Source organism: Caballeronia sp. ATUFL_F2_KS9A (genome assembly GCF_023630765.1).
GTDB classification, from domain to species: Bacteria; Pseudomonadota; Gammaproteobacteria; order Burkholderiales; family Burkholderiaceae; genus Caballeronia; species Caballeronia zhejiangensis.
Window position 1 is genome coordinate 114549 of the sequence record NZ_JALQEK010000002.1, and the last position, 113462, is coordinate 228010.

General features: G+C 64.2%; 105 protein-coding genes, 6 tRNA genes and 3 pseudogenes (2 of these 114 cut by a window edge). 46 read left to right on the plus strand and 68 right to left on the minus strand.

Features of this window, described 5'->3' with window-relative positions; all coding sequences use genetic code 11:
* Positions 1-1338, minus strand: partial view of a methionine--tRNA ligase gene (metG, locus tag NCS67_RS02780; RefSeq protein WP_250434056.1) — the 5' portion only. The gene continues 810 nt to the left of window position 1, outside the view; 1338 of the gene's 2148 nt are visible here — the first part of the coding sequence; the start codon lies at positions 1336-1338; the stop codon falls past the left edge of the window.
* A 313-nt stretch (positions 1339-1651) separates the two neighbouring features.
* Positions 1652-2308: a YiaD family glycine zipper/OmpA-like lipoprotein gene (locus tag NCS67_RS02785; RefSeq protein ID WP_008351059.1), complete on the minus strand. Its 657-nt coding sequence runs from the start codon at positions 2306-2308 to the stop codon at positions 1652-1654.
* Positions 2309-2569: 261 nt separating this feature from the next.
* On the opposite strand from NCS67_RS02785, the gene apbC reads away from it, so the two are divergent.
* The 4 genes from apbC to NCS67_RS02805 all read left to right on the plus strand — a co-directional run bounded on the left by apbC (position 2570) and on the right by NCS67_RS02805 (position 7419).
* Positions 2570-3658, plus strand: a complete 1089-nt coding sequence (gene apbC, locus NCS67_RS02790) for an iron-sulfur cluster carrier protein ApbC (protein WP_034472904.1) — start codon at positions 2570-2572, stop codon at positions 3656-3658.
* Between the two features lie 119 nt (positions 3659-3777).
* On the plus strand, positions 3778-4311 hold the full coding sequence (locus tag NCS67_RS02795; protein ID WP_008351054.1) for a superoxide dismutase family protein: 534 nt from the start codon (positions 3778-3780) through the stop codon (positions 4309-4311).
* 161 nt (positions 4312-4472) lie between these two features.
* The gene (gene dcd, locus NCS67_RS02800; protein ID WP_008351052.1) at positions 4473-5042 is read left to right on the plus strand and encodes a dCTP deaminase; all 570 of its coding nucleotides are present in this window, start codon (positions 4473-4475) and stop codon (positions 5040-5042) included.
* 91 nt (positions 5043-5133) lie between these two features.
* Positions 5134-7419 carry an arginine/lysine/ornithine decarboxylase gene (locus tag NCS67_RS02805; RefSeq protein WP_008351050.1) on the plus strand — a complete coding sequence of 762 codons (2286 nt, stop codon included), beginning with the start codon at positions 5134-5136 and terminating at the stop codon, positions 7417-7419.
* Positions 7420-7447: 28 nt separating this feature from the next.
* Here the strand turns inward: NCS67_RS02805 and NCS67_RS02810 are convergent, their stop codons facing one another.
* The 4 genes and pseudogenes from NCS67_RS02810 to NCS67_RS02825 form a co-directional block, all read right to left on the minus strand.
* Entirely contained in the window at positions 7448-8410 is a 963-nt protein-coding gene (locus NCS67_RS02810; protein ID WP_008351048.1) for a Csu type fimbrial protein, read from the minus strand.
* Positions 8411-8413: 3 nt separating this feature from the next.
* A complete protein-coding gene (locus tag NCS67_RS02815) occupies positions 8414-10828 on the minus strand; it encodes a fimbria/pilus outer membrane usher protein (RefSeq protein ID WP_250434066.1) in 2415 nt (804 codons plus the stop codon).
* Between the two features lie 22 nt (positions 10829-10850).
* Positions 10851-11576, minus strand: coding sequence for a fimbrial biogenesis chaperone (locus NCS67_RS02820; protein WP_250434076.1), 726 nt, complete (start codon positions 11574-11576; stop codon positions 10851-10853).
* Between the two features lie 107 nt (positions 11577-11683).
* Positions 11684-12199 (minus strand): annotated as a pseudogene (locus NCS67_RS02825) (Csu type fimbrial protein); the annotation flags it as partial.
* A gap of 319 nt (positions 12200-12518) precedes the next feature.
* On the opposite strand from NCS67_RS02825, the gene NCS67_RS02830 reads away from it, so the two are divergent.
* Positions 12519-13961, plus strand: coding sequence for a lytic polysaccharide monooxygenase (locus NCS67_RS02830; RefSeq protein WP_250434081.1), 1443 nt, complete (start codon positions 12519-12521; stop codon positions 13959-13961).
* Between the two features lie 43 nt (positions 13962-14004).
* On the opposite strand, the gene NCS67_RS02835 is transcribed toward NCS67_RS02830, so the two are convergent.
* Positions 14005-14865, minus strand: coding sequence for a 2OG-Fe(II) oxygenase (locus NCS67_RS02835; protein ID WP_008351040.1), 861 nt, complete (start codon positions 14863-14865; stop codon positions 14005-14007).
* A gap of 151 nt (positions 14866-15016) precedes the next feature.
* Here NCS67_RS02835 and NCS67_RS02840 point away from each other — a divergent pair, with 151 nt between their 5' ends.
* Positions 15017-15856 carry a lytic transglycosylase domain-containing protein gene (locus NCS67_RS02840; protein WP_250434083.1) on the plus strand — a complete coding sequence of 280 codons (840 nt, stop codon included), beginning with the start codon at positions 15017-15019 and terminating at the stop codon, positions 15854-15856.
* Between the two features lie 53 nt (positions 15857-15909).
* Here the strand turns inward: NCS67_RS02840 and NCS67_RS02845 are convergent, their stop codons facing one another.
* The 22 genes and pseudogenes from NCS67_RS02845 to NCS67_RS02940 all read right to left on the minus strand — a co-directional run bounded on the left by NCS67_RS02845 (position 15910) and on the right by NCS67_RS02940 (position 35218).
* A complete protein-coding gene (locus tag NCS67_RS02845) occupies positions 15910-17970 on the minus strand; it encodes a glycoside hydrolase family 19 protein (RefSeq protein WP_250434085.1) in 2061 nt (686 codons plus the stop codon).
* 52 nt (positions 17971-18022) lie between these two features.
* Positions 18023-18535 (minus strand): type II secretion system protein, encoded by a 513-nt coding sequence (locus NCS67_RS02850; protein ID WP_008351032.1) that lies wholly within the window; start codon positions 18533-18535, stop codon positions 18023-18025.
* Positions 18510-18887, minus strand: coding sequence for a type II secretion system protein (locus NCS67_RS02855; RefSeq protein WP_008351031.1), 378 nt, complete (start codon positions 18885-18887; stop codon positions 18510-18512). The genes NCS67_RS02850 and NCS67_RS02855 overlap by 26 nt, the downstream gene beginning before the upstream one ends.
* Before the next feature lie 5 nt (positions 18888-18892).
* Complete coding sequence (locus NCS67_RS02860; RefSeq protein ID WP_008351029.1) at positions 18893-19360, minus strand: type II secretion system protein; 468 nt, start codon at positions 19358-19360, stop codon at positions 18893-18895.
* 22 nt (positions 19361-19382) lie between these two features.
* Positions 19383-21389, minus strand: coding sequence for a secretin GspD/PilQ domain-containing protein (locus NCS67_RS02865; protein WP_250434087.1), 2007 nt, complete (start codon positions 21387-21389; stop codon positions 19383-19385).
* Positions 21386-21946, minus strand: coding sequence for a hypothetical protein (locus NCS67_RS02870; RefSeq protein ID WP_250434089.1), 561 nt, complete (start codon positions 21944-21946; stop codon positions 21386-21388). The genes NCS67_RS02865 and NCS67_RS02870 overlap by 4 nt, the downstream gene beginning before the upstream one ends.
* Positions 21943-22467 carry a hypothetical protein gene (locus NCS67_RS02875; protein WP_175981731.1) on the minus strand — a complete coding sequence of 175 codons (525 nt, stop codon included), beginning with the start codon at positions 22465-22467 and terminating at the stop codon, positions 21943-21945. The genes NCS67_RS02870 and NCS67_RS02875 overlap by 4 nt, the downstream gene beginning before the upstream one ends.
* Complete coding sequence (locus NCS67_RS02880; protein WP_250434091.1) at positions 22464-23165, minus strand: hypothetical protein; 702 nt, start codon at positions 23163-23165, stop codon at positions 22464-22466. Before NCS67_RS02880 ends, NCS67_RS02875 begins: the two co-directional genes overlap by 4 nt.
* A complete protein-coding gene (locus NCS67_RS02885; RefSeq protein WP_250434093.1) occupies positions 23162-24004 on the minus strand; it encodes a hypothetical protein in 843 nt (280 codons plus the stop codon). The genes NCS67_RS02880 and NCS67_RS02885 overlap by 4 nt, the downstream gene beginning before the upstream one ends.
* Before the next feature lie 12 nt (positions 24005-24016).
* A complete protein-coding gene (locus NCS67_RS02890; RefSeq protein WP_008351022.1) occupies positions 24017-25660 on the minus strand; it encodes a GspE/PulE family protein in 1644 nt (547 codons plus the stop codon).
* Between the two features lie 3 nt (positions 25661-25663).
* Positions 25664-26848 carry a type II secretion system F family protein gene (locus tag NCS67_RS02895; protein ID WP_034474466.1) on the minus strand — a complete coding sequence of 395 codons (1185 nt, stop codon included), beginning with the start codon at positions 26846-26848 and terminating at the stop codon, positions 25664-25666.
* Between the two features lie 17 nt (positions 26849-26865).
* The gene (gene gspG, locus NCS67_RS02900) at positions 26866-27336 is read right to left on the minus strand and encodes a type II secretion system major pseudopilin GspG (protein WP_008351020.1); all 471 of its coding nucleotides are present in this window, start codon (positions 27334-27336) and stop codon (positions 26866-26868) included.
* 78 nt (positions 27337-27414) lie between these two features.
* Positions 27415-28812 (minus strand): glycoside hydrolase family 18 protein, encoded by a 1398-nt coding sequence (locus NCS67_RS02905; RefSeq protein WP_081851932.1) that lies wholly within the window; start codon positions 28810-28812, stop codon positions 27415-27417.
* A gap of 216 nt (positions 28813-29028) precedes the next feature.
* Positions 29029-29130: pseudogene (locus NCS67_RS31985) on the minus strand (carbohydrate-binding protein); the annotation flags it as partial.
* Between the two features lie 13 nt (positions 29131-29143).
* A complete protein-coding gene (locus NCS67_RS02910; protein WP_250434105.1) occupies positions 29144-29368 on the minus strand; it encodes a hypothetical protein in 225 nt (74 codons plus the stop codon).
* 26 nt (positions 29369-29394) lie between these two features.
* A pseudogene (locus NCS67_RS31990) lies at positions 29395-29553 on the minus strand (carbohydrate-binding protein); the annotation flags it as partial.
* 391 nt (positions 29554-29944) lie between these two features.
* Positions 29945-30352 carry a hypothetical protein gene (locus NCS67_RS02915; RefSeq protein ID WP_152563197.1) on the minus strand — a complete coding sequence of 136 codons (408 nt, stop codon included), beginning with the start codon at positions 30350-30352 and terminating at the stop codon, positions 29945-29947.
* Between the two features lie 68 nt (positions 30353-30420).
* Positions 30421-30936, minus strand: a complete 516-nt coding sequence (locus tag NCS67_RS02920; protein ID WP_008351013.1) for a Csu type fimbrial protein — start codon at positions 30934-30936, stop codon at positions 30421-30423.
* Between the two features lie 231 nt (positions 30937-31167).
* Positions 31168-31773 (minus strand): glutathione transferase GstA, encoded by a 606-nt coding sequence (gstA, locus tag NCS67_RS02925; RefSeq protein WP_008351011.1) that lies wholly within the window; start codon positions 31771-31773, stop codon positions 31168-31170.
* A gap of 106 nt (positions 31774-31879) precedes the next feature.
* The gene (locus NCS67_RS02930) at positions 31880-32809 is read right to left on the minus strand and encodes a bestrophin family protein (protein WP_008351010.1); all 930 of its coding nucleotides are present in this window, start codon (positions 32807-32809) and stop codon (positions 31880-31882) included.
* Between the two features lie 143 nt (positions 32810-32952).
* Complete coding sequence (argH, locus tag NCS67_RS02935) at positions 32953-34356, minus strand: argininosuccinate lyase (RefSeq protein WP_008351007.1); 1404 nt, start codon at positions 34354-34356, stop codon at positions 32953-32955.
* 55 nt (positions 34357-34411) lie between these two features.
* Positions 34412-35218, minus strand: coding sequence for a helix-turn-helix transcriptional regulator (locus NCS67_RS02940; RefSeq protein WP_175981740.1), 807 nt, complete (start codon positions 35216-35218; stop codon positions 34412-34414).
* Between the two features lie 103 nt (positions 35219-35321).
* Here NCS67_RS02940 and NCS67_RS02945 point away from each other — a divergent pair, with 103 nt between their 5' ends.
* Positions 35322-36086: a class I SAM-dependent methyltransferase gene (locus NCS67_RS02945; RefSeq protein ID WP_250434107.1), complete on the plus strand. Its 765-nt coding sequence runs from the start codon at positions 35322-35324 to the stop codon at positions 36084-36086.
* A 206-nt stretch (positions 36087-36292) separates the two neighbouring features.
* Here the strand turns inward: NCS67_RS02945 and ppc are convergent, their stop codons facing one another.
* On the minus strand, positions 36293-39370 hold the full coding sequence (gene ppc / locus NCS67_RS02950) for a phosphoenolpyruvate carboxylase (RefSeq protein ID WP_250434109.1): 3078 nt from the start codon (positions 39368-39370) through the stop codon (positions 36293-36295).
* Between the two features lie 335 nt (positions 39371-39705).
* Here ppc and hemC point away from each other — a divergent pair, with 335 nt between their 5' ends.
* The 4 genes from hemC (at position 39706) to NCS67_RS02970 (ending at position 45741) form a co-directional block, all read left to right on the plus strand.
* Positions 39706-40713: a hydroxymethylbilane synthase gene (gene hemC / locus NCS67_RS02955; RefSeq protein WP_008351000.1), complete on the plus strand. Its 1008-nt coding sequence runs from the start codon at positions 39706-39708 to the stop codon at positions 40711-40713.
* Positions 40713-42782: a fused uroporphyrinogen-III synthase HemD/membrane protein HemX gene (gene hemDX, locus NCS67_RS02960; RefSeq protein WP_250434119.1), complete on the plus strand. Its 2070-nt coding sequence runs from the start codon at positions 40713-40715 to the stop codon at positions 42780-42782. The genes hemC and hemDX overlap by 1 nt, the downstream gene beginning before the upstream one ends.
* Positions 42782-43975 carry a heme biosynthesis protein HemY gene (locus NCS67_RS02965; protein ID WP_008350996.1) on the plus strand — a complete coding sequence of 398 codons (1194 nt, stop codon included), beginning with the start codon at positions 42782-42784 and terminating at the stop codon, positions 43973-43975. Before hemDX ends, NCS67_RS02965 begins: the two co-directional genes overlap by 1 nt.
* 188 nt (positions 43976-44163) lie before the next feature.
* Entirely contained in the window at positions 44164-45741 is a 1578-nt protein-coding gene (locus tag NCS67_RS02970) for a GDSL-type esterase/lipase family protein (protein WP_244807788.1), read from the plus strand.
* A gap of 19 nt (positions 45742-45760) precedes the next feature.
* Here NCS67_RS02970 and NCS67_RS02975 read toward each other — a convergent pair whose 3' ends face one another.
* The 5 genes from NCS67_RS02975 to trxB form a co-directional block, all read right to left on the minus strand.
* Entirely contained in the window at positions 45761-46084 is a 324-nt protein-coding gene (locus NCS67_RS02975) for a rhodanese-like domain-containing protein (protein ID WP_008350991.1), read from the minus strand.
* Between the two features lie 54 nt (positions 46085-46138).
* Positions 46139-46792: a protein-L-isoaspartate O-methyltransferase family protein gene (locus NCS67_RS02980; RefSeq protein ID WP_008350990.1), complete on the minus strand. Its 654-nt coding sequence runs from the start codon at positions 46790-46792 to the stop codon at positions 46139-46141.
* 143 nt (positions 46793-46935) lie between these two features.
* Positions 46936-47556: a trimeric intracellular cation channel family protein gene (locus NCS67_RS02985; protein WP_008350988.1), complete on the minus strand. Its 621-nt coding sequence runs from the start codon at positions 47554-47556 to the stop codon at positions 46936-46938.
* On the minus strand, positions 47546-48382 hold the full coding sequence (locus NCS67_RS02990; protein WP_008350985.1) for a Smr/MutS family protein: 837 nt from the start codon (positions 48380-48382) through the stop codon (positions 47546-47548). Before NCS67_RS02990 ends, NCS67_RS02985 begins: the two co-directional genes overlap by 11 nt.
* Before the next feature lie 156 nt (positions 48383-48538).
* Positions 48539-49534: a thioredoxin-disulfide reductase gene (gene trxB / locus NCS67_RS02995; RefSeq protein WP_284504039.1), complete on the minus strand. Its 996-nt coding sequence runs from the start codon at positions 49532-49534 to the stop codon at positions 48539-48541.
* A gap of 354 nt (positions 49535-49888) precedes the next feature.
* On the opposite strand from trxB, the gene NCS67_RS03000 reads away from it, so the two are divergent.
* Both NCS67_RS03000 and lolA read left to right on the plus strand, forming a co-directional pair.
* Positions 49889-52204 carry a DNA translocase FtsK gene (locus NCS67_RS03000; protein ID WP_008350980.1) on the plus strand — a complete coding sequence of 772 codons (2316 nt, stop codon included), beginning with the start codon at positions 49889-49891 and terminating at the stop codon, positions 52202-52204.
* Between the two features lie 26 nt (positions 52205-52230).
* The gene (gene lolA / locus NCS67_RS03005) at positions 52231-52911 is read left to right on the plus strand and encodes an outer membrane lipoprotein chaperone LolA (RefSeq protein ID WP_081851844.1); all 681 of its coding nucleotides are present in this window, start codon (positions 52231-52233) and stop codon (positions 52909-52911) included.
* A gap of 23 nt (positions 52912-52934) precedes the next feature.
* Here lolA and NCS67_RS03010 read toward each other — a convergent pair whose 3' ends face one another.
* Positions 52935-53837, minus strand: a complete 903-nt coding sequence (locus tag NCS67_RS03010) for a LysR family transcriptional regulator (protein ID WP_175981749.1) — start codon at positions 53835-53837, stop codon at positions 52935-52937.
* 115 nt (positions 53838-53952) lie between these two features.
* Here NCS67_RS03010 and speB point away from each other — a divergent pair, with 115 nt between their 5' ends.
* Positions 53953-54978 (plus strand): agmatinase, encoded by a 1026-nt coding sequence (gene speB / locus NCS67_RS03015; protein WP_175981751.1) that lies wholly within the window; start codon positions 53953-53955, stop codon positions 54976-54978.
* Positions 54979-54981: 3 nt separating this feature from the next.
* On the opposite strand, the gene cytX is transcribed toward speB, so the two are convergent.
* Complete coding sequence (cytX, locus tag NCS67_RS03020; RefSeq protein ID WP_250434128.1) at positions 54982-56310, minus strand: putative hydroxymethylpyrimidine transporter CytX; 1329 nt, start codon at positions 56308-56310, stop codon at positions 54982-54984.
* Positions 56311-56470: 160 nt separating this feature from the next.
* Here cytX and NCS67_RS03025 point away from each other — a divergent pair, with 160 nt between their 5' ends.
* The 3 genes from NCS67_RS03025 (at position 56471) to NCS67_RS03035 (ending at position 59393) form a co-directional block, all read left to right on the plus strand.
* Entirely contained in the window at positions 56471-57787 is a 1317-nt protein-coding gene (locus NCS67_RS03025) for a replication-associated recombination protein A (protein WP_034471382.1), read from the plus strand.
* 115 nt (positions 57788-57902) lie between these two features.
* On the plus strand, positions 57903-59201 hold the full coding sequence (serS, locus tag NCS67_RS03030; protein WP_250434130.1) for a serine--tRNA ligase: 1299 nt from the start codon (positions 57903-57905) through the stop codon (positions 59199-59201).
* A gap of 101 nt (positions 59202-59302) precedes the next feature.
* Positions 59303-59393: transfer RNA gene (locus NCS67_RS03035), tRNA-Ser, on the plus strand.
* A 79-nt stretch (positions 59394-59472) separates the two neighbouring features.
* Here the strand turns inward: NCS67_RS03035 and NCS67_RS03040 are convergent.
* The gene (locus tag NCS67_RS03040; RefSeq protein WP_034471379.1) at positions 59473-59823 is read right to left on the minus strand and encodes a hypothetical protein; all 351 of its coding nucleotides are present in this window, start codon (positions 59821-59823) and stop codon (positions 59473-59475) included.
* Positions 59824-60072: 249 nt separating this feature from the next.
* Here NCS67_RS03040 and map point away from each other — a divergent pair, with 249 nt between their 5' ends.
* From map to minE, 5 genes are all read left to right on the plus strand, one after another.
* Entirely contained in the window at positions 60073-60855 is a 783-nt protein-coding gene (map, locus tag NCS67_RS03045) for a type I methionyl aminopeptidase (RefSeq protein WP_008350964.1), read from the plus strand.
* 173 nt (positions 60856-61028) lie between these two features.
* Positions 61029-61553: a GNAT family N-acetyltransferase gene (locus tag NCS67_RS03050; RefSeq protein ID WP_008350962.1), complete on the plus strand. Its 525-nt coding sequence runs from the start codon at positions 61029-61031 to the stop codon at positions 61551-61553.
* A 154-nt stretch (positions 61554-61707) separates the two neighbouring features.
* A complete protein-coding gene (gene minC, locus NCS67_RS03055) occupies positions 61708-62475 on the plus strand; it encodes a septum site-determining protein MinC (RefSeq protein WP_008350959.1) in 768 nt (255 codons plus the stop codon).
* An 88-nt stretch (positions 62476-62563) separates the two neighbouring features.
* Positions 62564-63379 (plus strand): septum site-determining protein MinD, encoded by an 816-nt coding sequence (gene minD / locus NCS67_RS03060; protein WP_008350957.1) that lies wholly within the window; start codon positions 62564-62566, stop codon positions 63377-63379.
* Between the two features lie 9 nt (positions 63380-63388).
* On the plus strand, positions 63389-63643 hold the full coding sequence (minE, locus tag NCS67_RS03065; RefSeq protein WP_008350955.1) for a cell division topological specificity factor MinE: 255 nt from the start codon (positions 63389-63391) through the stop codon (positions 63641-63643).
* Positions 63644-63995: 352 nt separating this feature from the next.
* On the opposite strand, the gene NCS67_RS03070 is transcribed toward minE, so the two are convergent.
* Positions 63996-64175, minus strand: coding sequence for a hypothetical protein (locus NCS67_RS03070; protein WP_008350954.1), 180 nt, complete (start codon positions 64173-64175; stop codon positions 63996-63998).
* 260 nt (positions 64176-64435) lie between these two features.
* On the opposite strand from NCS67_RS03070, the gene NCS67_RS03075 reads away from it, so the two are divergent.
* On the plus strand, positions 64436-65620 hold the full coding sequence (locus NCS67_RS03075; protein WP_175981756.1) for an OpgC domain-containing protein: 1185 nt from the start codon (positions 64436-64438) through the stop codon (positions 65618-65620).
* Between the two features lie 21 nt (positions 65621-65641).
* Here NCS67_RS03075 and NCS67_RS03080 read toward each other — a convergent pair whose 3' ends face one another.
* Together NCS67_RS03080 and NCS67_RS03085 are read right to left on the minus strand one after the other, a co-directional pair.
* The gene (locus NCS67_RS03080; RefSeq protein ID WP_034471371.1) at positions 65642-66946 is read right to left on the minus strand and encodes an MFS transporter; all 1305 of its coding nucleotides are present in this window, start codon (positions 66944-66946) and stop codon (positions 65642-65644) included.
* A gap of 303 nt (positions 66947-67249) precedes the next feature.
* The gene (locus tag NCS67_RS03085) at positions 67250-67729 is read right to left on the minus strand and encodes a TonB family protein (RefSeq protein WP_250434132.1); all 480 of its coding nucleotides are present in this window, start codon (positions 67727-67729) and stop codon (positions 67250-67252) included.
* A 140-nt stretch (positions 67730-67869) separates the two neighbouring features.
* Here NCS67_RS03085 and NCS67_RS03090 point away from each other — a divergent pair, with 140 nt between their 5' ends.
* Together NCS67_RS03090 and NCS67_RS03095 are read left to right on the plus strand one after the other, a co-directional pair.
* Complete coding sequence (locus tag NCS67_RS03090) at positions 67870-68028, plus strand: hypothetical protein (RefSeq protein WP_008350949.1); 159 nt, start codon at positions 67870-67872, stop codon at positions 68026-68028.
* 78 nt (positions 68029-68106) lie between these two features.
* Positions 68107-68277, plus strand: a complete 171-nt coding sequence (locus NCS67_RS03095; RefSeq protein WP_160172884.1) for a hypothetical protein — start codon at positions 68107-68109, stop codon at positions 68275-68277.
* Positions 68278-68291: 14 nt separating this feature from the next.
* On the opposite strand, the gene NCS67_RS03100 is transcribed toward NCS67_RS03095, so the two are convergent.
* From NCS67_RS03100 to rph, 6 genes are all read right to left on the minus strand, one after another.
* Complete coding sequence (locus NCS67_RS03100; RefSeq protein ID WP_034471367.1) at positions 68292-68609, minus strand: hypothetical protein; 318 nt, start codon at positions 68607-68609, stop codon at positions 68292-68294.
* Between the two features lie 355 nt (positions 68610-68964).
* Positions 68965-69054: transfer RNA gene (locus NCS67_RS03105), tRNA-Ser, on the minus strand.
* A gap of 45 nt (positions 69055-69099) precedes the next feature.
* On the minus strand, positions 69100-70308 hold the full coding sequence (locus NCS67_RS03110) for an MFS transporter (RefSeq protein WP_175981895.1): 1209 nt from the start codon (positions 70306-70308) through the stop codon (positions 69100-69102).
* 11 nt (positions 70309-70319) lie between these two features.
* Positions 70320-71543 carry a radical SAM family heme chaperone HemW gene (gene hemW / locus NCS67_RS03115; protein ID WP_250434143.1) on the minus strand — a complete coding sequence of 408 codons (1224 nt, stop codon included), beginning with the start codon at positions 71541-71543 and terminating at the stop codon, positions 70320-70322.
* Positions 71540-72157, minus strand: coding sequence for an RdgB/HAM1 family non-canonical purine NTP pyrophosphatase (rdgB, locus tag NCS67_RS03120; protein ID WP_250434145.1), 618 nt, complete (start codon positions 72155-72157; stop codon positions 71540-71542). Before rdgB ends, hemW begins: the two co-directional genes overlap by 4 nt.
* Positions 72150-72908: a ribonuclease PH gene (gene rph, locus NCS67_RS03125; RefSeq protein ID WP_008350941.1), complete on the minus strand. Its 759-nt coding sequence runs from the start codon at positions 72906-72908 to the stop codon at positions 72150-72152. The genes rdgB and rph overlap by 8 nt, the downstream gene beginning before the upstream one ends.
* A gap of 244 nt (positions 72909-73152) precedes the next feature.
* Here rph and NCS67_RS03130 point away from each other — a divergent pair, with 244 nt between their 5' ends.
* The 5 genes from NCS67_RS03130 (at position 73153) to NCS67_RS03150 (ending at position 78083) form a co-directional block, all read left to right on the plus strand.
* The gene (locus NCS67_RS03130; RefSeq protein WP_250434147.1) at positions 73153-74103 is read left to right on the plus strand and encodes a YicC/YloC family endoribonuclease; all 951 of its coding nucleotides are present in this window, start codon (positions 73153-73155) and stop codon (positions 74101-74103) included.
* A 9-nt stretch (positions 74104-74112) separates the two neighbouring features.
* Positions 74113-74787 carry a guanylate kinase gene (gene gmk, locus NCS67_RS03135; protein WP_008350937.1) on the plus strand — a complete coding sequence of 225 codons (675 nt, stop codon included), beginning with the start codon at positions 74113-74115 and terminating at the stop codon, positions 74785-74787.
* 69 nt (positions 74788-74856) lie between these two features.
* Positions 74857-75060 carry a DNA-directed RNA polymerase subunit omega gene (gene rpoZ / locus NCS67_RS03140; RefSeq protein WP_006999799.1) on the plus strand — a complete coding sequence of 68 codons (204 nt, stop codon included), beginning with the start codon at positions 74857-74859 and terminating at the stop codon, positions 75058-75060.
* A gap of 72 nt (positions 75061-75132) precedes the next feature.
* The gene (locus NCS67_RS03145; protein ID WP_008350928.1) at positions 75133-77529 is read left to right on the plus strand and encodes a RelA/SpoT family protein; all 2397 of its coding nucleotides are present in this window, start codon (positions 75133-75135) and stop codon (positions 77527-77529) included.
* Between the two features lie 62 nt (positions 77530-77591).
* A complete protein-coding gene (locus NCS67_RS03150) occupies positions 77592-78083 on the plus strand; it encodes a phage protein NinX family protein (RefSeq protein WP_250434149.1) in 492 nt (163 codons plus the stop codon).
* A gap of 61 nt (positions 78084-78144) precedes the next feature.
* Here the strand turns inward: NCS67_RS03150 and NCS67_RS03155 are convergent.
* A tRNA-Arg gene (locus NCS67_RS03155) sits at positions 78145-78221 on the minus strand.
* Between the two features lie 87 nt (positions 78222-78308).
* Positions 78309-78385 (minus strand) — tRNA-Arg (locus NCS67_RS03160).
* Between the two features lie 172 nt (positions 78386-78557).
* Here NCS67_RS03160 and greB point away from each other — a divergent pair.
* On the plus strand, positions 78558-79109 hold the full coding sequence (gene greB / locus NCS67_RS03165; protein WP_008350924.1) for a transcription elongation factor GreB: 552 nt from the start codon (positions 78558-78560) through the stop codon (positions 79107-79109).
* 71 nt (positions 79110-79180) lie between these two features.
* On the opposite strand, the gene NCS67_RS03170 is transcribed toward greB, so the two are convergent.
* Entirely contained in the window at positions 79181-80323 is a 1143-nt protein-coding gene (locus NCS67_RS03170; protein WP_008350922.1) for a porin, read from the minus strand.
* A 1241-nt stretch (positions 80324-81564) separates the two neighbouring features.
* On the opposite strand from NCS67_RS03170, the gene NCS67_RS03175 reads away from it, so the two are divergent.
* Positions 81565-82710: an exonuclease domain-containing protein gene (locus NCS67_RS03175; RefSeq protein WP_008350920.1), complete on the plus strand. Its 1146-nt coding sequence runs from the start codon at positions 81565-81567 to the stop codon at positions 82708-82710.
* A gap of 7 nt (positions 82711-82717) precedes the next feature.
* Here NCS67_RS03175 and NCS67_RS03180 read toward each other — a convergent pair whose 3' ends face one another.
* Both NCS67_RS03180 and NCS67_RS03185 read right to left on the minus strand, forming a co-directional pair.
* Entirely contained in the window at positions 82718-83320 is a 603-nt protein-coding gene (locus NCS67_RS03180; protein WP_008350918.1) for a chorismate mutase, read from the minus strand.
* Between the two features lie 234 nt (positions 83321-83554).
* Positions 83555-83704: a hypothetical protein gene (locus NCS67_RS03185; RefSeq protein WP_008350916.1), complete on the minus strand. Its 150-nt coding sequence runs from the start codon at positions 83702-83704 to the stop codon at positions 83555-83557.
* On the opposite strand from NCS67_RS03185, the gene NCS67_RS03190 reads away from it, so the two are divergent.
* Complete coding sequence (locus tag NCS67_RS03190) at positions 83703-83957, plus strand: hypothetical protein (RefSeq protein WP_250434151.1); 255 nt, start codon at positions 83703-83705, stop codon at positions 83955-83957. The genes NCS67_RS03185 and NCS67_RS03190 overlap by 2 nt on opposite strands.
* A gap of 370 nt (positions 83958-84327) precedes the next feature.
* Here the strand turns inward: NCS67_RS03190 and NCS67_RS03195 are convergent.
* The 3 genes from NCS67_RS03195 to pepN all read right to left on the minus strand — a co-directional run bounded on the left by NCS67_RS03195 (position 84328) and on the right by pepN (position 88402).
* Positions 84328-84403: transfer RNA gene (locus NCS67_RS03195), tRNA-Thr, on the minus strand.
* A gap of 96 nt (positions 84404-84499) precedes the next feature.
* Positions 84500-85519: a class 1 fructose-bisphosphatase gene (locus tag NCS67_RS03200; RefSeq protein WP_008350914.1), complete on the minus strand. Its 1020-nt coding sequence runs from the start codon at positions 85517-85519 to the stop codon at positions 84500-84502.
* Positions 85520-85684: 165 nt separating this feature from the next.
* Positions 85685-88402, minus strand: coding sequence for an aminopeptidase N (gene pepN, locus NCS67_RS03205; protein ID WP_250434161.1), 2718 nt, complete (start codon positions 88400-88402; stop codon positions 85685-85687).
* Between the two features lie 223 nt (positions 88403-88625).
* On the opposite strand from pepN, the gene NCS67_RS03210 reads away from it, so the two are divergent.
* From NCS67_RS03210 to NCS67_RS03245, 8 genes are all read left to right on the plus strand, one after another.
* Complete coding sequence (locus tag NCS67_RS03210; RefSeq protein ID WP_250434163.1) at positions 88626-89345, plus strand: DUF4136 domain-containing protein; 720 nt, start codon at positions 88626-88628, stop codon at positions 89343-89345.
* A gap of 187 nt (positions 89346-89532) precedes the next feature.
* Positions 89533-90231 (plus strand): CDP-alcohol phosphatidyltransferase family protein, encoded by a 699-nt coding sequence (locus NCS67_RS03215; RefSeq protein WP_008350908.1) that lies wholly within the window; start codon positions 89533-89535, stop codon positions 90229-90231.
* Positions 90228-91040 carry a HalD/BesD family halogenase gene (locus NCS67_RS03220; RefSeq protein WP_008350907.1) on the plus strand — a complete coding sequence of 271 codons (813 nt, stop codon included), beginning with the start codon at positions 90228-90230 and terminating at the stop codon, positions 91038-91040. Before NCS67_RS03215 ends, NCS67_RS03220 begins: the two co-directional genes overlap by 4 nt.
* Positions 91037-92053 (plus strand): flippase-like domain-containing protein, encoded by a 1017-nt coding sequence (locus tag NCS67_RS03225; protein WP_008350904.1) that lies wholly within the window; start codon positions 91037-91039, stop codon positions 92051-92053. The genes NCS67_RS03220 and NCS67_RS03225 overlap by 4 nt, the downstream gene beginning before the upstream one ends.
* 24 nt (positions 92054-92077) lie before the next feature.
* The gene (locus NCS67_RS03230) at positions 92078-92854 is read left to right on the plus strand and encodes a phosphocholine cytidylyltransferase family protein (RefSeq protein ID WP_008350902.1); all 777 of its coding nucleotides are present in this window, start codon (positions 92078-92080) and stop codon (positions 92852-92854) included.
* A complete protein-coding gene (gene aepX / locus NCS67_RS03235; protein ID WP_034471350.1) occupies positions 92851-94548 on the plus strand; it encodes a phosphoenolpyruvate mutase in 1698 nt (565 codons plus the stop codon). Before NCS67_RS03230 ends, aepX begins: the two co-directional genes overlap by 4 nt.
* Positions 94541-95698 carry a phosphonopyruvate decarboxylase gene (gene aepY / locus NCS67_RS03240; protein ID WP_250434191.1) on the plus strand — a complete coding sequence of 386 codons (1158 nt, stop codon included), beginning with the start codon at positions 94541-94543 and terminating at the stop codon, positions 95696-95698. Before aepX ends, aepY begins: the two co-directional genes overlap by 8 nt.
* The gene (locus tag NCS67_RS03245; RefSeq protein ID WP_244807804.1) at positions 95698-96762 is read left to right on the plus strand and encodes a 2-aminoethylphosphonate aminotransferase; all 1065 of its coding nucleotides are present in this window, start codon (positions 95698-95700) and stop codon (positions 96760-96762) included. Before aepY ends, NCS67_RS03245 begins: the two co-directional genes overlap by 1 nt.
* On the opposite strand, the gene NCS67_RS03250 is transcribed toward NCS67_RS03245, so the two are convergent.
* The 8 genes from NCS67_RS03250 to hemN form a co-directional block, all read right to left on the minus strand.
* Positions 96763-97197: a hypothetical protein gene (locus NCS67_RS03250; protein ID WP_008350894.1), complete on the minus strand. Its 435-nt coding sequence runs from the start codon at positions 97195-97197 to the stop codon at positions 96763-96765.
* A 149-nt stretch (positions 97198-97346) separates the two neighbouring features.
* A complete protein-coding gene (gene guaD / locus NCS67_RS03255) occupies positions 97347-98675 on the minus strand; it encodes a guanine deaminase (RefSeq protein WP_008350892.1) in 1329 nt (442 codons plus the stop codon).
* Positions 98676-98700: 25 nt separating this feature from the next.
* The gene (locus NCS67_RS03260; protein WP_175981778.1) at positions 98701-100071 is read right to left on the minus strand and encodes an NCS2 family permease; all 1371 of its coding nucleotides are present in this window, start codon (positions 100069-100071) and stop codon (positions 98701-98703) included.
* Positions 100072-100080: 9 nt separating this feature from the next.
* Positions 100081-101103: an adenosine deaminase gene (locus tag NCS67_RS03265; RefSeq protein ID WP_008350888.1), complete on the minus strand. Its 1023-nt coding sequence runs from the start codon at positions 101101-101103 to the stop codon at positions 100081-100083.
* Between the two features lie 40 nt (positions 101104-101143).
* Positions 101144-102169: a xanthine dehydrogenase accessory protein XdhC gene (gene xdhC / locus NCS67_RS03270; protein ID WP_008350887.1), complete on the minus strand. Its 1026-nt coding sequence runs from the start codon at positions 102167-102169 to the stop codon at positions 101144-101146.
* Positions 102170-102634: 465 nt separating this feature from the next.
* The gene (locus tag NCS67_RS03275) at positions 102635-103153 is read right to left on the minus strand and encodes a disulfide bond formation protein B (RefSeq protein WP_033536679.1); all 519 of its coding nucleotides are present in this window, start codon (positions 103151-103153) and stop codon (positions 102635-102637) included.
* Positions 103154-103298: 145 nt separating this feature from the next.
* Positions 103299-104678 carry an amidase gene (locus NCS67_RS03280; RefSeq protein ID WP_008350885.1) on the minus strand — a complete coding sequence of 460 codons (1380 nt, stop codon included), beginning with the start codon at positions 104676-104678 and terminating at the stop codon, positions 103299-103301.
* 146 nt (positions 104679-104824) lie between these two features.
* Positions 104825-106207 carry an oxygen-independent coproporphyrinogen III oxidase gene (gene hemN / locus NCS67_RS03285; RefSeq protein ID WP_008350884.1) on the minus strand — a complete coding sequence of 461 codons (1383 nt, stop codon included), beginning with the start codon at positions 106205-106207 and terminating at the stop codon, positions 104825-104827.
* Positions 106208-106355: 148 nt separating this feature from the next.
* Between hemN and NCS67_RS03290 the strand changes: the two genes are divergently transcribed.
* The 3 genes from NCS67_RS03290 (at position 106356) to NCS67_RS03300 (ending at position 108205) form a co-directional block, all read left to right on the plus strand.
* A complete protein-coding gene (locus NCS67_RS03290; protein ID WP_033536695.1) occupies positions 106356-106643 on the plus strand; it encodes a YkgJ family cysteine cluster protein in 288 nt (95 codons plus the stop codon).
* A gap of 72 nt (positions 106644-106715) precedes the next feature.
* Positions 106716-107309: a DUF1439 domain-containing protein gene (locus NCS67_RS03295; RefSeq protein ID WP_244807807.1), complete on the plus strand. Its 594-nt coding sequence runs from the start codon at positions 106716-106718 to the stop codon at positions 107307-107309.
* Positions 107310-107371: 62 nt separating this feature from the next.
* Entirely contained in the window at positions 107372-108205 is an 834-nt protein-coding gene (locus NCS67_RS03300) for an undecaprenyl-diphosphate phosphatase (RefSeq protein WP_034471340.1), read from the plus strand.
* A gap of 69 nt (positions 108206-108274) precedes the next feature.
* On the opposite strand, the gene trmB is transcribed toward NCS67_RS03300, so the two are convergent.
* From trmB to NCS67_RS03315, 3 genes are all read right to left on the minus strand, one after another.
* Positions 108275-109015, minus strand: coding sequence for a tRNA (guanosine(46)-N7)-methyltransferase TrmB (gene trmB / locus NCS67_RS03305; protein ID WP_008350880.1), 741 nt, complete (start codon positions 109013-109015; stop codon positions 108275-108277).
* A 75-nt stretch (positions 109016-109090) separates the two neighbouring features.
* A tRNA-Gly gene (locus NCS67_RS03310) sits at positions 109091-109165 on the minus strand.
* Positions 109166-109219: 54 nt separating this feature from the next.
* A complete protein-coding gene (locus tag NCS67_RS03315; protein ID WP_008350879.1) occupies positions 109220-109780 on the minus strand; it encodes a YggT family protein in 561 nt (186 codons plus the stop codon).
* Between the two features lie 1338 nt (positions 109781-111118).
* Between NCS67_RS03315 and NCS67_RS03320 the strand changes: the two genes are divergently transcribed.
* Together NCS67_RS03320 and NCS67_RS03325 are read left to right on the plus strand one after the other, a co-directional pair.
* Entirely contained in the window at positions 111119-111421 is a 303-nt protein-coding gene (locus NCS67_RS03320) for a hypothetical protein (RefSeq protein ID WP_034471336.1), read from the plus strand.
* 129 nt (positions 111422-111550) lie between these two features.
* Entirely contained in the window at positions 111551-112516 is a 966-nt protein-coding gene (locus NCS67_RS03325; RefSeq protein WP_250434193.1) for a threo-3-hydroxy-L-aspartate ammonia-lyase, read from the plus strand.
* Between the two features lie 10 nt (positions 112517-112526).
* Here the strand turns inward: NCS67_RS03325 and NCS67_RS03330 are convergent, their stop codons facing one another.
* Positions 112527-113195 carry a LysE family translocator gene (locus NCS67_RS03330; protein ID WP_008350875.1) on the minus strand — a complete coding sequence of 223 codons (669 nt, stop codon included), beginning with the start codon at positions 113193-113195 and terminating at the stop codon, positions 112527-112529.
* Positions 113196-113199: 4 nt separating this feature from the next.
* Positions 113200-113462, minus strand: the 3' end of a protein-coding gene (locus tag NCS67_RS03335) for an asparaginase (protein WP_175981791.1). It continues 736 nt past the right edge of the window; 263 of the gene's 999 nt are visible here — the last part of the coding sequence; its start codon lies off the right edge, out of view; its stop codon occupies positions 113200-113202.

Here is a 113462-nt window from a genome sequence, read left to right on the forward strand (position 1 = left end):
CGCCGAACGCAGTTGCGCGACGAGCGGATGATGCATCGCGCTGTCCTGCACGCGGCCGTCGAAACGCTTGATGAGAAAGCCCGCCGCGCGGCTCGCGATGTTCACGTACTTGCCGACGAGATCGCTGTTCACGCGCGCCTGGAAATCTTCGAGATTCAGGTCGATGTCTTCCATCGTGCTGTTCAGCTTCGCCGCGAAGTAGTAGCGCAGCCACTCGGGATTCAGCCCCGTGTCGATGACGCTCTGCGCGGTGATGAACGTGCCGCGCGACTTCGACATCTTCGCGCCGTCGACGGTCAGGAAGCCGTGCGCGAACACGTTCGTCGGCGTGCGATGGCCGGAGAATTCGAGCATCGCCGGCCAGAACAGCGTGTGGAAGTACAGAATGTCCTTGCCGATGAAGTGATATTGCTCGGCCTTCGAGCCGGGCTTCACCCATTCGCCGAAATTCACGCCGATGCGGTCCGCGAGATTCTTGAAGCTCGCGTAATAGCCGACGGGCGCATCGACCCAGACGTAGAAATACTTGCCCGGCGCGCCGGGAATTTCGAAGCCGAAGTAGGGCGCGTCGCGCGAAATGTCCCAGTCGGCGAGTTTGGCTTCGCCCTTGTCGCCGAGCCATTCGCGCATCTTGTTGGTGGCTTCGGGCTGAGCGAGACCGCTGACCCAGCCGCGCAGGAATTCCTCACAGCGCGGATCGGACAGCTTGAAGAAATAATGCGTCGACGTCTTGCGGATCGGCGTCGCGCCCGACACGACCGAATACGGATTGATCAGTTCGGTCGGCTGATAGGTCGAGCCGCAGACTTCGCAGTTGTCGCCGTATTGGTCCTTCGCGCCGCATTTCGGGCATTGGCCCTTGATGAAACGGTCCGGCAGGAACATTTCCTTGACCGGATCGTAGGCTTGTTCGATGTCGCGCGCCTCGATCAGGCCCGCCTGCTGCAGCGCGCCGTAGATCGTGTTGCACAGTTCGCGGTTTTCCTCGGCATCGGTCGAGTAGTAGTTGTCGAACGAGATGCCGAAGCTGTCGAAGTCGCGCTTGTGCTCTTTCCACACGCGCTCGATCAACGCTTTCGGCGTGATGCCTTCCTTCTCGGCGCGCAGCATGATTGGCGTGCCGTGGGTGTCGTCCGCGCCGACGTAGTAGACCTCGTGGCCATGCATTCGCAGCGTCCGAACCCAGATGTCCGTCTGAATGTATTCGACCATATGGCCGATATGAATCTGACCGTTCGCGTACGGCAACGCGGACGTGACGAGGATCTGGCGGCGGCCGCCTTCAAAGGCTTGAGCGGCAGGCGCGGCGGTGGCAGTGGCTGAAATCGGTGCTGACATAAAGGCGCGGCCCGGTGGGAGTGCTTGAGGTTGTGAAAAAACGCGGAGTTCGATTTTAGCAGGGCGGGGAGAGGCGGGCGGAGTCGGCGGTGGATGGGGCGGAGTGCGTTTCGAGCGCCCAAAAAAAACCGGGGTCCAATCGGGCCCCGGAGCAACAACGACAAGAGGAGAATGGCAGGTGATGGCATCGCCATCCGCCTACCGTAAGGACAGACAGCAGCACCGCGTCCAAGTTTCAAATTTTTTTCAGACGACTAATTGCCGCTCGTGCCATCGCCCTCGCGGCGGCATATTCTCCTTTATAATCAGACGCTTACTGCACTTGTCCGGGCTGCGCGGTCGCACGCAGATAGATCTCCACGCGACGATTCTGCGCGCGGCCGGCTTCCGTCGAGTTGTCCGCGATCGGCTGAGTCTGGCCCATGCCCGATGCCGCGAGACGCTGCGCCGCGACGCCGTGCGTCGAAATGTACGACGCGACGCTCTGCGCGCGATTCTGCGACAGCGTCTGGTTGTAAGCCGCCTGACCCGTGTTATCCGTATGGCCGACCACGCTCGCGATCAGCTCCGGATGCTGCTGCATCGTCTGCGTGACGGAGTTCAGCACCGGATCGAACGACGGCTTGATCGCGTAGCTGTTCGTGTCGAAGGAAATCGAGTTCGGAATGTTCACCTTCAGCGAGCCGTCCTGCTGCTCGGTCACTTGCGTGCCCGTGCCCTTCGAGTCGCCCGAGATCTTGTTCTTGATCGACTGCCAGTTGTAGCCGACGATACCGCCCGTCGCCGCGCCGGCTGCCGCGCCGATCGCCGCGCCCTTGCCGCCGCCGAAGATCGCGCCGATCGCCGCGCCGGTCGCGGCGCCCGCGCCGGTGCCGACTGCGGTGTTGGTGCCCTGCTGCGTTTGACAGCCGGCGAGAAGCGCGCCCACCAGGGCAACGACGGACAGGCGGGTCATCAACTTAGTATTCATCTACGATCTCCTTTGATTCAACAAGCGTTCGGCGCATGCGCCGACAGTGCGAAAGGGTCTTCGGACGAGCCTCCGGGCGAGCCTCTACAATAATGAGAAAAGCGCCCGACTGCCCGGTGGGATGCGTCCCCGGAAAGATTTGCAGCGGGATAGTGCAATGCGTAAGCGTTACAACGCAACGGCGCTAACAATTACTTTCAATTTCCTCAGAGTGTTCCGTGCGCCGCTGGGCGCCAGCAACAATCGTTCCATGGAGTCTCGATGAGTATTGACCGCGCGAAGATCGACGCCGCACTCGCCACACTGACCGATCCGAACACCAACCGCAAGCTGGTTGATCTGAAAAGCATTCGCAACGTATCCGTCGACGGCGCGAACGTCGTGGTGAGTGTCGTGCTCGGCTATCCGGCGAAATCGCAGTTCGGTGCGATCCGCGAAATGGTGGAAGGCGCGCTGCGTCAGATCGCGGGCGTCGCGAACGTGACCGTGGATGTTTCGTCGCAGGTCGTCGCGCATGCCGTGCAGCGCGGCGTGAAGCTGCTGCCGAACGTCAAGAACATCATCGCGGTGGCGTCCGGCAAGGGCGGCGTCGGCAAGAGCACGACGGCTACGAATCTCGCGCTCGCGCTCGCGGCCGAAGGCGCGTCGGTCGGCATGCTGGACGCGGACATCTACGGTCCCTCGCTGCCGATGATGCTCGGCATCACCGGCCGTCCGGAATCGCCTGACAACCAGACGATGAATCCGCTCGAAGGCCACGGCATTCAGGCGAACTCCATCGGCTTTCTGATCGAGCAGGACAATCCGATGGTCTGGCGCGGCCCGATGGTCACGTCCGCGCTCGAACAATTGCTGCGTCAGACGAACTGGAAGGATCTCGATTACCTCGTCGTCGACATGCCGCCGGGCACCGGCGACATCCAGCTCACGCTATCGCAGAAAGTGCCGGTGACGGGCGCGGTGATCGTCACGACGCCGCAGGACATCGCGCTGCTCGACGCGAAGAAGGGCTTGAAGATGTTCGAGAAGGTCGGGATTCCGATTCTCGGCATCGTCGAGAACATGAGCACGCATATCTGCTCGAACTGCGGTCACGAAGAGCACATCTTCGGCGCGGGCGGCGGCGAGCGCATGGCGAAGGAATACGGCGTCGAAGTGCTCGGTTCCCTGCCGCTCGATATCGCCATTCGCGAGCGCACCGACGCGGGCCAGCCGACCGTCGTGTCGCAGCCGGACAGCCGCATCGCGGAGACGTATCGCGCCATCGCGCGCCGCGTCGCCATTTCGATTGCGGAGCGCCAGCGCGACATGACCTCGAAGTTTCCGAGCATCGTCGTGCAGAACACCTGATTTCGAATAAGCGATCGAATCGGCGCGAGCCTTGTGCGATGCGGCTCGCGGTATCATGTCGCCTTCGATGCGCGGCAGCGCGGACGCACGGGGCGTCGGCGGGCCGCCGAGAGGATCGCATGAGACACAGATTCGACGGAAGGGCGCTTTACGCCTCGATCGCGATGGCCGCTTGCAGCGTCATGCTGAGCGGTTGCGGCCTCATCTTCCAGAATCACGAAAAGCGCGCGGACGCCGTTTTGAATCCGACGCCCGGCAACGCCACGCGCGGCACCGTCACGCTGATCGAGCGCGCGGACGGCGTGCAGGTTTCCTACAGCCTCACCGACATGCCGCCGAACAGCGATCACGCGCTGACCGTCCACGAGCGCGGCGACTGCATCGCGGTCAACGGGCCGGACGCGAGTCCGGTGTTCGCGCTGCCTTCCGATCGCAGACGAACGTCATCGCGTCTCGAAGGCGAGCTCGGCAACATCCACGCGGACGCAACCGGCGCGGCGACGGGCTTCATCGTCGCGACAGATGTCTCGCTCGACGGCGTGCGCTCGATCATTTCGCGCGCGATCATGCTGCACCGCGAAGCGCTCGACCCGTACGCGAGCGCGCCGCACAACGTCGGACCCGCGCTCGCTTGCGGCGTGATCCGGCGGTAGCTGCTGCGGCGGCATGCGAAGCGCCCGGCGCGGCGGCGCGCTTCGCGTAAAATACCCGCTTTCGTTTGGCCCGCGCGGCGAGAACCGCCGCCGGCCATGCCCCGTTTCACCGCAGGCGGCGGTCGCGAGACCGAGCCGTTCACCGTTGAGTAGCGTCCCCTATGAGCATCAAATCCGATAAGTGGATTCGCCGCATGGCCGAAGAGCACAAGATGATCGAGCCGTTCGTGCGCGATCAGGTGCGCGTGGCCGAGGACGGCCGCAAGATCGTGAGCTACGGCACGTCGAGCTACGGCTACGACATTCGCGTCGCCGACGAATTCAAGATCTTCACGAACATCAATTCCACCATCGTCGATCCGAAAGCCTTCGACGAGAAATCGTTCGTCGACTTCAAGGGCGATGTCTGCATCATTCCGCCGAATTCTTTCGCGCTCGCGCGCACGGTCGAGTATTTCCGCATTCCGCGTTCGTGCCTCACGGTGTGCCTCGGCAAGTCGACGTATGCACGCTGCGGGATCATCGTGAACGTGACGCCGTTCGAGCCGGAATGGGAAGGTTACGTCACGCTCGAATTCTCGAATACGACACCTTTGCCTGCCAAAATCTACGCGAACGAGGGCGTCGCCCAAGTCCTGTTCTTCGAAAGCGATGAAATGTGCGAGACGTCGTATGCCGATCGCGGCGGGAAGTACCAAGGTCAGCACGGCGTGACGCTGCCGAAAACCTGATCGAACCACGCACGTTACAAGCTTGTCGAAAGACCGCTGGCCCCGAGATTGCGACTCGGGCAGCGGTCGTTTCCATTTGGAGATTCGCCCCATGAAGTTCCGCTTCCCCGTCGTCATCATCGACGAAGACTTTCGCTCCGAAAACATTTCGGGTTCCGGCATCCGGGCGCTCGCAGAAGCGATCGAAAAGGAAGGCGCCGAAGTCCTCGGCCTGACGAGTTACGGCGATCTCGCCGCGTTCGCGCAGCAGTCGAGCCGCGCATCGTGTTTCATTTTGTCGATCGACGACGAGGAATTGCTGCCTTACGCGGACAACGTCGTCGTAGAAGGCGATACGCCGGAACTGGCGACGGCCATCGTCGCCTTGCGCGCGTTCATCACCGCGGTGCGCAAGCGCAACGCCGATATCCCCATCTTCCTGTACGGCGAAACGCGCACGTCGCGCCATCTGCCGAACGACATCCTGCGCGAACTGCACGGCTTCATCCACATGTTCGAGGACACGCCGGAGTTCGTGGCGCGTCACATCATTCGCGAGGCGAAGGTGTATCTCGATGCGCTCGCGCCGCCGTTCTTCAAGGAGCTCGTGCAGTACGCGGACGAAGGCTCGTATTCGTGGCACTGTCCGGGGCACTCGGGCGGCGTGGCATTCCTGAAGAATCCGCTCGGGCAGATGTTCCATCAGTTCTTCGGCGAAAACATGCTGCGCGCGGACGTCTGCAACGCGGTCGAGGAACTGGGTCAGCTGCTGGATCACACCGGCCCGGTCGCGGCGTCGGAGCGTAACGCGGCGCGCATCTTCGGCGCGGATCATCTCTTCTTCGTGACCAACGGCACGTCGACGTCGAACAAGATCGTGTGGCATGCGACCGTCGCGCCGGGCGATATCGTGCTGGTCGATCGCAACTGCCACAAGTCGATCCTGCACGCGATCACGATGACGGGCGCGATCCCCGTGTTCCTCACGCCGACGCGCAATCACTTCGGCATCATCGGACCGATTCCGCGCGACGAGTTCAAGCCGGAGAATATCCGCAGGAAGATCGAGGCGAATCCGTTCGCGCGCGAGGCGCTGGCGAAGAACCCGAAGATCAAGCCGCGCATTCTGACGATCACGCAGAGCACGTACGACGGCGTGATCTACAACGTCGAGATGATCAAGGATCTGCTCGGCGACATGCTCGACACGCTGCACTTCGACGAAGCCTGGCTGCCGCACGCCGAGTTCCACTCGTTCTATCAGGACATGCACGCGATCGGCGCGGGCCGTCCGCGCACGGGCGCGCTCGTGTTCGCGACGCACTCCACGCACAAACTGCTCGCGGGCATTTCGCAGGCGTCGCAGATTCTCGTGCAGGACAGCGAGAACAGCACGTTCGACCGTCATCGTTTCAACGAGGCGTATCTGATGCACACGTCCACGTCGCCGCAATACGCGATCATCGCGTCGTGCGACGTCGCGGCCGCGATGATGGAAGCGCCGGGCGGCGAGGCGCTCGTCGAGGAGTCGATTGCGGAAGCGGTCGATTTCCGCCGCGCGATGCGCAAGGTCGATGCCGAATACGGCGACGACTGGTTCTTCAAGGTCTGGGGCCCGGACGCGCTGGCGGAAGAGGGCATCGGCGATCGCGAGGACTGGGTGCTGAAGCCCAACGACCGCTGGCACGGTTTCGGCGCGCTCGCGGAAGGCTTCAACATGCTCGATCCGATCAAGGCGACGATCATCACGCCGGGACTCGACGTCGACGGCGAATTCGGCGAGACCGGCATTCCGGCCGCGATCGTGACGAAGTATCTGGCGGAGCACGGCATCATCGTGGAGAAGACGGGGCTTTACTCGTTCTTCATCATGTTCACGATCGGCATCACGAAGGGCCGCTGGAACTCGATGGTCACGGAGCTTCAGCAGTTCAAGGACGACTACGACAACAATCAGCCGCTGTGGCGCGTGCTGCCGGAGTTCGTCGCGCAGCATCCGTCTTACGAGCGCATCGGTCTGCGCGATCTATGCGAGCAGATTCACAGCGTCTATCGCGCGAACAACATCGCGCGCCTGACGACGGAGATGTATCTGTCGAGCATGGAGCCGGCGATGAAGCCGTCCGAGGCGTTCGCGAAGCTCGCGCACCGCGAGATCGATCGCGTGCCTATCGACGAACTGGAAGGACGCGTGACGTCGATTCTTTTGACGCCGTATCCGCCGGGCATTCCGTTGCTGATTCCGGGCGAGCGTTTCAATCGCACGATCGTGGATTACCTGCGTTTCGCGCGCGAGTTCAACGAGCGCTTCCCGGGATTCCATACGGATATTCACGGGCTGGTCGGCGAGATGATCAACGGACGGATCGAGTATTTCGTGGATTGCGTGCGGGATTGAGTGCACGCCGTGGCGATCACGAGCCGCATCAAAAAATAATGAATGCGGTGATCGTGTCGCGATAGGGGCCGGGCCGTGGGGCCGATTGCGCAGGCACTTGCCCATAGACGGTGAAGGTGTAGGCGACGCCCGTACCGACGCCGTTGCCCATCACAGTCCCGGACGTGCCGTCGCCCCACGGGACGGTATGCGAAGGGTCGATGTACAGCTGATAGTCGATTGTCTCGGTCCCACCCACCCGTGTGAGCTTGCGCCCAGTGATCGCGCCGCCGTCCGACGTGCCTCCGTTCAGCGCAATGTTGTACGACGCGCCCGACGTGCAGGTCGCGGTGATGCGGCTCGTCGCCTCGAGCGGCTCCTGAAAAGAACTCTGCGTGCCGAACGCCATCGGCGTCGCGGAGATGTTGCAGTTGTTCGCCACGTTGACCGATACGTTGAACGCCGCCGACTTGTACGGCGCGGTCGCCGTGCTGCAACTCGGCGGCGTGCCGCTGTAGCCCACATAGACGAAATACGTGTCGGCGGCGGTGAACGTCTGCGTGTACGTCCCCAATCCGACCTGCTGATTCGGCGGAATCCGCCCGTAGAACGGCTCCTGTGCCCACACCTTGCCGCTCGGATGCACAGGCAGGTCGATGATGTACGGCGTCGTCGACGGGTTGAGAATCGAGCCCCACACGCTCACATGATCCGGATCGACGTATAGGTTGTAGTCGAGCGTCGCGCCGTTCGGGCCGGTCAGCACGCGCGGCGACGTCGTGCTGATGTTCAGGCACATGCGCACCATCGGCGTCGTGTAGCCGGTGCAATACATGATGACCGCGCCGACGACCTCCGTCGGCTCCGAATAGGTCGTGTCGTATTCGCCGAAATCCGTGTAGCCGACGGAAAACGAACACATCTGCGCCCGCGACGCTTTCGGCAGCGCGAGCAGCGCAAACATCGCGACGACGATGACCGCGCCTCTTCGTATCCACGATCGCGTTCGCATGATTCATCCTCCGTTGCCGCGACAGACGAACGGCCCGATCTGCGGCAACTCGTGTGACGACGCGGCGTCGAACGGCACCTGCGCGGAACAGCTCGCGCCGTGTCCGCGAATCGTCACCGTGTTAGCGGCGTCGAGCTTGTTGAAGAACGCGAGGCCGTCGAAGCCGACGATCGCCGTTTCGCCCGTGCTCTCGTTGGTCGCGGCAGCGCCTTCCTTGATCGGCGCGCCGCCCGCATCGACGAAACTCACCGACGCGCCCTGATACCGCGACATCCCGAAGCGCGCGAGCACGCCCGAGCGCCGTTCGGGCGCGACGTTGAGCTTCGTCGTTTCGATACGCGCATCGGCGGGCAAGGCGAGCGGATCGATCGCGATCTGATTGCGCTGATACGACTGCAGATCCGGCACCAGCAGATGGCCGCCCGAATTCGTGACGCCGACCTTGCGGTTCTCCTGGCTCACCGGCACGCCCGCGACGCCGTCGGTGGAGACGAGCGCGAAGCCATCCGTGATCGTGCGCGCGGGCAGCACCGCGCCGTCCATGATGGCGATCGCGCCGGTCATCTCGGCGGTGCCCGTCGTCGTGCCGTTGAAGCGCTGCGCCGTCGCCTGGAATTCCCCGAAGCTCGCACGATAGTTCGCGCCCGCGAACCCATGCCGATAATCCGCGCCCGCGCCCGCCTGCACCGTCCAGCCCCATCCGCCGCTGAAATCGGCCGGACGCGACGCGGTGACGTCCGCCGTCGAGTGGCCGCCCGATTGCGCGAGCGTCGTGCTGACCGCCATGTTGCCGCCGAGCGCGACCGTCACGCCGATCGATCCGCCCCACACGTTCTTCTGCAGGAAGTCGCGGTACGCCGTCGCGAAGAGCGACCAGCGCCGCCCGAACTGCGCGTTGTACGCGAGCGTAAGGACGCGCGCGTGCCCGGAAAAGCTGTCCTCGGAATCGACGTAGCTCATCGTCGCCGATTGCGTGCGCAGGAACGAAACCGACGCCGTCGCCTGATAGACATGCTGAAACGTCGACGTGCCCGTAAGCGACGCGACATCGCGATAGCCGCTCGACGCCTGCGTGCCCTGCAGACTGACGGAAAACTTCGGCCCGATGTACTGATAGCCGAGGCTGTAGAGCGAACCGGTCATACCGTCGACCTTGCTCGCGGCCGCCGCCGTGCTGAACACGCCGAAGCCGCCGGTGCCGATCACCGCGCCCGCGCCGCCGTTGACGAGTCCCTGGCCGCCTTCGGCGTGCGCCTGCAAGGTCAGCCAGTCGCTGACGCCATAGCTGAACACGCCGCTATAGATGGGCGAACGCTCGTAGTCGAAAGACTCGACCGTGTAGTTGTCGCGCAGGAAGCCGAGTTCGAACGAATAGTTGAACAATCCCTTCGACAAGAGCCGCGCATCGATATAGAGCGGCACGCTCGTCGTGACGCGGCGACCGAGCGCATCGGTGACGACGATTTGTGCGACGCCCGCGCCGTTCAGGCTCGGCGCCTGCGCGATCTGGAACGGCCCGGGCGCGACTTCGCCGCTGTACTGGCGCAGGCCGTTGACGTAGAGATCGACGGCGGAAGGCACGGCGGCCGAGGCGGAGAACATCGGCAGGGGAAACGTGATGAGGTCGGGCCTCAGCGTGAAGTCGCGCTGGATCTGGAATCCGCCGAAGCGCACGGAGCGCGACCACGGCAGCGATCCCGATACCGAATCGCCGACCGTCATCGTGAAAAGTTTCGCGGGATTCGAGTAGCTCCAGTTCGTGTCGAGCCGCGTGTATCGGTTCGAGCCGCCGTCCGCGTTGATCCAGGTGCCGGTGTTGTCGAACACGCCGAAGGGCGTGAAGAGGCGCTGCTCGCTCCACACGCCGATGCTGTTTTCGCTGTCCTCGCCGTATTCGCGCGTGTAACTCACGTCGTAGTTCATCAGGAAGCCGGTGCCTGACGTCGCCTTCGGCGTGACCGGCAGCCTGTAGCCGATCTTGCGTGTGGTCTGGCGCGCTTCGTCGACGTCGAGAATCGCCTGCTGGCGCGCGGGCGCATACGTCGCGCGCAAGCCGGGAATCGACGACAGCGCGAGCCAGCCATCGGCGTCCGGTTTCAAATCGCTCACGCGGATGCCCGCGGCTCCGAGCGTGTGCGGCTCGGCATAAAGTTGGCCGTGACGCAGTTCGAACTCCGACGGCTCGCCGAGATTCGTTCCGTTGATGACGATCTCGAGCACGAGTTGCTGATTCGTTTCGGCGAACGCGCCGAAGGGCTCCCCGCGCGCTGCGCCCGAGAGGCTCGGCAGTTCGGCGGGCGAGCCGCCGCCGGTGATGTCGACCTGCGCGATCGCCGCTTCCGACACGAGAACGAGCGTCAGCGCGACGCGAGCTTTCCGGCCCGGCGTTTTCCTGGCGGTGTCGGCGGACGAGGACATGCTCGCGGCGATGCGCAAGCGATCAAGGTCCGCCGCTCTCGCCGAGCCGCTCCGTGACGGCCGAGCCGTTGACCGTCGCCGCGACGTCCGCCGGCTTGCCGCGCAAGGCGCTCGCGGCGGCGGGCAGCGCCCACGCGCGCACGCGGCCCGGCAGGACGTAGCCGAGCAGGCCCGCGGAAATCGGAATGTCCGCGCCGCCGTTTTTCAGCGATACCGCGCTCAACTGCGCATGGATCGCCCCGCTGTTCGAGACGAGCAGAAACGGCTTGCCGTTTCTCTCGACGATGCTCCATTGCAGCTTCGGCTTGCCCGCTTCACCGGCTGGCGAAATAAATAGTGGTACAGAATATCGAAAGCGAAACTGAACGTTCGCACCGGCGGTAGCGCCTTCGGGCGGCAATTCATCGATGAGCAGACGATACGCGCGCTCCTGCTGCAACGGCTCCATGCTCGAGCGAATCACGCGGATGACCTGCTGTCCGCCCGCGGCCACTTCGGCGATAGGCGGGCTCGCGACGATCTCGCGCGTCGGCGTCAGCTTGTCCTGTTCATCGGCCTGATCCCAGACGAACGCGCGCACTTGAGCGTGGATCGGTTCGTCGCCGCCGTTGCTCAGGTTGATGACTTTGCCGTTCTCCGCGGCAGTGAGCTGGATCGTTACCGGGGAGATTTGCAATGAAGCGGCGAGCGTCGCGGAGCATTGCAGAAAGAGAAAAACCGCGCAGACGCGCGGTAGCAAGGTGGGCATCGTCGGTCTCCTTATGTCATCCCGACTATCCCATTGATATAGATTTATCTGCGAACAAGCAAGCGTCGCGCTGAGTGCGAGATGCTTGCGGCGCGATGCGAGGTTGAGAACACGACCGTCGCGGTGATGGTCGACGAATACGCGCCAGCCGCGGGCGTGTTCTGCGTCGGCACGCGGCCATAGACCGGGATGGTTTGCGCGCCGCCGTCGCCGGTGCCCGCGACCGTGTCGGTGTCCGCCGTGTTGCCCCAGACCTGCGTGCGGGCGATATCGCGATACAGGTTGAACGAGACGAATGCGTCGCCTGCTGCGTTGCCCATCTTGCGATCCGATATGGCCGAACCGGTGGCCGTGCCCGCGTCGAGGGCGACGGTGTAGGGCGTGCCCTTGGTGCAGGTGACCGACAGGCTGGCGTTCTGATCGATGTTCTGCGTGAGGACGCCGGTGCTGCCGAAATCGAGCGGATTGGCGGCGATCGAGCAATCGTCCTGAACCGTCAGCGTGACGTCGAAAGTCGCGGTCTTGCTCGTGGCGGCGAATGCATTCTGCGAACCGACGGCGCCGAGCGTGGCGGCGCTTGCAACGATGGCAATGACGGCGGCTTTCTTGAACAGGTTACGCATGAGGAACACTCCTGAGATCGAAAAGATGACTGATGCTGAATCGCGCTGGCGTCGCGAGGACATGGATGAATCATAGGGAATACGCGATTAAGACTGAATGAGACGACTCTTAATTGAGATAGGCAGGCGCGGTGTTTCGCTTGTTGTGGTCATGTCGCGGGCGTTATTGAGATTGATGCGTGCCGCGAATCACTGGCTGCCGGCACGGAGCATCTTCGTGCTAACTCATCCCGATTGCGCCTTCTAGAATGAAGAGCGATCGGGCGCGGTTCGACCATTTGAATTAGATATGCGAAGCAAATCAAAAAAGGGGATTGTCATGTTCGCTGAGAAGTGGAAATTGAGGTTCGTGCTGCTTCCGTTGGCCGTGCCGTGTGCGGTGTCGGCGCACGGTACGATCGAGACGCCGATCAGCCGCGTCTATTCGTGCTACCTCGAGGGCCCGGAAAGCCCGACGTCGGCGCCGTGCAAGGCTGCGGTCGCGGTGGCGGGGCCGTCGTTTCTGTACGACTGGGCTGGCGTGAATCAACTGCCCAATGGCGATCACAAGGCTTTCGTGCCCGACGGGCATCTGTGCAGCGGCGGCAAGACCAACTACTACGGTCTGGATCTCGGCCGAAGCGACTGGCCGGCCACGACGATCTCGGCCGATCTGAGCGGAAACTACACATTCGTCTGGTACGCGACCGCGCCGCACGTCACGCGCTACTTCCAGATGTACATGACCTCGGACGGCTACGATTTCAATCAGCCGTTGAAATGGTCCGATCTCGACAGCAAGCCGTTCTGCGAACTCAACAGCGCGACGCTCGACAACGGGCGCTACAAGCTGCAATGCAAGCTGCCCGCGGGCAAAACGGGCAGGCGGATCATTTACACGATCTGGCAGCGCAACGACAGCGCCGAAGCGTTCTATGCGTGCAGCGACGTGGTCATCAACGGCGCGCGCACGACCTGGCGCGAGATGCGTCCGATCCCGACGACGGCGCTGGATCAACCGGCGGGCATGAAGATCACGCTGCGGGTCTTCGATGCGGACGGGCACGATCTGGAATCGATCAGCTATACGGTGACGGCGCAGACGACGGCCGCTGCGGACTGGGTGTATGCGATGGCGCAGAAGGTCAACTCGGATGCGAAGCATGTGCGGCTGGGGCTGATCGACAACAACGGCAACATCGTGCCGCAGAAGACGATGTCGGCGAACCGCATCTACGTCGACAGTCCGCAGGACTACAACTTCGCGGTCGATTACACCGGCGCGCCGGCACCCGCGCCTTCACCGACGCCGACGCCTTCACCTGCGCCCACGCCAACGCCCACGCCAACGCCAACGCCAACGCCTACGCCAACGCCAACGCCAACACCTACGCCCGCACCGGCGCCAACGCCGACACCAACCCCCGCCCCCTCACCCAGCGCAGGAGGCGCGACATGCGCCATCGCGTGGCAGTCGGGCACGATCTACAAGGCGAAGGAAAACGTATCGGTGAGTGGCCGCAACTACAGCGCGCGCTGGGAGAACTCCGACGATCCCTCGCGCAATTCGGGCAGCGGCAAATCGTGGCAGGACCTGGGCGCGTGTTCGGGACAGACGTTGCTCGCGTGCGCCGCGCCGTGGAGCGCGAGCAAGACCTACGCGACCGCGGGCACGACGGTCAGCTACAACGGCATGAACTATCGCAACAAGTGGTGGAGCGCCAACGCCGATCCGGCGACGAACTCGGACGGCGCCTGGGAAAAAGTCGGAGCCTGCAAATGAGGGAGGGGGAGCGCGGCGCCCGCATCGAGGCGTCGCGCAAGTCTCATGCTTCAGCGCGAAAACGCCCGCGCCGGATCCACTTCGTCGCGATCCACTTCTCGCCTTTTTCGACGGGCGTGCCCGCGTGCAGCGTTTTCGGATCGCTTTGTCCGAGTTCGTTGACGTATTCGAAATAGAGCGCGCTGCCGCGCCGCGGATGAATCGCGAGTCCGATGTCCGGAAACGTCGTGTCGCCGCCTTGCTCGACTTCGTTGAGATAGAGGATGACCGTCGCGATACGCTGCCCGCCGCGCTGCATGTGATGTTTGCTGCCGGCCTGCTCTTCGGGGAAGTAGTCGTAATGCGGGCGATATTCGCCGCCCATGCCGTATCGAAGGATATGCAGATCCTCGCCGTTCTCTACCGGCTGGCGAAACAGTTCGGCGATCCTTCGGTCGATCGTTTCGACGAGCGCATCCGTCGATGCATTGACGAACGCGCCTTCGCTCCTGCGTTCTTCGATGGTGATCTCCTTGCCCGAATCGGGATCGACGACGGACGAGCGCTGCACATGCTCGCGGCCGATCTCGATCAGCCGGTCGCATTCGGTGTCGTCGAGCACGTCGGCGACGAGCGCGATCACCGGCTGTTCGCTGCTGAAGACCTTGGGCGCGGATCGATCGCTCGCGGTCAGCACGCGCGCCTGCGGCAGCATCGGCGTGCCGTAGAGATAGTCGGGCGATGTTTCATCGTCGGCTTGAGGCGCGTCGCCGGCAAGATGGCGCGCGAGCAGCAGGCGCGCGGTGTTCGGATGGAACGCCGCGGCGATCATCGCGTCGATCAGCGACTGATGCGTGCAGCCGCGGCGGATGTTGTCGTCGAGCCAGTTCTTCCATGTCGAATCGAAGCGGGGAATCGTGCTCATGGCGGCTTTCCGAGTATCACTAAACGATCGGTCCTTTCATGGAAGCACAAAAGCATCTGAATAACAACGGCGCGATTGAAACAGCCGCGCGGCTCGCGCAAAGCGAACTATGCTTTCTCAAGGCGCGGCATCGGGCCGTGTCGGATGAGGGATGAATCGCGCCATGCGAAGCGCATCGTTAAGGATCGAAGGGCGCCGTGCGATCGCCGTGTTGCTGGCGATCGGATGCCTCGCGCTTGGCGAGCGCGCGCGCGCCGCGTCGATGCTGCGCTGCGAGTCCGATGACAACACGGTCACGTATGTCAGCACGCGCATCGAAAACGCAAGGTGCATCCGCGTGAACATGAACTGGCAGTGGACGCCGCCTGCAGCGTCATCCGCATCGATGGCGTCGGCCGCGCCGCCCGCCGCGCCGCTCACGCGACGTCAGACCACGGCGCGCATCTACAGCTATGTCGAAGACGGCGTGCGCCACTTCGTGTCCAGGAAACCGGCCGGCGTTGCGGCGAACGTAACGGTCATCGAGTTGCGTTTCATGGAGACGTGCAATCTGTGCTCGCCCGCCGATGACGTCAACGTTGCGGGGCTCGCGCTCGACACGCGTTCCTACGGACGCGAAATCGATGCCGCCGCCGCGTCGTTCAACGTCGACAGCGCGCTCGTGCGCGCGGTGATTCACGCGGAATCGGCGTATCGCGCGAACGCGATCTCCCGCGCGGGCGCGCAGGGCCTCATGCAACTGATGCCGGCGACGGCGACGCGCTTCAACGTCGGCGATCCGTTCGACGCGGCGCAAAACATTCGCGGCGGCGTGCAGTATCTGTCGTGGCTGCTCAGGCGCTTCAACAACAATCTCGATCTCGCGCTGGCCGCGTACAACAGCGGCGAGGCGGCCGTCGATCGCTACAACGGCGTGCCGCCATACAACGAGACGCGCACGTATGTGTCGCGCGTGAAGACGCTCGCCGCGCGTTATCGCGACGGGCGCTGAACGCTTCACGCGTTCCCTCGCGCGGATGTTGCCGCGATGGAGCGCGCCGGCGCTTACTTCGTGTTGTCGACTTCGACCTTGCCGTTGTATGTCACCTTGCCGCGGAAGAAGTAGTCCGTGCACGCCTTGTAATCGCCCGGATTGATGAGCGAGAAGGGCATCTGATAGTCGACCAGCTTGCATCCCGTCGCCGGCTTGCCGTTGATCCACGAATAGTCCTTGTCGAGATACGCCTTGATCGCGGCGGCCGAGCCTTCGTTGAAGCCTTTCATGTTGGCGCAGCCGAGCGGTTCGTCGGCGGGAATGGTCACGCCCAGCTCGCGCGTGAACTCCTTGTACGCGTTGATGCGGTTCGTCACCTGCGATTTTTCCGCGCCGCCGCCGCCGCACTCGATCCCGCCGTTGATGATGAACACCGTCGCGCCGAAGCCCGGCTTCATGTTGTTGCCAATATCGACGGCGTTCGGCTTCCAGGTTCCGTCGACGGCCCAGGTCATCGGCGGCTTGGGCGTTTGCGGCGTCACGGCGAACCAGATCGCGGATGCGAAGTTGAGCCACGTATCCGCGACGCGTCCGGGATTGTCGAGCAGGATGTTGACGTCGCCATACAGCGCCTGCGAGAACGGGCCGAAGTTGTAGTTCCACGAGAGCTGCTTCGCGCCGCGCCCGAAGTAGTCGAGATACTTGCCCGAGGCATTCTTCGCGCACGGATAGAAGATCCAGTTCGTCGCGTGCGAGCCGGGGATGCACTGCTGATACGCGCCGACCGCCGAGCCTTCCGTGTATCCCGATTCGCGCAGGAACCACAGCCCTTGCTGCCAGAAGGGAATCGGCGTGTTTTGCGGCATCGTCGCGAGTACCGGGTTGTTGTGCTCGGCGTCGTTCGAGCGCGCTTGCGCCGGCGTCAGCGAATTCCAGTTCGCGCCGGTTTCCTGCACGAAGTGCGCGAACGATGTGGCGAGCAGCTTGCGACAGATGGCGTCGGCGTCGCGTCCGTCCGTGTAGTCGCCGCAGTAGGCCGGGAATTTAGCGATGCCGCGCAGGAAGTTCACGTACGAATAAGCGATGTTGCGTACAGGGAAGAGCGCGTCGAACTTCGCTTCGGGGATGATCGCTTCGACGCGCTTCACGTTCGACGGATTGGCGGCGCGTTTCGGCACGACGGCGTTGACTTCGTCGTCGGGCAGCACGCGCAGGGCGTCGCGCAGCGTCGCGATCTGGCCGCCGGATTGGTCGATCAGCGCTTTCTCGGACGCGTTGAACTGGGCCTGCGTCGGGTAATCGGCGGGCGCGGGGATGTAGGTGATTTGAGGTTTGTAGGACGCGGGGGTTGGCGTTGGCGTTGGCGTTGGCGTTGGGGTTGGCGTCGGAACCGGAGTGGGCACAGGTACGGGCGTCGGCGTCGGCGTGGGCACCGGCACCGGAGTCGGCGTGGGCGTTGGAGTCGGAACAGGCGTCGGCGCAGGAACAGGCGTCGGCGCAGGAACAGGCGTCGGCGCAGGAACAGGCGCAGGAACAGGCGTAGGCGTAGGAACGGGCGTCGGGCTCGGCGTTGCGCCGCTGCACGCGCCGAGGTCTTCCCACACGCCATACGCGCCCGATTGCGCGGGATTGTCGCCCTGCGTCCACCACTTGTTTCGATAGTTCCGCCCGTTGTACGTCACGCGCGTGTTCGCCTGCGCATAAACCTGACTCGCGGACCACGCCGTGTAGCAGCCGGACGGTGTTGGTGTCGGCGTTGGCGTTGGCGTTGGCGTTGGTGTCGGCGTTGGTGTCGGAACCGGCGTCGGCGTCGGCGCGGGCGTCGGAACAGGCGTCGGAGTCGGAACCGGAACCGGAGCAGGAACCGGCACAGGCGTCGGAGCCGGAGCCGGCGCAGGCGTCCCCGCCGCGCCGACATCCTTCCACAACGTCGGCGACGCAGCCGGATTCCATCCCGCGCCGGGATAAGCCGTATGCGTCTGCAAAGCCTGATAGACGCGTCCGTTGTACGTGACTGTCGTGCCCGCCGAATAGGTCGTGCCCTCGGTCCAGGCCTGCTGCGCGAACGTCAGACCCGCCTGAAGCATCAGCGCGGCCGGCAGCAATGCCAGCTTTCTTCGAATCGATGTCATCTCAGTCTCTCCAGCGTGAAGGTCCGGATGCGCGCCGGACGATTGAAGTCGGCTACCGTCGGCTCATGTTCTTTTCCGGGTAGTACGTGAACTTCCATTCCGAAATGCTCGTCTGCAGCCCGAAGCTCGCATCGCTGTCGGAAAATCCGTCCTTCTTGAGCGGCGCTTCGTTCGATGCGCTGTACACGCCGTATAACTCGCCGTCCGGCCCGCGAATCTCCTGCCACGGGCCGTCGTTGGTCATCGGATCGGCATAGGCCTCGCGCAGATAGCGCTGCACGTATGACGCGCGCGGATCGCGCAGCAGATCGTCGAAGCGCTTCGGGAACGCGCCGCTCTTGTCGGCCTTGACGTAAGCCTCGATCGCCCGGCGGATCGCGTCGCCGCGGCGCAGCAGCTCGTCTTCCTTCACGCGCTGGATTTGCGTGGTCCATACGGTGCCGACCGCCATCAGATAGATGGAGATCAGCGCGACGCACATCAGCGCCCACAACATGCCGAAGCCGCGCTCGCGCTTTCGACGTGCGCCGCCGCGCCGCTCACCACGCGCTGTAATCGCTGCCATCCTTGCCCTTGCCTTTCGCGCCGCTGCGCACGTTGTAGACGCCGGGTGTGCCGTCGGCGGGCGGCTCGGTCGTCCATGCGGTGCGATTGCCCGCGACCGGGTCCATCGGTATCTCGCGCAGATAGCGCTTCTGCACGAGCTCATCGAGCGATTGCGGATAGCGCCCCTGATCCGCGCGAAAGCGGTCGATGGAATCGCGCATCGCGGCGAGGTTCTGATGCAGCACGGTTTCCTTCGCCTTGTCCGCCTGGCCGAAGTAGCGCGGCACGACGAGCGTGAGCAAGGTCGCGATGATCGCCAGCACGACCAGCAACTCGATCAGCGTGAATGCGCGCAGCGCCTTCTTCCACATGGCTCTCACCACTTTCGATAGGGAACGCCGTTGAGACCGGTGCCTTCGGAGAGCGAATAGACGTCGTAGACGTCGTCGCCTTCGCTCGGCGAATCGGGCGGGCTCGCGTAGCTGCGCTTGCCCCAGGTCGCGTCGTCGGAGCGGCTCGGGCAGTCGCACATCGGGTCGCGCGGCACGCGGCGCAGAAAGTAGATGCGCGCGTGCGTCGGACTCGTCTTGTCGACGACGCCTTCGACGAGCGTTGCAAGCTTCGCCGGATAGCCCGTCTCGCCGACGGGACGGTCGATCTTGCCGTCGTCGCCGGCTTTCTTGTAGGCGTCGATCGCGTCGCGGATGCTCCACAGCGCGCGCCTGAACTCGTCCTCCCGGTTGCGCTGCGCGGCGATCTGCACGAGGGGCGCGGCGACCATCGCGAGCGCGGCGAGGATCGCGAGCGTGACCAGCAGTTCGATGATCGTGAAGCCCTTTTCCATCGTCGTCGGCCGGCTGCGCGGTTCAGGGCTGCTCGCGCGGCAGCCGCTGCGCTTCGCCGGTTGACTGAAGCGTCGGCGCGGGCGGCGGCAGGATCGCGATGGGCGGCGCGCTCGGCGGCTCGTTCGGCACGGATGGAGCCGATGGAGCCGATGGAGCCGACGGAGCGGGCGGCGCGGGCGGCGCGGGCAGCGGGGCTGCGGCGACCGCACCGGCCGCGACCGCCGGCGCGGCGGCGACCGGCGGCGGCAGACGCAAGCTCTCGTTGCCGGTCACGACATCGCGCTCGGTGCTGATGCGCGTTTCCGTGCCCGAATCGAACTGCATCGCGTTGCCGGTCGGCACGGCCTGATTGCGCACGATGCGCGGCGTGAGCAGCAAGACGAGTTCGGTTTCCTTCGAGTCGTCGGCGCGCGAGCCGAAGATGCGGTCGAAAATCGGCAGGCGGCTCAGTCCCGGCAAGCCCGATCCCGAGCTGCGATCGTTGCGCTGGAGCAGGCCCGCGAGCATCTGCGTTTCGTTGTTGCGCACGCTCATCACGGTTTCGGCGGTGCGGGTGCCGATCTGGTACGCGACGAGCCCGGTCGACGTCGTGATCGTGTCGGTGACATTCGACACTTCCATGCGCAGCTTCACCTGCACTTCGTCGGGACTGGCGATCACCGGCGCGACTTCCAGCGTGAGGCCGACGTCCTGATAGTTGACGCTCTCGGAGCTGAAGTTGCTGGAGAGCGTCGTCGTGACGACGGGCAGCCGGTCGCCGATCAGCACCTTCGCCTTCTCGCGATTGCGCACGCGGATGCTCGGATTGGCGAGCGTGCGCGTCTTGCCGTGCGTCTGCAAAAAGTTGATGCCGACCGGCCCGATCCGCACCAGCACGTCGCTGCTGTTGAGGTTATGCAGTTGTTCGAGCGTGACGGTGTTGTCGGGCAGCGTGGTGCCGTCGTCGATCGTGCCGGACTTGAGCCCGAACGTGATGCGGTCCGGATACTGGATACCCATGTTCAGCAGATCGGACGACGACACTTCGAGCACCTGCGCGTCGATGACCACTTCGGCGGGCGTCACGTCGAGCGCGCGGATGATGCGCTCCGCCACTTTGATCGTGTCCGGCGCGTCGCGCATGATGATCGCGTTGGTGCGCTCGTCGAGCACGGCGTCGCGCGTCTTGACCATCTGCTTGAGCACGCCGAGCACCTGCGCCGCCGTCGAGTTCTGCAGATAGAACGTCCGCACGACGAGATCCTTGTACTCGGTTTCCTTGTCGGGCCGCTTCGGGTAGATGAGGATCGAATTGCCGCTCACGATCTTGCTCGAAAGCTGATTGGCCTGGAGCACCATCGACAGCACCTGCTTGACGGGCGTGTTGCTCGCGAAGATCGTGGTCGGCGCGGTCGCTTGCACTTCGCGGTCGAACGTGAAGTTCAGCCCGGTGATGTTCGACACCAGCTCGAAGATGCTGATGATCGGCTGATCGCGGAACTGCACCGTGATCGGTTGATCGAGGTCCTTGTTGAGCTTCGGCTCGATCGATTGGCCCTTCGGCGCGAGCAGTTCTTCGCGCAGCCGGATCGCGCGCGCGTTGTCGGGCTGCTTCGCGAGCACGTCGATAACGGCCGAGAGCGCCGCCTGCGGCTGATCCAGACGCACCGATTCGGCGTAGCGCACTTCCGCGTCGATCGGCGCCTGTCGCTCGATCCACTCGATCATCTCGCGCGGGTTGTCGTCGCCGGGCGCGGCCTGCTGCGCCTTGTGCGCCCAGCCGAGCGCCTGCGCCGCGTCGCCCGCGCGGTACGCGACGGTCGCGCGTTGCAGGTATTCCATCGACAGCCTGCGCCGCAACGCGAGATACCAGCTTCTGATTTCCAGATCGTCGGGATACTGCGCGCTTTGCTGCGCGAGCAGTTCGAGCTGGGCGTCGGGCGGCATGCCCGCGAGCCGGTTTTGCAGATCCTGCCGATGCAGATCCCCCGCGCATGCCGCGATGAGCGGAATCAACAGGCAGACCGTCACGTCTTTGAGCCGGCTCATTTGAGTTCTCCAAGCGACAGCGTCTGCCGGCGCTTCAGCGGCAGGTACGTGAACTGGACTTCGCGGCGGCTGATGTCGTCGATGCGATAAGCGTTCAGCATCACGTCGCCCTTGTGCAGGAAGCCCTTCTTCTGGCAGTTCATGCAGAGCGGGAACTCGCGGTTCGCGCCGGAAATGACCACATAGAAAACGCCTTGCTGATCGAGCCAGAGCGAGCGAACCGCGAACGGCAGCGGCGGCGGCTCGGGCGGCGGCGGCTTCGACGGCTTGGGCGGTTCGGGCGGCGGAGGCGGCGGCGGTGGCTGCCAGTTCTGCGTCGGAAAGAGATCGATGGGCGCGGGTCCGGCCGCCGCGACGATATCGGCTGCGCTCGCCGCCGGCGGCGCGGAAGCGGGCGCGGCGGGCTTCGCCGTCGATGTCGCCGCTGACTGTTGCGGTTCGGGCGCCGTATCGTCGCCGCCGCGAAAATACGTGAATACGACGAGCGCGAGCGCCGCCACCATCAGCCCCAGCACCGGACGCGAGATCTTCAGGGTGCGCAGGTCGAGCCGGCTCATTTCGTTGCTTCCACGAGAAACGCGCATTGCAGGCGCACCTCCAGTTGCGTCACGCCGATATTCGGCCGCGACAGGCTGAGCCGTTCGCAGCGCAGGCCCGGCAGCGTCCGCAGTTCGTGCATGAAGCCGCGGAACTGCAGATAAGTGGCGCTGAACGTCGTCTCGACGACATAGCGCCGCAGCGACGGATCGTCCTTCTCCTGCGCGGCGAGCTGATACGTGATCTGCGGAATCGCGATGCCGTTCTTCGCCGCGATCGCATGCAGACTGTGCAGGAACACGAAATAACGCTCCTCGGGGCTGACCGGCGCGACGGCTTCGTCGGGCGAGGGTGGCGGCGGTTGCGTCAGATGGACGGCGCGCGCGTTCAGATCGGCCTCACGCTGCGCGATGTCGCGATGCAAGGGCAGGATGTCGGTCAGCGCGACGATCGCCGCGCCCGCGATGAGCAGTACCGCGAGCAGCCCGAAGGTGCCGAGCCGCCACTGCGCGCGCCGCAGTTCCCAGACGAGGCGGTTCATCGGCGCGCTCCGCTCGGATGGGCGGCGTGGCTCGCCTGGGGCCGCGCTTGCGATGCGGCCGGAGCGGCGGAAGCCGGCGATGCCGCCGATGCCGCCGATGCCGCCGAAGCCGCCGAAGCCGCCGTCGATGCCGCCGATGCCGAAGCAGCGGCCGCAACCGCCGAAGCCGCCACCGGGCGCGCGACGAACGCCTTCCACGTGACCTGCAACGACGTCTCCACCGATGGCGCCGGCGGTCCCGGCTTCTGAATCTGCCGCTTGATCGCGACGCTTTCCGCGCCGGGCTGCGCCTGAAGCCAGTCGGCGTAAGAGATCGCTTCCTGGACCGAGCGCGTCTCGAACTGCATGTTGATCTGCCGCGACGCGGTGACGAAATCCAGCGACAGCAGCGCGATATTCGGATGCCATCCGCCTTCGATCAGATCGCGCGCCGGTTCCGTCGCGTAGCGCTGCTGCGCCATCAACTGCGCCATGCGCGCGTCGCCGGACTCGCGATGTGCGTTGCTGATCACATGAAACTTCGCTTCCTGCTTCGCGATCGTCGCCTCGCGTTCGTCGAGCGCCTCGCCTTGTTCCTTGAGCGCGTCGCGATACTGCATCGCCGCGATCAGCGCGACGATCCCGACGACGAGCGCGAGCAGCCCCACGGCCGCGCCGGGCCGGTTCGGACGATGCAGGTCGATGACGGGCGCTTTCATGTCGCGGCATCCCAGGGCGCGGGCAGCCATTCGACGAGCGCGGCGTCGGCCGACCAGCGCTCGCGCGCGTCCGGTCCGCCCGGTCCGCCCGGTCCAATCACGTAGCGGCGTTCGGGCGGTGTATCGGCGCAGAGCGCGAACGCGTCGCGCAGCACGCCATCGAGCGCGCCCTCGCGCGTGCGCGTCACCGGCAATGCGATGAAGGCCGTCCATCCGCCGCCGCGCCGCAGCCCGATATGCGCGATGGCCGCGTCACGCTCCGTTTCCTCCAGCGCGACGATCGCGATCGCGCCGTCGCGGATGCGCGCCGCATGCTTCTGCATCGCGAAGGTATACGCCGGCTCGATGCCGAGCAGTTGCAGCTTGCGCGTCTTGCACAGACGCTCGATGCCCGCGCACAGCGCCTCCGATATGGCGGCGGCGAGGCGTCCCTGTTCCCACGCGCCATCGGTGACGGCGTAGCGCCACGCCTCGGTGCCCGCGCCCATCTGCACGGCCTGCACGCGTGCGGCGGCGACCCAGTCCTGCGGCTTCGGCAGCGGCTGCCACGGCAGCGCGTGATAGCGCGCGAACGGTGCGCCGACCACCACGCGCAGCCCATGCAGACCGAGGTTCGCGGGCTTCGGCGCGAGCGTTTCGATGGCCTTGAGCGCCGCGGCGACATCGTTCGCCGATGACAGCGGCATCGGCGCGCCGCCGAACGTGCGGGCGTGCCGTCCGTCGATCCAGATCGTCGTGCGGCTCATGAATGCGGGCGTTTCGATCGACGGCGCATTCAGCTTCGGCCGCTTCTTCGCGACGCTGCGCAACGCTTCGAGATGGTCCGACCAACGCGACATGATTCGCCTCCGTCAGCCTTCGACCATCGTGACGCGATTGACTTCGGCGAGCGTCGTGCGTCCGTCGGCGACCGCGCGCAACGCGATGCCGCGCAGCGGCACGAAGCCGCTCTGATACGCGAGTTGCTTCAGCTCGACGATCGGCCGCCGCTCGACGAAGCATTGCTTGATCGCATCGTTCAGGCGCAGCACTTCCGCGATCGGCTGACGTCCGAGATAGCCCGTGCGCCTGCACGCCTCGCAGCCCGCGCCTTTGCGGAAACGCCAGCCGGCGATCTCTTCGCGCGTGAGCGCCGAAGCGCGCAGCAGCGCGTCGTCGGGCGGATCGTCGTCGCGCACGCAATGCGGGCAGTTCTTGCGCATCAGCCGTTGCGCGACCGCGCCGAGCAGCGCGTCGACGAAACTGTGCATGTCGACGCCCATGTGCAGGAAGCGGTCGAGCACGGAGAAGACGTTGTTCGCGTGGACGGACGTCAGCACGAGGTGGCCGGTCAGCGCTGCCTGCACGGCGATGCCCGCCGTTTCGCCATCGCGGATTTCGCCGACGAGAATCTTGTCCGGATCGTGCCGCAGGATCGAGCGCAGGCCGCGCGCGAACGTGAGCCCTTTCTTGTCGTTGATGGGAATTTGCAGCACGCCCGGCAACTCGTATTCCACCGGATCTTCGATCGTGATGATCTTCTCGTCGCCGGTATTGATTTCGGTGAGCGTCGCGTAGAGCGTCGTCGACTTGCCCGAGCCGGTCGGCCCGGTCACGAGCAGGAGACCGTACGGCTCGTGCGCGATCGTGCGGATCGCCTCGACGATCTCCGGCTCGTGGCCGATCGAATCGAGCCGCAGCGCGGTGGCGCCGGCCTCGCCGCGTTGCTTGTCGAGCACGCGCAGCACGGCGTCTTCGCCGTGGATCGACGGCATGATCGAGACGCGAAAATCGATCTCGCGCTGATTGATGATCGCCTTGAAGCGCCCGTCCTGCGGAATGCGCCGCTCGCCGATATCGAGATCGGCCATGACCTTCAGGCGCGACAGCACTTGCTCGGCCGTGTCGATGCCCGGCGCGCTCGCCGTTTCCTGCAGCACGCCGTCGATGCGGTATTTGATGACGAGTCCCGCCGCCGTGCTTTCGATATGGATATCCGATGCGCGGGCCCGCAGCGCGTCGTACAGCGACGAATTGACGAGCCGGATCACGGGATGCACGTCGGCGGCGAGCGTGGCGAGCGTGATCTCGACGCCCGCATCGGCGCTCGCCGACGACTTGCCCTCGACGCTGATCTGCGTGAGCGCCTGATGCGCCGATTCATGCAGCGCGAGGTACGCCATCAGTTCGGCGGGCACGCAGAACGCGAACGCGAAGGGCTTCTTCACGCGGTTCATCGCCCAGGCGCGCATGTTGGCGTCGAAAGGGTCGGCGAGCACGAGCCACAAGTGCGCGCCGGGGTCGTCGGCGAGCAGGCACTTGCGCGACATCGCGTCGCCGAAAGAGAGCAGGTCGAAGCGCGGCGTGAGCGTTTCGAGCGCTTGCGCGTCGAAGCCGCGCAGGCCGAGCGTCGCCGTCACGTTATGCAGATAGTCGGCGGGATCGTGATCGGCATCGTCCCAGAATCGCTGCTGGCGCGTGCGCGTATCGGGCGCGATGTGCGCGGCTTGTTCCATGATTCACCCCACGGCTCCGGCCAGTTGGAAGATCGGCATGTAGAGCAGGAAGATGATCGTCCCGATGATGCTGCCCACCACCAGCATCAGGACGGGCTCGACCACGCGCATCAGCGTGTCGATCGCGCGGTCCAGCTCTTCGTCGCAAAACTCGGCCGAGCGCGTCACCATGCCGGCCAGCTCGCCGCTTTGCTCGCCCACGCGGATGAGCCGTTCGGCCACCGGCGTCGTCAGATTCGCGGCGGGCAGCGCGCCGGAGAGCGGCTTGCCCGCGCGAATTTCGTCGAGCGCCTGCGCGAGCGCCGTCTGCAATTGCGCGGGCAAGACCTGCGCGGCGAGTTCCATCGACGTAACCATCGACATGCCGCCCGCGAGCAAGAGGCCGAGCGTGCGGTAGAAGCGCGTCAGCGCGAAGAGGCGCTGATAGTCCGCGAGCTTCGGCAGCCGCATGAACGCTTCGAAGAGCCGCGCGCGCACCTTCTCGCTGCGCAACGACAAGCCCGCGCCGACGATCGCGCCGACGACGCCCGCGAGCAGCAGCCCGCCGTGCGCCTCGACGAGATTTCCCCACGCGAGCATCACGCGCGCGGAGAACGGAATCTCCTTCATCGACGCGAACACCTGGCTGAACTTCGGGATCACGTAGAACGCGAGAAACAGGACGATGAGCGCGCCCGTCGCGATGACGATCGACGGATACACCATCGACGACACGACTTTCTTGCGCACCACGGAGAGCCGCGCGTCGTAGTGGTGATAGCGCTTGAGCGCCTCGGCGAGATGGCCGGTCTGTTCGGCGGAGGCCACGGTCGCGACGTAGAGCGGCGGAAAATGCGCGGGCTGCCGCTCGAGCGCGCGCGACAGCGGCTCGCCTTCGTAGAGCGCGGAGACGATCTGCGCGAGCACTGTGCGATTGAGCCCGTCGCGGCTCTTGTCGCGCAATGTCTCGACGGTCTCGACGAGGCTCAGGCCCGCTTCGAGCAGCGCGATCAGCTCTTGCGTGAAGAGCGCGCGCTCGAACACGGGCTTGCGGAACGTGAAGCCCGCCTTGCGCTTTTCGAGCGGCGTCGCTTCGATGAGCGACAGACCCATGTCGGCGACGCTCTGGCGCAACTGGGCGTCATCGGCGGCGTCGAGTTCCAGCTCCTGCTGGCCGCCGTCGCTTTCGACCCGTACGCGATATCGCATGGCGCTCACCGCGCGGATCATTTGGCGACGATGTCCGCGTCCTCGCCCGATCCGCCCGGCTTGCCGTCGGCGCCGTAGGTCATCAGGTCGTAGTCCTTGCCGCCTTCGCCCGGCGATCGATAGATATACGGCTTGCCCCACGGATCGTTCGGAATCGCGCTGCTCATGTACGGACCTTCCCAGCCCGACGTGTTGCCGACGTTGGTCATCAGCGCGGCGAGGCCGGCGTCGGTGCCCGGATAGTGCCCGGTGTCCAGCCGATAACGGTCGAGCGCGCTTTCGATGCCCTTCATCTGCGATGCCGCCGTCTTGCTGCGCGCCTTGCCCACTTCGCCGAAGAGCTTCGGTCCGACATAGCCCGCCAATAGCGCGATGATGAGCAGCACCACCAGCAGTTCGAGCAAGGTGAAGCCGCGCCGGCGCAAGCCGATGCCGGTCTGCGTCAGCTTTCCCCTCAGTGCGGCAGCCTTCGTCAAATGGTTATACATGGCAGCCCCCGGCAGGTTCGGATCTCGGCGCCGCGCGCGTCTGCCCGGTCGGGCGATACGCGCGCGGCCCGTCGAGCATCACTTCAGTCCGTCGCTCATCACTTTCAGCAACTCGGCGTTGGGTCCGTCGCCGTCGAGTTCCCAGGCGAACGAGCCGCGCAGGTTCTGCGCCTTCACGTAGTCCATCTTGAGTTTCATGGTTCCGGGCGTGTCGTAGGACCACCAGGTGGTGCCGTCGAACTTGTACGCGGTTTTCGCGACCGGATGCTCGTACACCGTGCCGGCCGCGCTCTTCAGGAGGCGGTAGTCCTGGATGCCTTCCTCGTACTTGCCCGGCGCGGGCTTGGTGGCTTTCTGATACAGGCCGTCGCCTTGCGGACCCTTGGTGACGCCGGTCCAGCCGCGTCCGTAGAACGGCACGCCGACCACGATCTTCGATGTCGGCACGCCGCCTGCGAGCAGCGCCTTCACCGCTCCGTCGACGTTATAGGTCGGCGCATACTGGCCCGCCTTGTAGTTCGGGCTGTCGGGGTCGCCGTAGAGCGGCGCCTGGAAGTCGGTCGGCCCGTTGGTTTCCCATCCGCCGTGGAAGTCGTACGACATGATGTTGATCCAGTCGAGCGACTTGCTGTATTCGCCCGGCTCGGTCATCGCGATCTTGTCGCCGCCCGCGCCGATCGCGACCGTCAGCAGATAGCGCTTGCCGTTCTGGGCGCCGATGGCGTCGAGTTGCTTGCGGAACTCGGCGAGCAGCAGCGTGTAGTTCTTCTTGTCGTTCGGATCGACGGCGTTGTATGGCTGGCCGCCGCCGCCGGGGAATTCCCAGTCGATGTCGATGCCGTCGAACACGTCCGCGCCGATGCCGTCTCCGCCCGCGTTCGAGCCGGCGTCATAGGGCAGATTGCCCTTGATGTAGACGTCGATGCACGAGCTCACGAGCTGCTTGCGCAGCGCGTCGGTTGCCGCCGCTTTGCCGAACCATCGCGACCAGGTCCAGCCGCCGAGCGAAATGATCACCTTCAGGTTCGGATGCTTGGCCTTCAACTGCTTGAGCTGATTGAAGTTCCCTTTCAGCGGGCCGGCTCCGGCTTTGCCGTAGCGCGGATCGTTCGTCGGGAAGTCCCAGGTGTCGCCCTTGCCGCTGACGGCTTCGTTGGCGCCGAAGTTCTTTTGATAGTCGGCCCAGGCGTCGCCGCCGGTGCCTGCGTCCGCGGCGTTCGGATTGGTCGCGCCCGGCTCGGCCTTGTTGATGATGCCGCACTCGTAGCCGCCGTTCTTCTGGTAGAGGTTGCCGAACGCGTAGTTGATGAACGTGAGCATCGAGGCAGAGCCGGTCGTGTCGACGTCCTTGAGCTTGTAGTTGCGGTCGTAGATGCCCCACTGCGCGAAGTAGCCGCCGATTTCACGCGCCCCTGAGGGGGAGGGTGCGGGTGTGGGTGTGGGTGTCGGCGTCGGTGTTGGGGCCGGCGTTGGCACCGGCGTTGGCGTTGGCGTCGGTGTTGGAACCGGCGTGGGCGTCGGCGTTGGTGTTGGAACCGGCGTCGGCGTCGGCGTCGGCGTGGGCGTCGGCGCGGGCGTCGGCGTGGGCGTCGGAACGGGTGTTGGCGTCGGTGTCGGAACCGGCGTCGGCGCAGGAGCAGGAGCAGGCGACGGCCCGCCCGAGCACGCGCCGAGATCTTCCCATACGCCGTATTGCCCGGATTGCGCCGGATTTTCGCCCTGCGTCCACCACTTGTTTCGATAATTGCGGCCGTTGTACGTCACGCGCGTGCCCGCCGTCGCATAAGCCTGCGTCGACGACCACGCGTCATAACACGCGGAGCCCGACGGTGTCGGCGTGGGCGTCGGAGTCGGAGTCGGAGTCGGAGTCGGCGTTGGCGTTGGCGTTGGCGTGGGTGTTGGAGTCGGTGTTGGAGTCGGCGTTGGAGTCGGTGTCGGCGTGGGACTCGGGGTTGGAGTCGGTGTCGGCGTCGGCGTGCCGCCCGTTGCGCCGAGATCCTTCCACAACGTCGGCGTGGTGGAAGGCGTCCATCCCGCGCCGGGGTAGGCGGTATGCGATTGCAGCGCCTGATACGTGTGGCCGTTGTAAGTGACGGTGGCGCCTGCCGAATATGTGGTCCCTTCCTGCCACTCGGCGCCATTGGCGCTGACTGAATAGGCAACCAGCAATGCCAGCGTCAATGCGCTAATTTTGGAATGCTTAACAAGGCGATTCATGAGAATGGCCTCCTTTGTTTCGATTATGGTTGGTTTCGATTCTCTACATTGTCAAGCTGTTTGCCTCAAACGCCGCGCATTTCAAGCGCCTATACGCGGATATATTGATAATCCAAGCTTCTCCACTAAGCAAGTTGGAAATTGATGATTAGTTTTCCTTCTGGTTTTCTTATAGGCGTGCTTTTTACGCGACGCAAAGAATACTGCTTCGAAATATGGCACCGTCGATTTGAATATGCACGTCGTGAGTTCGACATCGGGCCGTTATTTTCAATCGGCATTCCGGCGATATGGATCGTTGATGCATGCAGCGATGCGAATATGAAACGCGCCGCGGGTCCGTATGCGGGATCGCTTTAATCGCCTGCCGGTATATCGGCGTATCGGTGCGTCAGAACTGAACCGTGACGGCAACGATCGGTGGATAGTTTTCGCTGCCGGACACACTGGTCGATGCCGCCGCGCCCTTGACGTGAGATGCGTGCTCGATCGATTGCAACGATAGCGCCTCACCCGAAGCCGATCTCGCTTCGACGCCGACGCGATACGGCGTTTTAGTCCCGCCGCAATTCACCGCGACGCGGCTTGCCTGATCGATTTCGACAGGTGCGCCGGGCGTGACGATCGAGCAGGCATTTTCGATTGTCAGCGCGATGTCCATTTTGGCCGTGCCGCTTTTCGCGAAACCTTCGGGAGACACAGCAAGCGTTTCCGCCGCAATCAAGGCGGCGAATGCGGCATGGTAGAGCGAGTGACTTTTCATGAATGGACCCGAGGGGATATTGATTTTTCGCGCCATGCAACAGTGCATATGCGCGGGTGCTTTCTAAAAAGCCCCGCGCCTTTGAAAAAAGGAAACCGAAATGCTTAGAAAACCAGCGTCGCGGTGATGGTCGACGAATACGTGCCCGCAGCCGGCGTGTCTTGCGACGGCACGCGGCCATAAACCGTGATGCTCTGGCTCGAGCCGTCGCCCGTGCCTGCGACCGTGTCGCTGTCCACCGTATTGCCCCAGACCTGCGTGCGCGCCGTATCCCGATACAGATTGAATTCGACCGATGCATCGCCGGCCGCGTTGCTCATCTTGCGGTCCGCGACAGTGGAGCCGTTCGCGGTGCCCGCGTCGAGCGCGACGCTGTAGGCCGTGCCCTTGGTGCATGTGACCGAGAGCGTCGTCGTCTGATCGAGGTTGTTGCTGATCACGCCGGTGCTGCCGAAATTCAGCGGGTTCGCGGCGATGGAGCAGTCGTCCTGCACGGTCAGCGTGACATCGAAGGTCGCGCTCTTGCTGGCGGCCATTGCATTGGGCGAAGCGACGACGCCGAGCGTGGCGGCGCCGGCAACGATGGCGATGACGGCGGCTTTGCTGAACAGATTGCGCATGAGAATCTCCGGTATCAGATTGACGACGCCGATTGCGTTTGGCGTCGCGAGAACATGAGCAAATGATAGGGAGCGCGCGTCTAAGACTGAATGAGACGACTCTTATTTGAGATGGTGAAACGAGCGGTTTCGCCGGATGGCATTGTGCTGACGCGTTTATCGAGATGCCGACGCTACATGTGAAAACGGCCTCCCGAAGGAGGCCGCCTGGCTACCGGAGACGACGTGGATTCAGATCAGTCCTTCGGCCTTGAGCGCGGCCTGCACGCCCGGGCGCGCGCCGACACGCGCCTGATACGCGACGAGCGCGGGCCACTTGCCGAGGTCGAGATCGATATGCTTCGCCCAGCTCAAAACCGTGAACAGATACGCATCGCCGATGCTGAATTCGTTGCCGAGCAGGAACTGCTTGTCATCGACTTGCTGCGCGACGTAGGCGAGACGGCGTTCGAGATTGGCCATCGCCGCGGCCTTCCAGTCGCTGCTTGCGGCCGGGTTGAAGAACGGCGAGAAGTTCTTGTGCAGTTCCGTGCCGATGAACGTGAGCCAGCTTTGCAGACGGTACCGCGCCATCGCATCGTTGAGCGGCGCGAGATGCTTCGCCGGAACCTGATCGGCGATGTATTGCATGATCGCCGGGCCTTCGGTCAGCAGTTCCCCGTTGTCGAGCAGGAGCGCGGGCACGTAACCCTTCGCGTTGATCTTGGTGAAATCCGCGCCGCTCGCGGTGAGCTTGGTCTTGAGATCGACGGCTTCGGTTTCGTAGGCGAGCCCGGATTCTTCGAGCGCGATGTGCGACGCGAGGGAACAGGCGCCTGCCTTGTAGAACAGTTTCAAAACAATTCCTCCAGGATGAGTCGCACGATTATGAACGATGTCGTGCTTGCGCAGCATCCGCTATCGCGAAACGAATTGTGTCGTTTGATGAAAGATCGAACCGCGATCAATCGAGGATGAAATCGCGCGAGGATGCGACGGTCTTCGGCGGCATCGGGAAGTCGGGGTCGGCGGCCATGTCGTGCAGCGCGGCTTCGATCGCGTCGCAGATGGCGTTCAACGCGAGATCGTTTTCCTCGAGGCCGAACGGATCTTCGATCTGCGCGGCGATCGCCTCCAGCGCCATGAACGCATACGCGACGAGCAACGCGAAAAGCGGCGTGAGCAGGCCGGCGCCATCGACGAGGCCGAACGGCAGCATCACGCAGAAGAGGTAGATCGTGCGGTGAATCATCACCGAGTAGGAGAAGGGCAGCGGCGTGGAGGCGATGCGCTCGCATCCGCCGATCACATCCGAAAGCGCGTTCAGATTGTGCTGAATCGCGAGGACGGCATAGCCGTCGAGCGCGTCTTCCCGCTTGCGTTCGGCGACCCATTCGCCGAGCCAGAGCAGAATCAGCGCGGGCCGGAACTTCGCGGCGGCCACGCGTGCGTGCAGTTCAGGCGAGAGGCGGGGCGCGAGATCGGCGAGCGCGTCGGTGTTGCGCAGTTGATGTCTCAACGCGTGAGGCAGCGCGCCGAGCGCGGACAGAAAACGTCGCTCCTCAGCGCGGTCGCGATTGTCCGGCAGCGACAGCGCCTGCTGCGCCAGCGCGCGCGATGTGTTGAGCAGCGTGCCCCACAGCTTGCGGCCTTCCCACCATCGCTCGTAACTCGCGCTATTGCGGAAACCGAGAAACACCGCGAGCGCGATGCCGACGAGCGCGAACGGCGGCGTGCCGAGCCCGAGCGGATAGTGCCGCATGTGGTCGTGCATGAAGATCGCCGCGAGCGACAGCGCGAAGATCAGCCCGAGGCGCGGCAGCAGTTGCGGCAGCACGGAGCCGCGCCACACGAACAGCAGCCGGAACCAGTTGAGCTTGGGGCGAATGATCATGGACGAGCTTGCCGGTGAAACCGCAATGAATTTCCGATTATCTCGAAAATAAGGTGCATCGCGCGCGAGACATGACGTCGCGTGCGGAAACGAAAAGGCCGTCCTTGCGAACGGCCTTCGAGATCAGCAACGCGACAATGCGATCAGAGCGCCGCGCGCGCCGCTTTCGCCGCCGCGCGCACCTGATCCGGCGCGGTGCCGCCCGGATGATTGCGGCTCGCGACCGAGCCTTCGAGCGTCAGATAGTCGAACACGTCTTCGCCGATCAGATGCGCGACGTTCGGCAGTTCGATACGCATCGCGTCGAGCGACAGGTCCGCGATATCGCAGCCGCGATCGTCGCAGATACGCACCGCGTGCGCGACGGCTTCGTGCGCGTCGCGAAACGGCAGGCCGCGCTTCACGAGATAGTCGGCGAGATCGGTGGCGGTCGAGAAGCCTTGCAGCGCGGCCGCGCGCATCGCCTGCGGCTTCACCGTGATGCCTGCGGCCATTTCCGCGAAGATGCGCAGCGTATCCGCGACCGTATCGACGGTATCGAACAGCGGCTCCTTGTCTTCCTGATTGTCCTTGTTGTACGCGAGCGGCTGGCCTTTCATCAGCGTGAGCAGCGCCATCAGATGGCCGTTCACGCGGCCCGTCTTGCCGCGCGCGAGTTCGGGCACGTCGGGATTCTTCTTCTGCGGCATGATCGACGAACCCGTGCAGAAACGGTCCGCCAGGTCGATGAAGCCGACGCGCGGGCTCATCCACAGCACGAGTTCTTCGGAGAAGCGCGACACGTGCGTCATGACGAGCGCGGCCGCCGCCGTGAATTCGATCGCGAAGTCGCGGTCGGACACGGCGTCGAGCGAATTCGCGCAGATGCCGTCGAAGCCGAGCGCCGCCGCGACCGCGTGACGGTCGATCGGATAGCTCGTGCCCGCGAGCGCCGCCGCGCCCAGCGGCAGACGGTTCACGCGACGGCGCAGATCGCGCATGCGCTCGGCATCGCGCGAGAACATTTCGACATAGGCCAAAAGGTGATGCCCGAACGTGACCGGCTGCGCGACCTGCAGGTGCGTGAAGCCCGGCATGATGGTGTCGGCATGCTTTTCGGCCATGTCGATGAGCGCGACGCGCAACTCCTTCAGCAGCTCGCCGATGCGGTCGATTTCGCCGCGCAGCCACAGGCGGATGTCGGTCGCGACCTGATCGTTGCGCGAGCGGCCGGTGTGCAGGCGCTTGCCCGCATCGCCGATCAGCGCCGTCAGGCGCGCCTCGATGTTCAGATGCACGTCTTCCAGATCCAGCTTCCACTCGAACTCGCCGCGCTCGATTTCGCCCTTGATCTGCGCCATGCCGCGCTCGATGGCGGCGAGGTCGTCGGCGCTGATGATCTTCTGCGCCGCAAGCATGGACGCGTGCGCGAGCGAGCCTTGAATGTCGACGAGCGCGAGCCGGTTGTCGAAGAACACCGACGACGTGTAGCGCTTGACGAGCTCCGACATCGGCTCGGAGAAGCGAGCCGACCAGGCTTCGCCTTTTTTGTGGAGTTGGGACGTCATGGTGATGTTTTCAGCGGTTCGGGCTTCGGGAAGTCGACAATTTTAACATTCGGCACTATTCCGATCCGACCAGAATCACGAGCTTCAAATCCTCGCGATGCGCGGGCTTGAACGTGATCTGATTGAACACGACGCGCCCGCGCGACGGATGATTGAACGCGCGCTCGCCGCCTTCGCGCTCGAACACGTCCTGCGACGCCCAGTAGCGCGCGAAGGCATCGCTCGCGGCGGAGAGATCGTCGATGAGCGCGCGCGTCGGCGCATCGTTCAGATGGCGGATCGAATCGGCGCGGAATTCGGCCGCGAGACGCCGCGCGCGCGTTTCCCAGTCGACGATCAGCGCGCGCGCCGCCGGCGACGTGAACGTGTACGTGAGCAGATTGCGGTCGTGCTCGCCGTCGAGCCAGCCGACGAACAGCGCCGACGCATGCTCGTTCCAGCGCAGCGCGTTCCACTGACGATCGAGCACGTAGGCGGGCGCGGCGATCAGCCCGACGGTCTGGAGCAGCGCGGCGGGCGCGTCCTGCGAAGCCGGATCGGGCTCGGCGGGATCGCGCTGGGCGGCGAGCTCGAAAAGATACGCACGTTCGGCGCGCGACAATTGCAGCGCGACGGCGATGCGCGCGAGGGCATCGGCGGAAGCGGACACGGGCCGGCCTTGCTCGATCCAGGTGTACCAGGTCGGGCTCACGCCGCACAGTTGCGCGACTTCTTCGCGGCGCAAGCCGGGCGTGCGGCGGCGCGGGCCGGGCGCGAGTCCGACCGCTTGCGGCGACAGCCTTTCGCGATGCGCGCGGATGAACTCGCCGAGCGCGTGCGCGGACGTTTCGGCGAGGGTTTCGTTCTTGTCGATGTGATTCATGCGTGGCAGGTGGTGTACATACCAGAATAACTGCACAACTTGTACTGGTACAAAGCGGGTTCTATTGTAGCGACACAAGACCACGACGAAACCGGAGCCCACGATGAAACACCACGATCAGGTCGCAGACGCATTCGGCAGCACCGCTGCCGCGTATCTCACGAGCGCCGTCCATGCGAGCGGCGCGGATCTGCAGAATCTCTCCGCGACGTTCGCGGCCACTTGCGGCAACGCGCGCGTGTTGGACATGGGATGCGGCGCGGGACACGCGAGCTTTGCGATCGCGCCGCACGTGCGCGAAGTGGTGGCGTACGACATCGCCCCGCAGATGCTCGCGACCGTGGAAGCCGCCGCGAAGGAACGCGGCCTGACGACGATTCGCACGCAGCAGGGCGCGGCCGAAACGCTGCCGTTCGCGGATGCGTCGTTCGACTGGGCCGTGAGCCGGATGAGCGCGCATCATTGGCGCGACGTTTCGTCAGCGCTTGCCGAAGTGCATCGCGTGTTGAAGCCTGGCGGGCGGCTGAAGTTCATCGATATCGCGGGCATCGACGATCCGCTCTACGACACGCACATTCAGGCGATCGAAATCCTGCGCGATGCGTCGCATATCCGTGACTATCGCGCCGACGAATGGATCGCGATGCTCGATGCCGCCGGTTTCGATGCGCAAATCGCCGAGCGCTGGCGCATCCCGCTGGAATTCGAGTCGTGGGTGACGCGGATGCGTACGCCGGCCGAGCGCGTGACGGCCATCAGATCGATGTGGGCGAGCGCGCCGGATGAGGTGCGGCAGTATTTCAACGTGGAGGATGATTGCTCGTTCGAGCTCGATGCGGTGATGGTGGAGGGGAAGCGGCGTGGTTGAAGATTGTTGGATGTCGCTCGATCCTCGGGTTCGTGTCGGTGACGGTTGTTGATTTCGCCGGATCCCGTTTTCTTAGTGGTCTATAAGCACTGCCCCGCACAGGGGCAACGCCAATAGACCGACACGAAATCGGGATCCGCCGAAACCCACGCATACATCGAGGCAACGTTGCATCCCGAACCAAAACGCCCCGCCAAGGGAAGGCATCAGCCGGTATTACGCAACCCCGCGGCAATCCCGTTGATCGTCAAATGAATCCCGCGCCGCAGCCGCACGTTCTGATCGCCCGCGCGGTGACGCTTCAACAGCTCCACTTGCAAGTGATTGAGCGGATCGAGATAAGGGAAGCGGTTCTTGATCGAACGCGCGAGCAGCGGGTTATCCGAAAGACGATCGATCTTGCCGGTAATTTCGCCGAGCACGTCGCACGTGCGCTGATGCTCCGCGACGATCTTGTCGAACACGGTCTTGCGCAGCTTCTTGTCGGTGACGAGCTGCGCATAGCGCGACGCGACGGCGAGATCGGTCTTCGCGAGCACCATGTCCATGTTCGACAGCAGGTTCTTGAAGAACGGCCACGTCTTGTGCATCTTGCGCAGCGTCGCGAGACGTTTCGCGCGTTCATCGTCGGAACCGGCGCGGTCGAGATACGCCGTGACCGCGCTGCCGAAGCCGTACCAGCCCGTCAGCAAGAGACGGCACTGGCCCCACGAGAAGCCCCACGGAATCGCGCGCAGATCCTCGATCTTGCGCTGCTTCGGATCCTGCAGCTTGCGCGACGCCGGCCGGCTGCCGATGTTCAGCTCCGCGATCTCCGAAATCGGCGTCGACAGGAAGAAGTAGTCGGTGAAGCCCGGCGTCTCGTAGACGAGCGCGCGATACGCGGCCATCGCGGAATCGGAGAGCGTCTGCATCGCCGCTTCGAATTGCGGCAACTGCGCGGGCGCGTTCTCGTGCGGCAACAGCGATGCTTCCAGCGTCGCGGCGACGACCGTCTCCAGATTGCGCCGCCCGATTTCCGCGTTCGCGAACTTGCTCGCAATCACTTCGCCTTGCTCGGTCAGGCGGATTTGCCCGTCGACGGTGCCGGGCGGCTGCGACAGAATCGCCTGATACGTCGGGCCGCCGCCGCGTCCGACCGTGCCGCCGCGTCCGTGGAAGAGGCGCAGCGTCGTGCCACGCTCCTTGAACAGCGTGACGAGCGCCAGTTCCGCGCGATACAGCTCCCAGTTCGACGTGAGGAAACCGCCGTCCTTGTTGCTGTCCGAATAGCCGAGCATCACTTCCTGCTCGTTGCCCTGATTTTCGATGAGCTTGTCGATGCCCGGCAGCGCGAAGAATTCGCCCATGATGACCGGCGCGTTGCGCAAGTCGGCGATGGTCTCGAAGAGCGGAATGACCATCAGGCCGTCGCGCGGGGAATCGTCCTTCGCGCCGAGATAGCCTTGCAGCACGCCCGTTTCCTTCTGCAGCAACATCACTTCCAGCAAGTCGCTGACGGTCTCCGTATGCGAAATGATGTAGTTGCGCACCGCGCGCGCGCCGAACTTCGCGCGCGTCTCGCGGGCCGCTTCGAGCACGCCGAGCTCGCTTTTCGCGAGATCGGAATAGTGCGCGTAGGGAAGGCGCAGCGGGCGCGGCTGCGCGAGCTCCTTCAGCAGCACTTCGCGCTTCTGCTCTTCGGTGAGCGACGCGTAATCCTCGACGACGCCCGCACGCGCGAGCAGCTCGCTCACGACGGCCTCGTGAATGTCCGAGCTTTGCCGCAGGTCGATGCTCGCGAGATGGAAGCCGAACACTTCGGCGGCGCGCGCGAGCGGCGACAGACGCAGGCTCGACATCGACGCGCCGTGATGCTCCGCGAGCGAATCGATCAGCACGTGCAGGTCGCGCACGAATTCGGAGGCATCGGCGTAGGGCGTCGCGCGAATCTGCGGTGCGCCCGGACCCGCGCTACGCACGGTCACGACGCCTTCGCCGAGCCGCACGCGCGCGCTCGCCGCAAGCCGCGTGTAGATGCCGATGAGCGCGCGCCGATACGGCTCGTCCTTGCGATGCGGCGACTGGTCGGGCGAGGCATCGGCGAGTGCTTTCAGGGCATCGCTCGAACCGGCGAGCAGGTCCGACACGGACAATTCCGCGCCGAGCTTGTGCGTCTCTTCCAGATAGTGTTCGAAGATGACGATCGCCTGACGCGTGATCGCGTTTTCGAGCGTTTCGCCGGTGACGAACGGATTGCCGTCGCGGTCGCCGCCGATCCAGCTTCCCATCTGAAAGAACGGCGGCAGGCGCACGGGCAGGCCGTGTTCCGCGAGCGCGGCTTCGATATCGGCGTAGAGCGCGGGAATTTCGGCGAGAAAGGTCGCGCGATAGTAAGACAGCGCGTTGTCGATTTCATCGGCGACGGAAAGGCGCGCGTCGCGCAACATGCGCGTCTGCCACAGCGACGTCACGCGTGCGCGCAGCACCGCTTCGTTCTGTGCGCGTTCGCGCGCGGTCAGTTCCTGATCGCGCTCGGCGAGCAGACGCGCGATATCGTGTTGCGCGTCGAGAATGCTCTTGCGCGAGACTTCGGTCGGATGCGCGGTGAGGACGGGCACGATCAGCGCATCGCCGAAAAATCTCTCGAGCAGCTTGCGCGTCGCGCTGATGTTCTTGTGCTCGCGCATGCGCTCGATCGCATACGCGATGGTGCCCGGCTGCGCACCCGAGCCCGCGAGCGCGTGAATGCGCCGCCGGCGATTGTGATGGCGGTCTTCGGCGATGTTCGCGAGATGCGAGAAGTAGCTGAACGCACGCACGACCGACACCGTCTGTTCCGGCGACAGCGCGCGCAGCTTCTTTTCGAGCGTCTGGGAGGCTTCGACGTCGTCCTCGCGGCGGAACTTCACGGCCGTCTGACGAATGGCCTCGACGACCTCGAACACGGCGTCGCCTTCCTGCTCGCGCAGCACTTCGCCGAGCACACGCCCGAGAAAGCGGATGTCTTCGAAGAGCGGGCGGTCCTTGTCGTCGCGCGTGCGGCTCGCGGGCTTCGGGGGCTTCGCGGCTTTCGCGACGGCCGCGCCGTTGGGGCGCGGCGTTTTGAGCTTCGTCGGCGCGGTCTTGGTCGCGATGGCTTTCTTCGCGAGCTTCGGCGCGATGGCCGCTTTCGAAGCCTTCGCGGCCGTCGCGGCCTTCGTCGTGACGATAGGCGACGACGCCGCGCGCGGCGCGTCGGAGGAGGAAGACTTGGGCAATGCGGCGTTGCGGCGCGCCGGGCGAGCCGATCCGGATGACGTCACGTTGGGTTCCTCTCGAAAGCTGCGAAGCCAGGGTACATCGACATGATCCGGCGACCTCGACGGGCGCCGCATCGGCAGAAAATCGCGGGCCGCGCGAACGGCCGTGCGTCAAACCGGCGACAGCATGCCGCGGCATTCTTCGCGCCCCGAAGCGTTCATCGCGCGCGACGCGGCCGGGGCCGTCGTTCACGCCGCTACGAACACACCACGGACGCCCCGAAAGGCGCATCGGACAAGGCTCTCGCGCGCTGCCCGGGTGTCGGTGGACCTTGGCGTGCGTGCTACCATTGTTCGCTAATGTCTATTCATCCATCCCGTCATTCGATCGAGCATCAATGAATTCCGAGACGCATTCAACGACACCGCCCGCGAGCATCATCATCGCTTCGCGGGAAAGCCGGCTTGCGATGTGGCAAGCCGAGCACGTGCGGTGTGCGCTGCACAAATTATATCCATCTTGCGACGTGAAAATCCTCGGAATGACGACGCGCGGCGATCAGATTCTGGATCGCACGTTGTCGAAGGTCGGCGGCAAGGGTTTGTTCGTGAAGGAGCTCGAAGCCGCGCTCGCCGAGGGCCGCGCCGATCTCGCCGTGCATTCGCTCAAGGACGTGCCGATGGAACTGCCCGAAGGCTTCACGCTCGGCGCCATCATGGAGCGCGAAGATCCGCGCGACGCTTTCGTGTCGCCGCATTACGCATCGCTCGATGCGCTGCCTGCGGGGAGCATCGTCGGTACGTCGAGCCTGCGCCGCGAGTCGATGATTCGCGCGCGCTTTCCTCATCTCGAAGTGCGGCCGTTGCGCGGCAATCTCGATACGCGTCTCGCCAAGCTCGACCGCGGCGAGTACGCGGCGATCATCCTCGCGGCGGCGGGTTTGAAGCGTCTCGGTCTGGAAGCGCGCATCCGTGCGCTGCTCGATCCGTCCGAGAGCTTGCCGGCAGCGGGGCAGGGCGCGCTCGGCATCGAGATTCGCGCGGACCGCGCCGATCTCGCCGCGTGGCTCGCACCTTTGCACGATGAAAACACCGCGCTCGCGGTCGAGGCGGAACGCGCGGTGTCGCGCGCGCTCGGCGGCAGTTGCGAAGTGCCGCTCGCCGCGTACGCCGTATGGCGCGACGGCGCGCTGCATCTGCGCGGGGCGGTGTCGATGCCCGACGGCAAGCGCGTGCTGCGCGCGGAGGAAAGCGTGCAGGCGCCCGATCTCGCCGCCGCGCTCGCGCTCGGCCAGCGCGTGTCGTCGGATCTCGAAGCGCAAGGCGCGATGGATATCGTCGCCGCGCTCAGCACCATGTCGCGCGCCGACGGCCCGAACACCGCGCCCTCGGGGCCGAAGTCCTGATGGCGAGCGAGCGCCGCGCCACCGTCGTCGTCACGCGTCCCGCCGGACAGTCGTCCGCGCTGCTCGCGCTCCTTGCGAGCGCCGGCTTCGACGCGCTGGAATTTCCGCTCATCGATATCGCGCCCGTCGCCGACGATGCGCCGCTGCGCGCCGCGCTCGACGAGCTTTTTCTGCCGCCGGAAGCGCCGGGGCGCTATGCGCTCGTCGTGTTCGTGTCGCCGAATGCGATCGATCATGCGTTCTCGCGGCTCGCCGCGCCGTGGCCCGTCGATTTGCCCGTCGCGGTCGTCGGTCCGGGCTCGGTCGCGGCGCTCGCGCGTCAGGGCGTGCACGCGCCGTCGCATCGCGTGATCAGTCCGTCGGCGCAAGCGCTCGATCCGCGCTTCGATTCCGAGGCGCTCTTCACCGCGATCGAAGCGCATTTCGGCACGAACGGTCTCGAAGGCAAGCGCGTGCTGATCGTGCGCGGCGACGGCGGCCGCGAATGGCTCGCCGAGCGGCTCGCGCAAGCAGGCGCGCGGGTCGAAAAGGCCGCCGCCTATCGCCGCGTGTTGCCGGAACCGTCGATGCAAAAGTGGGAGCGCATCCACGAATTGCTGGCCGGAGAACCGCACGCGTGGCTGCTGACAAGCTCGGAAGGCGTGCGCAATCTCGACGAGCTCGCCCACGAACATCTCACCGCCGACGAAATCGTGCTGCTCAAGCGCGCGCCGCTCGTCTGCCCGCACCCGCGCATCGCCGAGGCCGCGCGGGGAGCGGGTTTTGATAGGATTACGGTGTCCGGCGCGGGCGATGAGCGCATCGCGCACGCGCTGGAAGCGCTGTTCCCGCTCCAACGCGATCCGGAGGCTCACGCGCACGCGAGCGCATCGGCTTCGATAAATTCCTCATCCGCGCCGACGGACGCCAATCCGGCCACCGCGCCGGCCCAACAAACGGCTCAATCACGCATGACTGATTCGAACGATTCCAAAAAAGCTTCACCTCAGCCGAACGTGACACCGCCCTTGCCGCCGAACACGCCTTTCACGCCTTATGAGCAGCAGAAGAAGAACGGCGGCGCGGGCATCGTGGTGTTGTGGTTCGTCGTCGTCATTCTGGCGGTGGCGGCGGGCGCGGGCGCCTTCGTCCTGAACCGGAAGTTCGAGCGCACCGACGCGCAACTGTCGCAGCGCCTCGCCCAGTCCGACGAGCAGAACGCCGATCTGCGCGCGAAGGCCGATCAGGCCGCGAGCGCGACCACCGCGTTGAACACGCAGATCATCCAGTTGCAGGGCAAGCTCGCCGATGCCGAAGCGCACAGTCAGGCGCTGCAGCAGCAATATCAGGATCTCGCGAGCAATCGCGACGACTGGACCGTCGCCGAAGTCGAGCAGATTCTGTCGAGCGCGAGCCAGCAGTTGCAACTCACCGGCAACGTTCAACTCGCGCTTTTCGCGCTGCAAAGCGCCGACACGCGTCTTGCCGCGACCACCGGTCCGCAGGTCGTCGCGATCCGCAAGGCGATCGCGCAGGACATCGACAAGCTGAAAGCCACGCCGACGACCGATCTCACCGGTCTCGCGATCAAGCTCGACACGGCCATCGACCAGATCGACCAGTTGCCGCTTTCGGGCGAGGCGCCGATCGCCCGCGCCCGCGCGCAGGCCGCCGAGCCGGCCAACAGCGCGTCGATCGCGGCGGCGACCGGCGAGCCGCGCTGGAAGGTGCTATGGCATCAGATCACGAACGGCATCGGCCAGCAGTTGTCGAGCCTCGTCTCGGTGCGCCGCATCGATAACGCCGATGCGATGCTCACATCGCCCGATCAAGGTTATTTCGTGCGCGAAAACGTGAAGCTGCGGCTGCTGTCCGCGCGTCTTTCGCTGCTGTCGCGCAGCGAGCCGACGCTCAAGTCGGACCTGCACGCCGCCGACGCCGCGCTCGGCCGCTACTTCGATGCCTCGTCGAAGAAAGTGCAGGCCGTGCGCGAGCTCGTGAAGCAGGTCGATCAGGCGTCGCTCGCCGTCGCCGTACCGAACCTGAACGCGAGCCTCGCCGCCGTCCATCAGTTCAAGCGAGGCGGATGATGACGATTCGTGGACTCATCTGGCTCGCGCTGCTGTTCGCCGTCGCGGTGATCGTCGCGACCGTCGGCGGCTTCAACAACGGACAAATCCTGCTCGTGATACCGCCGTATCGCGTGGACATGTCGCTCAATCTGTTCGCGGTCGCGCTCGTCGTGCTGTTCATCGTGCTGTACGCGATCATCCGCGCGGTGCGTGGCGTCTGGAAGATGCCGTCGCGCGTCGCCGCGTATCGCACGCGCAGCAAGATCGCGAAGGCGAATGCGTCGCTGCGCGATGCGGTCGGGCATCTGTACGCCGGACGTTTCTCGAAAGCCGAGAAGGCCGCGCGCGATGCGTTGTCCGTCGAAGACAACAAGGGTGCGGCCGGGCTGATCGGCGCGAACGCGGCGCATCGTCTGCACGAATATGCGCGCCGCGACGAGTGGCTCGCGCAGGTTTCCGGCGCCGACTGGCAGGACGCGCGCCTGATGGCCACCGCCGACATGCGCGCCGATGGCCGCGACGCCGACGGCGCGCTCGTCGCGCTCACCGAAATGCAGGCGCAGGGCGGCCGGCGCATCCACGCGCAGCAAATCGCGCTGCGCGCGCAGCAGCAATTGAAGAACTGGGGCGAAGTGCTGAAGCTCGTGCGGATGCTGGAGAAGCGCGAGGCGCTGCATCCGGCGGTCGCGGTGCGGCTGCGCCAGGTCGCGGCGGAAAATCTGCTGCGCGATCGCCGGCATAACCCGGACGCGCTGCTCGAACTGTGGCAATCGCTGTCGGCGACCGAGCGCCAGTCGCCGCGTCTCGCCGATCTCGCCGCGGAACTGCTGATCGCGCTCGATCGTCGCGCGGAGGCGAAGAAGATCGTCGAAGACGCGCTCGCGCACAACTGGGACGCGCGGCTGTTGCGGCGTTATCCGGACTGCATCGTCGGCGGCGACGCTTTCCCGCTGATCCAGCGCGCCGAAGCGTGGCAGAAGGAACGCACCGAAGACGCCGACCTGCTTTTCACGCTCGGACGTCTCTGCCTGCATCAGCAGTTGTGGGGCAAGGCGCAGGCGTTCCTCGAATCGGCGCTGAAGCTCGCCGACAACGAACCGCTGAAGATTCGCACGCATCGCGCGCTCGCCCGTCTGCACGAACAGCTCGGCGACGCGGACAAGGCCGCGGAACATTACCGCGCAAGCGCGCTGGCGATGAACGTCGTCTGATTGCGCTCGCCTGACGCGTTCAGGAACGGGCTGCACGGGCGCGATGCTCATGCAGCCCATTTTTTTTTCGCACGCGCTTTCCGGACCGGCGTTTTCGCGTTGTCTGTACGCCACCGCACGGCCGATGCGCGGGCAAGATGGTCTAGTTTCCTTCCACCGATACGAGGATCGAAAGAAAAGGAGGCGGCGTGAAACGGGCGCTACACACGTTGATCGGGCTTGCGCTCGTCGTTTTTCTGTCCTGGCCCGATACGTCGCATTACTTCGCGCAGGGCGTTATCACGTCCGCGCCGTGGACCGGAACCTGGGCCGCCGCGCCCGATGTCACCGCCGACCGGGGCTTCAACAATCAGACGATTCGCCACGTCGTGCGGACGAGCATCGGCGGGACGGCGGCGCGCCTGACGTTCTCCAATCTGTTCGGCACGCAGCCCGTTACGCTCGGCGACGTGCATGTCGCCCGTCGCGCGAGCGGCGCGCGGACGATCGCCGGCAGCGACAAGGCCGCGACCTTCAACGGGCAGACTTATGTGACGATTCCCGTCGGCGGCACCGTCCAGACCGACCCCGTTCCGTTTCAGGTGCCGGCGCTCGCGGACATCTCCGTGAGCTTCCATATTCCGTCGCAGACGCCGCCGGGATCGACCGGGCACGTCGAGGGCTTGCAGGACAACTGGATCGCACCGGGCGACGTCAGCGCGGACCCGGCGTTCACGGGCGGCGTCGTGAACGCGGCGGGCGAGCAGTCGTACTATTTCCTCACCAATGTCGATGTGATGAACGCCGCGGCGACGGGCGCGGTGGTCACCTTCGGCGCGTCGATCACGGACGGAATCGCGTCGACGCCCAATACGAACCGGCGCTGGCCGAACCGCCTCGCGGAGCGGCTGATCCGCTCAGGCATGACGGTCGGCGTGCTGAATCAGGGCATCAGCGGCAACGATTTCTTCACGAACGGTTCGGGCCAAGCCGGGCTGACGCGCTTCGCCCGCGACGTGCTCGCGCAGTCCAACGTCAAATGGGTGATCGTCTCCGACGACGCGGTGAACAATCTCATCAGCGGCAATCCGCCGAGCGCGCAGCAGCTCATCGGCGCGTATCAGCAACTCGTTCACCAGGCGGCTGCGGCGAAAGTGGGCCTGATCTGCTCGACGCTTACGCCGTTCGAAGGCCTCGACGAATGGACGCCCGAGATCGAGAACACGCGCCAGACGGTGAACGCTTATCTGCGCAGCAAGAGCAGCGGTTGCGATGCCGTGCTGGATCAGGCCGCGGCGCTGGGCCACCCGGCCGGCGCGCACGACTCGACGGCGTTCGCGCGCGCCTACAACAGCGGCGACGACCTTCATCCGGACGATGCCGGCATGCTGGCGATCGCCAATGCGGTCGATCTGGGCTGGTTAGCCGCGCTGCCGCCGATCAACGCGCCGACGGCGTGCGGGCGCATCGCGATGGGCGAAGGCCTTGCGGAAGGGCAATCGATCGCGGCGTGCAGTGGAAACGTGCAGGTGAACTTGCGCGGCGACGGCTATCTCGTCGCGGTGAAGGATGGCGCGACGATTTGGTCATCGCAGGTGAGCGGCACGCCGGGCGTCGAACTGCGCATGCAGGAGGACGGCAATCTGGCGATGTACGACAACAATGGCGCGACGGTCTGGCAGACGCACACGTCGGGGCATCCGGGCGCCTACGCGACTATCTTGCCGAACGGCTATCTCGTCATCTTTTCGGCGCGCGGCACCGCACTCTGGTCGAGCGAGGGATGAAGCGCCGCGCCGAGCGCTTTCAGTACGTCGGAACCGACGGATCGACCTGACGCGACCATGCGTCGATGCCGCCGTAGAGATTGAACGTCTTCGTGAAGCCGCGCGATTCGAGGAACATCGCGACCTGTGCGCTGCGCGCGCCGTGATGGCAGATGCAGACGATCTGCGCTTCGTCGTCGAGTTCTTCGCTGCGTGCGGGGATGTCGCGCATCGGAATCGACACGATGTTGTCCATCTTCGCCGTCTGGATTTCCCAGGGCTCGCGCACGTCGAGCAGAACGGGAGCGGGGCGCGACGAATCGGCGAGCCACGCGGCGAGTTCGGGTGCGGTCAGGTTTTGCATGGAGATTCCGGCAAGATGCGCGCTACCGGATAAGGCCGGCAGCGCGCTTTCGGCTTAGAACTTGAACTGCGACGGATGCACCGCGTTCTTGAGCGGCGCGACGAGCGTTTCGAAGACATCCGACACGCGGAACTGCTTTTCGTCCACGCGCGTGATGATCTGCGCCTTCATGACCGGCGCCGAGCCGACGAACGCCGCGATGCGCCCGCCGATCTTCAGCTGTTCCAGAAATTCCTGCGGCATGACCGGCAGCCCGCCCGACACGCAGATCACGTCGTAAGGCGCGCCCTGATTCCAGCCGAGCGCGCCGTCGCCGGTGATCACGTCGACGTTCGTCACGCCGTTCGCCGCGAGGTTCTGCTGCGCGAAAGCGGCGAGCTCCGGCGAGATCTCGACCGTCGTCACGCTGCGGCCGCGGTGCGCGAGCAGCGCCGCCATGTAGCCCGAGCCGGTGCCGATTTCCAGCACGGTTTCGCCCTTGTGGATCGCGAGTTCCTGCAGGACGCGCGCTTCGACCTTGGGCGACAACATGCGCTCGCCGCCAGGCAGCGGAATTTCGAGATCGGCGAAAGCGATGTTGCGGTACGCGGCGGGAACGAAGTTCTCGCGCTTGACGATCGCGAGCAGGTTCAGGACGTCCTGGTCCAGCACTTCCCACGGACGAATCTGTTGCTCGATCATGTTGAAACGCGCTTGCTCGATGTTCATGTTCTGTGTGCGTGATGGCGACCGGAGCGGCTTGCATCGCGGCCGGATGCGGGGCTAGAAAACTACGCGATTGTAGCAAATCGAAGGGTTTTCCCGCCTGCTTTGCGCCCGACCTGCGCCCGACGCGCTGGCCTCTCGTGCGGCTAATGCGGCAGGCGGATATCGAACTTGAAGGTGATGAGCCGCGCGATCAGGATGAACGCCGTCGAAAATAGCACGTTGTAGATCGTGTCGACGTCGAGCCGTTCGAGCCCGAGATACATCCAGCATCCGGCGAACGCGCAGACCGCGTACGGGCGCGAGTCGCGCAGGATCAGCGGAATCTCGTTGCAGAGCACGTCGCGCAGCACGCCGCCGAACACGCCGGTGATGACGCCCATCATCGTCGCGGTGAAGGCGGGCATCTGGGCGTCGAGTGCGATCGACGTGCCCGACACGCTGAAGAGTCCGAGCCCGATCGCATCGGTGACGAGCAGCGCGCGCTGGTCGAAGAGGCGTGACGTGACGCGCAAAAAAAGCGGCGCGAAGATCGCCATCGCGAAGATGAACAGCACGTAGTCCTGATGCTCGACCCAGTAGAAGGGCCGGCGCGAGAGCAGCACGTCGCGCACCGTGCCGCCGCCGAACGCGGTCACGAGCGCGACGAGAAACGCGCCTACCGCGTCGAGCCGGCGCTTGCGCGCCTCGATGAGTCCGGAGAAAGCGTACGCGAAAATCGCGAGCGCCTCCATGATGGTGATGGCGAGGGTGAGTCTAGGATGCACTGTCCGGCCCCGGATTGCTGTTCTTGCCGAGGCTCCGGTCCTGCGACTTGTCCTGCGGATGATTGTGATGACGCGGCGTGCCGCCCGGCTGCAGCAGCACGAGCACCGCGCCCGCGCCGCCGTCGTGCGGCCGCGCCTGACAGAACGCAATCACCTCCGACTTCTGCACGAGCCACGCGCGCACCTTGCCCTTCAGCACCGGCTCCTTGCCGATGGACCCGAGCCCTTTCCCGTGAATGACGCGCAGGCAGCGCAGCCCGCGCTTCACCGATTCGCGGATGAACTCCGCGAGCGCCTCGCGCGCTTCCTCGCGGCGCATGCCGTGCAGATCGAGCTGCGCCTGCACGATCCACGCCCCGCGCCGCAGCTTTCTGACGACTTCCTGGCTGACGCCCGGACGATAGAACGACAGCGTTTCGTCGATGTCGAGCAGGCTTTCGGGATCGTATTCGTCGGAGAGCGCTTCCTGCAGCACCGCTTCTTCGTCGCGGCGGCTCTGCAGCGGCACGGGCGGCGGCGGTACGCGCGTGACGGTCGTGCGCGGCGGCGTCTTGAGCGGCTCGATTTCGCCGATCGCGCGACGAAACTCGTCGGCATCCGCGACGGCTTCCCGCTCGGCGCGCGCCGCCGCGACCCGCTGGACTTCGCGCTTTTCGGCGTCGGCCTTCAGCGCGCCCTTCAGCGACGACAGACCCGACAGGCCTTCGCGTTTCACGGCGGCGGCGACATCGCGCGCATCCACCGGTTTTTGCGCGGGCGCGGCCGGGCGCGGCGCTTCCTTGCGACGGACTTTCGGTTCGTTCGGATGAGGGAGATTCTTCGGCATCGTTCGGCCAGCGGAATGGGTCGGGGATCGGACTCGGCGCGCCGCGCGCCGGCGCCGCCGCGTGAAACGACGGCATGCGCGCGCCGAAACGAAAACGGGCCGGCGGAGTGAACCGTGGCCCGTCGTTGCTGCATTCTAGCGGCTCGCGCCGCCCGATCAGCGGTCGGCTTCGTGGCTCATCGAATGCGGCGTCGGCGTTTCGTCGATGGTTTCGAGATAACGCTGCGCATCGAGCGCGGCCATGCAGCCCGTGCCCGCGCTCGTGATCGCCTGGCGATAGACGTGATCCTGCACGTCGCCCGCCGCGAACACGCCGGGGATGCTCGTCGCGGTCGCGTCGCCGCTCGTGCCGCCCTTCGTGATGATGTAGCCGTTCTTCATCTCGAGCTGGTTGACGAAGAGATCGGTGTTCGGCTTGTGGCCGATCGCGACGAACACGCCTTGCAGCGCGATGTCGGTCGTCTTGCCCGATTGCGTGTCCTTGATGCGCAGGCCGGTGACGCCGGACTGATCGCCGGTGACTTCGTCGAGCACGTGATTCCACTTGATGTCGACGATGCCTTCCTTCTCCTTCGCGAGCAGGCGGTCGATGAGAATCGGCTCGGCGCGGAACTTGTCGCGGCGATGCACGACCGTGACCTTCTTCGCGATGCCCGCGAGATAGATCGCTTCCTCGACGGCCGTATTGCCGCCGCCGATCACCGCGACTTCACCGTTGCGATAGAAGAAGCCGTCGCACGTTGCGCACGCCGACACGCCCTTGCCCATGAACGCTTCTTCCGACGGCACGCCGAGATATTGCGCCGATGCGCCCGTCGCGATGATGAGCGAATCGCAGGTGTACTCGCCGGAATCGCCGATCAGACGGAAAGGGCGCTCGTTGAGCTTCGCGGCGTGGATGTGATCGAAGACGATCTCGGTGTTGAAGCGGCGCGCGTGTTCCTCGAAACGCTGCATCAGTTCGGGGCCTTGCACGCCCGACGGATCCGCCGGCCAGTTCTCGACGTCCGTGGTGGTCATCAGCTGGCCGCCCTGCGCGAGGCCGGTGATGAGCAGCGGCGACAGGTTCGCGCGCGCGGCGTAGACGGCGGCGGAGTAGCCGGCGGGGCCGGAACCGAGAATCAGCACTTTGGCGTGTTTGGGCGAAGACATGATGATGGTCCGTTATTGATGGTTTCGGATGCGCGCCTCGAGGCGCGCGAGCGATTGCCTGCGACGCAGCAATCTCGACGCCCGGTACATCCGATGAACCGTATTTGAGTGCAAAACAACGATTATAAAGGCGTCGGAAAAAGCCTTCCGAATGAACCTTTCAATCGGATTGATAGCCGCGCCGGGCCGAAACCGCGACATGACGCGCGCGTGACGAGTGTTACAGGTTGCAAGAACGCGCCGGTTTTTGCGCCTTTCACCGCAATGCAGCGTTTACAATAGTTCACCGTTCCATGCCGCTCTTGCGCAACAGGCGCGAGCCGCAAAAAAGCGATACAAAGCGACACCGAATCAATGGCCAAAGCTACCTATTCCGCGAGCCCGCAGGCATTGCCGCACCGCATGTCGCGGCTCTTCACCGAGATTCGCTGGATTCTCCAGGTCGCACTCGGACTGTTTCTCGTCATGGCGCTCCTCTCGTACAGCCGCAAGGATCCGAGCTGGACCCACGCGGTGAGCGTCGATCACATCGCGAACTGGGCGGGGCGCGTCGGCGCGTACACGTCGGACATCCTCCTGCTCGTCTTCGGGCTATCGTCCTACTGGCTGATCGTGCTGCTCGCGCGGCGCATCATCGCGAATTATCGAAAGATCACGCATCCGCCGGTCGTCGACGAAGACGCGCCGAAAGACCGCACCTGGCTCGCCGAAGCGTTCGCGTTCGTGCTCGTGCTGCTTGCCTCCGACGGCATCGAGGCACTGCGCATGTGGTCGCTCAAGGTGCAGTTGCCGCGCGCGCCGGGCGGCGTCGTCGGCGATGTGGTCGCGCGCCATGTATCGCACGCGCTCGGCTTCACGGGCGCGACGCTGTTTCTGCTGATCGCGCTCGCGATCGGCCTCTCGCTGTATTTCCGCTTCTCGTGGCTGTCCGTGTGCGAGAAGGTCGGCGACGGCATTCTCGATGCGATCACCGGCGCGCAACTGCGCCGCGAAGCCGGACGCGATCGCAAGCTGGGCGAAGCGGCCGCGGTCAAGCGCGAAGGCAAGGTCGTGCGTTCGCGCGAGAAGAGCGAGGATCACGAGCCGGTGATGATCGTGCCCGCCGCGCCCGCGCCCGCGCGTTCCGAACGCGCCGAGAAGGAAAAGCAGGTGCCGCTCTTCAAGGACCTGCCGGGCGATTCCACCTTGCCGCCGCTCGCGCTGCTCGATCCGCCGCCGAAGACGCAGGAAACCATCGCCGCCGATACGCTCGAATACACGTCGCGTCTCATCGAGAAGAAGCTGAAGGACTTCGGCGTCGAAGTGAGCGTGGTCGCGGCGTATCCTGGGCCGGTCGTCACACGCTATGAAATCGAGCCGGCGACGGGCGTGAAGGGCAGCCAGATCGTCGGTCTTGCGAAGGATCTGGCGCGCTCGCTGTCGCTCGTGTCGATTCGCGTCGTCGAGACGATTCCGGGCAAGAACTTCATGGCGCTCGAATTGCCGAATCAGCGCCGTCAGACGGTCAAGCTCTCCGAAATTCTCGGCTCCGAAGTCTATGCGAACGGCGCATCGCCGCTGACGATGGGCCTCGGCAAGGACATCGGCGGCAATCCGGTCTGCGCCGATCTCGCGAAGATGCCGCACTTGCTCGTCGCGGGCACGACGGGCTCGGGCAAGTCCGTCGGCATCAACGCGATGATTCTCTCGCTCTTGTACAAGGCGAGCGCGGATCAGGTCCGTCTCATCCTCATCGATCCGAAGATGCTCGAAATGAGCGTCTACGAAGGCATTCCGCATTTGCTGTGTCCGGTCGTCACCGACATGCGGCAGGCCGGCCACGCGCTCAACTGGGCGGTCGCCGAAATGGAACGCCGCTACAAGCTGATGAGCAAGATGGGCGTGCGCAATCTCGCGAGCTTCAACACGAAGATCGACGAAGCGAAGAAGCGCGGCGAAAACATTCCGAATCCGTTCAGCCTCACGCCCGACGAGCCGGAGCCGCTCACGCGTCTGCCGAACATCGTCGTCGTGATCGACGAACTCGCCGATCTGATGATGGTCGTCGGCAAGAAGGTCGAAGAGCTGATCGCGCGCATTGCGCAGAAGGCGCGCGCGGCGGGCATCCATCTGATTCTCGCGACGCAGCGTCCTTCGGTCGATGTGATCACCGGCCTCATCAAGGCGAACGTGCCGACGCGCATGGCGTTCCAGGTGTCGTCGAAGATCGATTCGCGCACGATTCTCGATCAGCAGGGCGCGGAGTCGCTGCTCGGCATGGGCGACATGCTCTATCTGCCGCCCGGTTCGGGCCTGCCTGTACGCGTGCACGGCGCGTTCGTGTCGGATGAAGAAGTGCATCGCGTCGTCGACAAGCTGAAGGAGCAGGGCGAGCCGAACTATATCGAGGGCATTCTGGAAGGCGGCCTCGCGGGCGATGGCGACGAAGGCTCGGCGGGCGCAAGCGGAACCGGCGGCGCCGATGGCGAGTCGGACCCTTTGTACGATCAGGCGGTCGAGGTCGTCATCAAGAACCGTCGCGCGTCGATATCGCTCGTGCAGCGGCATTTGCGCATCGGATACAACCGGGCGGCGCGTTTGCTCGAACAGATGGAGAACTCGGGGCTCGTGTCGGCGATGTCGTCGAACGGCAACCGCGAAATCCTCACGCCGGCGCGCGACGCGGAATGACCGCGCGTTATATGGAGAACATAAGCATGAAGCAGTTTACGGGGCGCAGTTTCGTCAAGGCATTCGGCACGGCGCTGGTTTCGGCGTCGATGCTGGTCGCATCGCACGCATTCGCGAGCGGCACGGAGCAATTGAAGGCGTTCGTGTCGCAAGTCCACGCGGCGCGCGGCGACTTCACGCAGCAGGAAATCAAGGCGCCCGGCAAGACCAACAACGGCGCGACGTCCACGCAAGTGCCGACCAAGGGCGCAGCCTCCAGCGGCACGTTCATGTTCGCGCGGCCGGGCAAGTTCATCTGGTCGTATCAGAAGCCGTATTCGCAAATTCTCCAGGCCGACGGCGACAAGCTCTACGTGTACGACAAGGATCTGAACCAGGTCACGGTACGCACGCTCGGCGGCGCGCTCGGGGCGAGCCCGGCGGCGATTCTCTTCGGCAGTAACGATCTGGAAAAGAACTTCAACCTGCGCGACGCGGGGGAGAAGGGCGGCATCGACTGGCTCGAACTCACGCCCAAGGCGAAGGACACGCAATTCGAGACGGTCGGCATCGGCTTCAAGGACGGCAACCTGCAGGCGATGGAACTGCACGACGTTTTCGGCAACGTGACGCTGCTGACGTTCTCGAACATCCAGAAGAACCCGCCCATCAAGAGCGATACGTTCAAATTCACCGTGCCGAAGGGCGCGGATGTCATCAACGGTTGACGTTTCAGGTCCGGCCGCGCGCGTCAGGCGTGCGCGGCTTGCATGTCCTCGACGAACGCTTCCACGATTTCCCGTTTCGCGCTGCCCGAGCGTTCAGCGCGCGTGACCATCTGAAACGCGACGCGATAGCGCATCGCTTTCGGGTTCAACGGCGCGAGCAACCCTTCCTTCACGTAGGGCGCGGCGAAATGCTCGGGCAGATAGCCGAGATGTCGGCCCGACAGCACGAGCATCGCGACGGCCTCCATGTTGTCCGCGACCGCCCCGATATTGCGCGGCGTCAGCTCGCCCGCTTCCGGCAGCGGATAGCTGCGCCACGCCCAGTCGTGCTCGAACGCTTCTGGTACGGCGACGCGTCCCGCGCGCGCGAACAGCGGATGCTCGCGTCCGCAATACGCGAGTTGATCCTCCGCGAAAATTTCGGTGTATTCGAGCGACGGCACGCGATGCCAGAAGTATCCGATCGCCATCTGGATGCGTTCGGCGAGCAGCATCTCTTCGAGTTCACCGGGCGAGCGCACGAGCACCGCGAAGCGCACGGATTCGTCGCGCTGCCGGAAACGCGCGATCGCCTCGCTGACGCGCGCGTTCGCGCTGACAGGCGTGTTGCCGATCATCCCGAGCGTCAGCGTGCCGACGAGTTTCTTGCCGACATTGCGCGCGGTCGAATCGAAGGTGTCGATGGCCGCGAGCAGCGTCCGGCACGCCTCGACGAACGGCTCGCCGCGCGAGGTCAGCGCGAAGCCGCCGCGTCCGCGCTCGCAAAGCCGGTAGCCGAGCCGCGTTTCCAGCGTCGCGAGCTGCGTGCTGATGGTCGACTGCCCGACGTTGAGCGTCGCTTGCGCGGACGAGACGCCGCCCGCATCGACGATGGCGAGAAACACGCGGATCAGGCGCAGATCCAGATCGGAAAGGTGAGTGAACATGGCCGCCGTCGATACATCGATAAATATCGATGTTAAGTTGATTTCTTCGCCATTTTATCTCCGCGGGAAAGCGGCTATTAATTGTCGGATCGACCACCCGCCGCCATTCGACGCCATGAATCCTTCCTCGCCTTCGTCGCTTTTCGCTCCAGCCGAACACTTCGATTCGCATTTTCTCGAACAGCGCGCCGAGCGTCCGCAGCCGCTTTCCGGCAATCAGATGCCGCGCTGCGGCGGCATCACGACGATGATGCGTCTGCCGCACGTTCAATCGGCGGAAGGGCTGGATGCGTGTTTCGTCGGCGTGCCGTTCGATCTCGGCACGTCGAATCGCACGGGCGCGCGCTTTGGCCCGCGTCAGGTGCGCAGCGAGTCGGTGCTGCTGCGTCCGTACAACATGGCGACGCGCGCCGCGCCGTTCGATTCGCTGCGCGTGGCTGATATCGGCGATGTCGCGATCAATCCGTACAACCTGCTCGATTCGATCGACCGCATCGAGCGCGCGTATCGCGAAATCCTGAAGCACGGCTGCAAGCCGCTGACGCTCGGCGGCGATCACACCATCGCGCTGCCGATCCTGCGCGCGATTCACGCGAAGCACGGCAAGGTCGGGCTGATTCATATCGACGCGCACGCGGACGTCAACGACACGATGTTCGGCGAGAAGATCGCGCACGGCACGCCGTTTCGCCGCGCGGTGGAAGAGGGCTTGCTCGATTGCTCGCGCGTCGTGCAGATCGGGCTGCGCGGCACGGGCTACGAAGCGGGCGATTTCGACTGGTGCCGCGAGCAGGGCTTTCGCGTCGTGCAGACGGAGGAATGCTGGAACAAGTCGCTCGTTCCGTTGATGGACGAAGTGCGCGCGCAGATGGGCGATGGGCCGGTGTACATCACCTTCGATATCGACGGCATCGATCCCGCGTTCGCGCCCGGCACCGGCACGCCGGAAATCGCCGGGCTGACGGTGCCGCAAGCGCTGGAGATCGTACGCGGCGCGCGCGGGCTGAACATCGTCGGCGCGGATCTCGTCGAAGTCGCGCCGCCTTACGATCCGTTCGGCACGACCGCGCTGCTCGGCGCGAACCTCGCGTTCGAGTTGCTGTGCGTGCTGCCGGGCGTGGAGTATCGCGCGGCGAAATAACGCTTACGCGTAGGCGCGACGTCTGCCCGACACGAGCAGCAGATAGCACACCGCGCCGAGTGCGAGCGCGGGCAGCGTCGCGCCGAGATTCGGCAGCCATTGATTGATCGCGTGATACGCCGCGATCCCGATGCCCCACGCGATGAACGCGCTGACGTGCCACCCGCCGGAGAAGCCATAGCGGCCGTTGACATCGGCGAGCATGGCCGCTTCGATGCGGCGCTTGCGCACGATGAAGTGATCCGCCAGCACGACGCCGAAGAGCGGCGCGAACACCGAGCCGATCAGCAGCAGGAAGTTCTGATACTTGCCCATCTCGACGACGAGCGCGACGAGCGTGCACAGCGCGCCGAACGCGCACGAGAGCAGCGGCACGCTCGCGCGCGCCCAGAACGTGCCCGTCGATACGGCGGCGGAGTGGATATCGGCGAAGGCGTTGTCGGTTTCGTCGATCAGGATCAGGAAGAGCGCGAGCCCGCCGCCCGCCTGCGCGAACGCGGTCGTGAGAAGCGCATCGCCGCCGCCCGCCGCGAGCCCGTAGATCGCGCCGAGCGCATAGAACCACAGATTCGCGATGCCGTAGCCGAGAAGCGTGCCGCGGAACGCGCCGCCCGCGCTCTTGCCGAAACGCGTGTAATCGGCGATCAGCGGCAGCCACGACAGCGGCATCGCGACGACCAGATCGATGCCCGCGCCGAACGCCATTTCGCCGGTGCCGGGACGCGCCATCAGCGTGGCGAGATCGTGCTTCGCGAGCAGATTCCAGGTGAGCCAGCCCGCGCCGCCGAGCAGGAGCCAGATTCCCCACGTTCGCAGAAAGCGGCGCACGAAGGAGAGCGGGCCGCTCACCGCGAGCAAGGTAGCGAGCGCGCCGAAGACGAGCGTCCAGACGAGCGGCATCGAGAGATTGAAGGATTGCTTCGCGAGCGCGTCGGCGGAATCGCGCATCACGATGATCTCGAACGAACCCCAGCCGACGAGCTGAATTGCGTTGAGCACCGCCGGCACCGATGCGCCGCGCACGCCGAGCGTCGGGCGCAGCGAGGACATCGCCGCAAGCCCCGTATCCGTGCCGACGACGCCCGCGAGCGCGAGCAGCACGACGCCGATCACCGTGCCGATGACGATCGCCGCGAGGGCGTGCGGCAGCGACAATCCCGGCACCAGCAGCGCGCCCGCCTGCGCGACCAGCAGGCCGATGCCGAGCGAGAACCAGAGCGCGAAGGCGTCGCCCGTGCCGAATGCGCGCCGCTCCGGCGGCACCGGCGTGAGCGGCGCGTAAGTCGAAGTTTCGCCGTGCGCTGCGGCGTTCGTGGTGTGCTCTTGCCCCATCGGATTGCGTCCTTATATGGATTGTTCAGGCGTGGCCCGCGTTGGTCGCGGCCCTCAGGCTGTCATAATGACCCGATTCTGCGGCCGCGCCGCGCCTTTGCCGAAGCGCGAAATTATCGCCGCGATCCACCCAACTGCGTCAATCTGCATCGCACAGCACATGTTCGAAGAAAACCGTGGCACCGTTCCGCTCGCGGAGCGCCTGCGCCCCCGCACCATCGACGACGTGATCGGCCAGAAGCATCTGCTCGGGCCGAGCAAACCGCTGCGCGTCGCCTTCGAATCGGGCGAGGCGCATTCGATGATTCTCTGGGGCCCGCCCGGCGTCGGCAAGACCACGCTCGCGCGTCTCATGGCCGATGCGTTTCACGCGCAGTTCATCTCGCTGTCGGCGGTGCTGTCCGGTGTCAAGGACATTCGCGAGGCGGTGGAAACGGCGCAGATTCATCGCGCGAACGGGCATCAGACGCTCGTGTTCGTCGACGAGGTGCATCGCTTCAACAAGAGCCAGCAGGATGCGTTCTTGCCGCACGTCGAATCGGGATTGTTCGTGTTCGTCGGCGCGACGACGGAGAATCCGTCGTTCGAGGTGAACAGCGCATTGTTGTCGCGCGCGGCGGTGTACGTGCTGAAGAGTCTGGACGCCGATGAACTCAAGGAACTGCTGGAACGCGCAACGAAGGAACTCGGCGGCCTCACGTTCACCGACGAAGCCCGCGACGCGCTGATCGGTTCCGCCGATGGCGACGGCCGCAAGCTCCTGAACAATCTGGAAATCGTCGCGCGCGCGGCGGCGCAGCAAAAGCAGACGGAGGTCGACGGCGCACTGCTCGGCAGCGCGCTCGCCGAAAACCTGCGCCGCTTCGACAAGGGCGGCGACGCGTTCTATGACCAGATCAGCGCGCTGCACAAATCGGTTCGCGGCAGCAATCCGGACGCGGCGCTCTACTGGTTCTGCCGCATGCTCGACGGCGGCGCGGACCCGCGCTACATGGCGCGGCGCATTGTCCGGATGGCGTGGGAGGACATCGGCCTCGCCGATCCACGCGGCGCGCGCATCGCGCTCGACGCCGCCGAAACCTACGAGCGGCTCGGCTCGCCCGAAGGCGAACTGGCGCTCGCGCAGGCGCTCATCTATCTCGCCGTCGCGCCGAAATCGAACGCCGGCTACAACGCGTACAACGAAGCGCGGCGCTTCGTCGGCAAGGATCAGTCGCGCGGCGTGCCGGTGCATCTGCGCAACGCGCCGACCAAGCTGATGAAGGAACTCGGCTACGGCCACGAATATCGCTACGCGCACGACGAGCCCGACGCCTACGCGGCCGGCGAAACTTATCTGCCCGACGGCATGCGCGATCCGTACTGGTACAAGCCGACGCCGCGCGGACTCGAAGGGAAGATCGGCGAAAAGCTCTCGCGTCTCGCCGAACTCGACGATGCGTGGCGGCGCGAGCATCGCGACGAGAAGAAGCGCTGAAACCGGCGCGGTCCGTTTCGCGCGCGCGCTCGCCGCGTTTCGCCGATCCCGCCCGGCGCGCGATGACCGTGCGCTAAAATCGGCGTTTCCGATTACTTAACAAAGCAGCCCCGCCATGCTCGACATCCAAACCCTCCGCAAAGACCTGGACGGCGTCGCGAAGCGTCTCGCCACTCGAGGCTACACGCTCGACGTCGCCGCGTTCGCCGCGCTCGAAGCCGAGCGTCGCGAGATCCAGACCCGCACCGAAGAACTCCAGGCACGCCGCAACAGCCTGTCGAAGCAGATCGGCGCGATGAAAGGCCGCGGCGAGGACACGTCGGCGGTAATGGCGGAAGTGAGCGGCATCGGCGACACGATGAAGGAATCGGCGGCGAAGCTGGATGAGATCCAGAAGCGTCTGTCGGACCTGATGCTGACCGTGCCGAACCTGCCGCACGAAAGCGTGCCGGTCGGCAACGACGAGACGCAGAACGTCGAAGTGCGGCGCTGGGGCGCGCCGCGTTCGTTCGACTTCGAAGTCAAGGATCACGTCGATGTCGGCGCGCCGCTCGGTCTCGATTTCGAAACGGGCGCGAAGCTCTCCGGCGCGCGCTTCACGCTGTTGCGCGGGCCGATCGCCCGGCTGCATCGCGCGCTCGCGCAATTCATGATCGACACGCATACGGAGCAGCACGACTACACCGAGGCGTACACGCCGTACATCGTGAATCCGGAGATTCTCTACGGCACGGGCCAGCTGCCCAAGTTCGCCGACGACATGTTCCGCGTCGAGAAAGGCGGCGACGAGAACACGGTCACGCAGTACCTCATCTCGACGTCGGAGATCTCGCTCACCAACACGGTGCGCGACAGCATCCTCGAAGCCGACGCGCTGCCGGTGAAGCTGACCGCGCATTCCCCGTGCTTCCGCTCCGAAGCGGGCTCGTACGGGCGCGATACGCGCGGCCTGATCCGCCAGCATCAGTTCGACAAGGTCGAGATGGTGCAGATCGTGGCGCCCGAGCATTCGTACGCCGCGCTCGACGAGATGGTCGGCCAGGCGGAGACGATCTTGCAGAAGCTCGAACTGCCGTATCGCGTGATTACGCTGTGCACCGGCGACATGGGCTTTTCGGCGGCGAAGACGTTCGATCTGGAAGTGTGGCTGCCGGCGCAAAACACGTATCGCGAGATTTCGAGCTGCTCGAATACCGAGGCGTTCCAGGCGCGTCGCATGCAGGCGCGCTTCCGCAATGCGCAGGGCAAGCCGGAGTTCGTGCATACGTTGAACGGCTCGGGCCTGGCGGTCGGCCGCACGCTCGTCGCGGTGCTGGAGAACTTCCAGAATGCGGACGGCTCGGTGACGATTCCCACAGTGCTGCGTCCGTACATGCGCGGCGCGGAAAGAATCGAAGTTTCCGCGTCGGCCTGACGTTTATTTTCAAAAAGGGGCTTGGAAAGCGCGAAAGGGTTCGATATACTTTCGTTCTTCGTTGAGCAACGACCAGTTCACGAAGACCCGCAAGGGTAGACGGAGAGGTGGCAGAGTGGTCGAATGTACCTGACTCGAAATCAGGCGTACGGTTTTCCCGTACCGTGGGTTCGAATCCCACCCTCTCCGCCAAGACACAAAAACCCCGCAAGTCGAAAGGCTTGCGGGGTTTTGCTTTGGTGGCTCCGCTTCGTCGAGGCAGAGCGCGTCTTCAGGTCGTGCACCTCGCGATATCGAAGCGCAATTCGGGTTCGGGCACGCCGCCATCGTCGCTCGATGACTGCTGCACCTTCACGATCGATCCATAAGCCGAAGGCGTGAGCGTCACGAGCCACGCATTGGAGCCGACCAGCAACTCCGTCGAGCCCTGATCGCGTCGCGTCTGCGCGGACGGAATCATGCGTTGCAGACAACTCGATATATCCGACGCAGGCCGCGCCGACGAAACATGAATCACGGGTTTCGACGCACGCAGTTCGGGATCGCTCGTCGAACTGCAGGCGGCGAGGGTGGCGACGCCCGACAGCACGGCGCAAAGAGAAGCAGATCGATGCAGGTTCATAACACTCCGGCAGGTCAGAAGTCGCGCCACTAAAACACAAACGGTCGCTCATCACAAGATCGAACGACGACGGCGACGCACGCACAAACAACGCGCCCGAAGGCTCGAAATGCAGCGCCGATGCGCCTCCGCGAGCGGAGAGGCTGCGCGGGAGTGCTATCATCGGGCCCATTGTCCTCGCGCGCCGCCTGCGTCGAACATCGGCGAAAAGGCGCGCGCGAGGCGGCACGAACCCATTCGCATTGCTCAATGGCCATCACGCTCAAGACACCCGCCGACATCGAAAAGTTGCGCATCTCCGGCCGCATGGCCGCCGAAGTCCTCGCGATGATCGGCGAATACGTCCGCCCGGGCGTCACCACCGACGAACTCGACGCCATCTGCAATCGCTTCATCGTCAACGAACTGAAGGCCGTGCCCGCGAACGTCGGCTACATGGGCTTTCCGAAAACGATCTGCACGTCGGTGAATCACGTCGTATGCCACGGCATTCCGGGGGCGAAGGAACTGAAGGAAGGCGACATCATCAACATCGATGTCGCGATCATCAAGGACGGCTACTACGGCGACACGAGCCGCATGTACTACGCCGGCACACCGAGCGAGCAGGCGCGCCGCCTCACCGAAACCACCTACGAAGCGATGGTCGCCGGCATGCGCGAAGTGCGTCCCGGCGCGACGCTCGGCGACGTCGGCGCGGCGATTCAAAGCGTCGCGCATCGGGAAGGCTTCTCGGTGGTGCGCGAGTATTGCGGACACGGCATCGGCCGCGTGTATCACGAAGATCCGCAAGTGTTGCATTACGGTCAGCGTGGCGCGGGCCTGCGTCTGAAGCCGGGCCTCGTCTTCACGATCGAGCCGATGATCAACGCGGGCCGCGCCGGCACGCAGCAGTCGCGCGACGGCTGGACCGTGACGACGAAGGACCGCTCGTTGTCCGCGCAGTGGGAGCACATGGTCGCCGTGACCGACGACGGCTTCGAAGTGCTCACGCCGTGGCCGGATGGCACGGGCAGCTATGCAGCGCCATGAGCGCGCGTTCGCCATGCCGTGTGCGTTGTAAAGCACTTTCCCGGATTTAGGAATTGACGGGTTCGCCCGTTCGGTTGAAGCTATGCCGATGGCCCGAGCGCCGGACCGGCCGACAGAGCCGCACGCGTATCCCGCCTGAAAGCCAGAGAGAAATTGTCCGCATGAGCGCCCGCATGAGTCCCTCACTGACCGTCAGCCGCATCGCCGCGCAACAAGGTTCGGTCTTGCGCGAGCTTCGCACGGCATCGCTGCGCGAAGCGCCATACGCATTCGGCGAAACGCTGGAAGATGCGCTGCTCGTCGATCCGTCGTCGTTCGACGACACCGCGTCGCTGCATGCGAGTTCGCCCCGGCTCGCGACGTTTCTGCTCTACACCGAAGGCCATCCTTGCGGTCTCGTGCACGCGTACATCGAAGAGGCGCCGAACGAGCGCGCATTCGTGAGCGCGCTGTGGGTCGCGCCGGCCGTGCGGCATCTGCGTGGCGGCGAACTGCTCGTGAACGTCGCGTCGCGATGGCTCGCGCAGCAAGGCGTCGCAGAGGTGCATGCGTGGATATCCGAGGAGAACCGCACTGCGGTGCGCTTCTACGAGCGCCTCGGCTTCGGTCCCACCGGCGATCGTCGCGCGATGCCGTCTCACGAGCAAGAAGCCGAGTCGCTCTTCGTGCGCCACATGCATCCCGAAGAGGACGACTGAGGCGCCTCCGCTTCGGCTTCGTCTTCGCTTCACGCATGTTCGTCGTGCGCGTTCGTCGCACGCACTTCTCGTTTCCGATAGCTGAAATCGGTCCTAAAAATTATGGCCGTGTGCGACAACGCCTGTAAAATACGCAAAATTTTTGGCCGTTCTTATGTCGCTCAACAAAACGCCCTTCTTCGAACTGCGCAGCGGCTCCGTCGACACGCTTCTCTTCGTCGTCAAGACTCCCGACCTCGATGCCCTGCGCACTGAACTCACGCGGCGCTTCGAAGCGACTCCCGAATTTTTCGCAGGCGATGTCGTCGCCATCGACGTGCGCCGTCTCGCCGAAGGCGAACGTGTCGCGCTTGCCGATCTGGAAAAGGTGCTGAGAGACGTCCGCATGCGTCCGATCGGCATCGTCGCGCTGCCCGAGCAGACGTGGGCGATTCAATGGGCGAACGCGGGCGGCCTGCCTGTTCTCGAAGCACGTGACCGGCGCGGCGCGCCCAAGCCCTCCGTCGACGAAGCGAAGCCCAACACCGAAGCTGCCGCGGTGATCGAAGCCGCGGTCGCGAACACGCCGCCGCCGCCCGCGCTGCCGGCGCCGGCGACCATCATCGATCGTCCGCTGCGCTCGGGGCAGCAGGTCTATGCGAAGGGCGATCTCATCGTCCTCGGGCTCGTGTCGTACGGTGCCGAAGTGATCGCCGAAGGCAATATCCATATCTATGCGCCGTTGCGAGGCCGCGCGCTCGCGGGCGTGCACGGCAATCTCGACGCGCGCATCTTCTGCACCTGTCTCGAGCCGGAACTCATCTCCATCGCGGGCATCTATCGAACGACCGAGAACCCGCTGCCGGCCGACGTGCTCAGCAAGCCGGTGCAGATCTGGCTGAACGAAGAAAAACTGATGATCGAACCGCTGCGTCTGACCTGACGGGTTGCATCGATTCGCGCGCCCGATGCCCTTGGCGCGCGCTCGCAGGCAACGCAAGCGGACTTATTGACGAACACAAGGTACTTGTATGGCAAAAATCATTGTGGTGACCTCGGGAAAGGGCGGCGTCGGCAAGACGACCACCAGCGCGAGCTTCGCATCGGCGCTCGCATTGCGCGGCCACAAGACGGCCGTGATCGACTTCGACGTCGGTCTGCGCAATCTCGACCTCATCATGGGTTGCGAACGCCGCGTCGTGTACGACCTGATCAACGTCATCCAGGGCGAAGCGAATCTGCATCAGGCGCTCATCAAGGACAAGAAGTGCGAGAACCTCTACATCCTGCCGGCATCGCAAACGCGCGATAAAGACGCGCTGACTCTCGAAGGCGTCGAGAAGGTCATCAACGAGCTGATCAAGATGGACTTCGAGTACATCGTCTGCGATTCGCCGGCGGGCATCGAATCCGGCGCGCTGATGGCAATGCACTTCGCCGACGAAGCGCTCATCGTGACGAATCCGGAAGTGTCGTCCGTGCGCGATTCGGACCGCATTCTGGGCATTCTGTCGTCGAAGACCAAGCGCGCGATCGAAGGCAAGGAACCGGTCAAGGAACATCTGCTCATCACGCGCTACAACCCGAAGCGCGTAAGCGAGGGCGAAATGCTGTCGCTCTCCGACATCCAGGAAATCCTGCGCATCGATCTGATCGGCGTGATTCCGGAATCGGAAGCGGTGCTGCACGCATCGAACCAGGGTTTGCCGGCCGTGCATCTCGATGGCACGGATGTCGCGGAATCGTACAAGGACGTGGTGTCGCGATTCCTCGGCGAGGAAAAGGCGCTGCGCTTCACCGATTATCAGAAGCCCGGTTTGCTGCAACGCATCTTCGGCACCAAGTAAGGGGACGCAATGTCGATTCTTTCGTTTTTGCTGGGCGAGAAGAAGAAGTCCGCTACGGTCGCGAAGGAACGCTTGCAGTTGATCATTGCGCACGAGCGCGCGGGTGGCAAAGCCGCCGCCGATTATCTGCCGGCGTTGCAACGGGAACTGGTTGCCGTGATTTCGAAGTACGTGAAGATTTCCGATGACGATATTCGAGTCAGCCTCGAACGTCAGGACGATCTCGAAGTGCTGGAAGTGAAGATCGAAATTCCGCAGGCGTGATGCCGCGTGCGGCGCGTGCTTGCGCGCCGCGTTTATCGAAAGAGCCGGAATCTCGGGATTCTGGCTCTTTTGCTTGGCGCGTTATCGTTTGCGCGTGTCATTTCGACGCCGCCGATGCGCGGTCGATCAGCGTTTTCCGGGGCCAGAAAAAAGAACAGGCGCGAGGCTTTCGCCGGGCGCCCAAGAAACGCTCCCGCCATAAGCAGGAGCGGAGAGGAGATGAGAGCCGTGCGTTAGGTTCGACGAGCGATCCGACGAACGGCATTACCTGCTCAGAGTGCCCGCGCGGGGGAAAGTTCAACCGATTTGAAATTTTTCTGTAGGTCCGGCGTCTGATGCCGGCGCGCGCGGCTCAGGCGGTCAGCACTTCGAAGGCGAGCACGGCCAGGATCGCGCCGACATTCGCGATGACGGCTTCGACGAGCACGCCTCGCCATGTCGCCGGTCGGAACCTGATCGCGAGCAGCAACGCGGTCGAAAGCGCGATGGCGATCATCGCGACGAGATGAGCGCTCTCAACATGAATACGCATGCCCGGCCTCCTTCCGGTTCGCGGCACAAGTTTTCCGCGCATCGTTTTTGTCGAACTTCTTTCGAGTATAGGCAGCGGCATATTTACTGGAAAGCGGACAAAAAAGTCATTTTGCCGCCAGCTTGCCGACTGGCACCGAGTGCTAATTTAAATACTCGTTGATTAAGGGAATTTTCCTTTCGGAGCAGGTACAAACCGCGTATGTGCGCCAGCCCGTCCGGCGGCGCGCCGAAACCGCAGGTCCGTGGAGCATTCGCCAGATGACTTCCCCGACGACACGTTCTCTCGAAGTCGATTTCTTTCGAGGAATCGTGCTGCTCATTATCGCGGTCGACCATATAACGGGAAGCGTGCTATCGCGCTTTACGCTGCACCAGTATGCGTTTTGCGATTCCGCCGAAGTTTTCGTGTTTCTCGGAGGTTATGCGTCGGCGGCGGCTTATACGGCGCTTGCGACTCGCCGTAGCGATTCAGCCGCCCGCCGACGCTTTTTCAAACGCAGTTGGGAAATTTATCGCGCGTATCTGTTCACGGCGTTTCTGATGCTGGTCGGCGGCGCGATCCTGATGGCGCTTCAAGTCGACACGCCGATGGTCCAGTACACCGAGTGGCCGAACTTTCTCACGCGGCCGTTCGGCCTTGCGGTCGATATCGTGCTGTTGCGTCAGCAGCCGTATCTGTCGGCGGTTTTGCCGATGTATTCGGTGTTCGCGCTCGCAGTCCCGGCGATCGTGCCGCTCGCGCAGAAGAAACCCGTCATCGCCATTTTCGGCAGCCTGCTTGTGTGGCTCGCGGCCATGCCGCTGCTGCGCTTCCTGCCGGGCACATACGGCGAAGCGTGGTCGTTCAATCCGTTCGCGTGGCAGTTGATGTTCATGACCGGCGTGCTCGCGCGCGTGCAGCCGATCAGCGACGAATTCCACGCCGGCCGATTCGCGCGCTGGCTGACCGCCGGGGCGATCGCGTTGGCGCTGACCTTCGCGTTCGCCAAGCTCTTCCTCGAAACGCAGGCGCCGCCGGGATACATGAAGCAGAATCTCGCGACGCTGCGCATCGTGAGCTTCGCCGCCATCGCGTGGATCGTCGCGCGCGGCGTGTATGCGGGCTGGGTCGGCAAGCTCGCACGCAGGCTGCCGGGCGTCGTCACGATCGGCCAGCAGGGGCTCGTGTGCTTCATCGCGGGCACATGCGTGTCGCTCGTGCTCGATTCGGCGCTGCGCGCGATGGGCGTGCTCGGGCTCGGGCGGTATCCGTCGCACTGGATTCTGGGGCTGATCGCCGATGGCATCGCCATTGTCAGCCTGCTTGCGCTCGCGCGCTTCTGGGCGGATCGGAAGGCGGCGAAAGCGGCGCGTGCGAAGAGCGTCGAGCGGCCGGCGCCGCGTATGCCCGTCATCGAGGGCAGGCCGGTCCCGGCGCACGCCACGAACCGGCGCGATCGCTGAGCGCGCCGGTTTCTCTCGTGCTTACTCCAGCGTGATGTGGCGCGTCTCGCGCATACACAGCACGGCGATCAAACTCACCGCCGCAGCCGCCGACACATATCCGCCGACCCACGCGAGCCCGCCGCGATTGGCGAGCAATTGCGCGATGTACGGCGCCACCGATGCGCCCAGAATCCCGCCGAGGTTGTACGCGACGCCCGCGCCCGTGTAACGCACGTTGGTCGGGAAGAGCTCGGGCAGGAGCGCGCCCATCGGTGCGAACGTGACGCCCATCAGGAAGAGCTCGATCGTCAGGAAGAGCGCGACCTGGATTGTGTCGCCGCTGCCGAGGAGCGGAGCCATCGCGAAGCCGGAGAGGATCGCCAGCAGACAGCCGACGATCAGCACCGGCTTGCGTCCGAAACGGTCGCTCGCGATCGCGGAGATCGGCGTGGCGAGAGCCATGAACACCACGGCGAGGCACAGAAGGCCGAGGAAGGTCTCGCGCGCGAAATGCAGTTTGGCCACGCCGTACGACAGCGAAAACACCGTCGAGATATAGAAGAGCGTGTAGCAGACGACCATCGCGAACGCGCCGAGCAGCGTCGGCACGAGATGGCGCCCGAGCAGCGTCGCGACCGGCACCTTGACGCGTTCTTCGCGCTCGACGGCCGCGCGGAACGCCGGCGTTTCCGCGATCTTCAGGCGCACATACAGGCCGAGCGCGACCAGCACCGCGCTCACGATGAACGGCACGCGCCAGCCCCAGCTGCGGAATTGCTCATCGGAGAGCGAGAGCGCGAGACCGAAGAACAGACCGTTCGACGCGAGAAAGCCGATCGACGGCCCGAGCTGCGGAAACATGCCGAAGAGACCGCGTTTGCCCTTCGGTGCGTATTCGGTCGCGAGCAGCGCCGCGCCGCCCCATTCGCCGCCCAGCCCAATGCCTTGGCCGAACCGCAGGATGCACAGGAGGATCGGGGCCGCGCTGCCGATCGAATCGTAGCCGGGCACGAAGCCGATGAGCGTCGTCGAGAGGCCCATCACGAGCAGCGAGGCGACGAGCGTCGATTTGCGGCCGATGCGATCGCCGAAGTGTCCGAAGATGAACGAGCCGATAGGCCGCGCGAAGAACGCGATGCCGAAGGTGACGAACGCCGAGAGCGCCTGCGCGGCGGGCGAGTCGTGCGGAAAGAACACCGGTCCGATGACGAGCGCGGCGGCGGTCGCGTAGACATAGAAGTCGTAGAACTCGATCGCGGTGCCGATGAAGCTCGCGAAAATCACGCGGGAAGCGCTTTGGGATCCGTCGCCGGGCTTTGCGGCGGAAAGCGAGGGTGAGGCCATGTTGTCTCCGTTGTCGTGTTGCCTTGGTGCGAAGCATTGTCGCGCGCATCGCCGGGCAAGAGCGATCGGAATGACGAACGATGTCGTCGTCCGGCGCGCGTCAGCTTTTTGTAGGGATTGCGATGCAATGGCGGGAAAGCCAGGGTTGGACGGCGCGTGAGTGGCGCGCGGTGTCGCGGCGCAGTTCGGCTGCGCTCGGGCGCTGCGCCGGACGCGCGGGGTGAGCGCGAGGCGCAGGCCACGCCGGAAGCGGGTCCGGCCGGGGTGCAAAAAATTATAACGAGCGTGCCGGCGGAGCGCCAATCAATCGATGGTCGTGGCTTGCGGCGAATGGGACGTCTGTAGCTGGAACTGGCCGTTGTCGTTGAACATCCAGCCTTCGAAAAGCTCCAGTTGGCCGTTGCCGTTCAAAAGGCGCGCGGGCGGCGCGGGCAGCGGCGATGCGCGGCGCAGCGAGGCGAGCGCGGTCGCTTCGGCTTCGTCATCGCCGTTGGTGCGATACACCGACGATTCGACGAGCCGCCCGCCGCGATCCACCGTAAACGACACGAGCACGAACGAGCGCAGCATCGCTTGCGGCGTGCCCTTCAGCACGAGCGACGGATTGCGCTCGAAGATGCGCTGCGCGATGCGCGCCTTGTACTCGTCGAGCGTTTGACCGGAGACGGCCGGCGCGGGCGGGCGCGCAGCCACGACGCTGGGGGGCGGGGTGATCGTGCAGGCGCTCATCGCCGACGCAAGGACGAGCGCAGCGGCGGTACGGCGAAAACGTGACGCGGACATCGCAACAATGGCGGGATGGCGTTACTTAAATGGTAGTCGCTGCAAAGGCCGTCAGCGAACCGAATTCGTGCGCCCGGACGCATTCAGGCGCGCGTTTTGCTGCCGATGCTTTCATTCGAAAGCACTTTAAGGAGGGCGCCATGAACAGCGAGACCAACCGTCCGGAAGACGGAAAGACGGCCGAGCACAGCGACAACGAGAAAAGCAAGCTGCCCGAGCGCGATGACGACAACCGCAAGCAAGGTCCGAACGACAGGCCGGGCAAGCAGTCGGGTGAGGGCGAGGCGCCGGTCGGCTGAGTCGTGCATGGCGTGTGCGGTATCGGCGGCGCGGTGCTAATGTGGAAAGGGGATGTCCCCGGATTTCGGGAGAATGCCATGACACGCAAGAACGATCCTGCACCGTCGGGCGCGCCCGCAAGGAAGCAGCAACCGGCTTCCGCGGCGCATTCGAAGAGCGAATCGCAACGCGCCGCGCCCAAACAGGACGCTGCGAAGGCGGAGCCGGTTCCGCACGTCCGGCCGCCCGTCAGATCCGATGACAATTGAGCGTTCGGTTTCGATTATTCGGTGTAGGGCTTGACGAGTTCGGCGCAGCGCATCGGCGCGGCAGATCTGACCGCGCCGGTTTCGGCCGCGCGCGTTTCCACGCAGCGGTAGAGGCTATTGTTTTTCTGAAGCACGTAGGTGTCTTCGGGAAGGCCGGAGTTGCGCGCGGCCACGCTCGTCACCGCGACGATCCCATATCCGTTTTGAATCAGGTCGAAGAGCGTTGTTTCGGTCGCGCGCCATTGCGCGTTTGGCTGAGGCTGGGCATGCGCCGACAGGCTCACGGCGGCGATGCAGCCGACGAGGATGGGCATGATGCGGCCTGACTTCATGGGCGACTCTCCGCGTTGTGATCGATGAGGCGGTTAGATGGCGTTATGGCCGTAGTGTTCACGTCGATTGTTTCTCGGGGCGTGGCATCGGACGAAAAAAAGCCTCGCGAGTGCGAGGCCCAAGTCCAACCTTTCCCATTGAAGACCTCCTTCGAATCGAGCATGGGGGGAACTCGGAAGGAGGCAGAAGGGAAGATACGTGGCTCCGGAGACGTCGGATAGGCGTTTTGTCTGAAATTGATGGTTCAGGATAGCGAAGCAACGGCCAGCTTGGCGCGTTCGAGCGCGTCGCGAAAACGGAGCGGCAAAAGACAAAGCCCCGTAAGCGTTTGAACTTACGAGGCTTGATTTGATCTGGCGGAGGCGGTGAGATTCGAACTCACGGAAGGATCGCTCCTTCGCCGGTTTTCAAGACCGGTGCCTTAAACCGCTCGGCCACACCTCCAGCAAGGCGCGTATTGTAGCGCAACTCGCAGCCGCGCAGGAACGCTCATCCTTCGAGCGATTTCGTCGCCTTGAGCGCGGGAAAAAGGCGCATCCACAACAGCGCGACGACAATCGTGCCGATTCCGCCGATCAGCACCGCCGGCACCGCGCCGAGCAGTCCCGCCGTCATCCCCGATTCGAACTCGCCGAGCTGATTCGACGTGCCGATGAACAGCGAATTGATCGCGCCGACGCGTCCGCGCATTTCGTCGGGCGTCTGCAACTGCACGAGCGACATCCGCACGACGACGCTGATCACATCCGACGCGCCCAGCGCCGCCAGCGCAATCAGCGACACGTAGATATTGCGCGACAGTCCGAAGACGATCGTCGCGATTCCGAACGCGATCACCCCGCCGAACAGCGCATTGCCCGCGCGCTGCCGCAGCGGAAAATGCGCGAGCCAGATCGATCCGGCCAGCGCGCCGGCCGCGGGCGCCGCGCGCAGAACGCCGAGTCCCCACGGTCCGGTATGCAGGATGTCGCGCGCGTAGACCGGCAGGAGCGCGGTCGCTCCGCCGAGCAACACGGCGAAAAGATCGAGCGACAGCGCGCCCAGAATCACCGGCTTGCTGCGAATGAAACCGATACCCGAAAAGAGCGCTTCGAACGAGAGCGGCGCGCGCATACGCACGGCTTCGTCGATTCTGATCGCGGCCACGGCGCACGCCGCGACGAGAAACGCGACGCTCACCGCGCCGTACACGGTCAGCGCGCCGAACCCGTAGAGCACGCCGCCCATCGCGGGACCCAGGATCTGCGCCGTCTGATTCGCCGACGTCGACCACGCGCTCGCATGCTGCAACTGATTGCGGGCGACGAGATTGGGCAAGAGCGCGGCCATCGACGGCGATTCGAACGCGCGCGCCGCACCCGTCACGGCGGCGATCGCGTAGATCGGCGCGACATCGTGCCAGCCGTGCCACGCGCCGAGACACAGCACGAGCGCGGCGATGCCCTCGATCGACTGGCACACGTACGCGATCACGCGTCTGTCGTAACGGTCCGCAACGTGCCCGACGACGAGCGTCAGCACGAACATCGGCAGGAATTGCGCGAGGCCGACGAGACCGAGCGCGTAGGCGCTATGCGTGATCGAATAAACCTGCCATCCGATCGCGACCGACATCATCTGAAACGCCACCGACGACATCACGCGAGCGCTCCAGAAAAGCGCGAACGGGCGATGCCGCATCACCGAGTTCGGCGCCATCGTCGGCGCGCTCAATTGTGCGGATCCTTCAAGAACAGTTCCTGGAGATCGTTGAGAAAGCGTTGGCCGAGTTCGGTCGGCGCAATGCGTTCGATGTCGCGCGTGATGAGCCCGCGTTGTTCCGCTTCGGCGAGCGCCGGCTCGATCGCGGACAGCGCCAGTCCCGTGCGCTCGACGAACGAATGCACCGGAAAGCCTTCGACGAGCCTAAGCGTGTTCAGCATGAACTCGAACGGCAGATCGCGCGGACCGACTTCGCGTTCTTCCTGGATCGCGGTTTCGGCCGGCGAAAGCGCGTGATCCATATAGCTCGAAGGATGCTTGAAGCGCGCCTGACGCAGAATCTTGGACGGAAACGACAGCTTCGTATGCGCGCCCGCGCCGATGCCGAGGTAATCGCCGAAGCGCCAGTAGTTCAGGTTATGCCTGCTCTGACGGTGCGGCTTCGCATACGCCGACACTTCGTAGCGCGCGTAACCGGCCTCGCGCGTGCGCTCGTGGATCCAGTCCTGCATGTCGGCGGAAGCGTCGTCGTCGGGGAGCGCGGGCGGGTATTTGGCGAAGACCGTGTTCGGCTCCATCGTCAGGTGATACAGCGACAGATGCGGCGGCGCGAACGAGATGGCCGTCTCGATATCGTGCTTGCACTCGTCGAGCGATTGCTGCGGCAGCGCGAACATCAGATCGAGATTGAAGTTGTCGAAGTGCTTCGCGGCGATCTCGACGGCTTTTTTCGCCTGCATCGCATCGTGAATGCGGCCGAGCGCCTTCAGATGCGCCTCGTTGAAACTCTGAATGCCGATCGACAAACGATTCACGCCGCTCGCGCGAAACGACGCGAACTTGGCCGCCTCGAACGTGCCGGGATTGGCTTCGAGCGTGATTTCGGCGTCGGCATCGATGGGCAGCAGCGCGCGCGCATCGGAGAGAAGGCGGTCCAGCCCTTTCGCCGATAACAGCGATGGCGTGCCGCCGCCGATGAAAATCGTATGCACCTGCCGTCCCCACACGAGCGGCAGCGCGCTTTCGAGATCGGCGCGCAGGGCATCGAGATAACGTTCTTCGGGAAACGTGTCGTCCTTCCACTCGTGCGAGTTGAAGTCGCAGTACGGACACTTGCGCACGCACCACGGGAAATGCACGTACAGCGAAAGCGGCGGCAGCGACGTCAGCCGGATGCTTCCCGGCGACGTGAACGCCTGCACGATGTTGATCGTCTTCGGTCCGGCGCTCACGCAAGTTCCTTCAGTCGTTGCAGCAACTCGCGCAACGCGAGCGCGCGATGGCTGAGCGCGTTCTTGCGCGCGGGATCGAGTTCGGCGGCGGTCGCATCGAGCGTCGGCAGGAAGAAGTGCGGATCGTAGCCGAAGCCATTTGCGCCGCGCGGCGCATCGATCACTTCGCCATGCCAGCGGCCTTCCGCGATGAGCGGCTCGGGATCGTCCGCGTGACGCACGAGCACGAGCACGCAGAAGTAGTAAGCGCGGCGATCCGTGTGCTGAGCGAGGTCGGCGACGAGCTTCGCGTTGTTCGCGGCATCGCTTTTGGCGCCGCCGCTCATCGACGCATAGCGCGCCGAATACACGCCCGGCGCGCCGTTGAGCGCGCGCACGCAAAGGCCGGAATCGTCGGCGAGCGCGGGCAGGCCGGTGAACGTCGCGGCGTGCCGCGCCTTCGCCAGCGCGTTCTCGACGAAGGTCGGGTGCGGTTCGGGCGCTTCGGGCACGCCGAGTTCGCCCTGCGCGATCAGTTCGATGCCCGCCGCATCCAGCAGCGATGCGAATTCGCGCAGCTTGCCCGCATTGTTCGATGCGAGCACGACGCGCCCAAGACCATTGACGTCACACACCGCGAATCCCCAGTGCTTCCTTCTGCTTCAGGATCAGCGCCTTGATGCCGCTGTCGGCGAGCGCGATCAGCTCGTTCATCTCGTCGCGCGTGAAGGGCGCGCCTTCCGCCGTGCCCTGCACTTCGACGAAGCCGCCCGCGCCCGTCATCACGACGTTCATGTCGGTATCGCATTGCGAGTCTTCGTCGTAGTCGAGATCGAGCACGGGCGAGCCTGCGAAGATGCCGACCGAAATCGCCGCGACGAAATCCTTCACCGGCGACTTCGCGATCCTGCCCGACGCGAGCAGTTTGCCGACCGCATCGTGCGCGGCGACGAACGCGCCCGTGATGCTCGCCGTGCGCGTGCCGCCATCGGCCTGAATGACGTCGCAATCGATATGCAGCGTGCGCGCGCCGAGCGCGTCCAGATCGAACACCGAGCGCAATGCGCGGCCGATCAGCCGCTGAATCTCCTGCGTGCGGCCCGTCTGCTTGCCGCGCGCGGCTTCGCGGTCGCTGCGCGTGTGCGTCGCGCGCGGCAGCATGCCGTATTCCGCGGTGAGCCAGCCTTGCTCCCGGCCGCGCAGAAACTCGGGCACGCGCTCGGCGATGCTCGCCGTGCAGATCACCTTGGTATCGCCGAATTCGACGAGCACCGAGCCTTCCGCGTGCTTCGTGTAATGCCGCGTGATGCGTACGTCGCGCAGCTGATTCGCGCGGCGGCCGCTCGGACGCGGGGGAGAAGGCTTGAGCAGGGGAGAGTCGGTCATGGATGTCGGAAGAAGAGTGTGGAACCAGCAAACTTAGCGATTTTATCGTCATTCACTTTCAGGCGTTGCGCGTGCGCCATGCGCGCCGGTCCGCCGTCCGGGCGGCTTTCGCGGCAAAAATGGGATAATGCGGGTTCCTCGCCCGGCGGCCCAACGCAGGCCACTCACAGGCACTTTCGACAGCGCCGGGCGTTTCGTATCGAATGGGTCTTCGCAACGAAGGCTCTCTATCGCGAGACGTACCATGATCTACAGCATGACAGGCTATGCCAGCGCGACGCGCGAAGTCGTCGCGGATGGCGCGGGACCCGATGGCGCGGGCGGTTCGGGCGTCGGTGTATCGGTGGAATTGCGCACGGTGAATTCGCGCTTTCTCGACCTGAACTTCCGCATGCCCGAAGACGTGCGCGCGACCGAGCCGCAATTGCGCGAAATGCTGATGACCAAGCTCTCGCGCGGCAAGGTCGATATCCGCATCAACCTGAATCGCGTCGAGCAGACGGCAAACGCGGGCGCGCTCAATCGCGACGCGCTCACGCAGCTCGCCGCGCTCGAACGCGCCGTGCTCGATATCTTCCCCGACGCCGAGCGCATGCGTACCGGCGAAATCCTGCGCTGGCCCGGCGTGCTCGCGGAAAGCTCGGTGTCGCAGGAAACGTTGCGTGAGGCCGTGCTCGCGTGCGGCAAGCAGGCGATCGCCGATCTCATCGAAGTGCGGGCGCGCGAAGGCGCGGCGCTCGGCAAAGTGCTGATCGACAACGTGACGGAGATGGAAACGATCGTCGCGCGCATCACGCCGCTCGTGCCGGAACTCATCGCGAAGCATCAGCAGAAAATTGTCGAGCGGCTGCAGGACGCGCTCGGCATCGCGACGACCGAAGGCGGCGGCGCGGTCACGACGAGCGTGCCGCGCGAGGAAATCGCCGAGCGTATCCGCCAGGAAGTGACGATGTACGGCATTCGCATCGACATCGCGGAAGAATTGCAGCGTCTCACCGCGCATCTGAACGAAACGCGCCATGTGCTGCAAAAGGGCGGCAAGGTCGGCAAGCGTCTCGACTTCATGATGCAGGAGCTCAACCGCGAAGCGAACACGCTCGGCTCGAAGGCCGCCGCGAAAGAACTCGCCGACGCATCGATGACGCTGAAACTGCTCATCGAGCAGATGCGCGAGCAAGTACAGAATCTGGAGTAACGCAACATCATGCCGAATACCACGCATCGCTCGCACAGCCATTACACGGGCATCTATCCGGGCAACCTGTTCATGGTCGTAGCGCCCTCGGGCGCGGGCAAGTCCACGCTCGTGAACGCGCTGCTCGCCGAGGACAAGGACATTCTGCTGTCGGTTTCGTACACGACGCGCGAGGCGCGCTCGAAGGAAACCAATGGCGTGCAGTATCACTTCGTGTCCGTCGATGAATTCATGGAGCGGCGCGACAAGGGCGAGTTTCTCGAAAGCGCCGAAGTGCACGGCAACTACTACGCGACATCGAAGCTGTGGATCGCGGAGCAGATGAAGCAGGGCCATGACGTGCTGCTGGAAATCGACTGGCAGGGCGCGCAGCAGGTGAAGAAGCAGTTCCGCAATGCGGTGGAGATTTTCATTCTGCCGCCGTCGCTCGATGCGCTCGAAGACCGCCTCAAGAAACGTGGCCAGGATTCCGAAAAAGTGATCGTGCGGCGTCTGCTCGCGGCCGGCAGCGAGATGGCGCATGCATCGGAAGCGGAGTATGTCGTCATCAACGAGAACTTCGATCGCGCGCTTAACGAACTGCGCTGTCTCGTCGCCGCGACGCGCCTGCGCTTCACGTCGCAATACGCACGCAACACGCAGCTTTTCGTGGACCTCGGCATCCACTCCACGCCGCAAGCGTGACGCATTGCAGTGGCCGGGTCGATCGGTCACATAAGGTAGAATAAAACCCATATTCCGAAGGAAACAAACATGGCCCGCATCACTGTCGAAGACTGCCTGAAACAAATCCCGAATCGCTTCGAGCTCGCGCTTGCGGCAACGTATCGCGCGCGCCAGCTCGCACAAGGCCACACGCCGAAGATCGAAAGCCGCGACAAGCCGACCGTCGTCGCGCTGCGCGAGATCGCCGCGGGCCAGGTTGGCATCGAAATGTTGAAGAAGGTGCCCGTCTAAGGGCCGCAGTTCCACACGGTTTCATTTTTTGCAACCGACAACCCAGCGCGTCACGTCACCACGGAGGGGAAGATGAGTCAGACACCGTTGCCCATCTCCACCGCCGTGGATCCCGATATCGAAGTCGACGCCGACTCGATGCTCGATGCCGAAAAGCCGCACGCGGCGCGCAAGTACATCGACGCGGTTCTCGAACAATCCTTCCGCCATCTGTTCGGGCCGACCGCCACGCCGGAGCAGCCGCGCAAGCACGACGTCGTTTCCATCGCGAAACTCACGAACGCGCTCGCGAGCTACATCACTCCGGAAGAGATCAAGGAAGTCAAGGCGGCTTTCCACTTCAGCGACGAAGCGCACCTCGGCCAGTATCGGCAGAGCGGCGAGCCGTACATCACGCATCCGGTCGCGGTCGCGGAAATTTGCGCGGGCTGGAAGCTCGATGCGCAATCGATCATGGCGGCGCTGCTGCATGACGTGATCGAAGACCAGGGCGTGACCAAGACCGAAATCGCGGAGCGCTTCGGGGCCAAGGTCGCGGAACTGGTCGACGGCTTGTCCAAGCTGGACAAGATGGAATTCCGTAATCGCGAGGAAGCGCAGGCGGAAAACTTCCGCAAGATGCTGCTCGCGATGGCGCGCGACGTGCGCGTCATTCTCGTCAAGCTCGCGGACCGGCTGCACAACATGCGCACGCTCGGCGCGGTGCCGCCGGAAAAGCGCAGGCGCGTCGCGCGCGAGACGCTGGATATCTATGCGCCGATCGCGCATCGGCTCGGTCTGAACAATACGTATCGCGAGTTGCAGGATCTGTCGTTCGCGAACTTCAATCCGAATCGTTACGCGACGCTCGAAAAAGCGGTGAAAGCAGCGCGCGGCAACCGGCGCGAAGTGGTCGGCAAGATTCTCGAAGCGGTGCAGCGCACCATCGCGGATGCGAAGATCAACGCGGAAGTCACCGGCCGCGAAAAAACGATCTACAGCATCTACAAGAAGATGCGCGACAAGCAGTTGTCGTTCTCGCAGGTGCTCGATGTGTACGGCTTTCGGGTCGTCGTCGAGGGCGCGCTCGAATGCTATACGTGCATCGGCGCGCTGCATGCGCTCTACAAGCCCGTGCCGGGCAAATTCAAGGACTACATCGCCATTCCGAAGGTGAACGGCTATCAATCCTTGCACACGACGCTGGTCGGCCCGTTCGGCGCGCCGATCGAGTTCCAGATCCGCACGCGCAAGATGCACGAGATCGCCGAGGCGGGCGTCGCGGCGCATTGGCTTTACAAGAACGGCGGCGCCGATCTGAACGACGTGCAGAAGCGCGCGCATCAATGGCTCAAGTCGCTGCTGGACATTCAAAGCGAGGCGGGCGACTCGAGCGAGTTCCTCGAACACGTCAAGATCGACCTGTTCCCGGACGCCGTCTACGTGTTCACGCCGAAGTCGAAGATCATGCCGCTGCCGCGCGGCGCGACGGCGCTCGACTTCGCGTATTCGATTCACAGCGACCTGGGCAACCAGTGCGTCGCGGTGAAGATCAACAACGAACTGCTGCCGCTTCGCACGGAGTTGAAGAGCGGTGACATCGTCGAGGTGATCACCGCACCGTACTCGAAGCCGAATCCCGCGTGGCTCGGCTTCGTGCGCACCGGCAAGGCGCGCTCGGCCATCCGTCACTATCTGAAGACGATGCGACTGAACGAGTCGGTCCAGTTGGGCGAGCGGCTCGTCGATCAGAGTCTCAAGGGTTACGGTCTCGCGCTATCCGACGTCACGCCGGAAGTATGGGAAAAGCTCGTGCTTTGGACCGGCAACAAGACGCGTCAGGAAATCTTCGCCGATATCGGTCTCGGCCGGCGCGTGGCGGCGGTCATGGCCAAGCGCATCGAGGTGCTGATGAACGGCATCGCCGATGACGAAGATCACCCGCATCGCGAGCATCACAACACGAATACCGCGCCGCCGGTCGTCATCACGGGTACGGAAGGCATGTCGGTGCAGTTATCACCGTGCTGCCGGCCGATTCCGGGCGACGACATCATGGGCTATATCGGCATCGGACTCGGCATGGCCATCCATACGACCGAATGCCGCGTGGCGCAGCGCATCCATCGGCGCGATCCGGGTCGCTGGATCGACGTCGCGTGGGCGCCGCAGCCGGGCCGTCTCTTCGACGTCGCCGTCAAGGTGCTCGTGAAGAACACGAAGGGCGTGTTCGCGCGCGTCGCGGCGGACATCACGTCGGCGGACGCGAACATCGTGCATATCGCGATGGACGAAGACGTGTCGCAGGAAGCGAAGCTGCTGCGCTTCGTGATCCAGGTGAGCGACCGCGTGCATCTGGCGAACGTCATGCGCCGCGTGCGCACCAATCCGGACGTGATGCGCATCGCGCGCGAGCGTCCGAGCGACGAACCGCATCACCGCAATCAGGACGGCGGCATGCGCATCGACCGCGAGCGCGCCGACTACTGACGCGGCGCGGGTATGCGGCGTGCATGCCTGTCGTCGTTCGACGAACAGGAGAGAGCGCCGTAATGAACACATCCGATCTCGAAGGCGCCACGCTCGACTATTGGGTCGCGCGCGGGCTGCACGAATTCATCCGGGAAATCCACTTCACCGATAGCGGCGAGACGCTGTCCATTCGCGGCAACGATCGCGGCAAGCCCTGGGACGGGCGTTTCCTGCCATCGACGTCATGGGACGCAGCGGCCGTGGTTCTGGAGCGCGCCTGCAAGCTCGAGATGCACGATCACGGGCGCGGGGAAGTGGTCTGCATCGTCACGTTCGGCAAGGACGGCAAACCCGTGGAAGGGCGCGGCGCGTCGCTACGCATCGCCTTGCTGCGGGCGTTCGTGCGGCATGCTTTCGGCGATGCCGTCGACGACGAATTCCCGCGCCGTTCTCAGACGCTGCTCGGCGCGCGGGCTGAGGCGATCGGGGAGTCGAGCGCGGTGGCTTCGGTGGAGGATGTGCCGAGGCCGGACCTGGGTATCGGCGATATCGGCTCGGTGCCGCGACAGTAGTTTGCGCGCTACGGTCGGGACAAACAAAAAGGGCCTTCCGTATGGAAGGCCCTTCGAAAGATGGCGCGGCTGGCAGGATTCGAACCCACGACCCCTTGGTTCGTAGCCAAGTACTCTATCCAACTGAGCTACAGCCGCACGCAAAACGGTACAACACTATGTTACTTCAACGCGCTAATGGTTAAGCGCTTGATGACCTCGTTAGAGCGAGAACATCCGAAAAGTTGGCGCGGCTGGCAGGATTCGAACCCACGACCCCTTGGTTCGTAGCCAAGTACTCTATCCAACTGAGCTACAGCCGCACGCAGAAGCGGAATTATAGCCAAGCCTATTCTGAAAAGGAAGGGGTTTTGCCCAGAATTTCGAATTTTCGGTCGATGCGCCTCCGACGAAAGATGGCCTCGACGTGGTAAGTTGATGTTTCGAAAGCAAGTACATTCCGGAATTCGACATCAATCGGCAACGAGCGGCATCATGAACAAGGCATTTGTCAAAGAGTCGGACGACACCGACGACGACCTCGAACTCGGCCAGCCCGACGTCCCGGCGGGCACGAAGAACTACATCACGCCTCAAGGCCATCAGCGGCTGCGTGACGAGTTGCTGCAGCTTCTCGATACGGAGCGCCCGGAAGTCGTCAGGCTCGTTTCGTGGGCCGCTTCGAACGGCGATCGCTCGGAGAACGGCGACTACATCTACGGCAAGCGGCGGCTGCGCGAGATCGACCGGCGCATCCGCTTCCTGGGCAAGCGCCTGGATCTCGCGGAAGTGGTGGACAGCAGCAAGCAGGAGAATGTCGATCAGGTGTTCTTCGGCGCGACGGTGGACTACGCGGGCGACGACGGCGACGTGAAGACGGTGACGATCGTCGGCGTCGACGAAGTCGATCTGGATCGCGGCTACGTGAGCTGGATCTCGCCGGTCGCGCGCGCGCTGCTAAAGGCGAAGATCGGCGATACGGTGCCGTTGCACACGCCTGCAGGCATTCAGCAGATCGACATCCTGGACGTCCGATATCCACGCTGAAGCGACGCGCAACGACGAAAAAAAAGCCGCTCCGAAGAGCGGCTTTTCTACAGCGGGACTGCTTGTGAAGCTTAGAAGCGGTGACGCATGCCGACCGTCGCCGAAACCTGGTTGCCGTTCGACGACATACCAACGCCGTTGATCACCGCGCCGACCGGCAGGCCGTCCTGGTCGGTCATGTGCTGGTATTCGCCTTGCAGGTACACGTCGGTGCGCTTCGACAGCGCATACGCCGTTTGCAGGCTGAACTGGTGGAACTTCGGCTTTTCGCCTTCGATACGGCTATCCGTGTACGTGTACGCACCTGCGATCGACAGAGCCGGCGTCAGGTTGTAGCGGCCGTTCACTTCGTAGTTCGTGAAGCGCATGCTGTCGCCGTTCAGCGCGATGTTGCCAGCGCCTTGCGAGCCGACGTTCGTCAGCTGCGTCGCGTTGTCGAGCATCGTCTGCGTGAACACGAAGCCGACGGTTGCCGGGCCGAACGCGTAGTTGATGCCGCCGCCGAAGATGCGCTGACGCGAAGCGACGAAAGGCGTGTTGTCGGTCGTGACCGCACCGGCCGTGTTGTTCGTCGGCGAGCCGACGTTGTTCAGTTGCATGTACGCTGCAGCAACGTTCAACGGGCCGTAGTTGTACGACGCGCCGACGCTGTACGCACGGTTATCCGCGAAACCGCCGGCTTCGTTCGAGAAGCCGTACATCGCGCCCATCTTGAAGCCAGCGTAGTTCGCGCTCGTGTACTTGACCGAGTTGTTGACGCGGAACGTGTTGTCGAGGTTGTCGTTGTCGAACGGGTGAGCGAACTGCGTGCCGCCGTATTGCGTGCCCGTCAGAGCCAGAGGCCCGAGGAAGTCGACCACGGAGTCATATTGACGGCCGAGCGTGATCGAGCCGAACTGGTTGCTCGACAGACCGACGAACGCCTGACGGCCGAACTCACGACCGCCCTGGCCGTTCGTGCCGTTCATGATGTTGAAGCCGTTTTCCAACGTGAAGATCGCCTTCAGGCCGCCACCGAGGTCTTCCGAACCACGCAGGCCCCAACGGCTGCCGTTGACCGAACCGCTCGTCGCCTTCCAGTTGCTGTGGCCTTGCTGGTTGTTCGTGTAGGTGATGCCCGCATCGATCAGGCCGTACAGCGTGACGCTGCTTTGCGCATGGGCGGCGGTAGCAAAAACGCCCGACAGGGCGGCGACCATGAGAGTCTTTTTCATCTTTGTAACTCCGAGAGCAGATAGGGCCGGGGACCCAGGCTTTGAGGAAACCTCGCTCCGGCGCGCTGCGAGAGGCGCGGGCGGAGGAGCAATGGATCGGCGTCACCGACACATTTGTTTCCGGACCAGACGAAGTGTAAAGACGGTGTTACAGCGCAAGGCGTTCCAATTTCCACAATAAATCATTGTGGATGCGGCAATGATCGATGGAACGCGTATTTTTGTTTATATACAAGGGTTTATCCGCGAATAAAGTCGTAAGACATGCGGTGTCAACCAAATGACGTTGCGCATGCGCGACACGATTGCCGCAAGAAAACAACGGGAAACTTCTGGAAATTCGATTGTTGAGATATTTGAAACAGAAGTTTGCTGCTTTTGCGGGTAATGAATGCGGGCCGCATCGATATACTGTCGTCTCTGCTTTCCGAAGCAGACTTTTTCGTTGACGGAAAAAGATCTCCAAACTTTGTCAGCGCGACTTCCCGGTCGCGCTTTTTTTTGCCCGGAGCCTTGTGGGACTTGGGTTCGCGTCCGCGGCGCGGAAGCTTTTAAGCGGCCGCGGCGCGCAGTAAGGAAGACGCGACGAGCGTTTGGCATCATCGCTCGAATCGGTCGAGCGGAATCATCGCCGATTTGTTTCATTACATTTAAGTTGCGACTTAGTTTGCAGGCCGGTTAATGTCGGAGAATCGGGCAAGACGAAAGGCGCTGACGATTAATATAATGCTCTGTGCAGCCCGGAGGCACTAAAGTCTTAATATCGTTCGGTATAGGAGAAGCCGCGTTGCGTCGCTGTTCTTTTTCGCCGATAAACCGTGCTTGCGCTATTTTCATTTAATGCGGACCGATTAACTAAGCGAGAAAACGGTCAGCGCCCTAAATGGACGCTGGCGGGCGGCAGCCACGGGCGAGCGCGGCGCAACGGCCCTCGCCCAAGCCTCGCAAGGTTCGCCTTCCTGCGGCTCAGCGAGCCGCGACGGCCGCAAACTCGTATCCTTGATAATCCGGAAATGCTTTTAAGGGTTATCCGCCATTGCGATGCGTTAAATTCAGCATCGGCTTAATGGGAAACTATCAAAATGGTGTGGTTTTAACTGAAGCAAAAACTAGCCAAAAAAGCCGACTCGTCCCGCCCACCGACTGTTCCGGTAAAAGTCCGCCGCTTCCGGCTGCGTTAGAATGGGCAATCCAGCATTCGCTCCATCCAAGGCGCATCCCGCCGTCTCTCGCCGTTCACGATGCATCCCGATCCGTCCGCAAGCTACGCTTATCCCTCCGAACCCATCGTCTTCGTCGATCTCGAAACGACCGGCGGCACATTCGGCGTGGACCGAATCACCGAGATCGGCGTTGTCGAAGTCGGGCCGGCGGGCGTGTCGCAGTGGACATCGCTCGTCAATCCGCAGCGGCCGATTCCTTCGTTCGTGCAACAGTTGACGGGCATCACCGATGCAATGGTGCGCGAGGCTCCGACGTTCGAGCAGCTGGCGTCCGGCTTGCTCGACCGCATGAAGGGCCGCCTTTTCATCGCGCACAACGCACACTTCGACCACAGCTTTCTGAAGGACGAATTCCGGCGCGTGGACCTTCGCTTCGCGCCCGACGTGCTGTGCACGGTACAGCTTTCCCGCGCCGTTTATCCGGCGGAAAGCCGTCACGGTCTCGATGCGCTCGTCGCGCGCCACGCGCTCGTGCCGGCGGCGCGGCATCGTGCGCTCGCCGATGCCGATTTGCTGTGGCAATTCTGGCAGCACCTGCATCGCGCGCATGCGCCGGATGTGATGCGCACGCATCTCGAACGCGTGACGCGCCGGTTCCAGCTCGCCGCGCACATCGACGAGGACACGATCGAGCAGATCGTTTCGGGCTGCGGCGTCTACATGTTTTATGGCGACGACGACGCGCCGCTCTACGCTGGCCGCAGCGTGCGCTTGCGTCAGCGTGTGCGTTCGCATCTCGTCGGCCCGCGGCGCTCGGCGAAGGATCTGCGTCTCGCCGCGCTGGTGCGTCGTCTCGAATGGAAGGCGACGGGCGGCGAAATCGGGGCATTGCTGGCCGAGGCGCAATGGATCGCGAGCGCGCGTCCAGCGCACAACCGCGCGCCGAAGTCGCGTTCCGGCGACGTTCGCGGCGCGCCTTGGCCGTATGCGGGTGCTATCGCGATCGAAGAGTGCGATGCGGCATCGGGGCAACGCGCGTGGCATGTCATCGACAACTGGCGCTATCTCGGCACGGCCGGCACGCTCGAGGAAGCCGGCGCGCTGCGCGCAAGCGCGGATTCTCCCGCGTTCGAGCTGTCCACTTATCGAATTCTGAGCGAGCGTCTCGCGCGCGGTCTCGTCGCGACACCGCTTGTCGCCGCAACGCTCGCGTCCGCCATCTGACGCGCCGTCACCCGACCGCGCCCACGCCGCCCGACGCGCAGACGTGCGACAGCGCGCGCATGAGAGGCGCGTTCATCGACGAGTTGTAGCGCGTCAGATGCTTCCATCGCGCGACGCTTTCCGCGAGCCGCACGGGGCAGTCTTCGGCATGGCGGATCGGCTCGACATGCGCGAGCGCCGAGACGAGCGACTGCGTCAGCCGATCGAGCTTCGGACGCGTGTCCTTGGCGAGATCGGGCGGCGCTTCTTCCGGCGCAGCTTTCAGCGCGCGCCAGTTCGCGAAGAGCGCGTTCTGCACATCCTTGCTGGCTTCGATCTGATCGCGAAAGAACTGACGCGCGAATTCGGGATCGACCTGCGCGGCGCCGGCCTTTTCCTCGACGTGCTTGAGCAACGCTTCTTCGCGCGGCGCATCGGTGATCGGCTCGTGATGCGCCCACTTCCAGCGCGCGACCGGCTCCGCGAGTGCGAGCCGTTGGGAGACGAGGGCGATGAGGTTGGTGAACGGAGTGTCGTCGCCGTCTGCATGCACGGAAGAGGGCGCGGCGAACGCAAGCGCACAGGCGAACGCGGCGGAGGCGAGGAGAGAAGGGGGCGATCGGCGGCGCATCGGTATCCGGGCAAAAGCGCCAGAATAGCGCACCGCGGTCAAACGGGAACGACGGCAGCCAACTGGCGGAGGGGATTTCACGAGGCAAGCCGTAGCGCACGACCGGCCCCGATGCGGTCATGAACGAGAGGCGCGACGCGTCCTGGCGTGAGCCATGTGCGGACCGGATGGTCCGAGTGCGCCGCGCGCGGCGGGCGTCGTTCTCACGACGACGGCGTGATCCAGCGGGTCCGCCTACTTCGACTGCGCCGAGTCGCGCTGTTCGTCGAAGAACGCGCGCACATGCTCGGGCAGCTCCGTCGCGAGAAACTCGACGCCAACCGGTTCCGGATCCGGACAAAGCACCTTGTCGGGCGTCGGGATTTTCGTCGGTTTTGCGTCCATGATTTCTCTCCTGAATGACTACAACAATTGCGCTAACACGGTCGATGCGGCTATTGCGCCGCCGCATGCAGCCGAATTGCCGATTACGGTTCCTTCCATAGATGCGTTATCGGATCGCCACCGCTTCTGCTTGAGCCGAATCGGCGCGTTTCATCAAGAACGCATGATCGTTCGTGTCGGGACCGGAATCGCTTCGGTAATCGATTGCCGGCCGCTGTATTCGTTGCTGCAAAAACTACGTTTTATCGCCTAGCGACTGCCGCCCCGCGAGCCGCATCCAGCTTGGGCTGTACCCCGAAAGGCATCAGCGCGTACTTAAACTGTAGCTTTTCCTCTATGGATATAACGATACCGGGAAACCAGCGTTGACGCTTCATGGTGCGCAGCGGAAAATGGCTCGTTGTTGTACGAAAGCGCACATATAAGACGAATCAGGCGCGCGGGTGCTGCCGAATGTGAAATCGCTGAAGCCGATTTTCGGTTCGAATCGCAAACCTGTGTGTCGCGATGGCGATCGTTGCGAAAGTGCGAAAGATTGCGGGGGTTTCGAGAAACGCGGAGCAAAAAGCAAAAACCCGCGACACATGCGTGATCGCGGGTTTTTAGAACTGCCTGAATTCTTGTGGTGCCGGAAAGAGGAATCGAACCCCCGACCTTCGCATTACGAATGCGCTGCTCTACCGTCTGAGCTATTCCGGCTCCGAATTTTTTCTTCGTTTTTTGCGTTCGTTTAGTTCGTCAGCAACGAAGAAGTGAGATTATGCAGAGCCTTTCTGGCTTTGGCAATACCTTAGATCAATTTTTCTTTTCGACGTGGTAGCGCGTCACGCGATCGACCTCGCTCTTCGAGCCGAGGAACACGGCGACGCGCTGATGCAGGCTCGTCGGAACGATATCGAGGATGCGCTGTTCGCCGTTGGTCGCGGCGCCGCCCGCCTGCTCGACGATGAACGACATCGGGTTAGCCTCGTACATCAGACGCAGCTTGCCGGGCTTCGACGGATCGCGCTTGTCGGCCGGATACATGAAGATGCCGCCGCGATTCAGAATGCGATGCACGTCCGCGACCATCGATGCGATCCAGCGCATGTTGAAGTCTTCCTTGCGCGGGCCGTCCTTGCCGTCGTTCAGCTCGCCGATGTAGCGCTGCACCGGCTCATACCAGTGACGGCTGTTCGACGCGTTGATCGCGTATTCGCGGGTCTCGACGGGGATTTTCATGTCGCGCTGCGTGAGCACCCAAGAGCCGAGCTCGCGATCGAGCGTGAAGCAGTTCACGCCGTGGCCGGTCGTCAACACGAGGACGGTTTGCGGACCGTACACCGCATAGCCCGCCGCGACCTGCTGCGAACCCGGCTGCATGAACGCCGCTTCGCTCGGATCGGCGCCGTCCGGGCAACGCAGCACCGAAAAGATCGTGCCGATCGACACGTTCACGTCGATGTTCGATGAGCCGTCGAGCGGATCGAACGTCAGCAGATAGTTGCCCTTCGGGTAGCGATTCGGAATCGGGAAGATCTTTTCCATTTCTTCCGATGCCATCGCGGCCAGATTGCCGCCCCATTCGTTGGCTTCGAGCAGAATTTCGTTCGAAAGCACGTCGAGCTTCTTCTGCACTTCGCCCTGGACGTTCTCGCTGCCTGCCGAGCCGAGCGCCTCGCCTAGGGCGCCCTTGCTGACGTGATAGCTGATCTGCTTGCAGGCACGCGCGACGACTTCGATCAACAGACGCAAGTCGGCAGGCAGGTTCTGATGTTCACGCTGCTGCTCGATCAGATACTTCGAGAGCGTGGTGCGGCTGGAAATGGAGGACATGCTTAGGCTCCGTGAGCGTTAGACGAATATTCACGATTCTAACCGCTCGACCCGGCCGCTCCATGTGACAGCGACCGCCTGCATCCGCCATAAGCGAGAACGGCCGCCGCGCGAGGTTCTCGCGCGGCGGCCGCTAAACACCAAAAACTCCCGACGAAACAGCGCTTAAGCAGCGAGCGCCTTTTCGACGACCTCGCGAACGTCGCGCGATTTCGCCTTCGCGGCGACGTCGCTCAACGCCGCGTGCATCTTCTCGCGCAACTGCGGCGTGAAGCGGCGCCACAGTTCGAGCCCGCGTGCGAGCCGCGCCGCGACCTGCGGATTGAGCGCGTCGAGCGCGATCACCTGTTCGGCCCAGAACGCGTAGCCGGAGCCGTCGGCGGCGTGGAATTGCGCGGGATTGCCGCTGCAGAAGCTGAAGATCAGCGAGCGCGCGCGATTCGGATTCTTGATGTTGAACGCCGGATGCTGCATCAGCTTGCGCACGATCTCGATCACCTTGCGATCCGGACCGCCGCGCTGCGTCGCCTGAAGCGCGAACCACTTGTCGATGACGAGCGCCTCGTTCTCGAAGCGGCGATAGAAGTCCGCGAGCGCCGCGTCCGCGACGGTCGCATCCGCGCCCTTGGTCGCGCTCGCAAGCAGCAGCGCGGAAAGCGCCGCCGAGCGGTCGGTCATGTTGTTGGCGGCGTCGTACTGCGCCTGCGCGAGCTTGACGGCGTCGCGCGGATCGTCGAGCTGGCTGAGATAGGCGAGCGCGAGGTTCTTCAGGCCGCGCTTGCCCGCGTCTTCCGGCGTCGGACGATATTCGCCCGGCGTGCGGTTCGCTTCGTACGTCGCGAGCCATTTGTCGCGCATTTGCGACGCGAGACGGCGGCTCATGAACACGCGCGCAGCGTGGACGGCGGCGGGATCGGACACGGTCATCTGCTCGGCCAGATAGCTCTCCGACGGCAGCATCAGCGCGAGCTCGCGGAAGGCGGGCGTGAGCGTGGTGTCGTCGAGCACGCGGGCGAACGCGGCGATCACCTGATCGTCGATGGCGAGCGCCTCGCCCTTGGCCGCGCGCTCGGCGAGCGCCAGCAACTCGCGCGTGGCGAGCCGCTGGCCGGCTTCCCAGCGGTTGAACGGATCGCTGTCGTGCGCGAGCAGGAACGCGAGTTCATCGTTCGTATAGTCGTATTCGACGATCACCGGCGCGGAGAAATTGCGCAGCAGCGACGGCAGCGGCGCCTCGTTCACGTCGACGAAAGTGAACGACTGCTCGCGCTCCGTGAATTCGAGCACGCGCGTCGTGCCGTTCGGTTCCTTCTCGCCTTCGAGGCGCAGCGGCAAGTCCGCGCCGTTCTGGCCGATCAGGCCGACCGAGAACGGAATCAGCAGCGGCCCCTTCTGCGTTTCGCGCGCAGCTTCCGACCCGTCGCCGTAACCCTGCGTGAGCGTCAGCGTGTAGCGCTTCGTCGCGGCGTCGTAATTTGCGCGCACCGACACGCGCGGCGTGCCCGCCTGGCTGTACCAGCGCTCGAATTGCGCGAGATCGCAATGATTCGCGTCGGCGAGCGCCTGGCGGAAGTCGTCGCAGGTCACGGCCTGGCCGTCGAACCGCTTGAAATACAGGTCCATGCCGCGGCGGAAGCCGTCGCGACCGAAAAGCGTCTGATACATCCGCACGACTTCCGAGCCTTTTTCGTAGACGGTCATCGTGTAGAAGTTGTTGATCTCGACGTAGCTTTCCGGGCGCACCGGATGCGCCATCGGGCCGGCGTCCTCGGCGAACTGCATTTGACGCAGCACGCGCACGTCCTCGATGCGCTTGGTCGCGCGCGCGGCGGCGCTCGCCGCGCCCTCGACGTCGCCGGCGGCCATATCGGCGGAAAATTCCTGATCGCGAAACACGGTCAGGCCTTCCTTCAGGCTCAACTGGAACCAGTCGCGGCAGGTTACGCGATTGCCGGTCCAGTTATGGAAGTACTCGTGGCCGACCACGGCCTCGATGTTGGAGAAGTCGGTGTCCGTCGCGGTTTCCGGGTTTGCGAGCACATACTTCGTATTGAAGATGTTGAGGCCCTTGTTCTCCATTGCGCCCATGTTGAAGTCGCTCACCGCGACGATCATGAAGCGGTCCAGATCGAGCTCGAGGCCGAAGCGCTTCTCGTCCCAGCGGATCGAGTTGATGAGCGAATCCATCGCGTGACGGGTCTTGTCGAGATCGTGCGGCTCGACCCAGACTTGCAGCAGCTTTTCCTTGCCCGAGCCCGATTCGATGCGTTCCTCGATGCACACGAGCTTGCCCGCGACGAGCGCGAACAGATAACTCGGCTTCTTGAACGGATCTTCCCATTTGGCGAAGTGGCGGCCATCGGGCAGATCGCCTTCCTCGATCAGATTGCCGTTCGACAGCAGCACCGGACACGCAGTCTTGTCGGCGCGCAGCGTGACGGTGTAGGTAGCCATCACATCCGGGCGATCGAGGAAGTAGGTGATGCGCCGAAAGCCCTCGGCTTCGCACTGCGTGAAGAAGTTGCCACTGGAGACGTAAAGTCCGGAGAGCGTCGTGTTCTCGGCCGGATTGCAGATGCTCTCGATGCTAAGCTCGAAAGCATCCGCGGGAATACTGCCGATGGACAGTCCGTTTTCATTGACGCGGACATCCGCGTGCGCGACGCCGTCGATCGCCGCGCTCACGAATTCGAGCTGCTCGCCCATCAGTTCGAGGCGCGATGCGTCGCCTTGGGCGTCGGGGTTGCGCCGCAGCTTCATCGTGTTCTTCACGACCGTGCGCGATGGCACGAGGTCGAATTCGAGCGCGACGGAATCGATCAGGAACGCGGGCGGCGTGTAGTCCTGGCGGCGAATCACAGCGGATGCGGTCGTGGTAGACATGGCAAGATCTTCATGTTTGGATTGAACGGCGCCGGCGTCTCGCGCGTGCGCTTTTAGCGCACCAACGCGTGCGCGCCTGGTCGAATCATTGTACAAGCCGCCCGGCGATCGTGAATCGGGCGGCGCCACGCGTCGTGGACCCCACAAAACAAGGACGCCGCCATGCGACGCAAGGCGGTGCTGTCTATAACGGAGAAGGGTGCTGAACGAAGTGAGGACGACCATGAAATTCCCGATCAGGACGCTCGTCACATGGCCGCTGATGCTGGCGGCGATGTGGCTCGCCGGCTGCACGACCTACGTGCAGACGCAGGTCACTGCATTCTCCGACTGGAGCGGCAGCGACGCGACCCGCACCTACGCGTTCACGCGCAAGAGCGAGCAGCAGAACAGCATCGAGCAGACGACCTACGAGACGCTCCTCGCCAACGAACTCGCGAAGTACAACTTCCGTCAGGCGCCCGAGGCGAGCGCGAACTATCAGATCGCGATCGCCTATTCGGTTCGCGGCGACATGGTGACCGTGCGTCAACCGGTCTACTACGATCCGTGGCCGATGTACGGTCCGTGGGGCGCCGGCCCATACTGGGGCGGACCGTGGGGCGGGTGGGGGCCGTACGGTTCGTGGGGCGCGACGGGTTACGTCGATCAGAGCTATCCGGTCTATACCCACGCGCTGCAGATCCGCATGAACGACCGCAAGACCGGCCGCGAGACGTACAAGGTGACGGCGGTGAACGCGACGGGCGATCCGTCGCTGTATCAGGCGATGCCGTATCTCGTGCGCAGCGCGCTGGCGGACTTTCCGCTCGGTAACGGCACGGTCAGAACGGTGACGCTGCCGGTGGACAAGAGCGGCGGCATGTCGAACGAGACGGCCGCGTCGGCCGGACCGAACGAGCGCAGCGTCGCACCCGCGCCCGCAGCGAAAACCGTCGATTGATCGGGCCGTCGCATCGACGCGAAAACGGCATCGGAATTTTTTGCCGTCATGCGCAGTGAGCATTGCCTTTTACGGCTTCGGGAAATGTTTCAAACACGCCCGCCGCCCTTGACTAAACAGGGAAATATCGCGGCGGCGCCGGGCCGCAATATATGCAGCTTCGGTCAATTAGCGATATATTCCCGGGATGACAAAATCGTGTCCGCCCAATCCTGAAGCCGTTCCCGAGCCCACCACATGGGATGCGCGGCTCGCACGCCGTCTCGTCACGCCGCTCGTCGGCACGCCGGTAACGCCCAACCATCTGACCACGCTGCGCCTCGCCATCGGCTTGGCTGGAGCGTGGTATCTGTCGCTCGGCCAGTTCTGGATGTGCACGCTCGGCGCGCTTCTCATCGCGCTGTCGAATTTCGTCGATCACACCGACGGCGAACTCGCGCGCATCAGCGGCCAGTCGAGCAAGATCGGCCATTTCTACGATCTCGCGTGCGATGCGCTCGTGACCGTGCTGCTGTTCCTCGGCATCGGGTTTTACGTGGCCGTTCATCATCCGTCGATGATCGTGCCCGCGCAATGGCTCGGCGGCATGGCGGGCGTGGCGGTTGCGCTGATCTTTTTCCTGCGCATGCGTATCGAATCGATGATCGGCAAGTCGGGCACGAAACAGGCGTCGTTGGCCGGATTCGAAACGGAAGACGTGCTGTATCTGCTTCCGCTCGTGACCATTCTGAACGGCATGACGCCGTTTCTGATCGCCGCGGCGATCGGCGCGCCGCTCTTCGCCATTTATGTGGCGGTGGACTATCAGCGCGTCGTCGCGCAGACGAAACGCCGCGCGCAGGCCACGCATGCAAAAGACGACAAAGATTTCCAGGCGGTGAGATGAGCGATACGGCAACTCCGGAGAGCACGCTGACACAACCGGCGCAGACGGCGACGACCGCGCGCCCGTCGAAGCGCGATATCGATTCGACGATGAACGCGCGCCTCGCCGCGCTGCAGACGCCGAAGCTGCGCGACGAGTACGGCCAGCAAGGCTCGTTTCTCTATATCGAAGACTTCCTGCCGCGCGACTACACCGAGCGGCTGATCGCCGCCGTGCACGACGTGATGCCGTCCGTGAACCGCAACTATCTGCCGGGGCACAAGGCGGGCGGCAGCGTGAGCCGTCACACGCTCGACAAGCTCGCGCCGTTCATCGCCGACCTGTATCGATCGGAAGCGCTCATCAAGTGGCTGGAATCGATCACCGGCGACAAGCTGCAACTCTCGCCGGAGGACGATCCTCACGCCTACGCGCTTTACTTTTACACGAAGCCCGGCGACCACATCGGCTGGCATTACGACACGTCGTATTACGATGGCCGCCGCTACACGCTCCTGCTCGGCGTGATCGACGATTCGTCCTGCAAGCTCGATTACGAACTGCACACGAAGAATCCGGCGGTTCCTGATCAGCCGGGCTCCGTGCAATATCCGCCCGGCGCGTTCGTGTTTTTCGACGGCGACAAGCTGCGCCATCGCGTCACGCCGCTCGGCGAAAACGAGATGCGCGTGTCGCTCACGTTCGAGTACGTGACGAACCCGAACATGCGTCCGTTTCAGCGCTTCATCTCGAACATGAAAGACTCGATCGCGTATTTCGGATTCAGGCAGGTCTTTCGCCGCAAGGGCGGCAAGAACGGACAGGCATGAGCCGCGCGGGCACATTCCTGCTGTCGGTCGGCGTGGTGCTGTTCATCGCGCTGCTCGGCTGGCAAGGCTTCGGTTCGGTTGCATCGACGCTGGCCGCGGCGGGCTGGGGATTGATCGCGGTCGCGGCGTTTCACTTCGTGCCGCTCGTCGTCGATGCCGGCGCGATCAGCGTGCTCTTCTCCAGTAAGGAACGCGACGTGTCCCTGCGCGACGCCTTGCTCGCGCGCTGGGCCGGCGAATCGGTCAATAGCCTGATGCCCGCGGGCCAGATCGGCGGGCCGATGCTGATGGTCCGCTATCTCGCGCAGCGCGGCATGCGCGCGCGCGACGCGGCCGCCGTCATCACCGTCAGCACGACGATGCAGACCGTCGCGCAACTGATCTTCGCGCTGATCGGCGTCGTGCTGCTGACAGGCTACGCGGCGGGCGGCTCGTCATCGACGGTCACGATCGCCGTGCTCGCGGTGATCGGCGTGATCGGTCTGATGATCTTCGGTTTCTATCTCGCGCAGCGGCGCGGTCTCTTCGGCCGCGCGATGCGCTTTGCGTCCGGCATCGCCGCGAAGTTCTCGGCGAAGCGCGACTGGTCGTCGCTCGTCACGCGCGCCGAAGCCGTCGACGCCGCCGTCCACGAGATGTATCGCGAGCGCGGCAAGGTCGCGGCGAGCTTCGGGCTGAGTCTCGTCGGCTGGATCGTCGGCACGGGCGAAGTGTGGCTTGCGCTGCATCTGCTCGGCCATCCGGTCGGCTGGGCGGAAGCGTTGCTGCTCGAAAGTCTCGGCCAGGCGATTCGCGGCGCGGCCTTCGCCATTCCCGGCTCGCTCGGCGTGCAGGAAGGCGGCTATCTGCTGCTTGCGCGTCTGGTCGGCTTGCCGCCGGAAGCGGCGCTCGCGCTGTCGCTTGCGAAGCGCGCGCGCGAACTGCTGCTCGGCGTGCCGGGCATCGTCTATCTGCATTTCGTTGAAAAAGGCTGGCAGCGCCGCCGTCTCGCGCGCGTGCCGGATATCGACTGACCCACCCACGAAGGGAACACAAGCATGCGCGCAATTATTCTTGCGGCCGGGATGGGCTTGCGCCTCGTTCAGCCCGAAGGCCAGCAAAAGCCGAAGTGTCTGCTGCGCTTTGGTGATGCATCGTTGCTCGAACGTCATCTGCACTTTTTGAAAGCCGCGAACGTCGATGAAGTCGTCTTCGTGACCGGCTTCAAGAGCGAGCAGATCGAGGCGGAGCTTGCGGCGATCGACTGGAAGCCGAAGACGGAAATCGTCGTCAACGACGAATTCACGCTCGGCAGCGTGCTGTCCGTGCACACCGCGCGCGACGCGATGACGCGCGGCGGCGACGTCCTCCTGATGGACGCCGACGTGCTCTACGACGAACGCATCTTCGAGCCGCTCGTCGCGGGCGGCTCGTTGAATCGTCTGCTGATCGATCGCGATTTCGAAGCCGGCGACGAGCCGGTGAAGCTGTGCGTCGAGAACGGCGTGCCGGTCGAACTGCGCAAGCAGGTCGCGGCGGGGCTGAAGTACGACACGATCGGCGAATCTGTCGGCTTCTTCCGCTTCGATCACGCGACGGCCACGCGCCTCGCCGAAATCTGCGCCGATTATGTCGCGACGGGCCGCGCGAAGATGCCGCACGAAGAAGCGGTGCGCGACCTGTTGCTGGAAAAGTCCCACGCGTTCGATATCGCCGATGTGACCGGCGCGCCGTGGATCGAAATCGATTTTCAGAACGACGTGAAGCGCGCCGCGGACGAAGTGTTGCCGTCGCTCAACGCGCTGCGTCAGTTTGCAGGAGCCTCGCAACAATGAACGCACCCACGCAAATCCCGGTTGGCTACTCGCGCACGCTGCGCCTGCGCGAAATGCTGCAAAGCAACCGCCTCGAATTCCTGATGGAAGCGCACAACGGCATTTCGGCGCGCATCGCGAAGGAAGCCGGCTTCAAGGCGATCTGGGGCTCGGGCCTGTCGATCTCCGCGCAATTCGGCGTGCGCGACAACAACGAAGCGAGCTGGACGCAGGTCGTCGACAACCTCGAATTCATGGCCGACGCAAGCGATCTGCCGATCCTGCTCGACGGCGATACCGGCTACGGCAACTTCAACAACGTGCGGCGTCTCGTGCGCAAGCTCGAGCAACGCGGCATCGCGGGCGTGTGCATCGAGGACAAGCAGTTTCCGAAGACCAACAGCTTCATCAACGGCGAAGCGCAGCCGCTCGCGGATATCGACGAGTTCTGCGGCAAGATCAAGGCGGGCAAGGATTCGCAAAGCGATCCGAATTTTTCGATCGTCGCGCGCGTGGAAGCGCTGATCGCCGGCTGGGGCATGGAAGAGGCGTTGAAGCGCGCCGAAGCGTATCGCCAGGCGGGCGCGGATGCGATTCTCATCCACAGCAAGCTCTCCAAGCCCGACGAAATCCTCACGTTCGCGCGCGAATGGGCGGGGCGCGGTCCGCTCGTCATCGTGCCGACGAAGTACTACAGCACGCCCACCGATGCGTTCCGTCAGGCGGGCATCAGCTGCGTCATCTGGGCGAATCATCTGATTCGCGGCGCGGTTTCGGCGATGCAGGCGATCGCGAAGGAAATCCACGACAGCGAGACGCTCGTCAACGTCGAGGACCGCATCGCGTCGGTGAACGAGATTTTCCGTCTGCAGGACGCGGACGAATATTCCGCCGCCGAGAACATCTACCTGAGCGCGGCCAACGAGAAGCGCAGCGCGATCGTGCTCGCCGCGAGCCGCGGCGCGGGCCTCGAAGCGCTGACCGAAGCGCGTCCGAAGGTGATGCTGCCGGTCGCCGGCAAGCCGCTGCTGCGCCATCTCGTCGAGGCGTTCAAGAAGGAAAGCATCAACGACATCACCGTGGTCGGCGGATATCGCGCCGATGCGATCGAGAAGGGCGGCATCCGCCTCGTCGTCAACGAGAAGCACGAAAGCACGGGCGAACTTGCGTCGCTCGCGTGCGCCGTCCAGCACATGAACGGCGACACTGTGATTTCCTACGGCGACCTGCTGTTCCGCAGCTACATCCTGCGCGATCTGGTCGAGTCGGACAGCGACTTCTGCGTGGTCGTCGATTCGTCGCAGACGCTACAGGCGGGCGCGGCGGCAACCGATTTCGCGTACTGCTCGACCGCTGACGACCGCGCGCTCTTCGGCCAGAAAGTGTGGCTCGAAAGCGTGGTCGGCGCGGGCCAGATGATCGCCGATGGACGCGCGCCGCAAGGCCGCTGGATGGGCCTCGTCAAGGTGCGCGCCGCTGCGCGCGAACGCCTGCTCGCAACGCTCGGCACGCTGCAGCAACGCGCCGATTTCGACACGCTCGACACGGCCGCGCTTCTCAACGCGCTGATCGCCGATGGCCAGAAAATCGAAGTGCAATACGTGCACGGCCACTGGCGCGGCGTGAACGATCTCGACGATTTCCGTCGCGCGGGCGATTTCGCGCACGGTCAGACGCCGATCGGCTCGGAAAGCACGGAGAACGCGCGTGATTGAGGCCGCCCAGTTTGTCGAGGCGGCGCGCGAACGAGGCTTCGACTGGTATGCGGGCGTGCCGTGCTCGTTTCTGACTCCGTTCATCAACTACGTGTTGCAGGACGAATCGCTGCATTACGTGTCGGCGGCGAACGAAGGCGACGCGGTCGCGCTGATCGCCGGCGTCGCGTTGGGCGGCGGGAAGAAGCGTCGCGGCATCGCGATGATGCAGAACTCCGGTCTCGGCAATGCCGTAAGCCCGCTGACGTCGCTCACGTGGACCTTCCGTCTGCCGCAATTGCTGATCGTCACGTGGCGCGGCCAGCCGGGCGTCCACGACGAGCCGCAGCACGCGCTGATGGGCCCCATCACGCCGCAGATGCTCGAGACGATGGAAATCCCGTGGGAGCTGTTCCCCACGGAAGCCGGCGAGATCGGCCCGGCGCTCGATCGCGCGACCGACTACATGGACCGCACGGGCCGGCCGTACGCGCTCGTGATGCAAAAGGGCAGCGTCGCGCCTTACGAGCTGAAGAAAACCGGCTTGTCCGGCGTGCGCGTCAATGCGAATCCGGCGAGCGTGCAGCGCTTCGAAGGCGAGCGCGTGACGCGCCACGACGCGCTGCAAAAGGTCATCGCGAAGACGCCGAAGGATGCGACGGTCGTGCTCGCATCGACCGGTTTTTGCGGACGTGAGCTGTACGCGATCGACGACCGCGAGAATCAGCTCTATCTCGTCGGCTCGATGGGCTGTGTCACGCCGATGGCGCTCGGCCTCGCGCTCTCGCGTCCGGATCTGACCGTCGTCGCCCTCGATGGCGACGGCGCCGCGCTCATGCGGATGGGCGCGTTCGCGACGCTCGGCGCATACGGCCCGTCGAATCTCGTTCACCTGCTGCTCGACAACGGCGCGCACGAATCGACGGGCGGCCAGGCGACGGTGTCGCGCGAAGTCGATTTCGCGTCGATCGCATCGGCGTGCGGCTATGCGCTCGCGCTCGACGGCGACGAAATCGGCGTGATCGATCGTCTCTTCGAAGCGAAGGATGTCGGCGGCGTGCGTTTCGCGCGGCTGTCGATCAGAACCGGCACGCCCGCCGACTTGCCTCGTCCGAAAATCACGCCCGAGGATGTACGCGCGCGCCTGCAACAACACATAGGAGGCCGTTGATGCTGCTGCTCAATCCGGGCCCTGTCACGCTGAGCGAACGCGTGCGCAAGAGCCTGCTGCAAACCGACTTGTGCCATCGCGAGCCGGAGTTCTTCGATCTGCAGGACGAAGCGCGCGAGCGTCTCGTCGCCGCTTACGCGCTCGATCCGGCCGTGTGGAGCGCCGTGCTGATGACCGGTTCGGGCACGGCAGCGGTCGAAAGCATGATCGCCGGGCTCGTGCCGGAAGGCGGGCGGCTGCTCGTCGTGGAAAACGGCGTGTATGGCGATCGCATCGCGCAGATCGCGAAGCAGTACGGGATCGATCACGAGGTCGTCAAATACGAGTGGATGCAGGCGCCGGACATCGACGCGATCGTCGGCCTGCTCGACACGAAGAAGTTCAGCAATGTCGCGATCATTCATCACGAAACGACGACCGGCCGCCTGAACGCGATCGATCAGCTTTCGCGCGCGTGCAAGGAACGCGGCGTCGGTCTGTTGCTCGACGCGGTGAGCAGCTTCGGCGCCGAAGCGATCGATTTCGCGGGCGGCGGCATCGCCGCGATTGCCGCGACCGCGAACAAGTGCCTGCACGGCGTGCCGGGCGCGGCGTTCGTCATCGCGCGTCGCGATGCGCTGGCGCAGGCCGCGAGCCGCAACTATTACCTCGGCATCGCGCGCCTCGCGAAGCTGCAGGACGAGCGCAACACGCCGTTCACGCCGTCGGTGCATGCGTATTACGCGCTCGTCGAGGCGCTGCGCGAGTTCGAGGAAGAAGGCGGCTGGCGCGCGCGGCATCAGCGTTACGCGAAGCTCGCCGAACAGGTGCGCGCGGGGCTGGCTGCGCTCGGCATCGAGAGCGCGTTGCCGCCGGAAGAGTCGTCGGTGGTGTTGCGTGCGTATCGGCTGCCGAAGGGCGTCACGTATGAAACGCTGCACGACGCGCTCAAGGCGAAGGGCTTCGTGATTTATGCGGGGCAGGGCGGCCTGTCGAAGGAACTGTTCCGCATCTCGACGATGGGCGCGCTCGACGCGAACGACATGGATCGCCTGATTTCGTCGTTCGTGACGCTGCTGCGCTGATTACAGCTTGCAGAAAATCGCCGTGATGAAGGGCGCGACGTGGCGCACGACCGCGTCGCTGCCCGCCGCGCGCACTTTCTGCTCGACCTCGGCGTCGCCGCCCCAGACGACCGCGCCGTATGCCGCATCCCCGATCGGCTCGCCCTTGCCCTGCCTGAAGAGCGGATCGTCCTTCTGATACGCCACCAGCGCGTAGACCTTGAATCCATATGCCGTCAGCGTCGCGCCTTTCGCCGCGCGGAACGCGTTGATCGAGTTCGGCTCGACGCGCATCGGCTTCTTTTCCAGCAGATTGTTTTCTTGCAGCGGCGCGATGAAAGCGTGCGGCGTCGACTTGCAATCGAGTTGCGCATCGAGCGCTTCCGCGTGGGCGAGCGCGGCCAGCGACGCGAGCGTCATCGGCAGAACAAAGCGAACGAGTCGGGCAGCGATCATGGCGAAGCAGCGAACGTAACAGCCAGCACTTTAACGAGATTGCAACAAAAGTGCTCATTCCGTCGAGTGGATCGTCGCGGTTTGCGTGACGCTACATACAAAAACGCCCTTCGAAGGAAGGGCGTCGGTTGCGCGGATTCCTGAACGCGTCAGGCCGCCAGTTCCAGCTTCGCCGTGTTGCGCGTGTCGCGCGCGTGCACGCGCTTGCCGGCCGCGTAGGTCTCGAAGACCGCGCGATCGTCGCCGAGCAGCGCGAACGCGAACAGCAGTTCTTCCAGTGATTCGGTGCGCGACGTCCGGCGCGCGAGCAGCGGCGTCGAGTTCGGATCGAGCACGACGAAATCCGCCTCGCTGCCGGGCGCGAGCGTGCCGATCCTGTCGTCGAGTTCGAGCACTTGCGCGGCGCCTGTCGTCGCGAGCCAGAACATGCGCGTCGCGGTCAGATGATGGCCGGTGAGACGCGCGATCTTGTGCGCGGCGCCCATCGTCTGAAGCATGGAGAAGGACGTGCCGCCGCCGACATCCGTCGCGAGCGCGACCGGCATGTTTGACTCGCCAGCTTTCTCGAAATCGAACAAGCCGCTGCCGAGGAAGAGGTTCGAAGTCGGGCAGTGCGATGCAACCGAGCCCGTTTCCGCCATGCGCGCGCGGTCCTTGTCGTCGAGATGGATGCAGTGGCCGTACACCGCGCGGCGACGCAGCAAGCCGTAGTGATCGTAAATGTCGAGATAGCTGCGATGTCCCGGAAACAGGCTCTCGACCCATTTGATCTCGTCGGTGTTTTCCGCGACGTGCGTCTGGATGAACACGTCGTTGTGCTTCTGCGCGAGCACGCCGCATGCTTCGAGCTGCGCTTCTGTCGATGTCGGCGCGAAACGCGGCGTCAGCGCGTACTGCTGACGGCCGCGCCCGTGCCAGCGCGCGATGAGTTCGGCGCTGTCGTCGTAGCCGGATTGCGCCGTGTCGCGCAGAAACTCGGGGCAGTTGCGGTCCATCAGCACCTTGCCCGCGATCATGCGCGTGCCGCGCGCTTCGCTTTCAGTGAAGAACGCATCGGCGGATTGCTTGTGAACCGTGCAGTAGACGAGCGCGGTCGTCGTGCCGCACGCGAGCAGCTCGTCGATGAAAAAGCTCGCCGTCTCGCGCGCCACGGCGGGATTCTCGAAGCCGCGCTCGGTCGGAAACGTGTACGTGTTGAGCCACGGCAAAAGGCCCGGCGCGGGCGACGCGATCATGTCCGTCTGCGGATAGTGGATGTGCGAGTCGATGAAACCCGGCACGATCAGCTTGTCGCGCATCGTGTGGACGGTCGCGTCGGCGGCGAGCGTGTCGCGCAGCGACGCATACGCGCCTGCCGCGACCACATTGCCGTCATCGACGACGAGGAGGCCATCGGCCTCGTACACCGCGCCGTCGGCGGCATGCGCGGGGTCCTCGCGAAAGGTCAGCAATTGGGCGCGGTAGGCGGTCTGAGTCATGGTGCAACGTCTCCGTATCTGATGTTCAAAGCTGCGAAAGCAGGACTAACGAGAAAGCCGCGATGATCCACATCGCCGGCTTGATCTCACGCGCGCGCCCGGTCGCCGACTTCAGCACGACGAACGCGAGAAAGCCGTACGCGACGCCATCGGTGATCGAGTACGTCAGCGGGATCAGGATCATCGCGAGGAACGCGGGAATGGCTTCGTCGAAGCGATGCCATTCGATCTTCGTGATCGCTTCCATCATGAACACGCCGACGAGCACGAGCGCGGGCGCGGTCGCGATCGCCGGCACGAGCGACAGGAGCGGCGAAAGGAACAGGAACGGCAGGAAGCACAATCCGGCGACGACCGCGACGAGACCCGTGCGTCCGCCCGCCGAAATGCCCGCCGCCGATTCGATGTACGCGTTCGCCGGGCTCGTGCCGAGCGGCGCGGAAATGAGCGCGGAGAAGGAGTCGACCATCATCGACTGGCGGATGTTGCGGGGATTGCCGTCCTTGTCGTAGAGCTTGCCGGCTTCCGAAATCGCCATGAACGTGGACAGCGCGTCGAAGAACGACGTGAACAGCATCACGAAGATGAACGGCCAGTAGATGACCTTCAGCGAGCCCATCAGATCGAGCTGCCCGACCGCCGAAAAGTCCGGCGCGGCGAAGAGGCCGTTCCAGTTGACGAGCGTTTTCGTGGCGATGGCGGCGGGCCAGTACGCGGTGCCGTCGCCGTAGAAGCGGCCGATCGGAATCGCGATGATCGTCGTGAACACGATGCCGAGCATCAGCGCGCCCGTGACCTTGCGCGCGACGAGAATCGTCGTGACGGCGAGGCCGATCAGAAACGTGACGACCACCGGATTGAGCGACGCCGAATGCACGATCGTCACCGGATCGCCGACGACGAACTTCGCGTTCACGAGCCCGATCAGGCTGATGAAGAGTCCGATGCCGCACGAGACCGCGTGCCGCAGATTCGCGGGTATCGCATCGACGACGAGCTTGCGCGCGTTGAACGCCGCGAGAATCGCGAAGATCACGCCGGACCAGAACACGCAGCCGAGCGCGGTCTGCCACGGCATCTTGCCGCCGTGAACCATGACGAACGCAAAAAGCGCGTTCATGCCCATGCCGGGCGCGACGAGCACCGGATTGCGCGCATACAGGCCCATCGCGCAGCTGCCAAGAAAGCTGACGATGACCGTGGCGGTGAGCGCCGCCGGAAACGGCACGCCCGCCGCCGACAAAATGCCCGGATTGACGACGATGATGTACATCGCCGTGAGGAACGTCGTGATGCCCGCGACGATTTCCGTCTTCGTGCGCGAGCCGGCCGCGCGAATGCCGAAGAATCGTTCGAGCGCGGTGCTGTCTTGTTGTGTTGTTGCGGTTGTTTCCATCGTGCTTGCTTACTGCTTCCAGTGCTGATCCAGGCGCGCGACCATCGCGTCGCGTTCTTCTTCGGTGACGAACGAGGCTTCGAGGCTGTTTTTCAGCAGCGTGTAGACCTCGTGATCGGTGAGCTTCAACGCATCGACGATCGCGAAGTAATTCGCGTTGACGTAGCCGCCGAAGTACGCCGGATCGTCGGAATTGATCATCACCGCGACGCCCTGATCGAGCAGATCCTTCAGCGTGTGCTTCGTCATGTCGTCGAATACGCAGAGCTTGATGTTCGAGAGCGGGCACACCGTCAATGCGATGCGCGCATCGGCGAGACGCGCGACGAGCGCGGCGTCCTCGATGCTGCGCACGCCGTGATCGACGCGATCCACTTTCAGCAGATCGAGCGCTTCGTAGACATACGACGGCGGTCCTTCTTCGCCCGCATGCGCGACGAGCTTCAGACCGCGTTCGCGCGCTTTCGCGAACACGCGCTCGAATTTCGACGGCGGATGGCCGCGTTCCGACGAATCCAGCCCGACGCCGATCAGCCGATGCGCGTACTTGTCGAACAGCGGCAACGCGCTGTCGAAGGTGGCGAGCGCGTCGTCTTCGGACAGATGGCGCAGGAAGCAGAGAATCAGCTTGCTCGACAAGCCGCGCTTTTCGCCTTCCGCGAGCGCGGCGTCGATGCCCGCGACGACCGTTTCGATCGGCACGCCGCGTTCCGTGTGCGTTTGCGGATCGAAGAAGATTTCCGCATGCACGACGTGATCCGCGAGTGCGCGTTCGACGTAGGCCATCGTCATGTCGTAGAAATCCTGCTCCGTGAGCAGCACGCTCGCGCCCGCATAGTAGATGTCGAGAAACGACTGCAAGTCGGTGAACGCGTAAGCCGCGCGAAGCGCATCGATCGAGTCGTACGCGAGCTTCACGTTATTGCGCTTCGCGAGCGCGAAGATCAGTTCCGGCTCTAGCGACCCTTCGATATGGATATGCAACTCGGCTTTCGGCGCGTGCGCAATCTTGTCGGCGAGTGTGGGATTCATTTGGGCTTTTGAGTTTTGGGGCTACAAGTTCGCCTGTGGGTCAGGCGGTCTGTTGCGACGACGCATGGCTCGAAGCGTTGGCTTCGACCGCCTGCAGCAGTTGGGCTGCCGCTGCAACGGCGATCACTTCGGGCGCTTTGTCGACGATGCCGTCGATGCCGATCGGACACACCATCCGCGCGATGCGCGCCGGGTCGATGCCGCGCGCCGCGAGCCGATGCTCGAACTGCTTCTTCTTCGTGAACGAGCCGATCATGCCGAAGAACGCAAAGTCGCCGCGCCGCAGGATGCATTCGGCCAGCGCGAGATCCACCGTGTGGTTGTGCGTCATCACGATGAAGTACGCGTTGGGCGGCGCATTATCGACAGCTTCGTCGGGCGCGTCGGTCGGCTCGATCGTCACGTTATCGGGCACGAACTGCGGTGCGGGAAATGCCGCATCGCGCTCGTCCACCCAGGTCACGTGACACGGCAGCGTCGCGAGCACGCGCACGAGCGCTGCCCCGACATGGCCCGCGCCGAACAGCACGACCTGAAAGTCGTTCGGCGCGATGGTCTCGGTCAAAAGCGCGCCGCGCTCGTCGAAACCGGCGCCGTCCCACAGCAGGCAGTCGGCGTCGGTCGCGCCCGGTTCGGGATCGGAGAGCATCACCGCATCGCGAAGCTCGGGATCCGGCGCGAAGGAAACGCTGCGCACGGTCGATAAACCTTGCGCGGTGCGCTTGCCGAGCGTCGTCACCCAGTTCAGATCCGCGACGTCGAGCCGCTCGAATGCGAGCACGACGGCGCCGCCGCAGCACTGGCCGAGGCTCGGGCCGAGCGCGAAACGCTCGAGTCTGCGCATGCGCGGGCTGCGCATGCCGTCCTTCAGCACTTGCCGTGCGGTTTCGATGGCCTTCCATTCCAGATGGCCGCCGCCGATCGTGTAACGCGCGTCCTCGCGGGTGACGATCATCTTCGTGCCCGGCTCGCGCGGCGCGGAGCCTTCGACACGCGCGACCGTCACGAGCACGACGGCGTCGCCGTGCGCGAGCAGGTGTTGCAGGTCGTTCAGCCAAACTTGCATCGAGTGAGCTCCGGAAGTGATCGGGTTTGTGCGGGGTTTGCGCGGATGTGCGTCGTCGCAGACGCTAGTTTACCGGGCGATGGACATCCCATCGGCCAGCGAGAGAAAAGCGGGAAAAGCGCGCACACGCAAACGCGTGCGAGCGCATAGGAATAGGGCGCAGAGCCGAAGGGAAGCGGATGGTTTGCGTTGTCATGATTCAGGAAGACATTGCGGACCGGGCGCGCGTTACGCGGTTTCCGTTCGTTTCATGCGTTACCGTGAAAAAAACCGGTTGCCTTTGAGCGAAGCGGACTGCGCGCACGTAGATCGCCATCCAGACACGACCTTAACACCGCAATATCCCAAAAACATTGCGGCAGACGTATCAAGATTATGCGGATGCGCTGATGCGGGAAAGAGAAAGCGCGCAAAGCGCGATGAAGCGGGGAAGGACGGGCGGCGCGGACGGCCGCCCGGAACACATTACCGGACGGTCGAGCGCAGTTTGCGCTTGAATCGCAGGCTGGCCGCGACGAGCACGAAGATCAGCGCGAACGCGATCAGCGACCACTGCGGCAGCGAGAGTCCGAGGATCGGCGGATACGGCGTTTCGCACAGACCGGCGACCTTGAACACTTGCGGCAGCCAGCTTGCGGGCGGCAGGCCGTCGACGATCGGTTGCAGCGCGTCGAAGCCGCAACTGAAGCCGGGATGCGACTGCACATAGACGTGGCGAATCGCGGTGATGAGACCGCCGAGCGCCGAAATCGCGACCAGCGTCTCTAAAAGCGCAATGCCGCGCCAGTTGCGGAATGCCGCGCCGAGAAACGCGAAGATCGCGATCAGCACGAAGAAATAGCGCTGGATGATGCAAAGCGGGCAGGGATCTTCGTTATGGAAGAACTGCAGATACAGCGCACCGCCGACGAGACCGAGACTGACCAAACCGAGCAGCACGAGCAGGCGGCGCTCGCGGCGCATCACCCGGTCGTCCTGATGCATCGTGAAGTGATGTAAAGAGTTGTTCATTATTTCGCAACGATTCGAGAAGGAAGCACCTGAGTTGCGCGGGGATCGCGGGGAATTCTAGCGCGAACGCCCGGTGCGCAAAATCAGCCGCGACGATTGGCCGAGTTTCCCGGCCCGCTCAGCGCGTCGTTTCCAGCACCGCTTCGACCGCCCGTCCGATCGACAGCAACGTGTCGTCGGAGTTCGGCGCGCCCGCGAGCATCAGGCCGACGGGCGCCTCGCCGCGCGGATGGCAGGGGAGCGAGAGCGCGCAGGCATCGAGAAAATTGAACGCGGTCGGATTGCGCAGGATCAGCGCGTTGGTGCGCGTGAAGGCGTCGTCATCCGATTCGAGATCGGCGATGCGCGGCGGCAGCACCGGCACCGTCGGGCAGAGAATCGCGTCGAAACGTTGCCAGAGCGTCGTGCGCGCGGCTTCGATCATCGCGGCGCGCGCCTCGCACAAGTCGATGTAATCCGCCGCGCTCGCCGCTTCGGCGCGTTGCAGGCGCGCCAGCACGCGCGGATCGTAATCGGCGCCGCGCTCGGCCATCAGCTTGCGATGCCACGCATACGCTTCGATCGCGACGAGCGGATAGCGATTGATCTCCGGCAGACGATCGAGCGGCGCAAAGCGCACGTCTTCCACGAGCGCGCCGGCCGCCGCGAGATGATTGACGGCCGCGGCGACGGCGCTGGCGACGCTCGCCTCGACGCCATCGGTGACGTAGTTCGTCAGCACGCCGAGGCGCACGCCTTCGAGCGGGCGCGTCGCGGGCACGCCGGGATCGCGCCCCGCGAGAATCCGGTCGACGAGCGCGCAGCATGCGACCGACACGCCGATCGGACCGAACGAATCGAGCGTTTTCGACAGCGGCACGCCGCCTTGCTTCGGGATGCGGCTCGCGGTCGGCTTGAAGCCGGTGAGGCCGCACAGCGCGGCCGGAATGCGGATCGAGCCGCCGGTGTCGGTGCCGAGCGCGACGGCTGCCATGCCATCGGCGACCGATGCCGCCGCGCCCGACGACGAGCCGCCCGCGATGCGCGCGTCGCCCGGCACGTTCGCGCGCCACGGCGAGCGCGGCGTGCCGTAATGCGGATTGAGCCCGAGGCCCGAGAACGCGAACTCGCTCATGTTGGTGCGCCCGACGATCACCGCGCCCGCACGGCGCAGGCGCGCGACGGTCACGGCGTCGGCGCTGGCGGGCGCGTTGTCGGCGAGCGCCTTCGAGCCGGCGCGCGTCACCTGGCCTTCGACATCGAAGAGATCTTTGATCGACACAGGAATGCCCGCGAGCGGCGAGAGCACGGTCCCGGCGCGGCGCAGCGCGTCGTGCGCATCGGCGGCGGCGCGGGCGTGATCGGCATCGACATGCAGGAAAACGGTCGAGCCCTGGCCCGCCGGGTCGGCGATCCGTTCGAGCGCCGTCTCGACGAGCGCGCGGCTCGTCGTGCGGCCGCTTTTCAGATCGGCGGCGAGTTGGGCGAGAGGGGCGAACTGCGGCGAAGTGGTCGGCATGGCGTCGGGCAGTGGCGTCGCCGTCTGCGAGAAGCCGGCAATGCCCGGCGCTTCGCATCGGCAGTGAGTGGATGGACGCCGCAGCCGAAAGCCGGGGCGTCCAAGGTGGCTGTCATTCTAAGCCACCGACGCCGATCGAACACCGCTCAGATCGTGCGCGAGAAGCGCCGCAGACTCGATTGACCCAGATAGCGGTCGAATACCGATGCGACGTTGCGCACCAGCATGCGGCCAGCGGGCAGCACGCGGATCGCGTCGCGCGAGAGATCGATGAGGCCATCGCCGGCCATCGGCGCGAGGCGCGCGAGTTCGTCGGCGAAAACGGCGGGGAATTCGATGCCGTGCGCGCTCGCGACATCGTCGAAGCGCAGCTCGCCGCCGCACATGAGACGCATGATGACGTCGCGGCGCAGTGCATCGTCGGCGGACAGGCGCACGCCGCGCGCGATGGCGAGCCGCCCCGCGTCGATTGCCGCGGCATAGTCGGCGAGTTCGCGGGCGTTCTGCGCATAGACATCGCCGATCTTGCCGATCGACGACGCGCCGATGCCGATCAGATCGCAATCCGCATGCGTGCTGTAGCCCTGGAAGTTGCGCTGGAGCGTGCCGGCTTCGAAGGCGCGCGCGAGCTCGTCGCCGGGCAGTGCGAAATGATCCATGCCGATGTACACGTAGCCCGCGTCGCTCATGCGCCCGATCACGCGCTCGAGAATCGCGAGACGCACGGCCGGTGAAGGCAGCGCGCTTTCGTCGATCTGCCGCTGCATCTTGAAGAGTGCCGGCATGTGCGCGTAGCCGAACACGGAGACGCGATCCGGTTTCAGATCGACGATCGCGTCGAGCGTGCGCGAAAAGCTTTCGACGCTCTGATGCGGCAGGCCGTAGATCAGATCGACGCTCACCGACTTGAAACCGTTCGCGCGCGCGGCGTCGAGCACGGTTTCGGTCATTTCGCGCGGCTGAATGCGATTGACGGCGCGCTGCACGCGTTCGTCGAAGTCCTGCACGCCGAGGCTCAGGCGGTTGAAGCCGAGCTCGCGCAGCAACGCGACGGTTTGCGCCGACGCCTCGCGCGGGTCGACTTCGATCGAATATTCCGCGCGCTCGTCGGAAACGAGATTGAAGTGCTCGCGCGTCGCGGACATCAGCTCGGCCATCTCGTCGTGCGAGAGGAAAGTCGGCGTGCCGCCGCCCCAGTGAAGCTGCGTCACCGGGCGCGACGTATCGAAAAGCGCTGCTTGCAGCGCCAGCTCGCGCTTCATGCGATCGAGGTACGGGCGAGCGTGCGCGCGATTCTTCGTCGCGACCTTGTTGCAGCCGCAGTAGAAGCAGACGGTGTCGCAGAACGGAATGTGGAAGTAGAGCGAGAGATCGGCGTTCGCGTTGGACTGGCTCGCGGCTTCGCGATAGTGCGCGGCGTCGAAGGAATCGGTGAACTGGACGGCGGTCGGATAGGACGTGTAGCGCGGACCGTGCGCGTCGTAGCGCGCGAGCAGGTCGGGGCGAAAGAGCGGGGCGGCGGGAGTCATGGCGGACCTCGGGGGGAACGTCCGAGTGTAGTCGGACGATGCGCGCGAACATTGCGTGATAAGGTCGCAGCCCAATGGCAGCATTTGACGAACCGCAAAGAAGAGGCATGAGAAAATGCCGGTTCTCTTTGCGCTGTTCAGTCACGCCATGTCGATCGATTCTTCGCCCCATGCCTGCCGCGAGGGCTGCGGCGCCTGTTGCATCGCGCCGTCCATCTCGAGTCCGATTCCGGGGATGCCGGATGGCAAGCGCGCGGGCGAACGCTGCGTTCAATTGGGCGACGATCTGCGCTGCAGGATTTTCGGCGATCCGCGCAGGCCGGCGTGCTGCGGCGGATTGCAGCCTTCGCACGAGATGTGCGGCGAGACGCGCGAATATGCGCTGACGTGGATCGAGCGGCTCGAAACAGCGACGCAGCCGACGCAACTGTCGTGACGATCGACAGTCCAATTCGCGGACCGCGCCGAAGACGGCGCAGATTCGAAGAAGAACACTGGAGGATCAAGCATGACGGAACCCGTCGCGCCGCTGCGGCGCCGGTTCGTGCGGGCAGGGCTGATGGCGCTGCCCGCGCTCGCACTCGCATCGAAGGCCCACGCGGCCTCGAACTCGGTATTCCCCTTCATTCCGGATCACTACACATTCTCGACGCAGCAGGTGCAAGCCGCCGTCGCGCGCAAGTTCCCGCTGCAACGCACGGCTTCGCAGATATTCGACGTCGTCCTGAGCAATCCCGTCGTCGGGATGGCGCCGGATCGCAACCGCGTGACCGTGCGCGTCGATGCGCGACTTTCGACGCCGTTCATGCCGAATCCCGTGATCGGCGCGTTCACGCTCTCGACGCAGCTCGGCTACGATGCGCCGAGCCGTTCGGTCATTCTCGTGTCGCCGTCCGTCGACGATGCGCAGTTCACGGGCGATGCCGCGCAATATAACCAGCAGATCGCGTCGGTCGGCGCGCAACTCGCGGCGCAATTGCTCGACCGCTATCCGATCCACACCTTCAAGCCCGAGGAGCTCCAGTTCGCCGGGGTGTCTTACGAACCCGGTACAATCACAGTCCTTACAAACGGCATACGTGTGCAGATTGTCGAGAAGTGAATCGAAATCGCTGCGCAATGTGCATCAAAACCTACGGCTACACCGCGAACAAGGGCTGACGGATGGACTGGATATTGATGGTGAAGGCGCTCATCCTGGGCGTCGTGGAGGGCTTGACCGAATTTCTGCCGGTCTCGAGCACGGGGCATCTGATCGTGGCGGGCAGCTTGCTGAATTTCACCGACGCGCAATCGAAAACCTTCGACGTCGTCATCCAGTTCGGCGCGATTCTCGCGATTTGCTGGGAATACCGCGCGAAGATCGGCTCCGTCGTCGCCGGCCTGCCCGCACGCTCCGACGCGCGGCGCTTCACGCTCAACGTCATCATCGCGACGATTCCGGCCATCGTGCTCGGTCTCCTGCTCGAAAAGCACATCAAGGCGGTGCTGTTCTCGCCGGTGCCGGTGTCGGTCGCGCTGATCGTCGGCGGCATCGTCATTCTCTGGGCGGAGTCGCGCCAGCGCGAGCGGGGCGTCATCACGCGCGTGCATTCCGTCGACGATCTTTCCTATGGGGATGCCTTCAAGGTCGGCCTCGCGCAATGTTTCGCGCTGATTCCGGGCACCTCGCGTTCGGGTGCGACGATCATCGGCGGCATGTTGTTCGGGCTCGAACGGCGCGTGGCGACGGAGTTCTCGTTCTTCCTCGCCATTCCGATCATCTTCGGCGCGACGCTCTACGAAATGGCCAAGTACTGGCGCACGCTGACCGTGAACGATATCGGGCTGTTCGTCATCGGGCTCGTCGCGGCTTTCGTCAGCGCGTTCGTCTGCGTGCGCTGGCTGCTGCGCTACGTCGCGTCGCACGATTTCACGGCGTTCGCGTGGTATCGCATCGGCTTCGGCTTGCTGATCCTGATCGTCGGATACAGCGGCGGATTGAGCTGGGCCGACTGATCCCGCTCTCGCCACGCAAAGCAAAACGCCACGGCTTGCCGTGGCGTTTTGCTTTCTGGGCGATGCCGTTCAGCGGCGGCGGAACATCAGATCCCAGACGCCGTGGCCGAGCCGCAGGCCGCGCCGCTCGAACTTCGTGACCGGGCGGAAATCGGGGCGCGGCGCGTAGCCGTCGGCGGTGTTTTCGAGCGCCGGTTCCGCCGACAGCACTTCGAGCATCTGCTCGGCATAGTTCTGCCAGTCGGTCGCCAGATGGATATAGCCGCCCGGCTTCATGCGCGACACGAGCAGCGCGACGAACTTCGGCTGAATCAGGCGGCGCTTGTGATGGCGCGCCTTGTGCCACGGATCCGGAAAGTAGATGTGCACGCCGTCGAGACTGTCGGGCGCGATCATGTGTTCGAGCACCTCCACGGCGTCGTGCTGGAGGATGCGGATATTGCCGAGCCCTTGCTCGCCGATCAGCTTCAGCAGCGCGCCGACGCCCGGCTCGTGCACTTCGACGCCGATGAAGTCATCGCCCGGACGCGCGGCCGCGATTTCCGCCGTCGTTGCGCCCATGCCGAAACCGATCTCGAGCACGCGCGGCGCGTGGCGGCCGAAGTGCGCGTCCCAGTCGGCGAGCTGCGGCGTGTAGGGCACGACGTAGCGCGGGCCGAGATCGTCGATCGCGCGCTGCTGGCCCGGCGATACGCGCCCCGCGCGCGTGACGAAGCTGCGGATGCGCCGATGCCGCAGCGTGGCGTTTTCGTTGACGTCGGACGGGTGCGTGCCGTTGTCGTCGGCTTCGTCTTGGGGATCGTGGCTCATGAGGCGATGCTGGAACGGATGCGCGAAACTAAAAAGCCGCCCAAACGTGACTTGGGGCGGCTTTCGCTGGGATTCTGGAGCGGGCGATGGGAATCGAACCCACGTCTGTAGCTTGGGAAGCTACGGTAATAGCCATTATACGACGCCCGCATGAGCCGGCTATTGTAAGCGCAACGCGTCCCGAGGCGCAATTGCGCGCGGGTTTCAGATGCCGAAGAGCGTCATCGAGACGGCGACGCGCGTCACGACCATCAGCAGCACCTGGACGATCACGAAGAGCAGAATCGGCGAAAGATCGATGCCGCCGAGTCGCGGCAGGATGCGCCGCAGCGGATCGAGAAACGGCGCGGTGATCTGATACAGCAGCGGCATCGCCGGCGACTGCGGATTGAGCCACGACAGGAGCGCCATCAGGATCGTCACCCAGATAATCAGGTTTAGCGCCCATTTGACGACGGTCAGCAACGCGACGAGCAGAAGGGTCGGCGCCATGAGCGTCGGATCGACGCCCGCGAGCACGACCATCAGCGTCACGTAGACAGCCGAGGCGATGAACGCCGCGACGATGCTCGCCCAGTCGATCTTCCCGCCGGGAAGAATCTTGCGCAGCGGCAGCACGAGCCAGTTGGTCGCCTGCATCACGGCGTTCGACACGGGGTTGTAGGGCGGCATCCGCACGACCTGGATCCATGCGCGCAGCAGGAGCGCCGCGCCGAACAGGGTGAAAAGGGTGTTGAGCAGAAAACGGGCGATATCGCCGAACATCTCGGGTCCTCTAGGATGCGTGCGCAGTGTTGCGACGTGCGCCGGGTCGGGTTAAGCGAAAGGTGAAGGGAGACGAAAGGCGCTAGCGGGCGCAGAGCCGCCCGCGAGTGATGTCTGGATGGCGGCCGTCCGCGCGGCGCGAATCTTGAATGCTGACCTTGATCATTGTTCGTTCTCTGGACTGAGTATCTCGTCGAAGTCATCGCGGCGCGCGGCGCGCGGCGCATCATGCGCGTTTGCGCGCCCGTCGCACGCACGCCGTTAGACGAAGCTTCGCGTTTTTCTGTTCTCGGCGATTCGAACTCCCCGCCCAACAGGCTTGCCTGATGGGGCGCCGGACGTCACCTTAACATGGCTTTGCAGCCGCTTGGGGACGTTGTCGCACGCGCCGCGCGCGATTGGTCGGGCGATTGCGTGAAAGGTACGCGAAAGTTAATCGCAGGAGACTCATCCGCATGAAACGCCAGTGTCGGAAAACCCTAGTGTTGCCATTTTGAGACGATCGCGAAAAGCGTATTTCACGCAAAACTGGCAGGATATAAAGACGGAAAGCGAAAGGGCCGAGCGCTTCATTGGGCGGGATTGTTTCCCTTCGAATGAGTGGGCGAGAAATCGGACAGGACGAATTTTCCGGCCAAAAAGCATGCTTTTCGCTGAATGTGGTTTGACACACATCAATCGCATATCGACGTGAAGGCTTGGTTTCTTTGCGTACATTGAGGAACGAACAGGGCGCTCGATACTAAAGAGAAGACGATTTCAGCGGGAGCGCAGGCGCGGCGGGATGCAGCCGGCTCTCCCATCAAGGTTTCATTCGCTACGTTCGGAGGTTGCCGTGAGCATTTTCTCTTATAGAAAGCATCTGCGATTTTTGAGCCAAGCCCAACGGCGCCGCTGGTGGGATCAGAAAAAGCGCCTGACGCCTCGCGTCGTTATCGGCGCGGCTTATGTGCCGCCGAACGTCACGCGTGAATTCGCTTACGTCAAAGTGGGTTGAACGACGCTTCGAGCTTTTAAGAATCTCGCGCATTACATGAGAAGCCCCGGCGGACGCATTGTCCGTCGGGGCTTTTCCGTTCTTTTGTAAATAGACGTTACGCCGTTTTTTAACTTATGGCGTATATCGAGTCGAGCCACCGCGCGCAGGTCCGCCGAACGGTCGATCGGAGCCTGTTTGCGGCCATCGCCCGGCTTTCGGTCTCCTGGCAGCGTTAAGCATCTTGCAATTTGCAACAAATGACTCCGCCGACCGATCTGCTTTTTCGATAAATTCGACTCATACCGTCGCTCGTGAGCCGCCTGGACCGGCCATCATGCGTAGCGGCGAGGAGAACGAAAGTGAAAAAGCTCGGTGGTTTGTTGGTCGCTGGTGCGCTCGGCGTGGGATTCGTCGGTGCAGCGCAGGCGCATGTATCGGTGGGCGTGGGTATCGGGGTGCCGGCTTACCCGGTGTACGCCGCGCCGCCGGCTCCTGTCTATGTCGCGCCGCCGCAGCCCGTTTATGTGGCGCCGCCGCCTGTCATGTATGCGCCGCCGCCCGCGGTGGTTTATGGCGGCTACGGCGGCTATGGCTACTACGGCCGTCCGTATTACCGGCATCACGGTTACTACCGTCACGGACCGGGCTACTGGCGCCGCTGATCGGCCCGAACGGCTTATTCCGAAGGCGATGCATGCATGCATCGCCTTCTGCGTTTACGGGCCGATTTCTGGATTTTTGCGACGGAACTGGGACAATGATGATCCTCCTCACCTCACGCTCTCACGCCGATGTCCACTCTTCCCGCCCCGACTTTCGATGACGTCGCCGACGCCGCCCGGCGCATCCAAGGATTCGCCCATCGCACGCCCGTCCTGACTTCCCGCACCGCCGACGCCATCGCGGGCGCGTCGCTCTTCTTCAAGTGCGAGAACTTCCAGCGCATGGGCGCGTTCAAGTTCCGCGGCGCCTACAACGCGCTCTCTCATTTCGACGACCGCCAGCGCGCAGCGGGCGTCATCACGTACTCGTCGGGGAATCATGCGCAGGCGATCGCGCTGTCCGCGAAGCTCGCCGGCATCCGCGCGACGATCGTCATGCCGGAAGACGCGCCCGCCGCGAAGATGGAGGCGACGCGCGGCTACGGCGGCGAAGTGATCACCTACGACCGCTACACGCAAAATCGCGAGGAAATCGGCCGCAAGCTCGCCGAGGAACGCGGCATGACGCTGATTCCGCCCTACGACCATCCGCATGTGATCGCGGGGCAGGGCACGGCGGCGAAGGAACTGATCGAGGAAACCGGTCCGCTCGATTATCTGTTCGTGTGTCTGGGCGGCGGCGGGCTCATCGGCGGATGCGCGCTCGCGGCGGCGGCGTTGTCGCCGGACTGCAAGGTGATCGGCGTCGAGCCGGAGGCGGGCAACGACGCGCAGCAATCGCTCGCTCGCGGCGAAATCGTGCATATCGACGTGCCGCGCACGATCGCCGATGGCGCCGCTTCGACGCACGTCGGCGAATACAACTTTCCGATCATCCAGCGTCACGTGGACCGGATCGTCACCGTGAGCGATGCGCAATTGATCGACACGCTGCGCTTCTTCGCGCAGCGCATGAAGATGGTCGTCGAGCCGACCGGCTGCCTCGCGGCGGCCGCCGTGCTGCAGAAGGTCGTGCCGGTCGAAGGCAAGCGCGTCGGCGTGATCGTGTCGGGCGGCAACGTCGATTTGCCGAAGCTGTCGCAGTATCTCGCGTGATGGCGGATCGTCACGACGCTGCGTTGACGATCAGATCGCGGTAGCCGTTCACGATCACGCTGTACGCGAAGTACGCGAACAGCACGGCGGACATCACGTGGCACGCGCGCAGGAGCTGCGTGCCGGCGCGCTTTCGGCCGTGGCTCGCGAGCGTGCAGATGAAGATCGTCCAGCCGAGCCCGCCGCAGAAGAAGCCGATCAGAAACACCGACGCGCTGACGGGACTCGTCGCGCCGGCCTTGGCGATGAGCGCGCCGCCGACCGCCGCAAACCACAATATCGCGCTCGGCGACGACACCGCGAGCAGGCATCCGCGCACGAAGCTTTGCCAATGCTTCGGGCGCGGCACGGTGAGATCCGCTTCGCCTTCGACGGGCGGCGCCGACGCCGGATTGAGCGCTTCACGCGCCATCTTCCAGGTGAGAAAGAGCAGCACGACGGCGCCGCCGATCCACACGACCCAGCGCACGGCGGAGAACTGCAAGAGCGCGGACATGCCCGCGAGCGCGAGCGCCGCATAGAACAGATCGCCGAAGCACGTGCCGAGGCCGAGCACCATCCCCGGCTTGAATCCGTGCGACAGGGCGAGCGAAATGATCGCGACGTTGGCGATCCCGATATCCAGACACAACGACAGCGACAGAAAGAACCCGTCCGACAGCAACGACCACGAATGCATGTTGTTATTGATGGTTGTGAAGCGTGAAGCTGACATCGAGACGGCCGGTCGGCACGTTCATCGTGTTGCGTGTGGGCGGATTACGGAAGGCGGCGAGCGCATCGCGCTGTGCTTGCGTGCCGATGCCGAGCGCATCGAGCAGATGGACGACGACCGCGTTCACCACGGCCGTATTGCCGTCCTCGACTTTCACCGCGATGCCGATCGGACCTGTCTCGCGGCGCACGCCGATCGCGTAACTCGCGTCCGCGCCGGTCTTGGCGACGA

Coding starts and splice junctions, on each gene's coding strand:
- NCS67_RS03315 (WP_008350879.1), bottom strand. CDS start 109,780: ATGTTCGGCGATATCGCCCGTTTTCTGCTCAACACCCTTTTCACCCTG.
- NCS67_RS02820 (WP_250434076.1), bottom strand. CDS start 11,576: ATGCCCACCTTGCTACCGCGCGTCTGCGCGGTTTTTCTCTTTCTGCAA.
- NCS67_RS02785 (WP_008351059.1), bottom strand. CDS start 2,308: ATGAATACTAAGTTGATGACCCGCCTGTCCGTCGTTGCCCTGGTGGGC.
- NCS67_RS03180 (WP_008350918.1), bottom strand. CDS start 83,320: ATGCGCCGCCGATCGCCCCCTTCTCTCCTCGCCTCCGCCGCGTTCGCC.
- lolA (WP_081851844.1), top strand. CDS start 52,231: ATGAAGCAGTTTACGGGGCGCAGTTTCGTCAAGGCATTCGGCACGGCG.
- NCS67_RS03050 (WP_008350962.1), top strand. CDS start 61,029: ATGAGTCCCTCACTGACCGTCAGCCGCATCGCCGCGCAACAAGGTTCG.
- NCS67_RS02870 (WP_250434089.1), bottom strand. CDS start 21,946: ATGAGCCGGCTCGACCTGCGCACCCTGAAGATCTCGCGTCCGGTGCTG.
- NCS67_RS02910 (WP_250434105.1), bottom strand. CDS start 29,368: ATGGACGCCTTCCACCACGCCGACGTTGTGGAAGGATCTCGGCGCAAC.
- NCS67_RS03095 (WP_160172884.1), top strand. CDS start 68,107: ATGACACGCAAGAACGATCCTGCACCGTCGGGCGCGCCCGCAAGGAAG.
- gspG (WP_008351020.1), bottom strand. CDS start 27,336: ATGTATAACCATTTGACGAAGGCTGCCGCACTGAGGGGAAAGCTGACG.
- rpoZ (WP_006999799.1), top strand. CDS start 74,857: ATGGCCCGCATCACTGTCGAAGACTGCCTGAAACAAATCCCGAATCGC.
- rph (WP_008350941.1), bottom strand. CDS start 72,908: ATGACCGACTCTCCCCTGCTCAAGCCTTCTCCCCCGCGTCCGAGCGGC.
- minC (WP_008350959.1), top strand. CDS start 61,708: ATGTCGCTCAACAAAACGCCCTTCTTCGAACTGCGCAGCGGCTCCGTC.
- argH (WP_008351007.1), bottom strand. CDS start 34,356: ATGACGTCCCAACTCCACAAAAAAGGCGAAGCCTGGTCGGCTCGCTTC.
- map (WP_008350964.1), top strand. CDS start 60,073: ATGGCCATCACGCTCAAGACACCCGCCGACATCGAAAAGTTGCGCATC.
- NCS67_RS03010 (WP_175981749.1), bottom strand. CDS start 53,837: ATGTTCACTCACCTTTCCGATCTGGATCTGCGCCTGATCCGCGTGTTT.
- hemDX (WP_250434119.1), top strand. CDS start 40,713: ATGGCGAGCGAGCGCCGCGCCACCGTCGTCGTCACGCGTCCCGCCGGA.
- NCS67_RS03040 (WP_034471379.1), bottom strand. CDS start 59,823: ATGAACCTGCATCGATCTGCTTCTCTTTGCGCCGTGCTGTCGGGCGTC.
- NCS67_RS03150 (WP_250434149.1), top strand. CDS start 77,592: ATGAACACATCCGATCTCGAAGGCGCCACGCTCGACTATTGGGTCGCG.
- NCS67_RS02795 (WP_008351054.1), top strand. CDS start 3,778: ATGAGACACAGATTCGACGGAAGGGCGCTTTACGCCTCGATCGCGATG.
- hemN (WP_008350884.1), bottom strand. CDS start 106,207: ATGACTCCCGCCGCCCCGCTCTTTCGCCCCGACCTGCTCGCGCGCTAC.
- NCS67_RS03070 (WP_008350954.1), bottom strand. CDS start 64,175: ATGCGTATTCATGTTGAGAGCGCTCATCTCGTCGCGATGATCGCCATC.
- NCS67_RS03275 (WP_033536679.1), bottom strand. CDS start 103,153: ATGCATCAGGACGACCGGGTGATGCGCCGCGAGCGCCGCCTGCTCGTG.
- NCS67_RS03080 (WP_034471371.1), bottom strand. CDS start 66,946: ATGGCCTCACCCTCGCTTTCCGCCGCAAAGCCCGGCGACGGATCCCAA.
- NCS67_RS02895 (WP_034474466.1), bottom strand. CDS start 26,848: ATGCGATATCGCGTACGGGTCGAAAGCGACGGCGGCCAGCAGGAGCTG.
- xdhC (WP_008350887.1), bottom strand. CDS start 102,169: ATGCAAGTTTGGCTGAACGACCTGCAACACCTGCTCGCGCACGGCGAC.
- NCS67_RS03000 (WP_008350980.1), top strand. CDS start 49,889: ATGGCCAAAGCTACCTATTCCGCGAGCCCGCAGGCATTGCCGCACCGC.
- NCS67_RS02880 (WP_250434091.1), bottom strand. CDS start 23,165: ATGAAAGCGCCCGTCATCGACCTGCATCGTCCGAACCGGCCCGGCGCG.
- NCS67_RS03215 (WP_008350908.1), top strand. CDS start 89,533: ATGACAAAATCGTGTCCGCCCAATCCTGAAGCCGTTCCCGAGCCCACC.
- NCS67_RS03290 (WP_033536695.1), top strand. CDS start 106,356: ATGTCGATCGATTCTTCGCCCCATGCCTGCCGCGAGGGCTGCGGCGCC.
- NCS67_RS03250 (WP_008350894.1), bottom strand. CDS start 97,197: ATGATCGCTGCCCGACTCGTTCGCTTTGTTCTGCCGATGACGCTCGCG.
- NCS67_RS02835 (WP_008351040.1), bottom strand. CDS start 14,865: ATGAGCACGATTCCCCGCTTCGATTCGACATGGAAGAACTGGCTCGAC.
- NCS67_RS02890 (WP_008351022.1), bottom strand. CDS start 25,660: ATGGAACAAGCCGCGCACATCGCGCCCGATACGCGCACGCGCCAGCAG.
- NCS67_RS03075 (WP_175981756.1), top strand. CDS start 64,436: ATGACTTCCCCGACGACACGTTCTCTCGAAGTCGATTTCTTTCGAGGA.
- cytX (WP_250434128.1), bottom strand. CDS start 56,310: ATGGGGCAAGAGCACACCACGAACGCCGCAGCGCACGGCGAAACTTCG.
- NCS67_RS02915 (WP_152563197.1), bottom strand. CDS start 30,352: ATGGCGCGAAAAATCAATATCCCCTCGGGTCCATTCATGAAAAGTCAC.
- guaD (WP_008350892.1), bottom strand. CDS start 98,675: ATGACTCAGACCGCCTACCGCGCCCAATTGCTGACCTTTCGCGAGGAC.
- NCS67_RS03100 (WP_034471367.1), bottom strand. CDS start 68,609: ATGAAGTCAGGCCGCATCATGCCCATCCTCGTCGGCTGCATCGCCGCC.
- speB (WP_175981751.1), top strand. CDS start 53,953: ATGAATCCTTCCTCGCCTTCGTCGCTTTTCGCTCCAGCCGAACACTTC.
- NCS67_RS03300 (WP_034471340.1), top strand. CDS start 107,372: ATGGACTGGATATTGATGGTGAAGGCGCTCATCCTGGGCGTCGTGGAG.
- NCS67_RS02930 (WP_008351010.1), bottom strand. CDS start 32,809: ATGATCATTCGCCCCAAGCTCAACTGGTTCCGGCTGCTGTTCGTGTGG.
- NCS67_RS03090 (WP_008350949.1), top strand. CDS start 67,870: ATGAACAGCGAGACCAACCGTCCGGAAGACGGAAAGACGGCCGAGCAC.
- NCS67_RS03295 (WP_244807807.1), top strand. CDS start 106,716: ATGACGGAACCCGTCGCGCCGCTGCGGCGCCGGTTCGTGCGGGCAGGG.
- minD (WP_008350957.1), top strand. CDS start 62,564: ATGGCAAAAATCATTGTGGTGACCTCGGGAAAGGGCGGCGTCGGCAAG.
- NCS67_RS03260 (WP_175981778.1), bottom strand. CDS start 100,071: ATGGAAACAACCGCAACAACACAACAAGACAGCACCGCGCTCGAACGA.
- NCS67_RS02850 (WP_008351032.1), bottom strand. CDS start 18,535: ATGGCAGCGATTACAGCGCGTGGTGAGCGGCGCGGCGGCGCACGTCGA.
- NCS67_RS02940 (WP_175981740.1), bottom strand. CDS start 35,218: ATGAATCACATCGACAAGAACGAAACCCTCGCCGAAACGTCCGCGCAC.
- trmB (WP_008350880.1), bottom strand. CDS start 109,015: ATGAGCCACGATCCCCAAGACGAAGCCGACGACAACGGCACGCACCCG.
- NCS67_RS02815 (WP_250434066.1), bottom strand. CDS start 10,828: ATGTCCTCGTCCGCCGACACCGCCAGGAAAACGCCGGGCCGGAAAGCT.
- NCS67_RS02980 (WP_008350990.1), bottom strand. CDS start 46,792: ATGAACATCGAGCAAGCGCGTTTCAACATGATCGAGCAACAGATTCGT.
- NCS67_RS03225 (WP_008350904.1), top strand. CDS start 91,037: ATGAGCCGCGCGGGCACATTCCTGCTGTCGGTCGGCGTGGTGCTGTTC.
- NCS67_RS03230 (WP_008350902.1), top strand. CDS start 92,078: ATGCGCGCAATTATTCTTGCGGCCGGGATGGGCTTGCGCCTCGTTCAG.
- NCS67_RS03175 (WP_008350920.1), top strand. CDS start 81,565: ATGCATCCCGATCCGTCCGCAAGCTACGCTTATCCCTCCGAACCCATC.
- hemC (WP_008351000.1), top strand. CDS start 39,706: ATGAATTCCGAGACGCATTCAACGACACCGCCCGCGAGCATCATCATC.
- NCS67_RS03185 (WP_008350916.1), bottom strand. CDS start 83,704: ATGGACGCAAAACCGACGAAAATCCCGACGCCCGACAAGGTGCTTTGT.
- serS (WP_250434130.1), top strand. CDS start 57,903: ATGCTCGACATCCAAACCCTCCGCAAAGACCTGGACGGCGTCGCGAAG.
- gmk (WP_008350937.1), top strand. CDS start 74,113: ATGCCGAATACCACGCATCGCTCGCACAGCCATTACACGGGCATCTAT.
- NCS67_RS03200 (WP_008350914.1), bottom strand. CDS start 85,519: ATGTCCTCCATTTCCAGCCGCACCACGCTCTCGAAGTATCTGATCGAG.
- NCS67_RS02855 (WP_008351031.1), bottom strand. CDS start 18,887: ATGTGGAAGAAGGCGCTGCGCGCATTCACGCTGATCGAGTTGCTGGTC.
- NCS67_RS03210 (WP_250434163.1), top strand. CDS start 88,626: ATGAAATTCCCGATCAGGACGCTCGTCACATGGCCGCTGATGCTGGCG.
- NCS67_RS03145 (WP_008350928.1), top strand. CDS start 75,133: ATGAGTCAGACACCGTTGCCCATCTCCACCGCCGTGGATCCCGATATC.
- pepN (WP_250434161.1), bottom strand. CDS start 88,402: ATGTCTACCACGACCGCATCCGCTGTGATTCGCCGCCAGGACTACACG.
- NCS67_RS03025 (WP_034471382.1), top strand. CDS start 56,471: ATGTTCGAAGAAAACCGTGGCACCGTTCCGCTCGCGGAGCGCCTGCGC.
- minE (WP_008350955.1), top strand. CDS start 63,389: ATGTCGATTCTTTCGTTTTTGCTGGGCGAGAAGAAGAAGTCCGCTACG.
- NCS67_RS02840 (WP_250434083.1), top strand. CDS start 15,017: ATGAATCGCGCCATGCGAAGCGCATCGTTAAGGATCGAAGGGCGCCGT.
- NCS67_RS02845 (WP_250434085.1), bottom strand. CDS start 17,970: ATGACATCGATTCGAAGAAAGCTGGCATTGCTGCCGGCCGCGCTGATG.
- NCS67_RS02920 (WP_008351013.1), bottom strand. CDS start 30,936: ATGCGCAATCTGTTCAGCAAAGCCGCCGTCATCGCCATCGTTGCCGGC.
- NCS67_RS03330 (WP_008350875.1), bottom strand. CDS start 113,195: ATGCATTCGTGGTCGTTGCTGTCGGACGGGTTCTTTCTGTCGCTGTCG.
- NCS67_RS03130 (WP_250434147.1), top strand. CDS start 73,153: ATGATCTACAGCATGACAGGCTATGCCAGCGCGACGCGCGAAGTCGTC.
- NCS67_RS03110 (WP_175981895.1), bottom strand. CDS start 70,308: ATGGCGCCGAACTCGGTGATGCGGCATCGCCCGTTCGCGCTTTTCTGG.
- NCS67_RS02990 (WP_008350985.1), bottom strand. CDS start 48,382: ATGCCGAAGAATCTCCCTCATCCGAACGAACCGAAAGTCCGTCGCAAG.
- NCS67_RS02810 (WP_008351048.1), bottom strand. CDS start 8,410: ATGCGAACGCGATCGTGGATACGAAGAGGCGCGGTCATCGTCGTCGCG.
- NCS67_RS03325 (WP_250434193.1), top strand. CDS start 111,551: ATGTCCACTCTTCCCGCCCCGACTTTCGATGACGTCGCCGACGCCGCC.
- NCS67_RS03170 (WP_008350922.1), bottom strand. CDS start 80,323: ATGAAAAAGACTCTCATGGTCGCCGCCCTGTCGGGCGTTTTTGCTACC.
- NCS67_RS02975 (WP_008350991.1), bottom strand. CDS start 46,084: ATGCAAAACCTGACCGCACCCGAACTCGCCGCGTGGCTCGCCGATTCG.
- NCS67_RS02875 (WP_175981731.1), bottom strand. CDS start 22,467: ATGAACCGCCTCGTCTGGGAACTGCGGCGCGCGCAGTGGCGGCTCGGC.
- NCS67_RS03220 (WP_008350907.1), top strand. CDS start 90,228: ATGAGCGATACGGCAACTCCGGAGAGCACGCTGACACAACCGGCGCAG.
- NCS67_RS02805 (WP_008351050.1), top strand. CDS start 5,134: ATGAAGTTCCGCTTCCCCGTCGTCATCATCGACGAAGACTTTCGCTCC.
- NCS67_RS02860 (WP_008351029.1), bottom strand. CDS start 19,360: ATGGAAAAGGGCTTCACGATCATCGAACTGCTGGTCACGCTCGCGATC.
- NCS67_RS03245 (WP_244807804.1), top strand. CDS start 95,698: ATGCTGCTGCTCAATCCGGGCCCTGTCACGCTGAGCGAACGCGTGCGC.
- greB (WP_008350924.1), top strand. CDS start 78,558: ATGAACAAGGCATTTGTCAAAGAGTCGGACGACACCGACGACGACCTC.
- NCS67_RS02865 (WP_250434087.1), bottom strand. CDS start 21,389: ATGAGCCGGCTCAAAGACGTGACGGTCTGCCTGTTGATTCCGCTCATC.
- NCS67_RS03085 (WP_250434132.1), bottom strand. CDS start 67,729: ATGTCCGCGTCACGTTTTCGCCGTACCGCCGCTGCGCTCGTCCTTGCG.
- NCS67_RS03265 (WP_008350888.1), bottom strand. CDS start 101,103: ATGAATCCCACACTCGCCGACAAGATTGCGCACGCGCCGAAAGCCGAG.
- NCS67_RS02830 (WP_250434081.1), top strand. CDS start 12,519: ATGTTCGCTGAGAAGTGGAAATTGAGGTTCGTGCTGCTTCCGTTGGCC.
- dcd (WP_008351052.1), top strand. CDS start 4,473: ATGAGCATCAAATCCGATAAGTGGATTCGCCGCATGGCCGAAGAGCAC.
- trxB (WP_284504039.1), bottom strand. CDS start 49,534: ATGTCTTCGCCCAAACACGCCAAAGTGCTGATTCTCGGTTCCGGCCCC.
- NCS67_RS02885 (WP_250434093.1), bottom strand. CDS start 24,004: ATGTCGCGTTGGTCGGACCATCTCGAAGCGTTGCGCAGCGTCGCGAAG.
- aepX (WP_034471350.1), top strand. CDS start 92,851: ATGAACGCACCCACGCAAATCCCGGTTGGCTACTCGCGCACGCTGCGC.
- NCS67_RS03280 (WP_008350885.1), bottom strand. CDS start 104,678: ATGCCGACCACTTCGCCGCAGTTCGCCCCTCTCGCCCAACTCGCCGCC.
- apbC (WP_034472904.1), top strand. CDS start 2,570: ATGAGTATTGACCGCGCGAAGATCGACGCCGCACTCGCCACACTGACC.
- NCS67_RS03190 (WP_250434151.1), top strand. CDS start 83,703: ATGATTTCTCTCCTGAATGACTACAACAATTGCGCTAACACGGTCGAT.
- NCS67_RS02945 (WP_250434107.1), top strand. CDS start 35,322: ATGAAACACCACGATCAGGTCGCAGACGCATTCGGCAGCACCGCTGCC.
- NCS67_RS02965 (WP_008350996.1), top strand. CDS start 42,782: ATGACGATTCGTGGACTCATCTGGCTCGCGCTGCTGTTCGCCGTCGCG.